This is a genomic window from Amycolatopsis sp. NPDC001319, from assembly GCF_042896185.1.
In the GTDB taxonomy this organism is placed as follows: domain Bacteria; phylum Actinomycetota; class Actinomycetes; order Mycobacteriales; family Pseudonocardiaceae; genus Amycolatopsis.
The window spans coordinates 112,442-224,124 of record NZ_JBIAWY010000009.1 but is presented as its reverse complement, the minus strand read 5'-3'; the positions used below and the strand labels follow the sequence as shown (position 1 = coordinate 224,124).

Here is a 111,683-nt window from a genome sequence, read left to right as displayed (position 1 = left end):
GGAATCGAGTACCAGCAGCGGATCGCGAAGATCGTGGCCGAAACCGGCATCCGGGTGCTGGGTCCCAACACCAGTGGTTTCCTCGCGCCGCACGCGGGCGTGACGGCGAGCTTCGTGCCGGGCGTCGCGGGCGTGCGGCCCGGCCGGGTGGCCGTGGTCGCCGCCAGCGGCGGGGTCAACCACGCCGTGTCGTTCCTGCTGACCGAAGCCGGCCACGGCGTCAGCCTCGCCGTCGGCCTCGGCAACGGCGTGGACGTGAGCGCCCCCGACGTGCTGGAGCACCTCGCCGACGACGAGCACACCGGCGCGATCGCCCTGCACGTCGAGTCGGTCGCCGACGGGCCCCGGCTGGTCGACGCCGTCCGGCGGGTGACGCCGCGGCGTCCGGTGGTGGCGCTGGTGGTGGGGCGCAACGACATCGGCGCCTTCGCCGCCTCGCACACCGGCGCGCTCGCCACGTCCTGGCGGACCACCCGCGCCGCGCTCGCGCAGGCCGGTGCCGTGCTCGTCGACGACGAACGGGAGCTCGTCGACGCCGTCGGCGCGCTGTCGGTCGTCCGGGCCCGCCCCGCCGCGGACCCCGGCGTCGGCGTGGTCACCGCCCAGGCCGGCCCGGGCCTGCTGCTGCTCGACGACCTGCGCGGACGCGGCGCCCGCATCCCCGAACTGGCGCCCGCGACCCAGCAGCGGCTGAGCGAACTGCTGCCCCCGTTGACATTCCAGCGCAATCCCGTCGACACCGGCCGCCCCGGCCCGGAGCTGGGCGACATCCTCGCGACCGTGAGCGGCGATCCCGACGTCGACGTGATCGCGGGCTACGCGCTGCACGAACCCGACGCGGTCGACCTCGTCGCCGCGGTCAAGCAGGGACGTCGTCCCGGTGTGCCGATGGTCCTCGGGGTCGGGGGCGCCGGCGACGCGGTGACCGCGGACCGGCGGGCCCTGCTGGACGGCGGGGTCGCGGTGGCGACCGACGCCCGCGGTGTCGCGGCCGCCACCAGCGCGCTGCTCGCCGACGCCCGCGCCCAGGCGCGTCCGGCCACCGGCGTCCTCGACCGCGAGGTGCCCACCGGCGTCGCCGGCGCCCACGACGAGCACCAGGCCAAGAACCTGCTCGACGCGCTGGGCATCACCACGATGCCGCGGCGCGCCTGCGCGAGCCGGGCGGAAGCGCGCGCGGCGCTCGACGAGCTCGGTGGCGCGGTCGCGGTGAAGATCCTCGACGCCGCGGTCCTGCACAAGACCGAGATCGGCGGGGTCCACCTCGGCGTGAAAACGCCCGAGGAGCTGGAGGTCGCGCTCGACGCGCTCGACGCCGCCGGCGCCCGTCGCTACCTCGTCGAAGCGATGGCACCGTCCGGGGTGGACCTCGTGCTCGGAGTGCGGCGCGACCCGGTGTTCGGCCCGGTCGCCGTGCTCGGCCTCGGCGGGACCACCGCCGAGGCGCTGGCCGACGTCGCCGTGCGGCTCGCGCCGCTGTCCCCGGACGAGGCCGCCGGCATGGCCGACGAACTGGCCGGGCGCGCTCTGCTGCACGGCTGGCGCGGCGGTCCCGCCGTCGACCCGGCCGATCTGGGACAGGTGGTCGCGGCCGTGGGCGCGGTCCTCGTCGCCAACCCCGGGATCGACGAACTCGAGATCAACCCCCTGCGGCTGACCCGCGACGGCCTCGTCGCGCTGGACGCCGTGCTCATCGGCAAGGAGGCCGGCGATGCCCAGCCCGATCAGTGACCACACCGTGCCCTGGCCCGCCGCCGACGCCGACCGGTACGTCGCGGCCGGGTACTGGGCCGGGGTCCCGCTCGGCGAGCTCCTGCGCGAGGCCGCCGGGCGAGCCCCGGACGCTCCCGCGCTGATCGACGCGGCCGACGGCACCCGCCTCACCCACGCGCAACTCGACGAGCGCGCCGCCGCGGCGGCCGTCCGGCTGCTCGACCTCGGCCTGGCGCCGGGCCACCGGATGATCGTGCAGCTGGGCAACGGCTGGGAGTTCGTGGTGCTCACGCTCGCCTGCCTGCGCGCCGGGATCGTGCCGGTGATGGCGCTGACCGCGCACCGGCGCACCGAGCTCGCCTACCTCGCCCGCCACGCCGAAGCCACCGCCATCGCCGCGCCCGACCGGCTGCGCGAGTTCGACCACCAGGCGCTCGCGCACGAACTCGCCCCGGCCGTGGAGGACGTGACCGGCGAAGCCTGGCACGTCCTGGTCGCGGGCGACGAGATCACGCCCGGCAGCGTCGACCTTCGTGCGCTTTGCGGCCCTGCCGTCGATCCCGCCGCCGACCGGGCGCGGCTCGACCCGCTGTGCCCGGACAGCCGGGACGTCGCCGTGTTCCTGCTCTCCGGCGGAACCACGGGGCTGCCGAAGCTGATCGCCCGGACGCACGACGACTACGCCTACAACGCGCGCGCCTCGGCCGAGCTCACCGGGTTCGGCCCGGACACCGGCTACCTCGTCAGCCTGCCCGCGGGGCACAACTTCCCGTTGGCCTGTCCCGGGATCCTCGGCGCGCTCCTCGCCGGCGGGCGCGTGGTCATGCTGCCCTCGCCCGAACCGGTGCGGGCCTTCGCCACCATCGCCGCCGAAGGCGTCACGCACACCGCGGTCGTGCCCGCCGTGGCCGCCCGCTGGCTCGAACACGCCACGGAGCACGGCGCCCGCGAGCTGGCGAGCCTGCGCGTGCTGCAGGTCGGCGGGGCGCGGCTGGCCGACAACCTGGCCCGCCGGATCACGCCCGCCCTCGGCGCGACCCTGCAGCAGGTGTTCGGCATGGCCGAGGGCCTGCTCAACTACACCCGCGTCGACGACAGCGCCGAGGTCATCTGCACCACCCAGGGCCGGCCCCTGTCCCCCGCCGACGAGGTCCGCCTGGTCGACGAGCTCGACGCCGACGTGGCACCCGGGGAACCCGGCTCGCTGCTCACCCGCGGCCCCTACACCCCGCGCGGCTACTACCGGGCCGCCGAGCAGAACGCCCGCGCGTTCACCGCCGACGGCTGGTACCGCTCCGGCGACATCTGCCGCATGACCGCCGACGGTTCCCTGATCGTCGAGGGCCGGGACAAGGACATGATCAACCGCGGCGGGGAGAAGATCTCCGCCGAAGAAGTCGAGAACCTCGTCTACCAGCTGCCCGCCGTGCGCCAGGTCGCCGCTGTCGCCATGCCCGACGAGGTACTCGGCGAACGCGTGTGCCTCTACGTCGTGGCCAAACCCGGCACGAGCGTGACCCTCGAGCAGATCCGCTCGGCGATGGAGGACATCGGCGTCGCCCGGTTCAAGCTGCCCGAGCACCTCGTCCTCGTCGACGAGCTCACCGCCACCAAGGTCGGCAAGATCGACAAGAAAGCGCTGCGCGCGGACATCGCCCAGCGCCTCGGCCAGGGAACCCCGGCGTGACCGGCCGGCACGACCTGGCGGCGACACTGCCCTGGCTGCACGAAGGCACCGCCCACCTGCTGCGCACCGCCGCCGGCCTCGACGACGACGCCCTCCGCGGCGCCAGCCGGCTCCCCGGCTGGACCCGCGCCCACGTCCTCGGCCACGTCGCCCGCAACGCCGAAGCCCTCACCCGCCTGGCGACCTGGGCCCGCACCGGCGTCGAAACCCCGATGTACCCCGACCCCGCCCGGCGAGCCGCCGAAATCGAGGAATCGGCTCGCCGGGCACCCGCCACCCTGCGCGCGGAGCTGGAGTCCACTTCGGACACTCTTGCTTCGGCACTCGGGGCGCTCACCCCGGAAGGGTGGCAAGCGCGGGTGCGCAGCGCCCTCGGCCGTGACATCCCTGCCGCCGAGATCCCGTGGATCCGCATCCGGGAAGTCTGGCTGCACCCCGTCGACCTCGGCACCGGCGCGGCCGTCACCGACCTGCCCGTCGGCGTCGTCGACCTCCTGCTCGACGACGTCACCGCCGCACTGTCCCGAAAGGACGGTTGCCCTTCCGTCACGCTCGCCCCCACCGATCGGCCCACGACGTGGTCCCTCGGCGCACCGCCCCGGGCGCGCCGAGTCGACGCACCGGCGGCCGACCTCGTCGGCTGGCTCAGTGGGCGCGTGCCCCATCCCGAGTGGCCCGCACTGCCCGGCTGGCTGTGAACGATGCCGGACTCAGCCGGGCTTGCGGCCGAGGTCGTAGGCGAAGCTCACGGTCTCGGTGAACACACCGCCGTCGTCGTGTGGGCTGAGGGTGGCCGCGAGGTCGGCATCGAACGCGGCGGCCCGGTCGCCGATGACCGCGGGCGGGAGGAACGAGGTGGAGCGGATGTGGCCGGAGAGTTCGGCCAGGCTCCAGTGGTGTCCGGCCGTGAATTCCGCGCGGCCGCAGACCTCGAACCCGGCTGCGGACAGCACTTCCGGATCGGGTCGGTGCGCTCGGTCCGCGCCTTCGGGAATCCTGTGCTCGGCACCGAGCTCCCGCTGCCATCGTGCCAGGGTGGCCGCGAGTGATCGCTGCCAGTCTTCCCCGCCCGCCCAGGGCGCGGAAGACCAGCACAACGCGAGGTACCCGCCGGGAACGAGCCAGTGGAGTATCCGGCGGGCGACGATTTCGCGCTCCAGCCGGCGGAAGGCGTTGCCGACGACGGCCAGCTCGAAGGAGTCCGGCTGTGCGGTGAGCGTCTCGGCGCCGGCGACGATGGGCCGAAGATCCCGCACGCCCCGGTCAGCCGCCTTGACGCGAACGATCTCGATCATGTCCCGTTCCTGGTCCACGGCCCATACTTCCGCGAAGTGCGGGCTGAGCGGGAAGGCGAGCTGGCCGGTCCCGCAGGCCAGATCCAGCAGGCGTCCGTGCCCGGAGAGATGGGTGTTGGCCACCAGATGGGCGAGCAGGGAAGCCGGATACGGCAGCCGGTAGCGGTCGTAGTACTCGGCGGTGCCGTGGTAGAGGTCTGTTGCGAAGTGCGCTTCGTTGCTCACCGAGCCTGGCCCTTTCGTCGGCTTAGGCCCAGGTTAGTGCTCGCTGCCGCGGATGCGCTCGAGTGCGCCCTCGCCCGTCGGCGGGGAGCGGGGAGCGAGGACTAGGACAGCAGCGGGTTGGCCGCGATGATCACGCCGAGCCGCTTGAAGCTGTCGAGGTGGTCGCGTCGCAACAGGCCGAAGGCGTGCTCGTAGCTCCAGCGGCGTTCGTCCAAAGGGGACGCTTCGTGGGCGGCTTCCATCGCGTGCCGCTGCGGGTCAACCCGTCCGGCCGGCGCAGTCCGATTCCAGCGCGGTTCAAGCCGCGCACCTCACGATCCGCGGAGCACCGTCGCCGTGGTGGGCGCGCTGACCATACCGTCGATTTGCGATCGTCACCGCTGCACGATCTCGGCGCGCGGCACCGTCACGGGCCGTGGATCGCGTTGTAGGTTGGCTTCGCGGCCACCCGAAGCACCGGAGCGGACAATGGATGACGGGCTCACGTTCCACCACAGCCGGATGACGGACGCCCTGAGCCGGCTCATCCGGCTCGCGCACCTGCACGGCAGCGTCGACCTCCGCTGCCTGATGGCGGGGCAGTTCATGGTGGACCACGAGGCCGCCGAGCCGGGGCAAGTGCCGTTCTACCTCGTGCTGGACGGACGCTGCGCGGTGACCACGGATTCGGCCACCGTCACCCTGTCGACCGGCGACCTGCTCCTGGTCTCGCGCGGCGAGGCCCACCAGGTCACGGCACCGTCGGGACGCAAGTTCCGGTTCAGCGACGAGTCGGGGCCGATGTTCACGACCCGGCGGACGGTCGGCGTGAAGCCGGATCTGGACCTGTTCTGCGGGCATTACCATTTCGACACCGCGGCGGGCGAGTTGCTGTTCCGTCTGCTCCCGGCGCTGGTGCACGTCACGCCGGACACCGCAGCGACGACACTTGCCGATCTTCTGCGCGACGAAGCCCGTTTCGCCGGCCCGGGGAGCGCCGCCGTGGTGTCGGCGCTGTGCGATGCGATGCTGGCCATGGGTCTGCGCAGCCGACCCGAACAGCGCCTGGACACGCCCGCGTTGTGGACCGCCCTCGGCGACGAGGCGCTGGGGAAGGTGGTCTCGGGAATCGTCGAGCGGCCCGGGGACTCCTGGACGATCGAACGGATGGCGGAGACGGCGTCCATGTCACGCTCCACTTTCCTGCGCCGGTTCACCGCTCGCACCGGTACCACCGCCGCCACCCTGCTCACCACGATCCGCATGATGGTCGCCGCCGACCTGCTGACGAACTCCGACCGCTCGATGTCCCGCATCGCCGGCGACGTCGGATACAGTTCGGAATCCGCGTTCTCGCAAGCGTTTCGCGCCACCGTGGGCCTGTCGCCCGCCCAGTACCGGAAGAACGCGGTTCACCACGAGTGACGGCCCGCACGGTCGTGAACCACTCCCGTGGCCGAGGTGGAACACCCTCACCTCGGCCACGGGAGCCGGGAAAATCACCGATGGAGCCGGAACCTCGGTCAGGCCTGGAAGAACTCCAGCAGGTCGGCGTTGATGACGTCGGCGTGGACGGTCGGCATGCCGTGCGGGTAACCCGGGTAGATCTTCAGCGTCCCGTTCTTGACCAGCTTCACCGACAGCAGGGCCGCGTCCTCGTACGGGACGACCTGGTCGTCGTCTCCGTGCCCGATGAAGATGGGCACGGTGATCTTCTTCAGGTCCTCGGTCTGGTCGGTCTGGGAGAACGCGACGATGCCGTCGTAATGGGCGTTCGCGGCACCGTTCATGCCCTGGCGCCACCAGTTCTGGATGATCGCTTCGGACGGTTCGGCACCGGGCCGGTTGTAGCCGTAGAACGGGCCCGAAGCGACCGCGCGGTAGAATTCCGAGCGATTCGCGAACAGCTGCGCCTGCAAATCGTCGAACACGCTCTTCGGCAGCCCACCCGGGTTGGCTTCCGTCTTCAGCATCAGCGGCGGAATGGCGTTGAGAATCGCGGCCTTCTCGACCCGGGACTCACCGTGCCGGCCGAGGTAGCGCACGACCTCGCCACCGCCGGTCGAGTGTCCGACGTGGATCGCGTCGCGCAGGTCGAGGTGGGCGGTCAACGCCGCCAGGTCGTCCGCGTAGTGGTCCAGGTCGTGCCCGTCGCCGACCTGCGACGAGCGGCCGTGACCGCGCCGGTCGTGGGCGATGACGCGATAGCCGTGCTGCAGGAAGAACAGCATCTGGGTGTCCCAGTCGTCCGACGACAGCGGCCAGCCGTGGCTGAACACGATGGGCTGCCCGGTCCCCCAGTCCTTGTAGAAGATCTCGACACCGTCGGCGGTGGTGATCGTCGGCATGGTGTGCTCCCTATCCTTCGACGCGAGACGGGCAGGCCCGTCGACTCTCGACAACTCTTGCGGCGCCCCGGCGGGCGAGGGACCGTCAAATGACTGGTCCGTCGACGGTCTCGAACCGCCGATATCCGGCCTTAATGGACACCGCGGCGGTCAACGGCGCCGGGACCGGCCGAGCACGGCCGGCAGTACCTTTTCGGCCTGCAGCACCCACGCCTGGTAGAAGCTCAGCCCCTCGCTCACGCCGACCCGCCTTCACCGGTGCGGCGCGATGAACTCCCCGATGAACCCGTCGACCTGCGCGCCGCCCCGACGACGACGAACCGGCCGCCGACGGCCGGCCGGCCGGATTCGCGCGACAACTGTCACAGGACTGGCTTGTCCCGCCCCTGCCGCGCATCGTATGCGGTCAGGGCGTCCCGCAACGCGGCCCGAGAATTGATGCCCAGCTTGGGGAAGATCTTGTACAGGTGATCGGCCACCGTTCGGTGCGAAATGAACAACCTCTGGCCGATCTGCCGGTTGGTCAACCCCGCACCCGCCAGCTCGGCGATCTCGCGGTCCTGCGGGGTCAGCGTCGCCGAGACGTCCGGCGAGGAATGCCGCAGCAGGTCCGTGGCCCGGAGCTCGACGTCCGCCCGCGCACGCCACGGGACCGCGCCCAGCTGGGAGAACGCGTTGCGCGCCAACGCCAGCTGCTCGCGAGCCGCGTTCGTGACGAACATCCGTCTCAGCCGTTCCCCGTAGGCGAGGCGCACGCGGGCCAGATCGAACGGCCACCGGTCGAGCTCCTCGCCGGACAACGCGGTCTCGAACCGTTGGCGCACGACGTCGTTCGCCGCGGTCATGGCCAGTACCCCGTCGGCCACCAGGCCCAGCCCGGGCGACAGCCGGTCCGGCCGGGCCCGGCGCAGCGCCTCGGCGTGCGCGCACGCCTCGGCGGTCAGCCCCAGGGCCAGGCTCGCCTCCACGAGGTCGAACGCCGACCACAAGGCGATGCCCCGATACGGCGCCAGCTCGCCCGCAGGGCTGACGCGCGCCGCGTGCCGGTAGGCGGCGTCGTGGTCGCCCGCCGCGAGGTCGGCCAAGGCCCGCGCCTGCGCCGCGAGGTGCGTGATCCCGCCGGCCTGGTGCGCCACGGCCCACCGCGACATGTCGTCGGTCAGCTGCCGGGCCGCCGCCACCTCACCCCGCCCCGCGGCCACGAGCGCGCGCACCCAGTGGAAGGTCCAGGTGTGCACCCTGAGCCCATGCCGAGCGCAGAGCGCGATGCCCTCGTCCGCCGCTGAACACGCCTCGTCCCAGCGGCCCGTGAGGTACCCGTCGACCCCCGAGAGCACGAGCTCGCTCAAGCGGCGACGGACCGGTGCGCGGCCGGTCCCGCGGGATCGCGTGGATCGTTCGGACGACGACCGCAGGTGCGACAGCCGGTCCGTGAACACCGCGGCCGTGCCGATCCGGATGAGCCGGCCCGGGTCCTGGTCGGTGTCCGGGGCGCCGAGCAGCGTGTCGAGCGCGGCGAGGTCCGCGTCCGACGCGCGGGCGGGGTCGGCGAAGACCGATGCGTTCACGCGCAGCAGCGGCGGCGGCTCGGGCTTCACCTGGCGGACGAAGGCGTGGAACGTCTGCCATGCCTCTTCCGTTCCGACGTACCAGCTGATCACCATGAGGTTCAGCAGCGCCTCGAGCAGCGCCGGGTCGTCGGCGTCGAACCCGTGGTCACCCGCCTCGATCGCCCCGGCCAGGAGCCGGTGCGCGGTCGTGAGGTCGCCTTCGGTGTTGATCAGCAGGTGCGCCGCCGCAGCCGCCCCGGTCAGGGAGCGGGTCACCGGGGAACCGTGCCGCCGGGCGTCGTCGAGCAACCGGCCGGCGGTGGTCAGTTCGCCGAGCGCGTCGGCACCGAGGTAGGCGGCTTCGGCCAGCCGGCGGCTCCGGTCCGCCGGGTCGCGGCTGAGATCCGCGGCCCGGGTGAGCGCCGCGACCGCGCTCATCGCGTCGCCTTGGCCCAGCAGCGTCTTCGCCGACTCCTCCAGGTCGCGGGCGATACCCGGGTCCGGCCCCAGAGCGGACCCGGCCAGGTGCCGCACGCGGCGTTCGGGCACGTCGACGACGCTCGCGAGCGCGCCGTGGGCCCAGCGTCGATCGCGTTCCGACGACGCTTCGACCACCGCCGCGCCGATCAGCGGGTGCCGGAACCGAAGGCCGGCCGTGCTCACCTGCATGAGCCCGGACTGTTCCGCCGGCGCGAGATCGTCGAAGTCGCAGACCGTACCGCCGGCCCGCCTCAGCCGCGCGACTTCGATCGCCCCGCCGAGCGTGAACAGCAGCATCATGAGCCGGCACCGCTGCGGCAGCTCGCGCACGCGCGACGAGAACAGTTTCCGCAGCCCGTCGGACAGCGGCAGGAACTCGGGCAGCGCGGTGAAGTCCTCACGCTGCTCCCGGTCGAGGGCCGCCGGCAGCTCCAGCAACGCCAGCGGATTTCCCGCCGCCTCGGTCAGCAACCGATGCCGGACCGCGGGAGCCAGCTCCGGGAAGTGACGGTCGAGCAGCGTGCGAGACGCCGCCGCCCGCAGCGGTGGCAACGTGAGCTCGGCGAGGCCGTTTCCCCGGAAGAACCCGCGTTCGGCCGACCGGCAGGCCGCGAGGAAGACGATCGGGCAGCCGACCAGCCGGCGGGCGACGAAGCTCAGGACCTCCGCGCTCGCGCGGTCCACCCAGTGCACGTCGTCGACGACGATCAGGAGCGTCGCCTCGGCCGCCGCGGCTCTCAGCCAGAGCAAGGCCGCGTTCGACACCACCAGCCGATCCGGTGCCGGGCCGAGCTCGAACCCCAGCGCGTACCGCAGGGCCGGGCGGTGCGCGCCGTTGAGCGCGCCCATGTCGTCGCCCAGCGGGAGCAGGAGCTGGTTGAGCGCGGAGTAGCTCACCTCCGCCTCGAACTGCACTCCGGCAGCGCGCAGGACGCGCGTGCCACGCGCCTCTTCCCTCGCCGCGAACTCGTCGATCACGGCGCTCTTGCCGACGCCGGCTTCCCCCAGCACGAGCAGGGCCGCACCAGGCACCGCCGGACCGTCGACGAACCGGCGCAGCAGATCGAGCTCACCATCGCGACCGACGAGGGTCACCGGCCAGCGGCCCGGCGCCGAGGTGGACGTTCGGGAATCGAAGTTCTCCGGACCCGCGCCCCCTGTGAGCAATCCACTCCCTTTCCCACCACACGAAGACAAGAGAGAAAATTTTCAGCGATCGGCGCGGCGGCCGTTCTCGCTGCGCGCCAGGCATCCACGCGACGCTCTGCATCCTCACGCGGGCGTCTCGCACCGCGTCATCCTCACGCCGATCAGGGTGGCCGAATACCCCGGATCGTTCCATTTTCCGTCAAAATAGTTCCACCTCCGGAGGGGTGTCCTCAGTGGCGGATCTTCGGCGGGGTGTACGGCTCGGCGGGCCGCGGCCAGCCGAGGACCGTGCGCACGGTGCGGCCGAGGACCCATTCCTTGTCCTCGCCGCCGAGGAGGTCGCTTTCGCGCAGCGAGAAGAGCTCGTCGGCCCAGCGGTGGTCGCCGGTGATCGCGGTGTAGTCGCTCGCCCACATGACCCGTTCGCGGCCGAAGGCGTTCAGGATCTGCAGCAGTTTGTCCGTCGCCGGTCCGAAGGGATATTCGCCGGCGTGGAACAGCTCCGGCCCGTGCCCCCACTTGACGGCGACGTTCGGGAGGTCGGAAAGCCGCAGCACGTCCTGGAACTCGTCCTCGTTCGCGGGCATGCCGACGTGATCGAGGATGATCGTGGTGTCCGGGTGTTCCGTGGCGTACGGGCGCAGCATCGGCGCGTTGCGCGGGGTCATGGCGAAGACCGGCAGGCCGTGGTCGGCCGCCGCGTCGAAGACCGGGCGGAACGCGCCTTGTCCCAGTTCCTTGACGTCCTCGTCGGCGCGGGCGACGATCCGCACCGCCCGCGCGTGCGGGGCGTCGGCCACGGCCTTCACGCCGGCGGCCAGGTCGGGGTCGCGGTGGTGGATGCGCAGGAGGTAGGAGAAGCGCTCCGGATGGCGAAGGGCGGCCAGCTCGGCGCCGGGAGCCGTGGCGCGGAAGGCACGTGCCTCGGGCAGGAGGATGCCCGGGTTACCGCGCCCGGTCGTTTCGTCGAAGCCCCAGAACTCGTCGATCACGGCGGCCTGGATGCCCAGGGAGTTCATGGCGGCGAGGGTCTCTTCGGCGTTCATCGTGAGGTGGAGGTGGATCTGGGAGTCCACAATGTCCATGGGGGAAAGTCCTTTCGGGATTCTTCGGCGGGTGCTGGTGATCAGCCCGCCTCGGCCGCCCACTGCCGGCGAAGGCGCTCCCGGTCGACGGGGTGTCCGGCGAAGTAGACCGCCGAGATCTTGCGGGTGGCGGCGATGTCCTCCAGCGGATTCGCGTCGAGGACGAGCAGGTCCGCGCGCTTGCCGACGTCGAGGGTGCCGCGGTCGGGCAGGCCCAAGACCTCGGCCGGCAGCTGGGTCGCCGACCGGATCGCCTGGAGGGGCGCCATCCCGGCCAGCACCATCGACTCGATCTCGCGGTGCTCGGCAATGCCGAAGAACTGGGTGCGTGCTCCCGTGTCCGCGGACAGCAGAACGCGGACGCCGCCTTCGACGTAGGCCCGCAGGCTCGCCTCGAGAATCGTGTAGGAGCGCCGGCTCGCGGCGACGGACTCGGGCGGGAGCGCGGCGATCCGCGCACGGACCTCGGCCCGCGCCCGGGCCGACACGGTCTCGGTCAGCGCCGGTTCGTCCAGCCAGGCACTGTCGTCGTACGCGGTGCGCTGGATCCCCATGGAGGTGAAGGTGAAGACAGTGTCCTTTCGCAGCAAGCGGATGAGCTCGGCGTCGGGCCCCGGGTCGCGGACCATGTGGGCGATGCCGTTCACCCCCGCTTCGAGAACCCCCTTCGCGTCCGCCAGCTCGAAGATGTGCGCGATGGCGAGAAACCCGAGGCGGTGGGCTTCGCCGATGATCGCCGAATACACCTCCGGAGCGAGCTTCTCGCGCGTCCCCCAGCGGTCGTCGACCCAGAACTTGATCGCATCCGGACGTTTGCGCGCGAGCTCCCGGACCGTCGCCCGCGCTTCGTCCACAGTGGATACCTCGTGCACCACGTCCGTGGCGAAGTAAGGGCCGCCGTTGATTTCGCCCGGGGTCGGTGCCACGAGACCGGTGCCGGCGGTGAACAGCAGGGGCAGCTCGGGGTCGTCGAGCTCTCCCGACCGCTGCTGGTCCCGGAGGGTGATCTCCACGTCATCACGGTCGGTGCCGAGCGACTGGAAGACGCTGATTCCGTAGTAGGCGAGGCGGCGCAGGTGATCCAGCACGTTCTCGCGCGAGTAGTTGTCTTTGGACACCGTGGCGTCTCGCAGGTAGCCGATGTGCCCGTGGGGGTTGACGATCGTGGGCATGACCGTTTTGCCGGCGAGGTCGACGCGGGTCACGTCGGGTGGGACGCGAAGTGACGGGCCGATCGCCGTGATCAAGCCGTCGTCGACGACGATGCCGGCGTTCTCGAGAACGGTCCGGCCGTCACCGGTGATGACGCGAGCGCCGTGAAAATGAACGGAGTCGGGCATCGCGAAGCCCCTCTGGTTGCCGAGCGGGGAAAGGACGAGGGCACGCTCAGTCGAGCAGGCCGTACGCGCGGGCGTCCTCGCGGGCCTGTTCGATGCCGAGGAACCGGTCGAACTCGGCCAGGGTGCCCAGTTCCGGTTCGATGCTCGTCGTGGAACCTTCGCGGGCCCGCGTCTCGAACGCGGTTCGCATGGCGCGGGCCGCGGCGAACGGGCCGAGTGCCCGGTACAGAACGACGTCCGCGCCCCACGCGCCCACTTCCGCGGCGCTGTGCCCGGGGAAGTCGACGGTGAACACCGGCACCTCGGCCTCGGCCTTCAGCACCGACCAGTGCTGCTCGTCCAGCCGTCCGGCGATGAACACGCCGTCCGCACCGGCCTCCTGGTAGGCCAGCATGCGCTCGACCGCCTGAGCCGGGCCGTCCGCGGACGCGGCTCCTCGCTTCGAGGCGTCGGTGCGCCCGATGACCATGAAGTCCGCATCGGACCGGGCGTCGACCGCGGCCTTGATCTTGTCGACCGTCTGCCGCACGGTCTCCAGGTCCGGGTCCGCTTTGAGGTGCTTGCCGAAAACGTGGTCCTCGATGTGGGTCGCGGCCGCGCCGTTGGTGGCTCCGGTCGCGTAGCTGCCCACGTACGCGGCTTGGAAGCCGAGTTCGCGGACGAGCAGCGCGGAAATTCCGTCGTGGACACTCGGCACCGCAAGCGGTTTCGCCGCCGCGATCGCGTGCCGGAGGGTGTTCGCCATGGTGGATCCTTCGTGAGTTCGTGCGGGCGGCAGGGGCGGGGAGCTCGCCTACCGCCAGGGGAGCACCTGGTGCTCGCGCACCAGAGCGCCGTAGTGGTCGGGATTCACCGGGCCCTGCGCCAGCTCCAGCAGAGCGACGGCCGCCTCGTCCGGGGTCGGCGCGCCGCTGACGTCCCACCACACCGACGAGATCCGGGTGTTGATCATCCCCGGGCACACGGCGCAGACGAGCACCCCGCGCGCCAGGTCGCCGTCCCGGCGCTGTGCGGCGAGGGTGCGGACCGCGGTGACCTGGCCGATCTTGGAGGGGATGTTGACGAACGCCGGCCACGCTCCCCCGAACGCGCTGCCGTCCCGCACCGCGTCACGCCACGCGGCCACCGCCGCGTCCACGTCGTCGAGCGTCGCGAGGTCGTCGAACTGCCGGTGCAGGACGGGAGCGAGGTACCGCAGGGTGCCGAGTGAGCTGGCGACGACGATCATCCGCCCGCCGTCGGGCAACAGCGGCGTGAACGCCCGCAGCACGCGCGTGGTGCCGAAGTTGTTGACCTGCGTGTAGTCGCCGACGATCGCGCGCGCGTCGTCGTCGGGCGTGACGGCCATGACCGCGTTGTTGAAGACGATGTCGACCCCGCCGTGCCGCTCGGTCAGGGCAGCCGCCAGCTCCTCGGCGCGGTGCGGGTCCGCCACGTCGAACAGTTCGGTCCTCACCTGCGCGCCGAGACCGCCGAGACCACCGAGCTCGGCGGCGACCTTGTCGAGCCGCCCGCGGTCACGTCCAGTCGCGTAGACCACGTCGTCGGGGCCGAGGCGCTGGGCAAGGCCCTTCACCAGAGCCAGGCCCAAGCCCTGGGTCGCCCCGGTGACGAGTGCAACGCGCGGTCGGTCCGTCATGTTCTTCCTCCGGTCATTTCTTGCCGTGCACACCAGAATGCCGGGGAGAAATGCGTGCCGCACCCCGTTGTTTGGGTGTCTGTTGTGCTAGTGCCGCCGCTACCTGGGTAACGCGGCCAAATGCCCTGTGGGCGCGATCTCTGCCGTTTCTTCGGCAGGCAGGAAAACGATCAGTGACTGCTGCTCGTTCTGCGCGTCCATCAGTTTGAGGCAGTCCAGGTCGACGCGGCCGTGACGCGGGTGACGCAGTTCCTTTCGGGCCGGGGAGAACCCGCTCACGCTCTGCTCGGCCCACAGCTCACGAAACATTTCGGACGCTTCTTCCAGGCCGCGGAGCAGTTCGCGGCCCCGCGGATCGTCCGGATGCCGCGCCAGCGCCACCCGCAGCCGGCCGGCCAGAGCGCGCGCCTCGGCCGCCCAGTCGACGAACAGCCCCGGCCCCCGGGCTTCGACGAAGGTCAGCCACAGGATGTTGCGTTCCCGTTCGGCCCGCTGGTCCAGCCCGCCGAGCAGCTCGGCGTACGCGTCGTTGTAGGCGAGCAAGTCCCACCAGGGGTTCACCACGTAGGCGGGCTTCGGGTGCAGCTCGCGCACCAGCCGGCTCAGGAGCGGGTCGACGCACCGCGGTTTCGGCGGAGCGGGCGGAAGGGCCAGCCCGGCCAGGGTGAACAGATGCGCCCGCTCCGACGGGGACAGCCGGAGGGCGCGGGCCAGGCTCTCGACCACCTGGTGACTGATGCTGATGTCCCGGCCCTGCTCGATCCAGGTGTACCAAGTGACGCTCAGGCTCGCCAGCTGCGCGAGTTCTTCCCGGCGCAGACCGGGTGTGCGCCGGCGCGGGCCCGGTGCGAAGCCGGCCGACGCCGGATCGGTGGCTTCGCGGCGGGCGCGCAGGAAGGCGCCGAGTTCGGTGCGCTGGACCAGTTCAGGCATGCGAAACCTCCCTTCCTGCGCTCGCGAGGACATCACCGTGTGGGTTGTGGAGGGCCCGCGGCACTCCACGGGTCGAGCGTAGGAGCCGTTGAGCCATGAGGCCAACGAGAGTTCGGCACACCCGGTATGCGGTCTTGTCATGGCTCGCGGAGGAACCGGGAACGGGCCGGCGTCAGGCGGGAAAGCCTTCGTCGATCGCGGCGGCGCGCAAGGCCGCGGCGAGCCGGGCGACGGGCTCAGGGGGACGCTGGGGCAGCCGCGCCGGCAGGATGCGCCGCTGTTCGGCCGGACCGCCCCGGACCGGAAGCACCCGCACCCCGGGCGGCGCCAGCTGCGCGAAGGTGGCGGGCATGGGTGGTGATGCCCAGGCCCGCGGCGACGAGGTGGAGCTTGGCCGGCCAGTCCCGTGCCGTGTGCGCGATCGCAGGGCGTTCGTCCAGTCCCGGCCAGACCCCGATCGCCCGCTCGTCACCCGGGTTCGCGAGCCAGCGCTGGCCGCGCAAGTCGGTCACGTCGATGAACTCGGTGCGGGCCAGGCAATGCGTGCTGGGCACGGCAACGCTCAGGCTGCGTTCGACGAGCGGCTGAAGGTCGAGGGCGGGCGTTTCGCTGTCCGGCGGGCGAAACGGCGGCACCGCGGCCGGCACGGCCAGGTCCAGCGTGCCGGCGCGCAACGCCCGCGCCAACGCCGGGGTGCCACCCTCGCGGGTGATCACCGTGATGGCGGGATCCGTCCGGCGCAGCGCGGCCAGCGCGCGCGGAACGAGCCACGCGCCGGCGCTCGCGAACCAGCCCAGCCGCACCGTGCCGTGCTCCTCGGGCAGGCCCGCCAGTTCCCGCGCGGCGGCGTCGACCTGGTCGATCGCCGCGGCCGCACGACGCACCACGAACCGGCCGGCGGGCGTGAGGCGAACCCCGTCGTGGCGTCGTTCGAGCAACGGCAGTCCCGCCGCGCGCTCCAGCGACGCGATCTGCCGGGACACCGCGGACGGGGTGTAGCCCAGCGCGTGGGCGGCAGCGGTGAACGTGCCTCGCTCGGCCACCTCCCGCAACACCCGAAGGGAGGTGAGCGACGCGTCAGTGAAGACCATCGTGGTCAGCCATACCGGCCACGCCCGCGGCCCGGGGTCACGACGGCGCGGGTGCGGCCACCCGGTGGACCTTCGGTTCCGCGGCCGCTGCGCTCATTCCGGCCGGGCACCGAGGAACTCGCGGTACTCCACGATCCGGCCGCTGCCGTCGATGCGGTGCAGGACGGTTGTCAGCACGTTCTTCCGGCGGGTCCCCGCGATCACGCTTTCGCTGTGGTTGCACACCGCGACTCACGGCCCGGCGAACATCCGCAGGTCCTCCCCCGTCGTGACCACCCGGACGTCCTTGAAGCGCTGGTGCCACCGGTCCCGGTGGGCCACCGCGTCCGCACCCGTCCACCGCCCCGCGGACGGCTCAGCCGGGTACTCGAACACGAAATCGTCCGCGTAGAGCGCGAGGTAGCCGTCCCACTCGCCGTCCGTCCAGGCGCGGGCGAACGCGTCCGCGATCGTTTCGAGTGCCTGACGATTCTCCCCACCGGCGTACTTCGTCATCTTCGCGACCTCTCTCCCCGCTTGATTCCCGACCTTAAGCAGAGCCGCGGCGATTTCGCCGGCGGTGAGGCTGGTGGTGATGAAACCACCATCGGCGCACGGATCCGCCTACGCTCGATTCCATGAGCGAGATCATCGATTCCGTGAGCACCCGGATCGAAGTGAAGAACATCGGCGACGCCCTGCCGACCTACCAGCGGCTCGCCGGTGACAGCCCCGTGCGGGAATTGTCGTTCCCCGAATTCCGGCTCGCGGTCGTCGGCCCCTTCATGCTGTTCGAAGGCGACCCGGAAGTCCTGGCGGCGCACCGTCGCAATGCGACACTCCGGGTCCACGACCTCGACGCCGCCATCGCCGCCTTCACCAGCCGTGGCGGCGAGCTGGTGTCCCCGGTCGCCCCAGCCGCCGGCGGCCGCCGCGTGCACCTGAAGGACCGCGACGGCAACCTGTTCGAGTGCTTCGAGCCGGGCGCGGCGTAGACCCTCCGGCACGTACCGGATGGGGTGGTCACTCCTCCTGGCCCTCGGCGAGCAGCCGGCGGTTCCCGCGGGCGCGAGGGGCCGGGCGGCATCGAGCGGCAACCTGATCAGCACGTCTGTCTCCTCGATCGGATCCTGGTGCGACTCGGCCTTCTCCGTGACCGTTTCCGATCGTGTCAGAACGAGCCGGAGATTCCCGCGCGCCAGAAGATCGGCTTCTGCCGAGATCGACTCAGCGGATCCGGTTGCCCGTCTCGGCGCAGGAGTAGCCGCCGAGCTCCTCGACGCGCGTGCGGAAGCCGGGGTCCGCGAGCAGTGTCCACAGTGGAGCCAGGAGCTCGTGCGACACGTCCGCGGCCCGCAGCACGAGATCGTAGGGTTCCTGCGCCACCGGCACGAAGTCGAGGCCGAAGGCGCGGGCCGCGGCGAGGATGCCCAGGCCGGTGTCGGCGCGGCCGGCGGCGACCGCGGCGGCGACGGCGAGGTGGGTGTGTTCCTCGCGGGCGTAACCGGGGATGGCGGCGGGATCGAGGCCGCGGCGGCCCAGTTCGTGGTCGAGCAGGGCGCGGGTGCCGGCGCCGCGCTGGCGGTTGACGTAGCGCACCCCCGGCCGGACGAGGTCGTCGATGTCCTTGAGGCCCAACGGGTTTCCCGGCGCGACGAGGAGCCCCTGGTCCCGGTGCACGAGCCGGATCACGGCGGCCTCGTCGCCGAGCAGGCGTTCCACGTACGGCAGGGTGTACTCGCCGGTGGCGGGGTCGAGCAGGTGCGACCCGGCGAGGTGGCACAACCCGTCGCGCAGGGCGACCAGGCCGCCGAGCGAGCCGACGTTGGAGGAGGCCAGTGTCACGAGCGGGTCGGCGGCGCGCAGGGCCGAAGCGGCGAGGTCGAGCACGAGGTCGTGCGAACCGATCGCGACGATGGTCCGGTCGATCTCGGCGAGTCCGCGCAGCAGCTCCACGCGGACCTCGGTCCCGGCGTGGTGCCCTTCGACGCCGGCCGGGACCACGAGCAGGCCGTCGGCCCGCACGAGGGAGGTGAGCACCCCGGCGCCGCGCGGGAGCGGGGTCGCGACGACGTGGTCCTGCACGCGGCCCAGCCGCACGCGCACCCAGTCGTCCATGCCGACCACCGACGGCAGTTTCCGGGCGAGGCGGGCCGTGGTCGAGGGCCGTTCGCGGGGCGCGGCGCCTTCGAGCTCGGCCAGCAGGGGCGCGGCGAAGATGTCGAACGTCAGCGCCGCCGACACGGGATAACCGGGCACCCCGAGGATCGGCGTCGCCGGATCGCCGGTGACGGTCCCGAGCACCACGGGATGCCCGGGCCGCACCGCGACCCCGTGCACGGCAACGGTTCCGGCTTCGGCGACGACGCGGGCGGTGTAGTCGTCGCGGCCCGCGCTGGACCCCGCGATGAGCATGACCAGGTCGGCTTCGCGAGCGGCCGTGCGCGCGGCGGCGGTGATGGCGGCCGGGTCGTCGGCGACGATGGCGGTGACCCGGGCGTCGCAGCCGACCTCGCGGGCCTGCGCGGCGAGCATCACCGAGTTGGTGTCGGCGATCTCGCCCGGCCGCAGCTCGGTCCCCAGCGGCCGGATCTCGTCACCGGTCGGGATGATCACCACGACCGGTGCCCGCCGCACGGCCAGCTCGGTCACGCCGGCGGCGGCACTCGCGGCGACGTCGACCGGACGCAGCCGATGGCCCTCGGGCAGCAGCAGCTCGGCCGCGCTGATGTCTTCCCCGATGGAGCGCACGTGCTGGTACGGCGGCACCGCCGTGTGCAGCTCGGCGCCGCCGGGCGTGTGGTGGACGTGTTCACGCATGACCACCGCGTCGTACCCGGGCGGCAGCGGGTCGCCGGTGTCGACGACTTCGAAATCCGTCACCACCACGGGCGCCGTCTCCGAGGCCCCCACCGTGTCGGCCGCGCGCACGGCGATGCCGTCCATTCCGGACGAGTCGAACGCCGGTGAGGACCGCAACGCCCACACCGGTTCCGCGGTGACCCGCCCCACCGCCTCGCCGACGGGGACCCGGATCGCCCCGACCCGCGCCGGGCACCCGGCGGCCGCCCGCGCTTCCCGCCAGGCGGCGTGGGCCTGGGCGGCGGGGACATCGGAGATGAACGGGCTGTTCATGCGTACAGCGTGACATCCACGTCCAGGCCGCCGTCGAGCCCGGTCGCCGGTTCCGGGACGACCACGTACCCGTCCGCGCGGGTGAGCACCGACAGCAGCGCGGACGGCCCGAACAGCGGCTCGGCGACACCGTCGCGCACGCGGACCTGGACCACGTCGAGCCGGCCGGCGGCCGAGGCCAGATCGCGCGAGAGCCGCGCGCGCGTCGAAGGCCGCGCGGGCGGGATCTCACACCCGCTGAGCCGCCACAGCACGGGAATCCCGATCTGCCCGAACACCACCAGCGCGGACAAGGGGTTGCCCGGCAGGCCGATCACCGGGATCCCGCCGCACTCGGCCAGCAGCGTCGGCTTCCCCGGTTTGATCGCCAGCCCGTGGCACCAGACCTCGCCGACCGCGGCGACGGCGCCCGCGGTCTCGTCCCGAGCGCCGACCGACGACCCGGCCGACACGACCACCAGGTCCGCCCCGGGCAGCACCGCCGTCAGCTTGTCCTTCAGCGCCCCGGGTTCGTCCGAGACGATGCCGGCGAGCACCGGGTCGCCGCCGGCTTCGAGCACCAAGCCGGCCAACGCGGACGCCGTGGCGTCGCGCACCTGGCCCGCGGCGAGCGTGGCGGTCCCGGGCGGGACGACCTCGTCGCCGGTCGAGATGATCACGACCCGCGGCCGCGCGTGCACCGGCACGGACACCACGCCCGCGGCGGCCAGCAGACCCAGCTCCGGCGCCCGCAACGGCCGTCCACCCGGGACGAGCGGCGCGCCGGCGGCCACGTCGTCGTCGGCGCGCACCAGCCCGCCGCCCGGCGCGACCGGCCGGGTGACCTCGATCGTGCCCGGCATGGTCTCGGCGGTGAACTCGACCATCACCACCGCGTCCGCCCCGTCGGGCAGCACCCCGCCGGTCGGCATCGCCACGCAGCCGCCCGGCCGCACGGACACCGTGGGCGCGGTGCCCATCCGGACCGCGCCGAGCAGGTCCAAATAGGACGGCAGGCCGTCGGAGGCGCCGTAGGTGTCCGCCGCCCGGACCGCGAACCCGTCCACTGTGGACTTGACGAAGCCCGGCAACGCGTGTGGCGACGGGATGTCGCCCGCCGGTACCCGGTGCAGGGCCGCCGGCAACGCGACGGTCTCGACGGCGGTGCGGTGCGCCGGACGGAACCCGGCGAGGGCCTCGGCGACGGTGCGGGTGGTGAAGAACTCGCGTCCGCTCACCGACCCGGCTGGTCCTTCGCTCCCTCGGGCTTCGGGTGGGGACGCGCCGCGGCGCCGCCCTTGGCCAAGCCCAGCACCGACACCACCGGCCCGAGCGCGACCTGGCCGAGCCCGCAGATCGACGTCTTGCGCATCGCCTCTTCCAGCTGCAGGATCTTCCCGCGCCCGGCGTCGTCCAATTCGGACTCCGTGTCGAGCACACCGCGCAGCAGCGTGTGCGCCTTCGTGGACCCGACCCGGCAGGGCACGCATTTGCCGCACGACTCGTTGCGGAAGAACCGCAGCACGTTCGTCGACGCGGCCAGCAGGTCGGTGCCTTCGGCCAGCACCACCAGGGCGCCGGAGCCCAGCATCGTCCCGGCCTCGGCCAGCGACGCGAAGTCCAGCCGCAGGTCGAGCTGGTCGGGTCCGATGAAATTGGACGACGCCCCGCCCGGCTGAACCGCGCCCACGGGCGCACCGTCGAGCACCCCACCGGCAGTGTCGATCAGCTCCCGCACGGTGGTACCCATCGGCACGCAGTACACGCCGGGGTCGGCCACATGCCCGGAGACGGCGAAGAACTTCCAGCCGGTCGAGTCGCCGATGCCCTGCGAATGCCACCAGTCCGCGCCGCGCTGCAGGATCACCGGCACGTCGGCGAAGGTCTCCACCGAGTTGATCAGGGTGGGCCGCCCGTGCAGGCCGTAGTTGCCCGGGAACGGCGGTTTGTTGCGGGGCTCGCCGCGGTGGCCCTCCATGCACTCGAGCAGCGCCGTCTCCTCGCCGAGGATGTAGCCGCCCGGGGAGACGAAGAGGTCCAGCTCCAGCCGCCGCCCGCTGCCGCACGCGTCCGGCCCGATCACCCCGGCCTCGCGCAACGCGGCGATCTCCTCGCTCAGCACGTGTTCCTCGGGGCCGTACTCGTGCCGGATGAACACCCAGCCCTGCTCGGCACCGACGACGGCCATGCCCAGCAGCAGCCCTTCCAGCACCAGGTGCGGCTGCTCGGCGAGGATCTGCCGGTCCTTGAACGTGCCCGGCTCGGACTCGTCGGCGTTGCAGATGGCGTACTTCACCGTGCCCGGCTGGGCGCCGGCGACCAGATTCCACTTCTGCCCGGTCGGGAACCCGGCACCGCCCATGCCGCGCAGCCCGGAGTCCTTGAGCGTCGCCACCACGGACTCGGCACTGATCTCGCCGGCCAGCAACGCGCGCAATGAGCGATAGCGCTCGCCCACCCCGGAACCGCCGGGGTACGGATCGTTCGGCCAAGGCTCCTCGCGCCGCACCGCCGACGCGGGCCCGACTCCCCCGCCGCGCGCGGCGGTGACCAACGTGTCCACTTCGGACACCGGCGCCGGGTGCTCGTTCACCGCGGCCGCGGGCGCGGCGTCGCAGCGGCCCAGGCACGAGACCTCGACCAGCTCGACGTCGGTGTCTTCGCCGTACTGCTGCTTGATCTCCGCGATGCGGTCCTCGCCCGAGCGTAGCCAGCACGACAGGTCGTGGCAGACGCTGATCTGCACCTTTTTCGGCGGGGTGGTGCGGAAGTGCGGGTAGAACGAGATCAGGCCCTCGATCTCGTACCGCGGCCGGCTCACGTCGCGCGCGAGCTCCTCCAGCTCCTCGCGCGGCAGCCAGCCGAGCCGGGCCTGGATCGCGTTCAGCGCCGGGATCAGCGACGGGCCGGGGAACTTGCCCGCCCGCGCCTCGACGCCGGGCACCCGCTCGGGACTCAAGGTCATTCCGCGACTCCTGCCGCCGTGACGGATTCCGTGTGCGCCGCGCCCAGGGCCTCGACCTGGATCGCGCAGAACTTGAACTCGGGGATCTTGCCGTACGGGTCGATCTCGTCGATGGTCAGCAGGTTCGCCGCCGCTTCCCGGAAGTGGAACGGGATGAAGCAGTTCCCGAGCTGTTCGCGGTGCGAGATCTTCACCTGCAGCTCGATCACCCCGCGCCGGGACCGCACGCGCGCCCGTTCACCGTGGGCCAGGCCGCGGTCGGCGGCGTCCTTCGGGTGCATGTACACCTCCGGGATCGGGGCGATCGAGTCCAGCGCGAACGAGCGCCGCGTCATCGACCCGGTGTGCCAGTGCTCCAGCAGCCGGCCGGTGTTGAGCACCAGCGGGTACTCCGCGTCCGGGAGTTCCTTGGCCGGCAGCCACTGCGCGGCGACGAGGTGGGCCAAGCCGTCGTCGGTGTTGAATCGCTCGTCGAACAGCACCACGGTGCCGTCGGAGTGCTCCGGGTCGGCGTTGGGGTAGAGCTTCCCGGACAGGCCGAGGTTGTCGTGGCGCAGGTTCTTGTACGAGGGCATCAGCGCGACCATCTCGTCGAAGATCTCGCTGGGGCCCGGGTAGTTCCAGTCCAGGCCGATCCGCCGGGCGATGTCCTGCACGATCTCCCAGTCGACCCGCGCCTGCCCGGGCGGGTCCATGACCTTGCGGCCCAGTTGCACCCGCCGGTCGGTGTTGGTGTAGCTGCCGTCCTTCTCCAGGTAGGACGACGCGGGCAGGATCACGTCGGCGAACTCGGCCGTCTCGGTGAGGAAGATGTCCTGCACCACGAGGAAGTCCAGCGCGCCGAGGGCCTTGCGGACCTTGTTGATGTTCGGGTCGGACAGGAACGGGTTCTCCCCGAGCATGTACATCCCGCGCACGCCACCGGGTTTGAGCACCGAGCCGATGATCTCGGTGACGGTCAGCCCGCGCTTCGGGTCCAGGGTCGTGCCCCAGGCCTGCTCGAACCGCTGCCGGGTGCGGTCGCGGTCGACGCCCTGGTAGTCCGGGTAGAACATCGGGATCAGGCCCGCGTCGGAGGCGCCCTGCACGTTGTTCTGACCGCGCAACGGGTGCAGCCCGGTACCGGGCCGGCCGACGTTGCCGGTGATCGAGCACAGCGCGATCAGGCAGCGGGCGTTGTCGGTGCCGGTGGTGTGCTGGGAAATGCCCATGCCCCAGTAGATGACGCCCGCGCCGGCCTCGCCCCACTCGCGGGCGACCTCGCGGATCAGGTCCGCGTCCACGCCGGTGATCTGCGCGGCCCGCTCCGGCGGGTACTCCGCGACCGTGCGCGCGAGCTCCTCGTAGCCCGACACGCGCTCGGCGATGAACTCGCGATCGATCATCCCGAGCCGGATCACCTCGTGCATGATCGAGTTGTAGAACGCGACATCGGTGCCGGGCTTGACCTGGCAGTAGTAGTCGGCGTGCTCGGACACCGTGCTGGCGCGCGGGTCCACGTAGACGATCTTGGTGCCGCGCCGGCGGGCCTGCTTGAAGAACGAGCTGGCGACCGGGTGGTTCGCCGTCGGGTTGGACCCGGTGATGATCACGATGTCCGCGTTGGTCACGTCGCCGTAGGTCGTGGACACCGCGCCCGAGCCGACACCCTCGAACAGCGCCGCGACCGAGGACGCGTGGCACAGCCGGGTGCAGTGGTCGACGTTGTTGGTGCCGAACCCGGCCCGGATGAGCTTCTGGAAGAGGTAGGCCTCCTCGTTGGAGCACTTCGCCGAGCCGAACCCGGCGATGGCGCCCGGCCCACCGGTCGCGTGGATCTCCTTGAGCCGCCGCGCGACGAGGTCGAGCGCCTCGTCCCAGGTCGCCTCGCGGAAGTGCGGCATGACCTCGTCGTAGTCGACGAGCCCACCCGGCTTGCGCCGGCCGTCGCGGCCGCGCTTCTGGCTCCGGCCGCCCCCGCTGCGGTTCCCGCCGCCACCGCCGCGTCCACGGTCGTTCTCGGCGTCGCCGCGGACGTCCGCGGACAGCGGGCCCTTCGGGTACGACGAGTCGATGCGGATGAGCGGCGTGGTGAGCCGTTGCGGTGAAGCGGCGTAGTCCCAGCCGTAGCGGCCCTTGACGCACAGCCGGCTCTTCGACCCGGGCTGGTCGCGGCCTTCGGCGAAGGAGATCGCGCCGCGGTCGCGGTCGACGTAGTACGTCAGCGCGCAGCCGACCCCGCAGTAGGGGCAGACGCTGTCGACGGCGTCGAGCTGCTCGCGGGGCTGGATCGGGATGAGGTTGATCGCCTTGTTGGTCAGCGCGCCCGTCGGGCAGGCCTGCACGCACTCGCCGCAGGTGACGCAGGAGCTGGAGCCCATGGGGTCGTCGAGGTCGAACGCGATCTTCGTCGAGTAGCCCTTGCCGGAGCGGCCGATCACGTCGTTGCCCTGGATGTCGTCGCAGGCCCGCACGCAGCGGTCGCAGAGGATGCAGGCGTCGTGGTTGACGGCGATGACCGGGTTGGACAGGTCCGTGCCGCGCCCGGAGCCGCAGGGCAGGTCGGTGGTCTCCTTGGCGACGTCGAAGCGGTCGGCCAGCTCCAGCAGCAGGTTGTCGCCGGTCGTGGTCTGCTTGGGGTCCTCGGCGCGGTCCGGCTGGTCCGACAGCAGCAGCTCGGTGAGCGTCGCGCGGTTGCGTTCCAGCTCGGGCGTGCTGGTCTTGACTTCCATGCCGTCCTCGCACGGGCGCACGCACGCGGCGGCGAACACGCGGCCGCCGGTGTCGACCACGCACATCCGGCAGACGCCGACGGGGTCGTAGCGCTCGTTGTGGCACAGCACGGGAATGTCGATGCCGGCCTGCTGAGCCGCGTTGTAGATGCTCGTTCCCTCGGGCACCGTCACGGAGTGGCCGTCGATCGTCGTGGTCACCGTACGCACCGCTGTGGCCGGCTCATCGACTGTCGTCATCACTGACCTCCGTCACAAGCGAGCGTATGTCGTATACAACATACCTCGTACAGTCAGGCTTCGAGGAGGAGTCCGGGAAGGTCGCTGGCGCGCACCCGTCCTTCCTCATCGAGCCCACGGGCAACGTAATAACTGTCGACCATGGCCTGCAATTGCTGCGCGGTCAACGTCGCGGCACGACCGGACGCCAGCTCCAGCGGCGTTTCCAGCATGCGGGGCGGCAGGGTGTCGTCCTTCGCGGTGGCACCTTCGCGCTGGTTGAAGGCCCGCTTGGCCCGCACGATCCGCTCGGCCGTGGCCCGCAGCTCGTCCGCGTCGACCGGCCAGCCGGTGACCAGGGACAGCAGCGTGGCCCACTCGGTGAACGGGTCCTCGAACACCCCGCGCAGGAACTTGCACAGGATCATCGAGTCCATCACCGCGGCCCGGTCCTCGGTGCCGATCGCCGCGCCGACGTGGGCCGCGCCGCCGCGGAACCGGTTCACCTCGCCCGAGAGGTCGGCTTCGTAGGCGCCGGACCGGTTGTGGTCGGCGCCGCGCGCGTTCACCGCCAGGCCCAGCGCCATCGACTGCAGGCTGCGCGGCTCGTAACCCGGCAGCTCCAGGCCCTTGACCTGCGGGGCGAAGCCGATCGAGCCGTGCCCGACGATCGCGGCCGCGCGCCGGGACCCCTGGGCCAGCAGCTCGCCCAGCCCGGCCTCGCGGGCGCCGATCGCCTCGAGCGCCCGCAGCAACGCGGCGCCGTCGCCGAACTTCAGCCACGGCTCGTCGATCAGGCCCCGCTCGACGCATTCCATGGCCCACGCGATCGTGCCGCCGGCCGAAATCGTGTCCAGACCCAGCTCGTCGCACTTCGCGCTGGCGGCGAACACGTCGTCGGGATCGGAGACCCCGCACAGCGGGCCGAGCGCGAACACGTTCTCGTACTCCATCCGCTGACTGCCGCCGCCCTTGCGGGAGTAGATGTGCTCGCAGCCGATCGAGCAGGACGCGCAGCTGTTGCGGGCCACCCCGCGCAGCTCGTGCAGCTCCTCGGCGGCGAGCTTCGGCGCGCCGTCGAAGGTGGCGGCGGTGAAGTTGCGGGTCGGCAACGTGCTGACCGCGTTGAACGCCAGCAGGTTCGCCAGCGTGCCCAGCTCCCGGTACTTCGCGGTGGCCGGGCCGAAACTGCGTCGCCGCAGGTCTTTCGCCGCGGCCAGCACCCCGGCCTGGTCCGCGACGGCCACCTTGGTCGCCGACCGCACGAGGACCGCCTTGATGTTCTTCGCGCCCAGCACCGCGCCGAGCCCGCCGCGCCCGGCGTGGCGGCCGTCGTGGCTGATCGTGGCGTAGCGGACCTGACGTTCCCCGGCCGGCCCGATCGCCGCCGTGCGCCAGCCGCGCCCGAACCGCTGCCGGGCCCGTGCTTCGGCGTCGGCCGCGGGCAACCCGGCCAGCTCCGGCGCCGGTTCGAGGCGCACTCCGTCACCGTCGACGAGCAGCACCGACAAGCGGGCGGCGCGACCGCGGATGACGAGGGCGTCGTGCCCGGTCAGCTTCCCGGCGATGGCGAACTGGCTCGACGCCAACGCGTCGGTCAGCAGGCCGGTCAACGGGGACTTGGCGACGACGGCGAACTTCGCGCTCGTGGTCAGCGGCGTGCCCACGAGCGACGAGAACACGAACGCCAACGGTGCTTCCGGCGCGAGCGGATCCACCCGCGGCGGCGCGAACCGGTGCAGCAGCCACGTGCCCAGCCCGACGCCGCCGAGGTACGCGCGCAGCACGCGCTCGTCCAGCTCGCACGTTTCACCGGTCGCCGTGTCGTCCCCGACGTCGACGACCAGTGCCCGCCCGAAAAAGCCTCCCGGCGCCATGCCTCCGACTGTAGGCCCGTTCGAGCGGTTGTGGCGCGCTCAGCCGCCGGCATCTGCCGACAGGAACGCCACCGAATCCCCCGTCACGAGCGGCAGCAACGGATCCCGCGTCACCTGCTCACCGTTCACCGCGGCGACCACGTGCCGGTCCAGCGCCAGCCCGGCCAGCTCGGCGGCCGCACCCAACGTGGCCGCACGGCCGGTCCGCGGCCGGTGCCCGTCCTTGCCCGCCAGTGCCCCGAACCGTTCGACCGTCACCTCCGGCGCCGGGCGGTGCCGCACCTCGGCGTAGTCCTCCGGCGTGTTCACGTTGATCACCGACTCCAGCTCCGGGTCGAGCTTCGCCAGCGCCCGGTCGGAGAGCAGCTGGGCGTCCTCGAGCTGGGCGACGGTGCAGTGCTTGAACAACATCCCCGGCCGCAGGTCGCCCTCCCCGATCAGCCCGGTGATCAGCCCGGCCAGCGACGTCCGGTACGCGGCCGCCAGCGGCTGCCGGAACCCCCGGGCCACCGGCATCACCATGTCCGCACCCGTCTCCGCCAGCCCGCGCAGCACTCGCCGCACCCACGCGGGATGCAGCAACGGCATGTCCGTCGAGCACACGAACGCCGCCTCGGCCCGCTCCGCCACCGCCGCCAGTCCCGCCGCGACCCCCTGCATCGGCCCGAGGCCCTCGACCGGATCCTCGACGACCTCGACGGCCGCCGGCAGCTCGGGCAGCTCCTGCCCGGCCGCCGCGACGACCACCACCGGGCCGTCGATCACCCGTCCCAGCACGGCACACGTCCGGTACAGCAGCGTCGAGCCGTGCCACTCCAAGCCCGCCTTGGGCCGGCCCATCCGCGACGATCGCCCACCGGCAAGCACCACACCCGCCTCGGTCTGCATCTGCCGGAGGATAGCCGCGAGTCACGGACGGTGGCGAGGAACAGCCACCGCGGCGTTCCCCGGCCCGGCCGCCTCGGCCGGGCCGCCGAGCGAGAAGAGCGACTGCGGCGTGCTCACAACAGCGGGCCGGGCTCGTAGGTCACGGCCGGGTCCGGGACCGGCCCCCGTTCCTCCGCCGTGCGAACCGGCACGACGACAACCGGGCAGCGGGACTCCTTGAGGCAGTGGGCGGACACGGACCCGACGAGCAGCCGCAGCAGGCGGCCGTGGCCGTGGCTCCCGACGACGAGCATCGCCGCGTTCTGCGAGACCCGCACGAGGACCGGACCGGGCGCGCCGTCGACGGGCTCCGCCCGGACCGGCACCGGGTCGGCGCCGGCGAGTGCCTCGGCGACGGACTGCGCCAGCCGCTGCCGGTAGCGGTTTTCCAGGTCCCGCGGCGACCGCGCCGCCGCCGACTCCAGATCGGCGGTGGGGTCGTAGGTCCACGCCCGGACCGCCACGACCCGCCGGCCGCTCGCCTTCGCCTCGGCCAGGGCCCAGCGCAGCGCCGCGGCGCTGCCCGCCGAACCGTCGACACCGACGACGATGTCGTTCTCGTCTGCCGTGGTCACGGCCTTCTCCTCTCCCGACGGGGACGGGGCCCGGCAGGGCGCCGCGCTCGGCCGCGGCGATCGCGTGCCGGGCGCGACCGATCACGTCGGGGTCCACCGAGATCGACGTGATATCGATCCGCACCAGTAGCTCGGTGAGACCGGGATTCGCCGAGGCTGGCACCCGATCGACGGGGCCCGTATCACCGGCGAAGGCAGCCGGGTCCCGTGCCGTCGTCCGCGCGGCGCCCCCGGCGCACGAGCCAGGACGGGCACGACCGCGGCTCTCCCGCTCATCGCCGGCCCTGCCGCTGCGCGGGCTCCGCGGCCAGCTCGCCGGCGATGGTCCGCGCCCAGGCCCGGATCATCGGCCAGTCGCGGTTGTCGCCGTCCGGTACTCGCAGCGCGGCGACCACGGCCCGTTCGGGGAAGCGCAGCTTCGCGCGCTCGATGCGGCCGCCGAAAAGCCGGTGCTCGCGGGCGCCCGAAGCGACCAGCACGTCCGAGACGTCCACCGGATCCTCCCCCGGGTGCGCCTGCTCCCCCGCCGGCCCGCTGGAGAACAGCCACACGGGGACGCGGCGCAGCTCCTCCTGGTGCTCGTGCACGACACGACGGGCGCTGTCGAGCCAATGCCCGAAGTAGACCGCGCTGCCGAGCACCGCCGCGTCGTACCCCGCGAACGACGTGACGTGCTCGGCATCGCGCACCTCGGCCTCCACCACGACACCGGTTTCCTCGAGCGAAGCCCTGGCCGTCGCGGCGATCTGCTCGGCGATTTCCCTCGTGGCGCCGTGCCTGGTCGCCACCACGACGAGAATCCTCATGGCCAGCCGCCTTCCGATCGACCCCCTCACCGTGGCGTCCCGCCGCGGCCCGCGGCAGAGCAGGAAGTCACTTCCGGCGATGACGAAATCGGCCACGCACACACCGTCCGATCCTGGCGCGCGCACGGGGGCGCGCCGAGCCTGGACACTCCACCCCCGCCCGAAGAGGAGGAACCATGACGGATTCCCACCCGCAGGCACCCGATCTGCTCGGCGACCGGTTCGTCCCGCACCCCCAGTTCTCCCTGGTGCGCCATGAGATCGTCGACGCGCCGGCCAAGGAGACGTACGCGGCGGCACGCGACCTCGACCTGACGGACGTCCACAGTGGACTGCTGACGGTCACGGAGCGGGTCCGCGAGCTGCCCGCGCGCTGGCGCGACCGGCGCCACGGGCCGCCCCGGCAGCCCACCCGCCTGACCGTCGACGACCTCGACAGCGGTTCCGACTGGGCGCTCCTCGGCGAGCACCCGGGCGCCGAGTTCGCGGTCGGCGTCGCCGGGAAGTTCTGGCGCCCGGTCGTCACCTGGCGCCGGGTCGACCCGGACGACTTCGCGGCGTTTTCCGAACCTGGATACGGGAAACTGGTGATCACGTTCGGCGTGCGGTCCTACGGAGTCCACCACAGCCTGCTGACCGTCGACAGCCGAGTGCAGATGACGGACCCGCAGAGCTGGCTCAAGTTCCGCCGGTACTGGCGAATCGCCCGGCCCTTCGCCCAGGCGGCCCACGCCACGCTGGTGCGGACGATCTCCGAGGAGGCACGGGCCCGGGCTCTCGCCGCCCCCGGCCGGCCGGATTGAACGCGCCGCTCGACCCGGCGGCCGCGGCTTCGGGAACCGGCTCGGGTTCCTCGCCGGCGTATCGGACACCACGGCTTTCCCGATTGCACGCCGCCCCCCGACCGGCGGATCACGGCATCATCCGGTGGCGCGACGGACCTTCCCGCCGAGCCGTCCCCACCGAGCCGTCACCGCCGCAGGGACCCTCAGCCGCGGCCGGACCCAGTCCGCTGGGCCCGGGCTAGGGACTCGCCCCACTCCCGGGCGCGGGCTCGTTCTCCCTCCACCAGCCGCGTTTCGCCGTCCACCACCTCGACGAAGAAGCTCGTCGCCGGGACGATCGGCGGATGACCGAGGCGGCGCAGGATCTTGTCGGCCACCCTCGCGGCGGAGCCGGTCAGCCACCGAGGTTTGCGGAGCCTGGTGTCGAACGCGGCCGTGGTCGTTCCCGGTGGCAGGACGTGAAACCCACCCAGCCACTCGCGCATCCCCGACTCGTGCGTGCGAGTCCCTTCCGGGGCCTGCTCCGCCGCCGCCTTGCGCGTCGACGGCCGGCTCATCCCGTGGACGTGCGTCGGCGCGCCCACCACGAGCAGGTCGCGCCCCATCAGATCGCGCGGCGCGAGGTCGACGGGGACGACCTCGGCGGAACCCAGCCCGTCCGCCACCGCGCGGGCCACCTCTTCGGTGTCACCGAACATGGACTCGTACACGACGATCGCGTGCATCCCGTCCACCTCCTCACCTGTCGAGCCGAGCCGGCTCGTGCGTGCTGCCTTCGATGTCCTCCGCGGCGACGTCCAGCAGCCGGTGCGCGAGCGCGCTCAGCGCCCGGGCGGCGGCGAGCTCGTCGCCGATCTCCGGGACGTCGCGGTCGACCGGGTTGAGCCGCGCGGTGCCCGCGGCGTCGAGCGGCGTACCCGACCCGGTGTGCAGCCGGGCCGTGGCGTTCGTCCGCCCTTCGTCCTCGCTGAGCAGCACTTCGACGTGCCATTGCCTGGTGTGCATGACTTCCTCCTGTTCCGCCGACGGTTCACGAGCGCGTTTTCCTGCTCGCGATGGCGAACCACTCCTGCTGCCACTTCCCCATGCGGTGGCGGTTCAGTGCGAAGACGGCGATCCCGTAGAGCAGCGCCAGCCCGAGCCACCCCGCGAACAACAGCCCGGCCGCGGCCGCGACCGCGTTCACGACGGCGGCGGCGGCGCTCAGCGGCGGGTCGACCACGACGCCGGCGCGATCCACCCAGATCGGCACGGTATCGCCGCGGTGGGAGCCTTCGATCGCATCCACCTTCCCGACGTGCCGGACGCCGTCGGCGGAGTGCCAGGTCGCGTCGGTCGGCACCGGGCTGCCGGCGGCGGCGCTGCGGCCACTCACGGAAACCGGCGGACCGTCCGCGAGCAGAGTCGCCGTCACCGGCGCGTAGTCGGCGAGTTCCCGCGCCGAGACCGCCTGCTGCGAAGCGTAGACCGACGAGCCGGCGGCGGCCGAGAACGGGACCGCGGCCAGGGCCGCGAGAAGCACCATGAGCACCAGTCCGGCCTGCAGCCGGTCCGAAGCCCGCGCGACGGAACCGCGTGCGGGAACGAGCACGTGCCACCACCGCGGCAAGCGGTTCGCCGACGGGATCATGTCTCGCGCCTTTCCGTTCGACGGGCCGGTTTCCGCTCAGCATGGGCCGCGCACCGGCCGGCCCGAAGAGGCCTTCTGCCCGCATCGCCGGGTCGCCGGTCCCCGGCGTGCACCCCTGCCGGTGTCCGGCCGGGGACCAAAGACCCTTGGCCCGTCCCGGCCGCGGGCGTCAAGGTCGGACGAGACACCCACGCGCCCGAACGGAGAACCGCGATGCGAACGCGTGACGTCATGACGACCCCGGTGATCAGCGTGACTTTCGACGCTTCGCTCTCCGAAGCCGCTCGCGTGATGACCCGGTGGGGCTTCACGACCCTGCCCGTGGTCACCCGTTCGGCCAAGCTCGTGGGCCTGATCAGCGAAACGGACCTCGTCCAGGCCGGCTTCCCCGGCGACTCGGCCACCGGGGACCCCGACACGGGCGTCCTGCTCGCCGGCCATCGCACCGTGTCCGCGGTCATGCGCCCGTGTGCCACGACCGCGACCCCCGACCTCGACGCCACCGCGCTGGCGCACCGCATGACCGAAGCCGGGGTGCGCGCGCTGCCCGTGGTCGACGACAGCGGGTTGCTGGTGGGCATGGTGACGTTCCAGGACCTGCTGCGCGTCCTGCCCGCCGGAGAACCGTCCTCATAGGACATCGCGGCAGGTGGTCAGCGAGCGGGCACGTCGGGGGCGCGCACGGTCGTCACGTCCGCCACCGGACGGCGCGCCGTCATCCGCGAGGGCAGGCCGTGGCCGAGGCGCAGCAGCGTATGCGGCCGGCCGGTGCCGCGGAACAGGTCGAGCAACGGCGCGCGGGTGCCCGGCGCCTCGAAGGGCTGCGACACGAACGACGAGGCGAGGCCTTCGGCGGTCGCGGTCAGCAGGACTCGTTGCAGCACCAGCCCGGCACGCACCTCGGCGGCCGCACCGCGGTCGCGGGTCAGCACCGCGGCCAGCACCGGATCCTGCTCGAACGATCGGGGCGCGATGGCCGGGTTCTCGTGCGACGAACGCAACGGCGACGTCCCGGGCACGTCCGGCGGCGGCCCGAAGGCGATCGTCGGCACCCCGTCCGGGCTGTCCGGCTCACGGCCCGTCCACCGGGCGGTCTCGGCGCGGAACTCGGCGTCGAGCGATTGTTCGGCCTCGGCCCGGCGGACGAGTGCGGTCACCTTCGGGTACCGGCCCGACGCGTCGAGGAACTCCAGCACCCCACCCTCACCGAGCGCAGCGGACTTCAGCCGCGCGCGGGCGACCGGCGACACCGGGTGCGCGGACATCGGGCGGCGGTTGGTGTGCCGGCGCCAGACGGCCTCGACGAGCCGCCGGTCGGGCAAGGCCGGGCACGTGCCGCCGACGACCCGCACGACGGCGAGCAGGTCCGGGCGGTCGGGTTCGGGGATGATCCGCACCGCGGCGTCGAATCCGTTGGCCCGCAACATGATCACCAGGTTGTACACCGCCGCCCCGCACGAGAGCCGGGCCTCGCGGGAATCCGGGTCGGCGACAGGCAGGACGCGGTCGTGGTCGAGCCACACTTCGATGCGGGGCCCCTCGACCACGAACCGCCACGGCTGGGTGTTGTGCGGTGACGGCGCGCGGACCGCGGCCGACAGGGCCTGTTCGACGACGGGGGAAAGCACTGTGGTCATCGTGGTCTCCTGGGCGAGCCGGCCCGGGTCAATCCGGGAGCAGGTCGGCGAGGGGGCGGCGGGGCGAAGGCGGCGCAGGGGCCAGCGGGTGCCCGTAGCGGAAGATCACCTGCGGCAGTCCCGGCAGGGCCAGCCGCTCGGCGAGCACCTCGCGGAAGCCGCACAGGTGCAGCGGCTGGGTGAGGACCGACCCGGCGAGTCCGCGCGCGGTCGCTTCCAGCCACGTCCGGGCGCACCCGGCGCCGGCGGCGAGGTGTTCGCGCCGGCTGTCCCCCTCGGTGCAGAAGACCAGGAGGTGCTCCGCTTCGAGCCGCGCGGTGAGCCGGGCGTCGTCCGGCACCGGCGTTTCGCGGCGCACCAGCCCCGCGGCGGGCAGCGACTCGGAACCGAGCGCCGCCTCGGGCACTCCGTCCTCGGCGCCCGACGCGTGGGAACCGAACGTGCTCGCGGTCCACGCGCGCAGCTCTCGCTGGTAGGCCGGGTCGGCACGGAAGGCCCGGGTGGCGAAACCCAGCATCGCCCCCAGTTCGCCGAGATGCCGGGGCACCACGGCGCACACGCACGTCTCGCCGCCCGCCGCGGACACCGCCTTCTGGTCCACTTCGGACACCGGCTCGGCCGAGAACCAGCGGCGGTGGCTGCGCCGGCGCCCGATGGCGTGGAAGCGCGCGAGCTCGGCGTGGTCGGGGCTGAAGCCCGGCTCGGCGTGGACCGTGGCCACGACCGCACCGCCGGCGGGGTAGGTCGTGGTGGTCGCCCGGCACAGCACCCGAGCCGCCGTCTGCAGGTGCGCGAGCGCCGCGCCACAGGAAACCATGCGGTCGCGGCCCTCCGGGTCGTGGCTCGGCAGCGCCACGGAAGCGCGCTCGATCAGGTCTACGTCGCTGTGCCGGACCCGCATGCGCCACGGTTGCGTGTTGTGCACGGACGGGGCCCGGCTCATCGCCCGGGCGAGCACCGCGATCTCGGAAGGAGCGAGCGCCGTCGCCTGCGCCGAGGTCCTCATGTTCCACTCCTGTACCCGGAGACGGTCACTCCGGCGAACCCCATGCTCGCCGTCCCGCGATCCCGCCGATGGGGCCCAAAGTCACCGCGCCCACGGCAGACGTCCTCGCCCGTACCGGTGACCTCGTGCCCTAGCCCCGCCCGACCCCCTAGACCACGCTCGACCGGTGACCCGAGGAAAGGCGTGTGCGATGAGTTCCGCGAACCCGGCCTCCGGCCGCCTCATCCTCGTCGGCTTCGACGGCTCTCCGCAGAGCGACGCGGCGCTGCGCTGGGTGCTCGGCGTCGCCGCCCAGCCCGGTGACTCCGTGCGGGCCGTGCTGGTGCGGCCGGCGGAAACCCTGTTGCCGGGCTCGTCTTTCGCGCCGCAGCCGCGCGGCCGCCGGGCCGCCGGTGCGTACGCCCCGCACGACGACATCGCGCGCATCCGCGCCCAGTTCCAGGGCGCCGCGGACGTCACGATCTCGACCCCGCGGGGCGATCCGGCCACGGAGCTGATCACCGCGTCCACCGAAGCCGATCTGCTCGTGGTCGGCGCACACGGCGCCGGCCGTACACGGGAACTGCTGCTCGGCAGCGTTTCGCGCGACTGCGTGCGCTATTCGCGCTGCCCGGTCGTGGTCGTCCCGCCCGGGGCCGCGCGCCGCCTGGCCGCGGCCACGTCCGCCTGACCGCCGAGACACGCCGGGATCAGCCGAGACGCGCCGGGATCACCGCAACGGCGCGGTCCACTGAAGCCGCACGCCGCCGCCGGGACGCGAGTCGAGCGTGAACGTGCCGCCGGCCGACTCCGCGCGGTCGCGCAGGTTGGCGAGCCCGCTCGCCGCGATGTCGGCCGGCAGGCCCGCTCCGTCGTCGGCCACCGAGATCTTGATCTCGCCGTCGCGCACCGACACCGACACGGTCAGCGTCGCCGCGCCGGAGTGGCGCACGGCGTTGCTCACGGCCTCGCGCACGACCGCCTCGACGTGGTCGGCCAGCAGCGGGGGAACCGTGTCCAGCGTGCCGGCCATGCTGATCGTCGGGTGCAGCGGAGCGTCGTCGGTGAGCTCGGCGATCGCGTCGTGCAACCGGTGCCGCAGCCGGGTCTCCCCGGCGCTCCCGCCGTGCAGGTCGAAGATCGCGGTCCGGATCTCGTGCACGATCTCGTGCATCTGGTCGACGCTTTCCTGCAGCCGGCGCCGCAGGTCCGGGTCCTGGGCCCGGCGCTGGGTGCCCTTCATCGCGAGACCGACCGCGAACAGCCGCTGGATGACGTGGTCGTGCAAGTCCCGGGCGATGCGGTCGCGATCGGACAGCACGTCGAGCTCGCGGGCCGCGCGCTGCTGCGCGGCCAGCTGCAGCGCCAGCGCCGCCTGGTCCGCGAACGACGCCACGACGGGCAGCTGCACCGTCCCGAACGCCGGCGCGCCCGGCTCCCGCATCGCGATCAGCACCCCGGAGGTGCGCTCACCGGCGCGCAGGGGGACCACCAGTGCGGGGCCGTACCGCCGGTGGCCGTCGAGGGCGAGCTCGGCGACGCGGCGGGGCGTGCGGTCGCGGTACACCGAGCCGGGCACGGTGCCGGCGATTTCGATGCGCTGCCCGGTGAGCTCGTCCGCGCGCACGCCCGCACACACCGTGACCGTGAGATCGTCGGGCTCGGTGTCCGGGTCCTCGTCCGAATCCAGCCGGCCGGCCCCGGGCAGCACGAGCATCGTCGCGTCCGAGCCGGTCAGCTCGAGTGCGCGCCCGGCGATGAGGTCCAGCGCGTCGACCGGGTCGGTGCCGCCGAGCAGCTCGGTGGTGATCTCCCCGGTCGCGCCCAGCCATTGCTGGCGCAGGCGCGTCTGCTCGTAGAGGTGGGCGTTCTCGATCGCGATCCCGGCCGCGGCGGCGAGTGCCTGCACGATGACCTCGTCGTCGTCGGTGAATCCGGCCGCGCCGCGTTTCTCGGTCAGGTAGAGGTTGCCGAAGACCTCGTCGCGCACGCGCACCGGAACACCGAGGAACGAGTGCATCGGCGGGTGGTTCGCCGGGAAGCCCACCGACGCCGGATGGGCCGAGATCTCGTCCAGCCGCAACGGTTTCGCGTCGTCGATGACCACGCCCAGCAGGCCGTGACCCTCCGGCAGGTCACCGATCCGCGCGTGTGTTTCCGCGTCGATCCCCCGGTACACGAACTCGGCCAGCGGACCGTCGTCTTCACCGAGCACGCCGAGCGCTCCGTACCGCGCCTCGCCCAGCTCGACCGCCGCCCGCACGATTCGCTGCAGCGTGGTGTCGAGCTCGAGGCCGGACGCGACGGACAGCACGGCGTCGAGCAGGCCGTCCATCTTGTCGCGGGTGCCGATCAGCACCTCGATGCGCTCCTGGAGGTCGCGCAAGGTCTCCCGCAGGTGCAGCTGGGACAAGGTGCCCGACAGCCGACGGCCGCCTCCTCCTTCCTCCGTGCCCGGCATCCCGTCACCCTCTTCCGCGCCGGCTCGCCACCGCGGGGCGATTGGTGACTTTGTCCCCTGTGTCCGGGAGGACGGGGCGCCCACGCTGGCCATGACGACTCTCCACCAACAGTCTGCCGCTTCGCGTGGCAAAGGGAGACCGATGACTCTCCGAGTGGAGCCGGCCGGACGGCTCGACGCCGACCAAGTGGTCTCGGCGCTGCGGGCCGCGACGCTGGCTCCGTCCACTCACAACACCCAGCCCTGGCTCTTCACGAGCGGCGCCGCGGGCATCGAGCTCTACGCGGACGCCGACCGGGTGCTGCCGGTCGCCGACGCCGACCGGCGCGAGCTCATGCTCTCCTGCGGCGCGGCGCTGTTCAACCTGCGGATCACGATCCACGCGCTCGGGGTGCACCCCGACACCGTGCTGCTCCCCCGCCGCGACGACTCCGATCTGCTCGCGGTCGTGCGGCCGCGCAACCCGGTCGCGCTCGACCACCGGCTCGTCAGGCTGGCCAAGGCCGTCCCGCGGCGGCACACGAACCGCACACCGTTCAGCGGCGGCCCCGTCCCGGCGGAGGTCGTCGGCCTGCTCCGCCGCGCCGCGGAGGCCGAGCAGGCGTGGCTGCCCCGGCTCGACGACGACCAGCTCGCCTGCCTGCGCGAACTCGTCAGCGAAAGCCACCTCGTCCAGGAGCGCGACCCGGCGTTCCGCGCCGAGTGGCGGCGCTGGACCGGACGGGCCCGGACGGCCCGGGACGGCGTGCCCTCCTCCGCCGGCGGAACCCCGGCCGCCGACGACAGCTGGGTGCTGCGCGACTTCGGCGACCCGGCCGAACGGGTTTCCGCTCCGGCGCCGCCGCTCGTCGTGGTGATCGGGTCCTTCGGCGACTCGCAGGCCGACCGGCTGCGGGCCGGGCAGGCGATGCAGCGGGTGCTGCTGACCGCGACCGCCCACGGCCTCGACGCCTCGTTCATCTCCCAGCCGGTCCAGGTCCCCGCGACGCGGATCCGGTTGCGGCAGCTGCTGGGCGACGGGCTGTGGCCGCAGATCGTGCTGCGCATCGGCTACGGCGCCCCGGTCGCGTGGACCCCGCGGCGGGCTCTCGCCGAAGTGCTCAGGGAACGCTCGTCGCTCACCGCGTGAGCGCTCAGTCGCGCCGGCCACGCAGTTCCGTCGCGAGCACCGCGGCCTGGGTGCGCCGCGCCAGGCCCAGCTTCGTCAGGAGCCGCGAAACGTAGTTTTTCACCGTCTTCTCCGCCAGGAACATGCGCTCGGCGATCTGCCGGTTCGTCAGTCCCTCGCCGATCAGCTCCAGCAACGTGCGTTCCTGTTCGGACAGCTGGGCCAGTGGCCCCTTCTTTTGCGCGGTGTCGCGGATCTTCGTCATCAGCGCCGCGGCCGCGTGCGCGTCGAGCAGCGATTTGCCGGCACCGACCTCGCGCACCGCCGACACCAGGTCGACCCCTTTGATGTCCTTGATGACGTAACCGCTCGCCCCGGCCAGCACGGCGTCGAGCATCGCCTGTTCGTCGGTGTAGGACGTGAGCATCAGGCACTTCAGCCCGGGCAGCTTCGACAGCAGCTCGCGCGCCAGCTCGACGCCGTTGCCGTCGGGAAGGCGCACGTCCAGCACCGCGACGTCCGGCCGCAGCGCCGGGATGCGGGCCAGCGCCTGCGAAACACTGCCGGCCTGACCCACGACGGTGAGCTCCTCGTCGTCCTCCAGCATCTCGGCGACGCCGCGCCGGACCACCTCGTGGTCGTCGACCAGGAAAACCCGCAGCATTCGACTGTCTCCCACTCCGGCACAGCGGTGCCCCGTGCGGCCACGAGAAGCGTACGACCGCGCGCGCCGCGGCGGCGATGACGGAAGTCCCCGGCCACCGGCAGGAAGTCCCTTTCACGCGGGCACGGACCAGGACAGCCGGGACCGCCCCCGATCGTGGTCCACGACCAGCGTGCCCCCGCGTTCGCGTGCCCGGCCGCCGAGTGCGTCCAGCTCGGGGCCGGCGGCCAGATCCAGGTCCTCGGCGCCCGCGCACCGCACGACGGCCAGCAAGCGGTCAGGCTCCGCGCTGAGCGTGACATCGGCCGACGTCGCGCCGGCCCTGGCCACCACTCGCAGCGCCTCCTTGAGGAAGGGGATCACGGCCTCGGGCGGACAGGCGTCGAACTTGCCGGAGAACTCCGTGGCCGGGGTGAAGCCGAGTGCCGGAGTCGCCTCGGCGAGAACGCGCAGCACGTGGTCACGCAACGGTTCCTCCGGGCCCGGAGCGACGTCGTCGAGCCGGAACACGGTCGCCTGCACGTAGCCGATGATGTCGTCGAGCTCGGCGATCGTGTCCCGCAGCCGCGCGGCGACGATCCTCGATTTCGCCAGGCCGACCGTGCTCTGCAAGGACAGCCCGGTCGCGTACAACCGCTGGACGAGATTGCCGTGCAGCTCGGCGGCGATCCGGTCGCGCTCGTCGTGCAGGGCGTTGCGCTGCTGCTCGACGCGGGCCCGCGCCAGCTCGATCGCCACGGCGGCCTGGTCGGCGAACGCCGCCGCCATCGCGAGGTCGTCTTCGGTGAACAGCGGCCGCCCCGCCCGCCGGGCGGCGGTCAGCACGCCGGTCACCCGGCCACCCGCGGTCAGCGGCACCACGAGCACCGCATCGAGGTCCAGCTCGACGAGCGGCCGGGCCGCCAGCCGAGCCCGCTGTTCCGGCCAGGAACCCGTCATCGGCGTCCCGCTCGCCATCACCGTTCCCGCCAGCGTCGTCTCCGCGGGTACGTGCGCTCCGACCAGGCGGTCCGCTTCGAGGCCGACCGCGCGGTCGACCCGCAGCGCACCGGTTTCCCCCGTCGGCCGGATGATCGTGACGAGATCCGCGGCGGCGAGCTCCCGGGTGTGGTTCGCGATCAGGTCCAGGGGGCTTCCCGAATCCGACGACAGGAGCTCGCGGGCGATCTCGGCGGAGGCGCGCAGCCAGGCCTGCCGGCTGCGCGCGGTCTCGTAGAGGCGGGCGTTTTCGATCGCGCTGCCCGCGGCGGCCGCGAGCGCCAGCGCGAGCTGCTCGTCTTCGGCGGTGAACCGGCCGCGTTGTCGGTCGGCGAGGTAGAGGTTGCCGAACACCGCGCCACGCACGCGGATCGGCACGCCCAGGAAGCTCTCCATCTGCGGGTGGGCCGCCGGGAACCCGATGGAGCGGGGGTCCTCCTGCAACCGGGTCAACCGGATCGGCCGCGGGTCCTCGATCAGGGCCCCGAGCAGGCCTTTGCCCTCGGGCAGGTGCCCCACCTCGGCGACGGTGCCCGCGTCCATGCCGACGTGCACGAACTCCAGCAGCCGGCCGTCGGCACCGATCACCCCGAGTGCGGCGTACCGCGCGCCGATCAGCTCGCGCGCGGCGTCGACGATCCGCCGCAGGAGCGTGGGAAGCGCGAGGTCGCTCGTGATCGTCTGGGTCGCTCGCAGCAGGCCCCGCAACCGGCCCTGGGTGCCGATCACCTCTTGGGCGCGATCCACCAGCTGGCCCAGCAGCTGGTCCAGCTCCAGCCGCGGCTGGTCGGGAAACGTCAACCGGCCAGGCTCGGCTACGTCGTCCTCGCTCACCGCAACTCCCGCACGTCGGCAGCGCGCACTTCAGACGAAACCCGCGAAGCGCCTCAGTTTCGCCGCAGCCGGGCGAACCCGTCAAGCCACCGGCGGCACGGCCGCCGGGGAGTTGACCACGGGTTTTCCGCTGACGTGCACCCGTACCGGCCCGCGGAGAGCCGTTACCGTCGCGGCTCCGGCCGGACCACGAGCACGGGGCAGGACGAGTGGTGGATCAGTGCCTGGGCGGTCGAGCCCAGCAGCATTCCCGTGAAGCCGCCGCGGCCGTGGCTGCCGACCACCACCAGCTGTGCCCGGTCGGACTCGTCGAGCAGCGCGTGCCGCGGCCGGTCCCGGACCAGCGCCCGGCGGACCTCCACGTCGGGGAACTTCTCCTGCCAGCCGGCCAGCCGCTGGGCCAGCAGCCGCTCCTCCGTCGGCTCGAGCGATTCCGGCTGGGGCATCAGGCGGGCCGTGCTGTCCGCGGAGTCGTACGTGACGTCGTTCCACGCGTGCACGGCCACGAGCGGCACACCGCGGAACGCCGCTTCCTCGAAGGCCGCCGCGACGGCGGCCTCGCTGTTCGGGGTGCAGTCGACGCCGGCCACGACCGGGCCCTCCAGCGGAACCGGGCCGTCGCCGTGCCGCCCGCGGACCACCGCGACCGGGCACTCGGCGTGCGCGGCCACCGTGGCGGCCGTGGAGCCGACGAGCATCCCGGCGAAGCCACCGGTGCCGCTGCGGCCGACCACGATCAGCCGAACCCGCCTCGACCGGTCGAGCAACGCGGGGGCGGAATCGTCGAAGAGCACGCCGGTTCGCACGGCGAGGGCCGCGTCGACGGACAGGGCCAGCTCGCGAGCCGCCGAGACCAGCCGCTCACCTTCCTGCCGGAACTGCTCGAACAGCTCGTCACTCCCGGCCAGGCCGCCACCGTAGTAGAGCGCGGCGCCCTGCAAGCAGTTCACGAGTTCCAGCGCGAGCCCCCGCCCGGACGCGAGCCGCGCGGCCCAGCGGACCGCCTCGTCCGCGCCGGCCGAACCGTCGACGCCGACCACCACGGTGGTGCTGTTGTGCGTGGTCATGACCACGGGTCCTCTCCCGACGCGACCGTCTCGGCTCCGACGACACCCGGCACGGCCAGGGCGAGCAGCGTCGCGACGTGGCGGTCGGTCCGGTCGTCGTAGCGGTCGACGATCCGCACGATTCCGTCGTGGACTTCGACCTTCCAGCGGTCGGTGCCGCCGTAGATCTCGAGCCGGTGGCGCACGTCGGCGGAAATCGCGCTGTCCGCCCGGGCGAGCACGCGGACCACGTCGCCCCGGGTGACGATCCCGACCAGGCGGCTGCCGTCGACGATCGGCATCGCACGGATCCTGGCGTCGACGAGGGCCTGGCAGAGTTCGGCGATGTCGGTCCCCGACGACATCGCGGTGACCGGCGTGGTCATCACCTGCTCGACCGAAGTCTCCGCCACCGACGGGGTTTCCGGGTGCAGATGGGCCGACCGCGCGTCGGCCGGGAGGCGCCCACGGATCAGGTCGGCTTCGGTGACGATGCCGACGAGGCGTTCGTCGTCGTCGACCACCGGCAGTGCGGTGAACCGATGTTCGGAAAGCACCTCGGCCGCTTCCTTGGCCGGCGCCGCCGGGGACACCGTCACCACCGGCGCGGACATCAGGTCTCGTGCGCGCATGGAGTTCACCTCTTCATTCGTCACACCGAAAGTAGCCACCGGGCGGGGCCGGCCACGCCGGTCCGGAGTCACCACCGCGAAGGACCAACGTCACCGGCTGCGCGCCGGCGCGGTCGCCCGGGCGCCGTGCCGGTTGCCGGCACGACTGTCCACAAGGGACGCTTCCGCCGCGCGGGTGCGCGGCTCCCGATCACCGCGAACCCAGCGGCCCGAGGACACGGCGAGTGACCCGGCCGCCGCCGGCCGCGGAGGTTCACGACGATTGGCCGCCCGGGCGGACGACCGCGACCGGGCACGCGGAGTGCACGAGCAGCGCTCGGCTGGTGGAGCCCAGCATCATCCCGGTGAACCCGCCGCGGCCCCGGCTGCCCACCACGACGAGCCGCGCGTCCGCACCGAGCTCCAGCAGGGTCCGCACCGGCCGTCCCCGGACCACCACGACGTCGATCGGGAGGTCGGGGAACTTTTCACGCCAGGGCGCGAGCTGATCGGCAACCCGCCGTCGCTCGGCCGCGGCGACGTCCTCCGGACGCGTGGCCGCCGCCCGCAACCGTCCCTCCGGCGTGATCTCGTTCCAGGTGTGCACCGCCACGAGCGTGGTGCCGCGAGCCGCCGCTTCTTCGCACGCGTAACCCAGGGCGTCGTTGCTTTCGGGAGACCCGTCGAGCCCGGCGAGCACCGGGCCGGCGCTCGGCGGCGGGTCGTCCGGCCGGCGCCCGCGCACCACGACGACCGGGCACGGTGCGTGGGCGGCGAGGGAGACCGCGGTCGAGCCGATCAGCAGCCCGGTGAACCCGCCCAGCCCGCGCGAGCCCAGCACCGCCACTTCCGCGTTCGCGCACTCTCGCAGCAGGACGCCCACCCGGCCGCCCTCCACGACCGCCCGCTCGATCCGCAGCGACGGCCACTCGGCCAGCACAGCACCCTCGGCCTCGGCCACCCCCGACTCGGCGCGCGACCGGAACCCTTCGCGGACGGCGGTCACAGCCATTCCCGAGACTCCCGGCGACGGGACCACGTACGCCTGCACGAGCCTCAGCACCGCGCCCCGCCGCGCAGCCACCTCGGCGGCCCAGACCGCGGCATGCCGGGCCGAAGCCGAACCGTCCACGCCGGCCAGCACCACCCGGTCGTCAGGCCGGGACACCGCGCGCACCTCCGTCCGGCTGCCGCGGCCGCTCGAACCGCGCAAGGTCCGTTTCGCCACGCGCGGTCGTCTCCGCTTCGACCCGGGCTCCCCTCACCACGAGCCAGTCGCCGCGTCGTGCGTGCATCGCTCCTCCTCGAGATCAGGTTCGGCGGCCCGGACCGCGGCCTCGCGAGTCAGCTCGCGCCGGCCAGTTCCACCGCCGTGACGCCCTCGACCGTTTTCGCGAGAGCGGTGACGAGCCGGCGTTCGGCCTCGTCGGCGAACGTGCCGTGGACAGTCACCAGACCTTCGGTGACGGAGACGGACCACCGGTCGCGGTGGCCCGTGTAGTCCTTGAACAAGCCGCGGACCTGCGCGGTGATGGCGTCGTCGTGCCGCACGAGCGCGCGCAGCAGATCGCACCGGCTGACCATCCCCGCCAGACCACCGTCGTCCACGACCGGGATGCTGCGCAGCCGGTCGACGAGCATGCGGGCGGCGATGTCGCTGACATCGGTGTCGAGCTCGACGACGTCGACCGCGTTGGTCATCACGGATTCCACGAGCCGGCCCGGCGCAACCGGTTCTCCGGTCAGCACCCCGCTGAGCGCGTCGGCCTCCGTGAACGAACCGACGACGCGGTTTTCTTCGTCGACCACGGGCAGCGCGGCGATGCGGTGCTCCATGAGCAGCACGATCGCCTCCCGCACCGGCGTCGCCGGCCCGACCCCGACCACCGGCCGGGTCATGATGTCCCGTGCGCGCACGGCTGTCCTCCTGATGTGTCAACGAACGACGGCGACCGGGCAGATCGCGTGGGCGAGCAACCGGTTCCCCGTCGAGCCGAACAGACCGCCGGTCACCGCGCCCCGGCCACGGCTGCCGATCACGAGCAACTGGGCGTCCTCGAAACCCAGCAACGCCCGCGCGGCCGAGCGCTCGTGGACGGCCCGGGCGAGGATCGTGCCGCCGGGGCCGGTCCGGGCGAGGTCGTCGGCCCGGCGCCGGAGCGCTCGTTCTTCACCCTCCGCGGCCGCTTCGACCAGGTCCGGATCGTCGAGCAGTCCCTCGTGCCACGCGTGCACCAGGATCAGCGGCACCTGGCGGCCGCGGGCGGCCTCGGCCGCGAACCGCAGCGTGCGATCGTCACCGTCGCCGACGACACCGGCGACCACCGGCCCGCCCGGCTTCGCCCGGCCCCGCACGATCACCGCGGGGCAGCGCGCGCTCGCGGCGACCCGCAACGCCACCGACCCGATCGCGGCACCCCGCAGCCCGCCGAGTCCGTGCGAACCCAGCACGATCAGCGCCGCCTCCTCCGACAGCCCGACGAGCAAGTCGGCGGCGGTTCCGAGCCGGACCACGTACTCGATGCGCACGCCCGGCGCGGCCTCCTGGGCGACCTGCACGGCTCGTTCGATCCAGCGGCGGGCGCGCTCCAGCGGCAACGGTTCTTCGCCCGGCCGTTCGCGGCGGGCCGGGTCGACCAGGCCGGCATGGAACAGCCGGAGCACGCACTCCCGGCGCACCGCTTCCTCCGCCGCCCACCGGGCGGCGGCCAGCGCCGCCTCGGATTCGTCGACCCCGACCACCACCGCGGCGCGGACTGTCGTTCCCCTCACGACGTGCCTCCGTTCCCGCCACCTCGGCCGATGACTCGCTCCACCGTCGCTCAGCCACGATGAGCGCGGTCAGGGGAGGAAGTCCCTTCCGGGAGGGACGAAAGCGCCGAGTGCTTCGTCAGCGTCGCCGCGTAGTCGGGGACCTCGCGCTGCAACCGCCGGTCCGTCCGCTCGTACCCGCTTTCGCGCGGCCGCGGCGGGATGGCCACGGCTTCGCGCGGGATCTCGCGGTAAGGGACGCCCGCGAGCAGGTGCGCGATCATGTTGATCCGCCCCTTGCGTTTCTGGTCGCTGTCGACCACGTTCCACGGTGCCTCGGGGATGTCGGTGTGCACGAACATGTCGTCCTTCGCCCGGGAGTAGTCCTCCCACCGCGACACCGATTCCAGGTCCGTCGTGGACAGCTTCCAGCGCCGGAGCGGGTCGTCGATCCGCGCCCGGAACCGGCGTTCCTGCTCGTCGCGGCTCACCGAGAACCAGTACTTGTGCAGCAGGATGCCGTCGCCCACGAGCAGGCGCTCGAAAATCGGGCACTGCTGCAGGAACCGGTGGTACTCGTCGGGGGTGCAGAACCCGAGGACCCGCTCCACGCCGGCGCGGTTGTACCAGCTGCGGTCGAACAGCACGATCTCACCGGCGGCGGGCAACCGTTCCACGTAGCGCTGGAAATACCACTGCGTGCGCTGCCGCTCGGTCGGCTTCGGCAACGCCTCGACCCGCACCACCCGGGGGTTGAGGTGCTCGGTCAGCCGCTTGATCGTGCTGCCCTTCCCCGCCGCGTCCCGGCCCTCGAACACCACGACCACGCGCGCCCCTTCCGCGCGCACCCATTCCTGCATCTTCACCAGCTCGATCTGCAGCCGGGCGAGCTCCTTCTCGTAAACCGCGCGCGACAGCCGCGCCGCGGGATGCTTGCCGCTCATCGGGTCACGTCGTCCCACACGAAGTCGAGGCCGTTGCACACCTCGACCACCCCGGGCACCGCTTCGACGCTACTGGTCACGGCCGCGATGTCGCTGCACCGCTCGACCCGGCCCGCCACCGTCACCACCCCGGCGTGGACCATCACCCGCGCGCGATCCGGCCCGATCTTCAGGGACTTCCTCAGCACCTCCGTCACGTCGCGGCCGATCTCGGAGTCCGGGCGCGACATCAACCCGACGAGGTCGCGCCGCGCCACGACACCCACCGGCCGCCCGGCGGCGACGACGAAAAGCCGCCGCAGCCCCGATTCGGCCAGCCGCGCGGCGACGTCGGCGATCGGTGCGCCGGCGGCCACGGTCAACGCCGGGCTCGTCATCACGTCCCGCGCCGTGCGCGGCGGCAGCACGTTGCGGCGCCACCAGCCGCGAGGGCGATCCGAGCGCAGCAGCGGCAGCAGGTCCCGTTCGGACACCACACCGGCGATCGCGCCGTAGCGGTCGACCACGGCCACCGCGCTGATCCTCCGGCGGACCAGGGTTTCCGCGATCTCCTTGACCGGCGTGTCCAGCCGCGCGCACACGGGGCTCGGTGTCATCACCGCGGCCACAGGTGTCGTGCTCGTGTTCATCGCTCCTCCAGTGTCAGGTCCGTCCGTTCCGTTCCCGGCTGACCACCAGCACGGGACAGTCGGCGTGGTGCAGCAACGCGTGGGTCGTGGAACCGAGCACCATGCCCGTGAAGCCGCCTCGCCCGCGGCTGCCCACGACCACGACGGACGCCGCCTTGCCGTGGTCGATCAGCCGGTCGCGCGGCCGGTCCCGCTCGACGACGAGCTCGACGCCGACGTCCGGGAACTGTTCGCGCCGACCGGCCAGCCGCCGGGCGAGCGCGCGCTTCTCCGCTTCTCCGACGTCGATCAACGGAGTCGCGCGGTTCTCCCCGAACGGCCGGCCGCTGTAGCTGTCCTGCCACGCGTGCAGGGCCACGAGCGGGACGCGTCGCCGCGACGCCTCCTCGAACGCCCATCCGATCGCGGCATCGCTCGTCGGGCTGCCGTCCACGCCGACGACCACCGGCCCGGTCACCCGCGTGGAGCCACTGCCGCGGACGATCGCCACCGGACAGCCGGCGCGGGCGATGAGGTCGGCGTCCGGTGAACCCGCCAGCAGACCGGACAGCGTGCCGGTGGGCGGCCCCACCACCAGCAGCAGCGCGTGCTGGGACGCCTGCCGCAGGGCGGCCTCGACGCCGGCGTCGCTCGTCTCGGTGGTGATCGGCACGCCCGGCTCGGCGGCCGCCAGCTCGTCGCGCGTCGTCCGCGCCACCTCCAGCGCGAGTGCCTCCTTGGCCGCGCGCCACTCGGGCCCGCCGACGGACGGACCCTCCACCCCGCTCACGGTCAGCACAGTCAGCGACGTCCGCCACCACGCGGCTTCGCGGGCGGCCCAGCGAGCAGCCACCGCGGCCGCCTCGCTGCCGTCGACGCCCACGACCACGTGATCGGTCACGACCCGTTCCCCCGCTGCCCGATCAGGACTTCCCCGAGGCCCCGGCGGAGGCTCCGCGGTGCGATGCGGGCCGTGCGACCCAGCCGCATCAACGCCTGGGGGAAACCGGGCAAACCGCGGTCCTCGCACAGCGCCGAGCGCACCTCCGGCACGTGCAGGGGCTGGGTCAGCACCGCCACCGACAGCCCGCGCGTGATCGCCTCGAGCCAGCACTGCTCCAGCGCGCGGCCCGCGTGGACGTGATCGGCCCGGCCGTCGTCGGTGGTCAGGAAGAGCAGGAAGGTCTCACCCGCCAGCCGGGAGCGCAAGACGGGCAGCTCCGGCACCTCGGTGGTGCGCCGGACCAGCCCCGCCCACGGGAACTCGCCCCCCGGAACCGCGGTGCGCCCCAGCCCCGCGCCGTGGCGGTGGCTCGCTTCGTCGCGAATCGTCCACAGGGCGATCTCCCGCTGGTACGCCCCGTCGTCACGGATCACGCGCGCCGCGTGGCCGAACAACGCCGCCAGCTCACCGGCATCGGGCAGCGGCACCGCCTGGGCCCCGGTCGTCACCGCGGCTCGCGCCACCTCCGCGACCAACCTCCGCGCCACGGGGATTCCCGTGAACCGCGCCCGCTGGCTGCGCCGGGTCGCGATCGCGGAGAACCGCTTCAGGTCCGTGTCCGACGGTGGCTCCGGGACCGTCGCATCGATGCGCGCCACCACTTCCGGGTGGGCCGGGTCGGGCTGGATCGTGACGTCCGCCCGCCGGCCGAGCACCCGCACCGCCAGCTCGAGGTTCGCCAGCGCCGCCCCGCACGACATCACCAGGTCGCGCCGATCGGGATCGTGCCGCGGCAACGCGACATCCGTCCGCTCGCGCAGCACGACCGCTCCCGCGATCGGCTCGACCGTCCAGGGCTGGGTGTTGTGCACTGACGGCGCCCGCAGGACCGCGCGGCCCAGCACCTCCACTTCGGCGCTCGTCCAGGCACCACCCCGCGGGCCGGGTGCCGAATCGGCTTCGCTGGTCAAGGCTTCTCCTGTGCGTGTCGACTGCCGGACCCACTCAGCCAACCGCCGGCAGCGGGCCCGGCGCGCCGGCCACAAGCCACCGCGGTGAAGGACCAACGTCACCGAAGCGGCGCCGCTTTTCGGGTGTCCACAACGGACTGGAATTTGCCGCCCGCTTGCCTTTCGCGCCCGGCATCCCGCGAAACGCCGGTGCATGATGGCGGCATGCCGCCCCGCGTCCTGCTCGCCGACGACGACCGCGCCATCCGAGAGTCGCTGCTCCGCGCGCTGGAGCTGGAGAGCTACGAGGTCACGGAGGTGACCGACGGGGTCGCCGCACTCGCCGCAGCACGGCGGGACCGCTTCGACGTGCTGATCCTCGACGTGATGATGCCCGGCGTCGACGGGCTCGGGGTGTGCCGTGTGCTGCGCGCCGACGGGGACCCGACGCCGATCCTGATGCTCACCGCGCGCGTCGAGCCGCCGGACCGCGTCGCCGGGCTCGACGCGGGTGCGGACGACTACCTGGTCAAACCGTTCGATCTCGACGAGCTGCTCGCCCGTCTGCGGGCGCTGCTGCGGCGGACCTCACCCGACGCCGCCGCTCCGCGGGTGCTGCGGCTCGGCGCGCTGACCGTGGACCCGGCCGCACGGCGGGTGCGGTGGCAGGACGTCGAGGTCGACCTGTCGAAGACCGAGTTCGACCTGCTCGAACTGCTGGTCCGCAACGCCGGCATCGTGCTCGACCGCGCCACGATCTACCAGCGCATCTGGGGCTACGAGTTCGGTTCGGACTCGAAGAACCTGGCCGTCTACATCGGATACCTGCGCCGCAAGCTCGACAAGGCGGGGGCAACCGAGCTCATCCGGACCGTGCGCGGTGTCGGCTACTCGGTGCGGGCGTCGTGAACCTGCGCAGCAAGCTGGCCATCGCGTTCGCGGGGGTCGGCGCGGCCGCGAGCGTGCTCGTCGGCGTGTTCAGCTACCAGACGGCGTCGCAGCGGATCAGTGCCGAGCTCGATCGCTCGCTGCTCACGACGTCGGCCGAGATCCAGGCCGGCGCGACGCAGGTGCTCGCGCCCAGCCCGTTCACCGCCGGCCCGCACGACAACGACCACGACGAGGCGCAGCCCATGGTCGCGCAGGCCATCGCACCGGACGGCGAAGTGCGGCGGATCGGCGGCCGCCCGGCGGTCTCCTTCCCCGTCGACGACACCGACCGGGCGCTGGCGGCGAACGGCAGGCCGGGCCAGGACTCCTATCGTGATCTGACCGTCGGCCCGGACGACTACCGCGTGATCACCCTGGCGCTCGGCCGGGACCGCGGGGCGGTCCAGCTCGGCGTCGACGTCGACGAGTCCCGGCACGTCCTGGCCGCCCTCGCCACGCGGATCACGCTGGTCAGCGCCGCCGTCCTGGTCGCCGCCGCGCTGGTCGGCTGGCTGCTGGCCCGCCAGATCACCCGCCGGCTCGTGCGGCTCACGGCCGTCACCGAGCAGGTGAGCGACGGCGGCCTCGGGCAGGCCGGAGTCCCCGCGGGCGGACGTGACGAGGTCGGCCGCCTGGCGACGTCCTTCGACCGCATGCTCGGCCGGCTCGCCGACGCCCGCGCCGACCAGGAGCGGCTCGTTCAGGACGCCGCGCACGAGCTGCGGACACCGTTGACGAGCCTGCGGACCAACGCGCAGGTGATGCGGCGCTTCGACGAGCTGTCCCCCGATTCCCGCGCCCGGCTGCTCGACGACGTCGACGGCGAAACCCGCGAGCTGACGCACCTCATCACCGAGATCGTCGACCTCGCGACCCGCCGCTACGACAGCGAAGACGCCGGACCGGTCGAGCTGGCCGGGGTCGCCGAACGCGCCGCCGAACGCGTGCGGCGCCGGTCCGGCCGGACGATCCTGGTCGACGCCGACGGCACCGTCGCGTCGGGTCAGACGCGGCGGCTGGAACGCGCGGTGACGAACCTGCTGGAGAACGCGGTCAAGTTCGACGCCGGCGGAACCCGGCCGATCGAGCTGACCGTCCGAGAAGGACGGATCGAGGTCCTCGACCGCGGCCCGGGGATCCCCGAGCGGGACCTGCCGCACGTGTTCGACCGCTTCCACCGGGCGGACGCCGCCCGGGCGTTGCCGGGTTCCGGGCTCGGCCTGGCGATCGTGCGAGAGACGGCCCTGGCCCACCAGGGCGAGGTCCTCGCCCGCCCGCGCCCCGGTGGCGGGGCCGTCGTGGGGTTCACCGTCGGCGGTGATCGACTCTTACCGTCTTCTCACCCGGATCACGCCGGGGACTAACCGGGCTCCGCAAGGGTGGTGGCACACCGCGAACACCACCAGGAGCACCCGATGTCCACCGTTCCCCTGTCGATCCGGCCCGGCGAGGCTCCCGCCCGGCGCCTCGCCCGTCCGGCACCCCGCTGGTGGCGGGACGCCGCCGGGCTGGTGGCGTGGGCGACGGTCCTGTTCGTCACGGCGCTGTGGGTTTCGGACGGTGGCGTGCAGCAGCTGGACTCGGCCGCGTCCGGGCTCACCTCCGCGGGCCGGCTGACCGGCCTGGTGTCGGCCGCGCTCCTGCTGCTGCAGGTCCTGCTCATGGCGCGGATCCCGTGGGTCGAGCGCAGCTACGGCCAGGACGCGCTCGCGCGCCGGCACCGGCTGACCGGGTTCACGTCGTTCGTGCTGCTGTGCCTGCACATCGTCCTGATCTCGCTCGGCTACGCCGCGACCGACCGCACGGGCTTGATCGCCGAAGTGTGGGACCTCGTGACGACGTATCCGGGCATGCTGCTGGCGACCGCCGGCACGGCCGCGCTCGTGCTGGTCGTCCTCACCTCGGTGCGGGCCGCACGGCGCAGGTTGCGCTACGAGTCGTGGCACCTGCTGCACCTCTACGCCTACCTCGGTGCCGGCCTCGCCCTGCCGCACCAGCTGTGGACGGGCACGGACTTCACCGGCTCGGCCGCGGCGACCGCGTTCTGGTGGACCGCGTACGCCGCGGCGGCCGCCGCGATGCTGGTGTTCCGGGTGGCGCTGCCGCTCACGCGCAGCCTGCGCCACCGGCTCGTGGTCGATCGCGTGGTGCGGGAAGGGGACGGGGTCGTCTCCGTCCACCTGCGCGGCCGCCGGCTCGAGGCGTTGCCCGTGGTGGCCGGGCAGTTCTTCGTGTGGCGGTTCCGGCACGGCACCGGCTGGACGCGCGGCAAGCCGTTCTCCCTGTCCGCCGCTCCGGACGGCCGCCGCCTCCGGATCACCGCTCGCGACCTCGGCCCCGGCAGCGCGCGGCTCGCGACCCTCCCGGCCGGGACGCCGGTGTGGTTCGAAGGCCCCTACGGCACCCTCACCGGCGCGGTCCGGACCGGCCGCAAGATCACCATGCTCGCGTCCGGGATCGGCATCACGCCGTTGCGGGCGTTGCTGGAAGAACTGCCCTACGCCCCCGGCGACGCCGTCCTGTTCTACCGGTTCGCCGCTCCCGCGCAGGCCCTGTTCCGCCACGAGCTCGAGCACCTCGCGAGAACGCGCGGCGTGCGGATCCATTACCTGCCAGGCCATCGCGCCCACGACCGCGTCTCGTGGCTGCCCGCGGGCTACGCGCCCGTGCCGGACCACACCGTGCTGCGCCACCTCGTGCCCGACATCGCCGAGCACGACGTGTACGTCTGCGGCCCCGCGGCGTGGGCCGGGGTCGCGATCGAGTGCGCCTCGCGGTGCGGGGTCCCACGGCAGCGGATCCACTTCGAACAGTTCGCCTGGTAGGAGCTCCCGACATGCGAAGAATCGCCATCGCGATCGCGGCCACCGTGTCGATCGTCGTCCTGCTGTTCAGCTACCGCACGAGCACGAACCAGACGTCGGTCACCGCGCAGGCACCCGGGGTCGTCCGGTCGCCGTCGACCTCGGCGCCGTCGGCTCCCTCCGCAACCGGCTCGGGTGCCGGCACGTTCACCGGCGAGGCCGCCGACACGCCGTACGGCCCGGTCCAGGTCGAGATCACCGTGACGGGTGGGAAGATCACGGCCGCGCGCGTGCTGCAGGTGCCCCAGGAGTCCGGCCGCGACGTGCGCATCAACTCCGCCGCGGTGCCGGTCCTGAACCAGGAGGTGCTGCAGGCGCAGAGCGCGCAGATCGACACCGTCAGCGGCGCGACCTACACCTCGCAGGGCTACGTGCAGTCCTTGCAGTCCGCGATCGACGCGGCCCACCGGTGACCGGGCCGGACCGGCGCGCGTGGACGCGCGTGATCATGGGGATGCCCATCAGCCTGCACCTGCGAGGCCCGGGTGTCCGCACCGACGCGGCGGCGGAATCCGTTGTCGCGGAGGTGTTCTCACACCTGCGCGCGATCGATCGGCTGTTCAGCCTGCACCGGCCCGGGAGCGAGGTGAACCGCGTCCGCCGCGGCGAGCTCCCGCCCGGCGGCCGGCATCCGTGGGTCCGCGAAGTCGCCCGGCTGTGCACCGAAGCCCGCGAGCGCACCGACGGCTGGTTCGACGCCGACCTCCCCGGCGGGTACGACCCGTCCGGACTCGTCAAGGGCTGGGCCGCCCAGACCGCCGCCGCCCTGCTCGACCGGCTGCCGGACCACGACTACTGCCTGAACGCGGGCGGCGACGTCGTGGTGGCCGTGCGCGGCCCGGATTCGGCGGCGTGGCGGGTCGGCGTCGAAGACCCCCGCGACCGCGGCCGCCTGCTGGCCGTGCGAACCGTGCGCGCGGGCGGCGTGGCCACGTCCGGCACGGCGGCCCGCGGACACCACATCGTCGATCCCCGCACCGGTGCCCCGGCGCGAGCCCTGATGTCCGCGACGGTCACCGGCCCGAGCCTGCTGTGGGCCGACGTGTACGCCACCGCCGCGATCGCGCGCGGCGGCAACGTCGAACGCTGGGTGCGCGCCCGAGCTCCGGACTACGAAGCCTGCTTCGTAGTCCGCTGTCCCTGAACCCGCCCGAAGGAACCGATGACCACGCTCAACGGCCTGCCCGCCCACATCCTGCTCGTGCACGCCATCGTCGTGCTGCTCCCCCTCGCCGCGCTGCTCCTCGTCCTCTGCGCGCTGTGGCCCGCCGCGCGGCGCAAGCTGGCCGGGCCCAACGCCGTGCTCGCCGTCCTCGTGCTGGTCCTCGTCCCGATCACCACCGACGCCGGCGAATGGCTCGAGCGACGGGTGGCCGCCACGCCACTCGTGCGCGCCCACACCGAACTCGGCGACACCGCCGTCTGGGCGGCCGTCGCCGTCGCCGCGCTCGCCCTCGTGATCTGGTGGCGCCACCGCGAAAGCACCTTCCCCGCCGACGGCCTTCCCCGGCGCGTGCTGCGGCTGCCGGCTCCTCGCCGGACTCTCCTCGCACCCCGCTCGACACCCGTGACCGCGGCCATCGCGGCCGCGGCGATCCTCGTCGCCGCCGGCGCCGCCTACGACATCTACCGCATCGGCGACTCCGGTGCGCAAGCCAGCTGGCAGGGCCAGTTCTCCGCCACCCCCGCACCCCGAGGCAGCCACCGCTGATCGGACGCGGTGGCTGCCGAGCGCCGATCGTCAGTCGTGGTGGGCGTCGGGGATCAATTCGGCCGGCACCGGCAGGCCGAGGTGGTCGAGGAGGTCGGCCAGCTCGGCGTCGAGCTCTCGCCCGACCTGCGCGATGCGCGGATCGTGGAAGCTGTCGAATCGGGTGCTGGGCTGGTCGATCGTGAACCAGGTGCGGTCGTCGCCGTCCACGTAGATCGCGGTGCGCAACGGCGCGTAGAGCATCACCGACGGGTCGTGCCGGAACATGCGCTGGGCGTAGACGTGATTGCCCATCAGGTATTCCGCGCACGGACGCGATTCGGCTGCCAGCTCCATGAGAGAGGCGACATCGGTGCCCCAGTACCGGATGAAGCTGTGCGGGGCGTTTTCCTCGGCAGCCTCCCGGACGACGTCCCAACTGGCCCGTTCCCTCTTGAACTGCTCGATTCGAGCAGCGTCGAGCACGGGCACCGCGCGTTCGTAGGCGTCTCGGAATTCCGAAAAGGTCGTCGGAACGGGGATGCTCAGGCGGAGCACCTCGTGCGCGAAGGTCTGGATGGAAGGGGAATCGCTGGCGGGCATGGCGTTGCCGTCCTTCGATGGTCATGGGTTTGCTTGACGGGGGCCGGGGGGACCGGTGGGACGAGCGAGGATGGCGGCCACGGTGCCGATCGCCGACGGCACCGTGGCGGCCGGTCAGTCGCCGAGGAAGTCCAGGACCTGCCGCACGAACAGCTCGTGGTACTGGAAGATCCCGCCGTGACCCGCGTCCGGGTAGATGCTCAACTTGGCGTCGGGCAGCAGCCGCGCGAGGTGGAACGAGCTGATCGTCGGCACCAGGATGTCGTTGTCGCCGTTGACGACCAGGACGGGCTTGTCCACAGTGGCCAGACCGGCCGGTGAGGTGCCCTGCTCCCATTTCGCGGCCGCGGTCAGCTGGGCGCCGATCGTCTCGTCCGTCACGGGCGTGTCGCGGTCCTCGGTACGCTCGTCCAGGCGGGCGATGAAGGCGTCCGCGGCCGCCTGGCTGCGGGCCGTCGGCGTGAAGAAGAGAAAGTGTTTGGGGTGCTTGCCTTCAGCCGCCGACCTCCCGAAAGCGCTCTGCAGCCCGGGGCCCCAGCCGGCCGGCCCTTCGTCACCGGCGGGCGAGGTGCCGGCCAGGACGATCCGCCGGACCAGATCGGGTCGCTGCTGGGCGACCGCCTGGGCCACCATGCCACCCAGGGAGAAGCCCAGCAGATCGGCCGTGTCCAGCCCGAGCGCCGCCAGGAAGGCCACCGTGTCGGCGGCCATCGCCTCGATGCTGTCGGGGGTGGTGCCACCGGAGGCGCCGACACCCCGCAGGTCCACCACGATGACGCGTCGCTCGGCCGCGAAGCCGTCGACCACGGCGGGGTCCCAGTCGTCGAGCACCGCGGTGATGTGGTTCAGCAACACCAGCGGCACGCCGGCGGCCGGGCCCAGCTCGCGGTACGCGAACGGCGTTCCGCCGACGTCCACCGTCTGGGCCGGTGCTTGCACAAAACTCGCTGCCATGTCTTACCTTTCCCGCGCGGTGGCCCCGCGCTCTTCGAGAGGAATTCGCCTCCAGGCGCTGTTCGACAGCCTCGCCGGGATCGGAAGGCAGCCGCTTCCGTCGGAAGACCACCGCCGGGCAGTGCGGCATTCCGCGCCAGGCAGTCATTCCTCCGTGCCACCGCTTTGCGCGCGGGTCGGCGCAGGCGGGACGACGGCACCGCCCGCGCATTTCACGTGCTCAGGGCCGGATCACCGAGCCGCAGTCTCGCCGGCAGTCATTCGACCTATGCGAAGGGATTCCGTCGTGCCGACACTGAGGGGACAGCCGGGTGTGGGCCGGCGAGGGTGAGCCGGCCGGTGCCGACCGTTCTCGGTCGCCGCGCCGCGTCCGTGATCTGCCGAAGGGTGACGAGGAGCAGCATGTCGAAGATCGTCCTTGTTACCGGGGCTTCCGGTGACCTCGGAGCCGCCACCGCCCGTGCGCTGGCCGGTTCAGGCCACACCGCATACGCGGGGATCGGCCCGGCCGCCCGCCTTGCCGAGCCGAGCGAGCACGGGACCGGCGTGCGCCCCATTTCGCTGGACGTGGCCGACCAGCGCTCGGTCTCGACCGCGGTCGGTGACATCCTGACCGAAGCCGGGCGGATCGACGCGGTGGTCCACGCCGTCGGCCCGGTGCCCCGGGGACCGCTCGAGTCCTTCACCCCTTACCAGCTGGCGCAGATCTACGACGCGCATGTGCTGTCCACCCAGCGCGTCAACCGTTCCGTGCTGCCGCGGATGCGGGAGCGGCAGGACGGCCTCCTGGTCTGGGTGGTGCCCGCGAACCACGACACCGAGGACGCGCCCTACCTCGCGCTGCACTCCGAAGTCGTCACGATGATCGACCATCTCGCGGGCAGTTACGCCCGGGAACTGACCGAGTTCGGGGTCGAGACCACGATCGTCGTCCCGGGTTTCCTGGTCCCCGAGAACGGCCCGCACGTGCGCACCGTCCACCCGGACGACACCGAGACCGTTCAGGCGTACGAAGGCCGATACCCCGGCCTGGTCCACCAGGTGGACTCGAAGCTGGCCGCGCGGGCGCTCACGGGCGCGGGGGTCGCCCTCGCGGCGCAGGCCATCGCGGCCGTCGTCGGCAGCCCCAAGGGCACCCGTCCACTGAGGATCGTTCCCGCTCGGCCCGACGCCGGATCCGGCGAGGGCGCCGTGTGGTAAGCCCGGTGGACGGGCGATCCGGCTACTCGGCGTTGCGCACCGTGGCGGCGTCATTCCTCCAGGGCCGCGAGGGCGTCGCGAAGTGCCGCTCGGGAAGTGATCCCGAGCTTGGGAAAGATCTGGTAGAGGTGCGCGCCGATGGTCCGGTGCGACAGGTACAGGCGCTCGGCGATCTGCTTGTTGCTCAAGCCGGACGCCGCGAGATCCGCGATTTCCCGTTCCTGGGGCGTGAGCACGTCTCCGCTCGCGGTGGTTCTCGGTGCGCCCCATCCGGTGGCCCGCAGTTCCTTCGCGGCACGATCCGCCCAGGGGCCGGCGCCGAGCAGCGTGAAGGCGTCGTGGGCCAGGCGCAGCGGCTCCCGGGAGTCGGCGTTCGCCCGCGCGCGGCGCAGTCGCTCCCCGTACGCCAGGTGGACGCGGGCCAGGTCGAAAGGCCACCGGTCGACGCCCGGGATCTCCAGCGCCTCCTCGAACAAGCGCACCGCCTCGTCGTCGTCGATGGCGCACAACGCCGCCGAACCGGCGGCGAGCAGGCTGAGCCGCGGGGACAGCGCGGCGATGCCGGCTTCCTGCATGGCGCGTACGTGAGCGGCGGCGGCGCTCGGCCGGTCGGTCCGCACCGCGGCTTCGACGACGTCCAAGGCCACCCACAACGCATGCGGCACGTGGGAGGCGAACGTGCCGGCCGGGCTGATCGCCGTCGCGTTCTGGTAAGCGTTTTCGAAGTCACCGCGGCCGGATTCGGCGACGGTGCGGACGTGCCGGGCGTAGTGCAGTGCCGCCCCCACTCCCCGGGGCGTGGCCCAGCGGATGATCTGGTCGGTCAGCCGGTCGACCGCTTCGTCGTCGCCGCGGGCCGCGGAGACGACGGCTCGGCAGTACCAGAAGTACCAGGTGAAGAAGTGGTACCCGGAGTCCTGGCACAACTGGGTTCCCTCGTCGGCCAGGTCCAGGCATTCGTCCCACCGGCCGGTGAGGTAGTCGTCCAGGCACAGGTGCATCAGCGCGCCGACGTGCCGGCGCGGCGGACCACCGTCTCGCCCTTGGAAGACGACTCGCCACGACGGCTCGCGGACATCGGCCAGGCGATCGAGGTAGAGCGAGCCGGTGCCGGCGCGGACGATCCGGCCGGGGTCGGTTTCCTTCTGCAGGTCACTGAGAACGGAGTCCAGCTGAGCCAGCGCCCCCGCACCGGAACGGACCGGGTCGGAGAAGGTCTTGGCGGCCACGGACAGCAGGGCGGGCGGCTCCGGTCGCAGGCGTCGCAGCGTCGCGTACAGAGGCACCCACAGCTCCGCGCGGCCGCTGAAGAAACAGAGGAGCACCAGCAGGTGGAGCGCCTCGATGAGGGCGCCGTCCTTGGCGTCGTAGCGGTGCACACCGGCTTCGATGGCACCGGTCAGCAGCCGGTGGGCGGTGTCGATGTCCCCGTCGCCGTTGATGATCAAGAAGACCGCGGCGGCCGCGAAGTGGAGGGAGCCGATCAGCTCCGGGTCGGCCAGGCGGGCATCTTCGAGCAGTTCCGAGGCGTTGCGGAGTTGCCCGGTCGCATCGGCGCCGATGTAGGCGGCCTCGGCGAGGCGGCGAGCGCGGTTCGAGCTGTGCGGGCTCAGATCGGCCGCCCTGACCAGCGCCGCGACCGCTCCGACGGCGTCTCCGCGGGCCGCGATGCTTCTGGCCGCCTGTTCCAGCAGGCCGGCCACCTGCTCGTCCGGCTCGACGGAAGCCTCGCCGAGGTGCCAGGCCCGCCGCTCGGGCTGGCTCACCAGCACGTGGGCCAACGCTCGATGGGCCGCCCGGCGCTCGGCGCTCGTGCAGGCATCCACCACCGCCGACCGGATCAAGGGGTGCCGGAACACGAGCCGGCGCGTGCCTTCGTCGAAAGCCACCAGCCGGTCCTGCTCGGCCGAAGCGAGGTCTTCGAGGTCGGACTCGTAGCCGGCCTGGCGTGCCGACGCCTGCAGGACCGCGAGATTGCCGGTTCCCTCCAGCGTCGCGAGCAGCAGCAGCCGCCGCGCGGCGAGGGAGAGGGCGGACACCCGGGACAGGAACAGCGCCTGGAGCCGCTGGCTGAGCGGGAGGATCGCGGGAAGGCTCTCCAGCGCCACGCGCTGCTCCCCGCTCAGCACCGTGGGCAGCTCGAGCAGAGCCAGCGGGTTCCCTTCGGCCACCGACAGCAGGCGCTGACGCACGCGAGCCGCCAGGGTCGGGAACCGGGTGTTGAGCAGGAGCTGCGAGGATTCTCCGTCCAACGGCGGCACCTCGTACTCGGGCAGGCCGCCGTGGTTGAAGAAGGTCTCGCTTCCCGAGCGCATGGCGCCGAGGAAGGTGACGCGGGTGCCGTTGAGCCGGCGGGCGACGAAGCCCAGCACGGCGGCGCTGGCCCGATCGAGCCACGGCAGGTCGTCGACGATCAGGAGCAGCGGGCCGGCTTTGGCCACGTGACGCAGGAGCATGAGACTCGCGTTCGACACGACGAGCCGTTCCGGCGGTGCTCCGCTCCCGAAGCCCAGGGCGACTTGCAGCGCATCGGCGTGCGGCGGGTCGAGCTCGCCGAACGCCTCGTAGAGGGGGAAAAGCACCTGGTTCAGCCCGGAATAGCTGACGTCGGCCTCGAACTCGACGCCGGCGGCCCGCAGGACCCGCGAGCCACTCGCGACCGCGGCTTCGGCCACGGCATCGAGCAGAACGGTCTTGCCCACCCCCGCCGCGCCCGACAACAGCAGCGCCCCACCGCGATCCGTGGCGGCGAGGAACCCGCGGATCCTCTCGAGCGCCACGCCGCGTCCCACCAGGGAATCGACACCACCGTGTTCGAAAAGTCCGTTGTCGCCCACCGGATCACGCTCCCCCGCCCACGCGGGCCGTCCGGAATTCCCGGCCTGGTGCGCGACCTCGCGGGCCGGACTGTCCACAAGCGATTCGCCGGTGCTCACTTCTGGCTGTCAACGTAGGCGATCCTTCACTCCGGCCGCGCGGAGTGCCGACGTCAGCCGTTGTGCAGACGTGGCGCTGAAGCAGTGGTTCCGCGTTCGGGTGCTCAGTAATTTTGGACGATGCTCCAGAGCATCGCGTGAAACTTGGCGTGGTCACGGGTGGGGATCGAGGACAGGCGACGCGTGATCGCCGTGTCGCGAGCGATGGCGACCTGGTCTTTCACCTCGACGCCTTTCGAGGTTGCCCTCGGAATGCGCACCCGCCGATCCCGAGCGGAGAGTTCGCGGACGACGAGCCCGTCGCGCTCCATCCGGTCGAGGATCGACACCAGCGTGGTCTTGTCGACACCGAGCTCCGTCGCGATCTCCAGCTGCGTCCGCTCCGGACCGGTGCTGATCAGTTCGAGAACGAGCCAGTCGCGCAGATCGGCCAGCCCCGCATCCCGCGAGACCTCGTTGAACGCGTCGCCGAGCGCTGCCGCCGCGCGGTGGGCCAGCCAGGTCAGGTCACCGATCGCCGAGGCGGCGTCGGGTGGCGGCAACGGGTCGCGGCGCTCGCTCTTCGGAGACACCGCGCGAACGTATCATCCGCATCCGGATCATCCAAGCGTGGATCAGATGCGATCAGATGATCCGATGTCATATGGTCCACTCGGCAGACATCATGGCGGTTGCCTCCTTGGCCGGGAGCGCCGGGATCCGGTCGTGCGGAACCACTCGCGCGTTCAGCGTCGCAGCCTAGAAGGAGGTCGAAGTAAAAACATGACTCAAGATCCGGAAGACTTTGCCGATTCTCCAGAGCCGCCGGCTTACGGCGAGCACGATGCGCTCTCGGACGTGTTGCAGGCGATTCACCTGCAGGGTGGCGATGTGCGACGCCGGTCGAGCCCGCGTGAGCGCCACCCGGCCGGGGCCAGGGTGCTGCACATCGTCGAGGAGGGCGGGATCAGCGTCGAGGTCGCGGGCGAAAACGCGGCGGAACTGGGCACCGGGGACCTGGTGCTGCTCGCGCGGGGTGACGCCCACGTCGTCCGAGCGTCGCCGGACGCGAGCTGGGTGACCGGGGAGTTCCTCGTCGAGACGGTCGTCGCCGCGCCGCTGCTCGATGTTCTGCCCGCGGCGATCGTGATCCGCGGCGACGAGCGATCGGCGGGGTGGCTGCTGCCCATCCGGGAGTTGCTCGTGTCCGAGGTGATTCGCTCGGCACCCGGCGCCCGCGTGATGGTGTCGCGAGCGCTCGATCTGCTCTTCATCTGGTCGCTGCGGACCTGGGCCGCGTCCGGCGATGTGCGCCACGCCGGCTGGCTGACGGCGGCGTTGGACCCGGTGCTCGCACCGGTCCTCACGGCAATCCACCGAAACCCCGGCCGTGACTGGCCCGTCGACGAGCTGGCGCGGCTCACGTCGCTGTCGCGTTCGGCGTTCGCGACGCGGTTCGCCGAGTCGGTCGGGGAAACGCCCGGTTCGTACGTGTTGCGGTGCCGGCTGGGCCAAGCGGCGCACCTGCTGCGCGGCACGGCCGACCCGGTCGGCCGGATCGCGGCCCGCGTGGGCTACACCTCCGAAGCCGCCTTCAGCCGCGCCTTTTCCCGTGCCTACGGCAGTTCGCCACGGGCGTGGCGCGGCGGGGCCGGTTCTGATTCCGCCGAACGAACGCCGGAATAAATCGGCCGGTACCGGACGACACCGGACGACACCGCCGAATTGGCCGGCGGTGTCGTCCGGTTCACGTCACCGGGTGCCCGCGACGGCCCGTTCGATGAGGTTGACGACGATCCCCGGGTTGGTCACTTGTGCCGCGTGGGGAGTGTTGGCCTCGACGATGTGGGAGTGGGCGCGAGTGGCCATGAAGCGCTCGGCGGCCGGGGGGATCAAGTGGTCGGCGGTGGAGACGAGGGTCCACGAGGGGATCGTCTTCCAGCCCGGCTCGCCGGCGAGGTTCTCGCCCAGGGCCGTCGAGGCGACGGGGTTCTGCGTGGCGGCGAGTTCCGCGGCGGTGGCCGCGGAGACGCGGTTGCTGAAGAACAGGTCCCGGTACTGGGCCGCCTTGGCGTACAGCTCGATCTCGGGATCGCCGGCGGGGTTGGGGTAGGGAACGGGGACGGGGCTGAGCGCGGTGGGAGGGACCGCGGTGGGATCGGTGCTGATGTGGCTGCCCGGGAATTGCCCGGTCAGGGTCGTGACGTTTTCATTCGTGTCCGGCTCGAAGGCCGAGATGTAGACCAGCGCCTTGACGTTGGGGTTGCCCGTGGCGGCACTGGTGATGACGGCTCCACCGTAGGACTGCCCGACCAGGACGACCGGGCCCTGGATGGTCTTGAGGTAGGAGGCCAGCAAGGCGGAATCGCCGGAGAGGCTGCGCAGGGCCGTCGGCGGGGCGACGACCGGGTAGCCGGCCGCCTGCAGGGACCTGGTCACATCGCCCCAGCTCTGGGAGTTCGACCAGGCTCCGTCGACGAGGACGATCGTCGGCTTCGGAGCCGCGGTCGCAGGGTGCGAAAGCGCGGCAGGCGCGGTCTGCGGGGATGGTGCGGCCGACGCCAGCGTGGTTACGCCGGCGGCGAGGGCGATCCCGGTCACGCCGAGGACGGCGGAGCGGAAAACACGACGTTTACGCACGGTTTCTCCTTGTTCGAAAAGGTTGTCACTGCGGTCCGCGGACAGGTCTGTCCGCGGGGGTTCGTGGTGGGTCACACGCGGGCGGGGGCGTGCTCCTCGGCCCAGTTCAGCGCGTAGTCGGCGACTTCCTGCCAGCCGTCCTGGCCGATGATGAAGTGCGAGCGCCCGGGGAATTCCTGGTACTCGGTGACGGCCGCGGACTTGCGCGACAGACGCCAGTTGGCCTTGTTGACCTTGGGCGGAACGAGGTGGTCGGCCTCCCCGGCGATGAACAGCAGCGGGGCCTGGCGCTTGCGGAAATCGACCCGGGTCACGGCGCGGGGGTTGAAGTTGGCGAACGCCCCCTGGAAGAGCACACGGGCCGAGCCGGGCACGGCGTACCGCTCGTAGCGGGCGGCGGACTGGCTCTCGGTGAGCGTGTTGGTGACGGCGTAGTGGAACTGCTCGGGCGTCAGCGAAACCGCTTTGTTCTTGTTGGCCGGGTTTCCCAGGACCGGCCAGGTCGACTTCAGCGTCGACAGCGGCAGCGGAAGGACGCCCTTGACGGCTGCCGAGTCGATGGCGACGCCGACGCGGCCCAGCCCGCGGTCGAGCAGCAGCTGCACGATGGTGCCGCCGAACGAGTGGCCCATGATGATCGGCGGCCGGGCCAGCGAGCGGATGACGCTCTGGTAGTGGTCGACCACCTCGCGAAGGCCGACGCCCGCGATGCCCGCGGGATCACGCCGGAGCTCCTCCACCTCGCGGTCGAGCCCCGGCCAGGCCGGGGTGAACACCCGGTATCCCCGAGCCTCGTAATGGTGTTTCCACCCCTCCCAGCTGCGCGGGTTCACCCAGAGGCCGTGAACGAGCACGATCGTGTCGGCCTCGTGGGCAGAGAAATCAGTCATGCGAATCTTTCCTTTGAGCAGGACTTGAACAGGACTTGAACCGGACACCGTCCTCACCGGAGCAGGCCCGGCCGGCGCTCCTCGAAAGCCGCCTCGATGCGGGCCCAGCACGCGCCCGCGGCGGTTCTCAGGATCCGGTGCCGCTCCGCTCGTCCGCTTCTGTCGGATGGCCACCGGGAATCGACGCCGGCACGCCGCCTCGGACAGTCGTTCAACAGCTGTCGGTGTCGCGCCGGCCGGTCGGGCTTCGAGGCGCGCGGCCGTTCCAGCTCTCCCGGGTGCCCTTCCGCATCCCCCGGCCGCGGTCAAGACGAGCCGCGGGCCTGTGCACAGTCACTTGGCTTAAACCGGGCAGGGCACCACGTCCGCCCACCGCGAAGGCGGCGACAGTCGGATGACAGTGCCCGCGACGGTCCCGAATCCGTTACCTTGCGGCGGAACACCCGCGCCCCCGCGTCGAGAGCGAGGATTCATGTCGAACGAGCCGGTCGTTCTGCTGCACGGCTTCTACCACGGAGCGTGGGCCTGGACGGACGTGATCGCCGAGCTGGCCGGGCGGGGCCGCACCGCGGTCGCCGTCGACATGGCGGCGCACGGCCTGCACGCGGCGTCTCCGGCGTCGGCCGCCCGGCGTCCGTTCGACCCCGTCGCCTACGCCACGGAGCCGTCGCCGGTCTCGGGGGTCGGGCTGGACGCCGCCGCCGACCTTCTGGTGACGCAGCTGGACAGCGTCGGCAAGGGAAAGCCGGTCTGCGTGGTCGCGCACAGCATGGGGGGTGCGGTGCTGACCCGGGCAGCCGAACGGCAGCCCGGGCTCGTCGCGCACATGGTGTACCTGGCCGCGTACATGCCGGCCTCGAACACGCCGTGCCTCGGCTACCCGGCGCTGCCCGAGGGCCGGGACAACCGGTTCATGCAGTTGCCGGTCGGCGACCCGGCGGCCATCGGCGCGCTGCGGATCGACCACCGCAGCCCGGATCCCGAGGCCCAGTCGGCCATCCGGGAAGCCTTCTACGGCGACGTCGAACCTTCACGAGCGGCGGCCGCGACCGCTCTGCTCAGCTGCGACGCGCCGCTGGCCATGGTCGCCGAGAGCACCACGTTGACCGAACAGGGCTGGGGATCGATTCCCCGCACGTACGTGGTGTGCACAAAGGACCGCACCATTCCGGCGGGGCTGCAGCGGCTCTTCATCACTCAGGCGGACACGGCGTTCCCCACGAACCCCACGACGGTCGTCGAGCTGCCCACGGCACATTCGGCGTTCCTGTCGGCACCGGCCCGCGTCGCGGACGTCATCGCGGACCGCGCACCGGCGACCTGGTGACCACGCCGACGAACGAGTCGCGCTGTTCCCGGCGGCTCCTGCGGCCGACGAGAGCGAGGAAACCGATCGTGAGGACGCCCGCTGCCGCGCAGATCGTCCAGGCGAGAACGTAGGCCCCTTCGCCGGCGATTCTCGTGCCGGGCAAGGTGATGCTGGACAGGACGAAGGTGAACACCGCCCCGCCCAGGCTGCCGCCGATGGCTCGCGTCGTGTTGTACATCCCCGTGGCCACCGCGATCTCGTCGGCGGGGCTGTGCTCGGCGATCATCGCCGGGAGCGCGGCGAACGCCAGCGACGTGCCCAGCGTCGAGAGCGGAGTCAGCACCACGAACAGCACAGTGGACTCGTGCTGCACGATGAAGACGATCTGCACGACCACGTCGACGACGATGCCCGCGACCGCGGTGCGGGTGCCCCCGATGGCGCGGCTCAACCGGGACATCAGCAACGCGCCCGCTCCCCCGGCCAAACCGGCGACCACCAGTACCTGGGCGAGGACGATGGGCGGGAGTTTCAGCCCGTATCCGACCTTCGCGGGATCCGCGGAGAGGAACGTCAAGCCGACCGTCTGCGAGCCGATCAGCGCGAGGCCGAGGGTGATCGCCGCGAGGTACCAGCGGAGAAGCTGCGGCCGCACGAGCGCGCGCACGTCGACGAGCGGATGATCGCTCCTCAGCTCGATCACCACCCACAGGGCCAGCACCGCAAGGGATCCGGCGAGCAGCCCGACGGTCATCGCGAGCGGACGGCCACTCGCTCCGCCGAGAACCCACAGCAGTGAGCCCAGTCCGACGCTGATGGCCAGCGCACCGGCCCAGTCCACGTTGCCGCGGGCCCGGACGGCGCTCTCCGGCACGAAGAAGAACACGATCACGAGGCCGAGAACGGCGAGCAGAACCGGAACGGTGAGCGTGGCGCGCACGTCGTTCGTGGTCGCCTGCACGATCCCGCCCACTTCGAACCCGGCGGTGCCGCCGATCATGGCCGCGGCGGCGAGGAAGCCGATGGCGCTGCGCGCCCTGGTGCTGTCCAACCGGCTGCGCACGATCCCGAGCTGCAGCGGCAGCAGGGCGGCGACCGGGCCGAGGAACACCTGCCCCAGCAGCATCACCGGGAACGAGGGACCGTAGGCGAACAGTGCCGCCCCGATCAGGGCCGAGGCCAAGGACAACCTCATCAGCCGGCGATGTCCGTAGAGATCACCGAGGCGGCTCACGATCGGCACCGAGATCGACGCGGCGAGCAGCTGGATCGACGCGATCCAGTTGAGGTCCGCCGCCACGATGCCGAACTGCTTGCCGATCTGCGGGATCAGTGACGGGGTCATGCCCTGGATGAGGCCGCTCACCATCTCGACGACCACCAGCATTCCCACCGCGCGCCGGACTGAGCCGCGGTGCGGGGAAGCGGTCGTCGACGGCGACGCTGCCGTCGTCATTTCGTTCACGGGAGCTCCGATCGTGGTCCGCGTGGAGGGAGAGCGCCGCGGCTGCTGCGTCGTCCTGCGAACGGGACCCACGCGTGCCGCGGCGTCCACAGAAGGTAGGTCGAGGGAGCCGGTTCGCTGATCGTTCTTCGGAAACGCTCGCCGAGGTGGCCGCCGGACCGCGTTCACGACCGCGCGGCGGCCGCTGCGAACGGCCGGTGATCGTTCGGCCCCGTTGACACCCGGCCTTGGTCGTTTGCGAAGCGAGCTCGGCCCTCGATGAGCGCTTCGGCGGAATCGGCCGATGGCCACGCACTCCGGATCTACGCTCGTCCGCACGCTCGACGACGTCGAGGAGCAGCCTCGGCCGACGCCCTCGGGCACCCGGACACCGACGTCAGACCCGAAGGAGCAGCCGGCCCATGACCGCCACCGCACCGCCGACGCCGCTGGTGATCACCGAACACGACATCCGGATACCCATGCGCGATGGCGTACTGCTCCGCGCCGACCTGTGGCGCCCGGCGGAACCCGATCGCCATCCGGTGCTGATTTCCCGGACGCCCTACAGCCCCTCGATGGTGACGGCGGCACTGAACCCGCACCGGCTGGCCGCGGCGGGTTTCGCGGTGCTCGTCCAGCATTGCCGCGGCCGCTTCGGCTCCGGTGGCACGTGGTCCTACGTCCATTCCGACGTCGAAGACGGTTACGACACCGTGGAATGGGCCGCCGGCCGCCCGTGGTCCGACGGGCGGGTCGGCATGTTCGGCCAGTCCTACGGCGGGTCGACCCAATGGCTGGCCGCCCAGACGCGCCCGCCGCACCTCGAAGTGATCGCCCCTGAAGCCTGCGCCGCGGACTACTGGGAAGGCACCTTCGACGCGGGCGGCACCTTCCGGCTCGCGTTGCGAGTCGGCTGGACGGCGCACGTCATCTCCGAAATGGCCGAGGAATGGGGAATCGACGACGCGCGGCCGGCGCATCTGCGCAGCGTCACCCTCGGCCTGCACAGTGCCGTCGCCACCGGCGATCCCGAACAGCGGCGGCAGGCCCGCGCGGCGGCCGCCACCGCGCTGGACGAGATCTTCCGCACCCGGCCGTTCCGCGACAACCCGCTGTGGCACGGCCGGGCCGGGTGGCTCGAGGAAGCGTTCGACCACGAATCCCGCGACGACTCCACGTGGCTCCGGCACAATCCCACCACGCACTACAGCGGGATCGACCTGCCCGCGCTCCACATCGGCAGCTGGTACGACATCCACCTCGGCGCGACGCTCCGCCACTACACCGGCATGCGCCGGCAGGCGCCCACCGCCGCCGCGCGTGCTGCGCAGCGGCTGATCATCGGTCCCTGGGACCACTGGCACCCGACGGTGCACCTCGTCGGTGAGGTCGATTTCGGTCCCGAAGCCGCCATCGACATCACCGCTGTCCGCGCCCGGTGGTTCCGCCGGCACTTCGACGGCGCACCCGACGACACGGCGCCGGTCCGACTGTTCGTGATGGGGCGCAACGAGTGGCGGGACGAAGCCGAATGGCCCCTGGCCCGAACCGAGTTCACCCCGTTCTACCTCCACGACGGCGCCGTGCTCGACCCGCGGCGCCCCACCGCGGACACCGGCGCGGACGCCTTCACCTACGACCCGCGCGATCCCGTCCCCACCATCGGAGGACGCCTGCTCGGCAGTGGCGGCGAAGTCGCGGGCCCGGCCGACCAACGGCCCAACCTCGCCCGCGGCGACGTGCTGACCTACCTGTCGGCCGAGCTCACGGAGGAACTCGAGCTCACCGGCCCGGTCACCATGGACCTGTGGGCCTCCACCGACGCCCCGGACACCGATTTCACCGCGGTCCTCCTCGACGTGCACCCCGACGGTCGCGCCCTCAACCTCTGCGAGGGTGCGGTCCGGGCGAGGCACCAGCTCCCGGCGACGCCGCTGGAACCCGGCGCGGTCTACCACTTCACCCTCGACCTCGCCGCGACGAGCATCGTGCTCGCGCCGGGCCACCGCGTCGGCGTCTACGTCTCTTCCAGCAGCTACCCCGAATGGGAACCCAACCCCAACACGGGAAACCCGCTCGGAACCGACACGAACGAAGACCTGCGCACGGCCCGCCAGACGGTCCACCGGACGGCGGCCTGTCCGAGCCGCGTCGTGCTGCCGATCATCCCCCGCTAGCGAACCGCACAGGAGGTGTGCAGGATGGCGTCCAGGCGAACGGTCAGGATCGGCTCGGGTGCCGGCTTCGCCGACGACCGGATCGAGCCGGCGGTCGAGCTCGCCGAGCGGGGTGAACTCGACTACCTGGTCTTCGAATGCCTCGCGGAGCGCACGATCGCCCTGGCCCAGCTGGAGCGGTCACGCGACCCGCTGGCCGGTTACCACGAATGGCCCCCCGACCGGATGCGGGCGGTGCTGGCGACCTGTGCGGCCATCGGCACCAAGATCATCACGAACATGGGTGCGGCCAATCCGCTCGAGGCCGCTCGCGTCGTGGTCGAGATCGCGCGGCACGAGGGCCTCGCGGGCCTGCGGGTCGGCGCGGTGACCGGTGACGACGTCCTTTCCCTCGTCACCGCCGAGGACCTTCCGCTGCTGGACCGGCCCGGGTCGGTCTCCTCCCTGGGAAATGTGGTCTCCGCCAACGCCTACCTGGGCTGCGAGGGCATCGTCCGCGCGCTCGCCGAAGGCGCCGACGTGGTCGTCACCGGCCGTACGGCGGATCCGTCCCTGTACCTCGCGCCGCTGGTCCACGAGTTCGGCTGGGCCCTGGACGACTGGGACCGGATCGGCAAGGGGCTCTGCCTCGGCCACCTGCTCGAGTGCGCGGCTCAGGTCACGGGCGGCTATTTCGCCGACCCCGGATTCAAGGACGTCCTGGCCCTCGCGCGGCTGGGCTTCCCCCTCGCGGTCGCCGAGGCCGACGGCACCTTCGTCGTCACCAAGGTCGCCGGCTCGGGTGGCCTCGTCGACGTGCGCACCTGCACCGAGCAGCTCCTGTACGAGGTGCACGATCCGGCCGCCTACGTCTGTCCCGACGCCGTCGCGGATTTCTCCGGTGTCCGCCTGTGTGAGCTGGGCACGGACCGGGTCCAGGTCACCGGCGCCACGGGTCGTGCGCGCCCGGACCGGTTGAAGGTCTCGGTCGGCTACTTCGACGGTTTCCTCGGTGAAGGCCAAATCTCCTACGCCGGACCGAACGCGGTCGCCCGCGGCCGGCTGGCTCTCGACATCGTCCGGGAGCGGCTCACGACCGCCGGTCTTTCCGGCGCGGACCTGCGGTACGAGTTGATCGGGGTCGACGCCGTGCTGCGCGGGCCGCGGGTGGACGTCGCCGATCCGCGCGAGGTGCGCGTTCGCGTCGCCGGCCGGACCAGCTCACTCGACGCGGCCCAGTACCTCGGCCGCGAGGTGAGCGCCTTGTGGCTCAACGGCCCGGCCGGCGGAGGCGGCGCGACCCGGCGAGCCGAACCGGTCGTGGCGATCGCGTCGGCACTCTTGCCCAGGCACGCCGTCCGTACCGAAGTGTCCATTGTGGAGGCATGAATGCTGTTGCACCTGCTGGCCCACGCTCGCGCCGGCGACAAGGGGACGACCTCGGACATCACACTCGTCGCCTACCGGCCGCACCATTACGCGCATCTGCGCCGGTACGTGACCGGTGAGCGCGTCCGCGAGCACTTCGCGGACCTCGCCCTCGGCGAGGTGGAGCGATACGAGGTGCCGCAGCTCTTCGCACTGAAGTTCGTTCTGCGCGACGCGCTGACCGGGGTCACCCGCGCACCCGATCTCGACGCGCACGGCAAGAGCCTGTCCTCGTCGTTGCTGGAGATGGTCGTCCCGGAACCGGTCACCCTCGATCCGGCCCGCTTCGCCATGAACTGGTGATTTCCTCGAAGATCCCGCGGTTGCCGACGGCGGCGCAGTTCTGCCTCGTCATGGCCCCAGGTCTCCTCGGGTTGACTGTGCTCAGAAGGGTTGTGTGCCGAACTCGCGCATGTCGGCGGCATACGGCGCGACGCTCAGGACGCCGCCGTCGACGGCGTGCACGCTGCCGCTGATGAATCCGGCGTCGTCGGAAGCGACGAAGGCGACGAACTTGGCGATGTCGTCGAAGTGCCCGAGCCGGGGGGTGGTGTGGTGGCGGGTCATCATCCTGAGCCAGTGAGTACCGCTCAGCGCTTCCAGTCCCTGCTCGCTCAACGTGATTCCCGGCATGACCGCCACGCACCGGATGTTCTGCTTGCCGTAGCGGGCGGCGACCGAGCGAGTGAGGGAGTTGAGCCCCGCTTTCGAGGCTCCGTAGGCGAATCGCGTCGGTTCACCGATCACGCCGGATCCTGAGGAGGTGTTGACGATGACCCCGCCCCCGGCCTCGATCATGACGGGGATCACGTATTTGCAGCCCAGCATGGGTCCCCGCAGGTTGACCGCCAGCGACCGGTCCCACAGGTCCGCGTCCATTGTGGTCAGATCGTCGTCCTGCTGCGACGCGAAGGTCGCCGCCGCGTTGTTGTGCAGGATGTCGAGGCGGCCGAACCGGTCGACCGCTTCGGCGATCATCGCCTGCACCGCTTTCTCGTCGGCGACGTCGGTTTCGATGCCGACCGCACGACCGCCGCCGCGGACGATTTCGGCCGCGCGGGTTTCGGCGGCCTCGCCGTTGATGTCGGCGAGCACGACGGCCGCCCCGCGCCGGGCGAACTCCGCGGCGCAGGCCGCGCCGATCCCGCCGCCGGCCCCGGTGATGAGCGCGACTTTGTCCTGCATGGAAAACCTTCCGGTTCGTAGGAGTCGGTCAGCTGAAGAAGATGCCGCAACCGCCGACCGGCCTGCTCGCTGAGCACGAAGGGGCCACGGCTTTGACAGTGATGTCGTAGCAGGCCCATTCGCAGGCGGCGACCCGGGTCAGGCCCGCGATGCCGCCCTGGCTCCGTCGACGACCACCGACACGGAAGCGCCTTCGTGGGCCAACGCCCGGGCGATTCCGGCACCGGTGCCCTGGCCCGCGCCGGTGGCGAGGGCCGTCTTGCCCGCGACGATCGACCGGGTCATCCGATCGCCTGGTAGGTGAAGGTGGACGGGCCATAGTGGACGGTCACGGTTCCGGCGGGCGAGTCCGAGTCGATCACGCCTTCGTCACGGCTGGCGACGCGGATCCGCAGCCGGTGCCCCGCCTTGAACCGGTGGTGCGTCGCCCACAGCGGCACGCGCAGGTCGTAGGGAGTTCCTGGCTCCACCGGCACCCGCACCTCGTTGCCGGCCCGGTGGCTGGCGCGCAGGAAACCGTGGGTGACCCTGGAGACCTCGTCGTCGGGGCCGAGGTCTTCCACGATCACGGCGACGTAGCCTTCGTCCGCGGTGAAGGCGACGCGCAGATCGACGAACGGCGTACCGGCCAGCACCAGATCCGCCGGAAGGGACTCCGTCTCGGCGAGCAGCGCACCGGTCTCCACGTCGAACACTTCGGTGGCCTTCTCCGCCGGACCGGCCACGAGCTTGCCGCCGGGCGCGAAAGTCAGGTGGTCTTCCCGCGCCTGGGCCGGCGGCCAGGTCGAGTACTGCTTCCACCCCGCGTCGGGCATCTCGTAGGAGGTCACCCGGGTTTCGGGCAGGAGGCCGGGGACGTCGTCGGAGAGCCAGTGGTCCCACCACGCGAGGTACGCCGCGGTCGCGATGTCCTCGAACTGGCCCGGGAGCATGCCGTGGCTCCACGGGCCCGCGACCATCCAGACGTTTTCGGGGCGGGCCTGGAAGTTCTTCACCATGGCGTTGCGGTACTGGTCCAGCCAGCCGCCGACGTCGAGCACCGGAACGTCGAGCCTGTCCCAGCGCGCCCGCACACTGCGGTCGCGCCAGTAGTCGTCGTAGAGCGGATGCCGGGGGTAGGTCTCGAGGGTCGCCGGGGCGGTGTCGGACTGCCAGCCGCGGATCCGGTTGTTGTAGATGCCGCCGCCGAGGTAGATCGTGTCCTCGTACCAGTCGCTCAGCGCCTGGGCCGCGATCACCGCGGTGAGGTGTTCCGGCTGGTGCACGGCGGCGAGGAGGGCGGTGTGCCCGCCGTAGCTCACGCCCATCTGGCCGACCTTGCCCGTCGAGAACGGCTGCGTCCCGAGCCACTCGATCAGGTCTACGTTGTCACGCTGCTCCTGCGGGCCGAACGGGTCGATCTCCCCCGGCGAGTCACCGCTGCCGCGCACGCTGCACACCAGGACCACGTACCCCCGGGTCACGAACGCGCGGGCACCGGCGGCCATGAACGACACCGCGTTGTACCCGTTGAACTCGTACACGATGCCGGGAAACCGCCCGGGCGCAGGGGAACCGTCCGGGTTCGCGGGGCGGTGGAGCTCCCCGGCCAGCAGCACCCCGTCCCGCATCTCGACCTGGACCTTGCTCACGTGAACGCCGTGCGTTTCCGGTCTCGCATACGTGAAGAACGGATCCGTCGACGAGGTCGAGCGAGCCACGGGCTTCGAGAGATCGAGTCCCGCGAAGTGCGCGGACAGATCGGCAGGTGACAACGGTTCCGGCATGTCCGGAGCGTATCCACGACAGCCTGACTGAGGGCGCCAAGTCGACAAAGTGATCATTCCTTCCGTCTTGTAGCGCAGAAACACCCATTCCAACCTCTGATCGGGCGTTCTGCGATCACTTCGACCGGCGTCCTCTCTGACTTCTGATGCGACCGAAACCCGCCCAACTGCGCAAACGCGGCGCCGGACATCTTGATTCGGTGAACGCGCGCGCCGGCCGGATTCAGGCCCTTGTGCGATCACGCGAGTGACCTTCGTACGCAGAAACAGGTAGCGTTCGGCCACCATGGGTGTTTCCCGCGCACCATGCGCTCCTGGAGCCCTGTCATGCAAGAGCAATTGTCCGAGGACGACCTCGCGCTCATCCATGCGCTGCAACTGTGGCCACGAGCCAGCTGGAGTTCCCTCGCGCCCGTGCTGGGCACGTCGGCCCCGGCGCTCGCGAGCCGGTGGATCCGGCTGCGCGAGAACGAGGTCGCGTGGGTTTACGCCTACCCGCTCGGCGGCGTGGCCGCGCGCAACCGGCAGCTGGCGATCGTCGAGTTCGACTGCGCGCCGGGCCGGCTCGACGACGTGGTCGGCACACTCGAGGGGCTGGTCCACGTCCGCGCCATCGAGTACGCGGCCCGTGGCCGCGACCTGATGACGATCGTCGCGGCACCGACTTTCGAGAAACTGTCGTCGTTGATCCTGGACGAGCTGTCCCGGATCCCGGGCGTGCAGTCGACGAGGACGCACCTCGGCACCGAGATGCACATCGAAGGCAGCCAGTGGCGGCTCGGCGCGCTCGACGCCCGTGAACAGGCCGCGATCGAGAAGGCCGCGAAGGCCGCCACCCCCAGCCCGCGTGGAGCGCCGGTCGACATCACCGCGCCCACCTACGCCCCGCTGATGTCAGCCCTGAGCAAAAACGGCAGAGCGACGGCGATCGACATCGCCGACCAGGTCGGCCGCCCGGCCTCGACCGTGCGGCGGCAGCTGGGCCGGCTGCTCAAAGCGGGTGCGCTGGCGATGCGGTGCGAACTGTCCCAGCTGCACACCCGGTGGCCGGTGAGCGTCATCTGGTGGTGCCGCGTGCCGAAACCGCTCCTGCTGTCCGTGGTCGCCAGAATGCGGGCCGAACCCCGCGTGCGGATGTGCATGTCGATGACCGGCCCCGCGAACTTCGTCGTCTTCGCCTGGACGGCGGGCCTCGCCGACCTGATGCAGCTCCAGGGCGTACTCGAGGACCTGCTACCGCCCGGCGCCCTCATCGACAGCTCCGTAACCCTGCGCACGCGCAAACGCGCCGGCTGGCTGCTACGCCCCGACGGCCGCCTCGACACGGACACACCGCAGCCCGCCCAGTAGGCAGTCGTCAACGAGCTGCGGCTCAGGCCTCGCCGGCCTTCGCACGGGCGATGGGCTCGCGCCTGGAGGCGGCGACAGCATCGCTGGCATGATCCACGCGTGAGCTACGACTTGGCGGTATGGGAGGGCGACCGTCCGTCCGGCGACCAAGCGGCCGGCGACGTGTTCCATTCGCTGTACGAGCGCCACATCGAGTCCGACAGTCAGGAACCACCCTCGGACCGCATCCGTACCTTCGCCTTGGCTCTGCTCGATCGCTACCCGGACATCAGTGAGGAAGACGGCGAAGACAGCCCTTGGTCGACCGCGCCGATGCTCAGCGAGGCGGTCGGACCGTTGATGTACTTCCCGATGGTGTGGAGCCGGTGCGAGGAGGTCTCCGCCTGGGCCGCGCAGCTCGCCGCGGAACACGGATTGGTCTGCTATGACCCTCAGCTCGAGCGGCTCCGACCGTAGCGTTGCGACGAACCGGTCGGCCTTCGTCCGCATCAGCGCGGCGAGGGCTTCGCCAAGGATCGCCCCGGGCGGTCTCTAACAAGTATCCCGGTTGTTCTTAGACTGGCCGCGTGGAGGACATCGAAGCGATCGCCCTGCTGCAGGACCCCGTCCGGCGGCGGTTGTACGACTACGTGGCAGCCCAGGACCACGAGGTGAGCCGGAACGAGGCGGCGGAGAGCGCCGGGATCCAGCGCACGCTGGCCGCGTTCCACCTGGACAAGCTCGTGGACGCGGGGCTGCTGGAGACCGACAGCAGGAGGCTGAGCGGGCGGACGGGCCCCGGCGCCGGGCGGCCGGCCAAGCTCTATCGCAGGTCCGGCGCCGAGCGCCAGTTCTCGGTTCCCCCGCGCGATTACCGCACCCCCGCCGATCTGCTGGCCGAGGTCGCCGACACCGCCCGCCTGGACACCGAACTGCAGGCCGCCGCCCGACGGGAGGGGCGGGCCGCCCGCGCCACCGCGCCCGCGCCGGTCGACGGTCTCGACGCGGCGAAGGCCCTGCTGGCCGCTCGCGGCTACGAGCCCCGCCTGGACGAAGACCGGGACGCCTTGCGCCTGGCCAACTGCCCCTTCCACGCCCTTTCCGAGCGGCATCCGGTGCTGGTGTGCGGGATGAACCTGGCGCTACTGGAAGGGCTGCTGGAGGACGCCGTCGGCCTGCAGGCCCGCATGGACCCGCGACCGGGCATGTGCTGCGTCGTCGTCGAGCTTTCTAAAAATAACGCGAGTTGACATAGAAACACCACGATGGTGAGGTGAGGGCATGACGGGACACCACCTCGCCCAGCTCAACGTGGGCACGATGAAATTCCCCCTCGCCGACAGCCGCATGGACGGCTTCACGTCCATGCTCGACACGCTGAACGAGGTCGCCGACAACGCACCCGGCTTCATCTGGCGCCTGGTCGACGACAGCGGCACCGACGCCACCGCGATCCGCACGTCCCTGGGCAATGACGTCCTGGTGAACATGTCCGTCTGGGAAAGCCGGGACGCCCTGTGGGACTACGTCTACCGCAGCGGCCACCTGGACGTGCTGCGCCGCCGGGCGGAATGGTTCGAGCCTCCGAAGGCGCCGTTCCAGGTCATGTGGTGGATCCCCGCCGGGCACACTCCCACCGTCGAGGAGGCCGTCGAGCGCCTGGAACTGTTACGCGCACAGGGCCCCACGCCCAACGCCTTCGGTTTCCGCGACACCTACCAGCCCGCGGACGCCGACTCGACACCGCGGCACCCGGCGGAGGCTCCTCGGCGCCGCCAGCTCGCGAGGTAGTGGCGGCCGCGCGATCCGCCAGGGAATCCGTGCAGCAGGATCAGTTTGGCGCAGCTCGCGGCGGAAACGTGGACCGACAGCCCCACCGGGCACCACAATCGATCCATTGTGGACACGACGTTCCTCTCGATCGGTCGTTCCGGGGAAGTACGATCTCCGGCCCCTCGCGCGCGACCCGGAACCACCTCAGCGCTTGATGAACTCCAAGACATCGGCGTTGAGTTGCTCAGCGTGGGTGACGTACAGGCCGTGCCCGGCAGTGGGATATTCCCGGTAGACGGCGTGGGGCACGAGCTTCCGGGTACGACGGCCGGTGACGTCGATGGGGGCGGACTGGTCGGCCACTCCGTGCACAACGAGCGTCGGAATGGTGATCTGACGCAGATCAGGGCGGAAATCGGTGTGGAAGTTCGAGTGGAACATCGCGGCCGTCGCGAACGGCGATGCCGACAGGCAGCGCCGGATCTCGTGCTCGATCAGTGCCGGTGAAACGTCGTTGCCCAAGTGCGTGGCGAAATAGCCCTGCGCTCGATCGGCGAACCACTTCGGCCGGTCCTTGCGCAGCTGTGCCAGCGTCGCCTCGTTGACCGCCTCGGGAATTCCCTCGGGATTGTCCTCGGTCAATTCGAGGTACGGCAACGTCGCCGCCAGGAACGCGACACGGGAGACCCGCTCCTCGCCGTGCCGGGACAGATAGCGTGCGGCCTCGCCACTGCCGGCCGAGTGGGCGACGAGCGTGATGCCGCGCAGGTCCAGATGCTCGATCAACGCGGCCAGATCGTCGGCGCCGGTGTCCGCGTCGTAGCCGGAGGAGGGGCGGTCCGAGCGGCCGTGCCCCCGCCGGTCCAGCAGGACACACCGGAATCCTCGCTCGACGAAGAACGGAACCTGATATTCCCACATTTCGGCGTTCAGCACCCAACTGGAAACGAACACCATCGGCGCGCCCGAACCGTAATCTTCGTACGACAGGCGGGTCCCGTCACCGACCTCGAAGAAAGGCATTTTCCGCTCCTCACCATTGTGTTGTGACCCAATGGTCGCCGAGGATGAGACGCTGGTCGATTACCTGGCACGTAATGAGTCCGGTGGGCGGTCGCGGGCGAGCGCGCAGGCCCGGCGGCTCCGGACGGAGCCAGCGGGACCGGTCGGACGGCGACAGCGGGCCGTGGCCGCCCAGGCCGGACTCGGTCGGGCGGTGCCCTTCTGGTCGTGTGTCGGCTGTCACGGCAGCTGCCGCCGGGCCGACGCCGGCACCACCCGAAACTTGCCGACCGAGACCACCTTCGCCACGCTCGGCGAAGCGTCACCGATCAGCTACGCGAACATCCGCCGATGGGCCACTTGGTCGACAGCGGCAGCCCCGCCGGCGGTCACGAAACTGGGCTTCTACCGCCCTCAAGTCGCCCCTACCAACGGGTAGCAAAAAAGCCCAGGCCTGTGGCCTGGGCTTTGCTCCCCCGCTTGGACTCGAACCAAGAACCCTCCGGTTAACAGCCGAATGCTCTGCCAGTTGAGCTACAGGGGATCGTATTCGGTTGTGCACCGGATCTCCGGTGCGATGGAAAGAACTTTAGCGCACCCCCCGCGCCACCCGAACAGGGGGCCCCTCTTTGCGGATCACGCCCAGGGGGCGCCGGATTGCTGGACAATGGAGAGTCGGGAGTCCGACGAACGAGAGGCGTGGCCACTGATGAAGAAGTTCCTGCTGGGCGTGGGTCTGGGATACGTGCTGGGGACCAGGGCCGGCCGGGGACGGTACGAGCAGCTCGTGCGCACCTACCGCAAGGTGATCGACCACCCGATGGTCCAGGGCGCCGCGGGAGTGGCACGGGCCAAGGTCGGGGAGAAGTTCGGCCGGGGGCGCTGAGCCTCGCGCACACTGCCGCCGAGGGGGCCTGCGAGCGCGCCCGGAAACGTCAGGGGATGCGCGCCACGAAGAAGATGCGGCGGAACTCGAACCACGTCGTGCCGTCCGCGCGGGGCGGGTAGGCCTCGTCGAGGAGCGGGGCCAGCTCCGTGCGGAAGGCGGCCCAGTCGTCGTCCGGGAGGGCGGCGCGGATGGGGCGCAGGGCGGTGCCGGTGATCCACTCCAGCACGGCGTTCTCGCCGGCCAGGCGCTGCACGTAGGTGGTCTCCCAGGCGTCGACGAGGCAGCCCGCGTCGGCCAGCAGGGAGGCGTACTCCAGAGGCGACGACACGGCCTCGTCCTCGCGCAAGACCAGGGTGGCCAGGCGCGAGGCCCACGCCGGGGACGCCGCCAGCTCGCGCGTGATGCGGTGCGACGGCGCGCCGAAGTTGCCCGGCACCTGCACGGCCAGCACGGCACCCGAAGGCAGCTGCGAGACCCAGCGGCGCAGCAGCTCGTCGTGGCCCGGCACCCACTGCAGCACCGCGTTGGAGACGACCACGTCGGTGTCCGGGTGCGGCGCCCACTCGCGGACGTCGGCGACGTGCGCGTCCACGCCGCGAGCGCGGGCGGCGTCGACCATCTCCGGCGAGCTGTCGAGCGCCTCCAGCGTGGCGCCGGGCCAGCGGCGGCCCAGGTCGAGCGTGAGGTTGCCCGGGCCGCAGCCCAGGTCGACGACGCGGCGCGGCGCGTCGGACGAGATTCGCCCGATCAGGTCGTAGAAGGGGCGGGCCCGCAGGTCCGCGTAGTCGAGGTACTTGGCCGGATCCCACATGCGAGCCTCCCGAGAGCTAAACCGTACGCCCGTACTGAGTACGAGCGTACTGCTTACTCCCCCGGGTTGGCCAGCTTCGCGGCTACTTCCCCCGCGATCGCCTCCACCAGCGCCGGATCCGTGCCCGGGTCGGGGCGCACCTGGAGCACCGTGCCGTCGCGGCCGGGGACCTTCCGCTGCACGAACCACGCGCCGCCGCCGGCCCCGAAGTCGTGGCGGTGGCGCGCGCGCACGGAGCCGTCGACGCGCAGGCGCACCTGCGGCGGCACCTTGCCCGGCGCGGGCAGCCGGAACCGCACGGGCGGGCGGTCGACGACCACCATCACGGCGCCGGCCTCCCCGGTCTCCTCGGACTCCGTGAGCTCGAAGACACCGTCGCCCCACGCGGCCTTGGCCACGAGGTGCCAGTAGACGCGCCGGGGGCCGCCCTCGGACGGCACCCACAGGCCGAGGCTGGTCACCACGAGCTCGCCACCGCCCTCGACGCCCGCGACCGCGATCACGTTCTCGCCCGGAGCGAGCTCCCCCGGGAAGTCCGCGGGGAGTCCCCCGCCCATCAGCCGGTTCAGCCAGCCCATGTCAGTCCCATCCGGACGCGGCCTGCTCGCGCAGCGACTTGCGGTACTGCTCCAGCGCCACGAGGTCGCCGAACAACGCACGGTAGTCGTCGGGCGCTTCGACCGGCGAAAGTCGTTGCAGCTTCGACTTGATCTCGCCGATCTGCCGGCCGACGAGACTTTCCTGCACCCCCGCGAGCACGCCGGAGATGTAGCGCGAGTCCACTTCTCCCAAGGCGCGCAACGGTTCCACGGCCAGCTCGCTCAGCACGCGCCGCACCGTCCCTTCCGGACAGTGCTGCCGCGCGGCGTCGAGCAGGGCCGAGCCGGTGAGCCCCGACGCGGCGCCGCCGGCCTTGAGCAACGCCAGGTGCACGGCGACGTACACGGGGTGCGTGAACGCCTCCTCCGGCAGCGAGTCGTACTCCGGCCCGGCGATCGCGGGCTGCTGCAGCGCGGCCTTGAGCGCCTCGCGCTGGCCCATGAACCGCGGGTCGCCGGGGGCGGGCCGCGGCAGGTCCTGCTTCTCCGGCTCGGGCGCGGGCGCCTGCCGGGACGCGGGCTGCCGCAGCTGCGGCTGGCCGCCGCGCTTGGCCGTGGCCCCGGCCGCGCCGCGCACGCGGTTCACGACCTGCGCCACGTCCTGCCAGCCGACCCACCACGCGAGCTTCGACGCGTACCCGTCGCGGCTCGCGCGGTCCTTGATGGCCGCGACCATCGGCACGGTCTTCTGCAGCGCCGAGACCTGGCCGTCGACCGCGTCGAGGTCGAACTGCTTGAGCGTGCTCTTGATCACGAACTCGAACAGCGGCGTCCGGCGCGCCACGAGGTCCTTCACCGCCGCGTCGCCCTTCGCGATGCGCAGCTCGCACGGGTCCATGCCGTCGGGCGCCACCGCGATGTAGGTCTGGCCGGCGAAGGTCTGGTCGCCCTCGAACGCCTTCAGCGCGGCTTTCTGGCCCGCCGCGTCGCCGTCGAAGGTGAAGATGATCTCACCGCGGAAGGCGTCGTCGTCCATCATCAGCCGGCGCAGCACCTTCATGTGGTCCTCGCCGAACGCCGTGCCCGACGACGCGACGGCCGTCGGCACGCCGGCCGCGTGCATCGCCATCACGTCCGTGTAGCCCTCGACCACCACGACCTGGTGGCGCTTCGCGATCTCGCGTTTGGCCTGGTCGAGGCCGAACATGACCTGCGACTTCTTGTAGATCTGCGTCTCGGAGGTGTTGAGGTACTTCGCCTCGATGCGGTCGTCGTCGAACAGCCGCCGCGCGCCGAAGCCCACCACGTCGTTGCCGACGTCGCGGATCGGCCACACCAGCCGCCGGTGGAAGCGGTCCATCGGGCCGCGCTGGCCCTCCTTGGACAAGCCCGCCGCGAGCAGCTCCTTGACCTCGAACCCGCGGTTGAGCAGGTGCTTCGTGAGCTTGTCCCAGCCGCCCGGTGCGAAGCCGCAGCCGAACTGCTTGGCCGCGGCCGCGTCGAACCCGCGCTCGGAGAGGAAGTCGCGCGCGGCGCGGGCCTCGTCGGTCACCAGCTGCTCGATGTAGAACTCGCTCGCCGCGCGGTGCGCCTCGATCAGCCGGGAACGCGTGCCGCGGTCGCGCTGCACGCTCCCGCCGCCGCCCTCGTAGTTCAGCCGGATGCCGACGCGGTCCGCCAGCCGCTCGACCGCCTCGACGAACGAGACGAGGTCGATCTTCTGGATGAACTTGATGACGTCGCCGCCCTCGCCACAGCCGAAGCAGTGGAACGTGCCGTGCGTGGGGCGCACGTTGAACGACGGGGTCTTCTCGTTGTGGAACGGGCACAGCCCCTTCAGGCTGCCGCCCCCGGCGCGCCGCAGCGCGACGTACTCCCCCACGACCTCGTCGATCCGGTTGCGCTCACGCACCTCCGCGATGTCGCTCTCCCGAATCCGTCCTGCCACGGTATCCACAATAGTTCTCCCTCCCCGGTGGCTTTGCGGCACACTCGGCCTCATGCCCACACCGACGGCGCTCGACGACCTCGCCCGGGAGTTCGCCACCCACCGCGGCCACCTGATCGGGGTGGCCTACCGGCTCACGAGCACCCGCTCGGACGCCGAGGACGCCGTGCAGGAAGCGTGGCTGCGCCTGGCCGCGCTCGACGACGCCGGGCGCGCCGGCATCCGCGACCTGCGGGCCTGGCTGACCACGGTCGTCGGCCGGATCTGTCTGGACCGGCTGCGGTCGGCGCCGGCGCGGCGCGAGCAGTACGTGGGCCAGTGGCTGCCCGAGCCGATCGTGACGCCGTTCGGCGCACCGGTGAGCGAGGACCCGCTCGAGGCCGCGGTGCGCGACGACGGCATCCGCATGGCCGCGCTCGTGGTGCTGGACAAGCTCACGCCCGAGCAGCGCGTGGCGTTCGTGCTGCATGACGCGTTCTCCGTGCCGTTCGGGGAGATCGCCGAGATCCTCGGCTGCTCACCCGACGCCGCCCGCCAGCACGGCTCCCGGGCGCGGCGCGCGCTCGAGAGCGCCGACCCGCCGCCGCGCGCCGAGCTCACGGAGCAGCAGCAGGTGCTGGAGCGGTTCGTGACCGCGCTGCTGGCCGGAGACATCCGGGGCATGACCGAGGTGCTGCACCCGGACGTCGTGCTCATCGGCGATTCCGACGGCAAGGGCCGCACCACGCGCCAGATCATGGTCGGCGCCGACAAGCTCATGCGCTTCTTCCTGGGCCTGATGGAGAAGTACGAGCCGGGCGTGTTCAGCCGCGGTGCCCCGATCCTGGTCAACGGCGACCTCGGCCTGTGGCTGCCGCCGATGCCCGGCCGCGACGGGTTCCTGTCCGTCGACGAGCACGTGCAGTCCATGAGCCTGCGCGACGGGCGCATCGTGGCCATCTACGACATCGTGAACCCCGACAAGCTCACGCACATCACGCGCCCCGCCTAGGTTCGGCGGGCGGGTGCGAAGAAGTCGGCGAGCAGTCGCGTGACCTGCTCGGCCTCGTCGTGGTGCACCCAGTGCGACGCGTCGGGCAGCCGTTCCACGCGGTCGAGGCCGGGGACGTCCTCGGCCTCGGGCTCGGCCAGCTCCTGGCCGAGGTAGCGGTCCTTGTCGCCCCAGATGACCAGGGTGGGCGCCTTGATCGGGCGGATCGCCGCTTCCGCCTTCTTCGGCGGGGTCCGCACCGAGGACCGGTAGTAGTTGATCATCCCGGTCGCCGCGCCCGGCTGGGACCACGCCTGCACGTACCGGTCGATCTCCTCCGCTGTGTACGCCGGGTTCGCGTCCTGCAGGAAGTGGCGGAAGAAGTGCCAGTTGTTCGCGTGCACGATCGTCTCGGGCAGGTCCGGGAGGGCGAACATGAAGAAGTACCAGGACTTCCGGAGCTGGCCGGGGTGGTGCAGTCCCTGCGACAGCTTGCGCGGGTGGGCCGCGTTGAGGACGGCCACCCGGTCCACGACCTCGGGGTGGCTCATCGCGGTCGCCCAGGCGACGGTTCCGCCCCAGTCGTGCCCGGCCAGCAGCGCCTGCTCGGCGCCGCGTTCGCGAATGAGGCCGCTGAGATCGGCGGTCAGCCGGTCGGTGTCGTAGGCGTCGACCTCCTTCGGCCGCGAGGACAGGTTGTAGCCACGCAGATCCGGCGCGACAACGCGGAACCCCGCTGCCGCCAGCGGTGCGATCTGCTTGCGCCAGCCGTACCAGAACTCGGGGAAGCCGTGCAGCAGCACGATCAGCGGGCCTTCGCCGGCTTCGACGTAGTGCAGCCGTACGTCGCCGACTTCCGCGTAGCCCTCACGGAGGTCGCCGCCCAGCCACGCCGCCTGCCGGTCGGGTTTCCCGCTCGCGCCGCCGGCGCGGCCTTCGCTCGTGTTCATCGTCGCCTCGCTGGGTTCGGCCCTGAGGCATGCATGGTTCTGGGCCCCCTCGCGGACGGCATCACCTCCGGCAGATGACCCGTGGCCCGCGAGCGCGTGCCACTGTCCGGGGTCGTCCGCCCCCAACGATCCGGAGGTCCGTCGTGGCAACGACAGGTGAGCGAACCGGTGCCGTCCGCCCGTTCTCGGTGGCCGTGCCGCCCGAGGCATTCGACGATCTCGAGCGGCGCCTCGCCGCGACCCGCTGGCCGACCGCGGAACTCGTCGACGACCGTTCGCAGGGCGTCCAGCTGGCCGTGCTGCAAGCGGTCTGCCGGTATTGGGCAAGCGGGTACGACACCGGGCGGGTCGAGGCGCGGCTGAACGCGCTCCCGCAGTTCACCACCGAGATCGACGGCGTGGAGATCCATTTCCTGCACGTGCCGTCGCGGCACGAAGACGCGCTGCCGCTGATCATGACCCACGGCTGGCCGGGCTCGGTCATGGAGCTGCTCGACTCGATCGGCCCGCTCACCGACCCGACCACGTACGGCGGGCTCGCCCAGGACGCGTTCCACGTCGTCTTGCCCTCGCTGCCCGGCTACGGCTTCTCCGCCGAGCCGGCCGAGGTCGGCTGGGACCTCGGCCGCACCGCCCACGCTTGGGCGGAGCTGATGCGCCGCCTCGGCTACTCGCGCTTCGTGGCGCAGGGCGGCGATGTCGGCGCCGGGGTCACCGACGTGATGGGCCGCCAGGCACCCGAGGGGCTGGTGGGCATCCACACCAACCTGCTCGTGCCCGCGCTGAACGACCCGGCGGCCCTGCCGTCGGGCACCGAGCAGGAACGGGCGGCGCAGGCGGCGATCAAGACGTTCCAGACCAGCGGCAACGGCTACTTCGTCGAGCAGGCCACCCGGCCGCAGACGATCGGTTACGCGCTGCTGGACTCCCCCGCGGCGCTGGCCGCCTGGATGCTCGACCACGACACCGACGCCTACGCCAAGATCGCCCGCGCCTTCCTCGACGGGCAGCCCTCCGGCAACCTGACCCCCGACCACGTCCTGGACAACATCACCGCGTACTGGCTGACCGGCACCGGCGCCTCGGCCGCCCGGTCGTACTGGGAGGCGTACGGGCCGGACGCGCCCGCCGCCCAGAACCCGCCGCCGCCCCCGGTCCGCGTCCCGGTCGGCTTCACGACGTTCCCCGGCGAGATCTGGCGGACACCGCGCACCTGGGCCGAACAGGCCTACCCCACCCTCGACTACTTCCACGAGGCGGAGCGCGGCGGTCACTTCGCCGCGTGGGAGGAACCCGACCTGTTCGCCGCCGAGCTGCGGGCCGCGTTCCAGCCGCTCATGGCAGCGGCACCCGGCACGCGTCGCCCGAGGTGAAGCCCTGGTCGACGATGCCGAGCGCGCTGTTCATGCGCGCGCGGGAGTTCTCGAGCGCGATCTGGTAGGTCAGCTCCAGCACGCCGGCGCGCCCGAACTCGGCTTCGAGCTCGGCCACCTGCTCGTCGGTCACGCTCACCTGCGCGCCCGAGATCGCGTCGGCGTAGGCCACGGCCAGCCGCTCGGCACGCGAGAACGCGGGCGAGGTCGCGTAGTCGTCGATGTGGCGCAGCCGCTCGATGTCCAGGCCGTCGTGGCGCTGCAGCATCGTGCCGAAATCCACGCACCACGAACACCCAATCCGCGTGGCGACGCGGTACACCGCCAGCTCGCGCACGTTGGCGGGCAGCCGCTTCGACGCCTTCTCGGCCATCAGCTCGTGGACCACAGTCGCGCGCAGCAGCCCGGGATGGTGCGCCACCACGGCCATCGGCTCGGGCACGGCGCCGAAGCGCTTTCCGGCGAACCGGTAGAACAGCTTCAGCAGCGGGCCGGCCTCGGTGGTGCGCTTCGCCGGAATGCGGGGCATGGTCGTCTCCTCTTCGTCGGTGCTGACGGAGGAACGAGACGGGCGCCGGAGGTGTGACAGCTACTGGCGGCGCCAGCAGGTCGGGCGCCACCACCTCGAACACCAGACGCCCGCAGCACGGACAAACGCGCCTCAGCGGCCGGCCGTGATCGCGCGCACGTCCCAGAGCCACACGCCGTCCACGAACTGCGCGGGTTTGCGCAGCAGCAGCTCGACGGTGGCGCGGTACGCGTCGGCGTGTTCGCGCGGGATGAGGACGAGCACGCTGGCGTTCCAGTAGCGCAGGTCCTTGATGGTCTGGTCGCGGTCGGCGTCGGTGACGGGCTGGGCCTCGCCCGAGTCGCGGACGCGGTCGAGCAGGGTGGACGTCGGCATCTGGTAGGAGCCGTAGCGGCCGCGTTTGTCGTCGGGCCCGCTCGGGCCCACGAAGTAGCCCTCGGGCATCGCGTAGCCCAGGCCCGCGTCCATCTGCCAGTGCAGCGGCTCGGACTCGCCCGAGCCAGGCAACGGCACGGGCACCACCGTGCCACCCGGGGCGACGTAGGTGCGCCAGGTGCCGTCGGCGAAGAACGCCGGCGTCGGCGGGCGGTCCTTGACCAGCAGCTGCGTCGGCGCGATCGGGAGGAGCACGGCGATCACCGCACCCACCCAGAGCAGGCGAAGGGGCAACCGGCGCCGGCCCTCTTCCGGGTCCGGCAGTGTCTCGGCCGTGGCGAACACGCGCTCGGTGGCGATCGCGAGCAGCGCGCCGATCGCGGGCACGCACGCCATCGCCAGGCGCGACTCCAGCAGCGACTCGAACAGCGGCAGGTCGGCCAGCAGCTTCCACGGCCCCGCCACACCGGTGTCCACGTGCACCGCCATGAGCTCGACGCCCATCGACAGCCACGCCATGAGGAACATCGAGATCGCGAGCGAGCGCGCCACGACCTCGCGCCACAGCCAGATCGTCACCACGACCATGAGCGCGATGAGCGGCCAGCCGAAGAACGCGTTCTCCTCGGTGCGGTTGATCGACACGTCGGCCGCGGCGTCGGGCTGGCCGGCGACCGACTGCGTGGCGAACCGCGTGAACGCGGCGAGGTCGTTGCCGACCGGGCCGTGCTCCAGGCCGGAGTAGCTCTGCGGGCCGAAGAACTGCCACCACAGCGGGAAAGCCACCAGCACGGCGGTGATCACCACGGCCAGCCCGCCGCCGAGCAGCAGCGGGCGCACCATCGCCTTGATCTCCCGCGGGCGCGACGCGAGGTACGCGACGGCGAAGATCACGAAGCCCAGCGCGAAGATCAGCAGCGGCTCTTCGCCGAGGAAGATCTGGTACGCCGTGAGCACGCCGAGCCAGATCCCGTTGCGCACGAGCTTGCGGCCCTGCGCCAGGTGGATCACCTTCAGCGCCAGGAACGGCAGCACGAACCACGCGACGAAGTTCGGGTGCGCGTTGCCGTGCGAGATCATCGACGGCGCGAACCCGGCCACCGCGCCGCCGATCGCCGCGGCCGCGCGGTACCGGACGAGGTGGCGCGAGAACACCCAGTACCAGGCGGCCGCGGTGCCGGCGAGGCTGCCGGTGAGCGCGATCGCCCACGTGACCGTGGGGCCGAAGGCGAGCGTGATCGGCGTGAGCGGGATGCCGACGCCGAGCATGGCCGTGTTGGCCATCATGTTCACGCCGAGCGGGTAGTCCTGCAGGTCCGAGTTGAGCGGGTTCTGCAGGTGCAGCACGGACTTCGCGGTGACGTCGAAGAACCACTCCCACAGGTTCTGGTCCGACGCGCTGTTCCACAGGTAGCCCGTGCCCAGGTCGCTCCAGAGCCCGCCGTACAGGATGAAGGCGAACGCGAGGAAGGCCGCCATGATGCCGGCGTCGGCCCACGACGGGCGCAGCTTCGGTGTGGCGGCGGGCGCGGACGGCCCGGGAACGGCGGGGATCAGCTCGGTCCTCGCTTCCGGTTGGAAAAGGCTCACTACGGGCGCACCACCCGCGCGAAGAAATACACCGCGCCGGTGCCGGCGTGCCGGACGAGCAGGAGGAACGGCCGGTCCACCACGACTTCGAGCGGCTCGGCCGTGGACAGGGACAGTGTGCGCATCTGGATCGCCGTGGCGGCCGCGCCTTCGAGACCCTGCTCGTCGAGGCGCAGCACGGCCTGGTGCACCACGCTGTCGACCCACAGCGGACGCGTGGCGGTGAGCCCGGTGAGGTCGGCGCCCTGCGTGAACACCTCGCGCACGCCCAGGGCACGCAGGGCACCGTCGAGGTCGGTGCGGACGTCGAGCTTGATCTTGGGCAGCGACAGGCGCACCTTGCGGCGCTTCGGGCTGTCGAGGAGCTGCTTGAGGTTGGCGGTGTCGAGCGTGGCCTCGGCGGGCGCGAGATCGCCGTCCGGGAGCAGGACGACGGCTTCGACGCCGCCCTGCGCGGGGAGGCTCACGACCTGCCAGCCATCGGCGTGGTGGTGGCCGACGGTCTCCTCGAGGTGCATCGTCGGCACCCGGCGGGTGGCCCCGGGACTGTGGAAGTCCGCGGGCGCGGTGGCACCGTCGGGGAACGGGTGGCGCCAGGCGGTCTTGAGGTAGAGCGCGTTGACGAGGCTGGCGCGCGTGTCGGCGCTGATCGTGCCCGAGGGCAGCAGCTCCGGGATCAGGCCGTGGGTGATCCGGTCGACGTCGGTGTTGATCAGTCCGCGCGCGGCTTCGGGGTCCGTGGTGAAGGGCGCGGTCTCGGCTTTGCCGCCGGGCCAGGTGATGAGCTCGTCGAGGAAGGCGCTCTCGACCGTGATCTGATCGGACGCCCAGAGCGTGTTGGCGACGGCCAGCCGGGCCTCATCGCCGAGCGCCGCGGCGTCGCGCAGCACTGTGGCGTGCGCGTCGAGGTCGGCTTCGCTGGTGGCCAGGAGCTCGCGCAGCTCCTCGGCGGTCCGCCCGCGCGCCGCCCGGGCCGCGAGGCCCAGCGCACTGGCCGCGGAGTACGGCGAAAAACACGCGTCACCCCCACCCGCCGCAGCGGTGCGTCCCAGGGCGAGCGTGAAGTCCAAGTGGCTGTCCACGGCCATGCGGCGACCGTACCCGACCGGGTGGTTCCGGCGGCACGGAACCGATCAGCTGAAGCCTCGCCCCGCCCCTGCCTCGTCCCGCCTGCCACTCCGGCTGGCCCTCCGCTCCGGCTCGCCCGTCCCCTCCGGCTTGCCGTCCCCTCTCGCTCACCCCTGACCCCTCCGGTCGGCTTACCCCCTCGGCTCGCCATCTCTCCGGCCGGCCCCGAGCACCCCAATGTGGCGTTGGTTGCGCCGAGCGCACCCAATGTGGCGTTCGGTGCGTTGAGCGCACCGAACGCCACATTTGGGGCGGGGTTGGCCGGCCCGCGAGGGCTGTGGGCAGGCGGAGCGGAGGGCAGCGCGGTGGTCAAGACCGCGCGGCCGAGAAGGGCGTCGTCGAGACGGGCGCGGTCGAGAAGGGCGCGGTCGAGCCGGCGACAGCTCAACCGTGCCAGCCAACGTGCCCACGGTGCCCTTGGTGAACCCGCGCGTCCGTCATCGACGCGACCCCGCCCACCGCCACCCCCAAGAGCAGCAGCACGACAACACCAGGTCAGGCGTGCCGGCCCACGTGCCAGCGGTGCCATTCGTGGGCCTGCGCGTCGGTGAGTGAGGCGACCTGGTCGACCACCACGCGCAGGCGTGCGGCGTCGTCGGTGGCGGCGTGCCACGGGGGGACGAAGAGGGGGTCCAGGGATTCCGGGGCGCGGCGCAGGAGGGCGGCGACCAGCTGCGCGATCAGCTCGCGCTGGCCGTCCTGCATGGCGAGGCGGCGCCGGTCGCTCATGACGTAGCGCAGGGCCAGGGCCTTGAGCAGCGCGACCTCCGCCGCGACCTGGTCCGGGACGGCGAGGCGGGCGCCGTAGCGCAGGAGGGGGCCCTCGCCGTAGACGCTGCGGGTACCGGTGACCGCGGCGGAGGCGAAGCGGCCCACGAGCTCGCTCGTCAGCTGCTTCAAAGCAACCTGCGCGCGCAGCGAGCCGTCCGGAGCGGTGCGGACGAGGGCGGCCACCACGGGCAGGTCGAGCAGCTCCTTGGCCGCGCCCTCCAAAGTGGACGCCGACAGCGTGGAGAAGTGCCGCGCGGCGGCCTCGGCGACGGCCGCGCGTTCGTCCGGGTCCGCCAGCACGCCGAGCGAGATGCGCCCGGCCAGCACGCCGTCCTCGACGTCGTGGACGGAGTAGGCCACGTCGTCGGACCAGTCCATGATCTGGGCCTCGAGGCACCGCCGCTCGCCCGGCGCCCGGGAGCGCACCCACTCGAACACGGGCACGTCGTCGGCATACACGCCGTACTTCTGCTGCCCCGGCCGGCGCCGCCACGGGTACTTCGTGGTCGCGTCGAGGCACGCGCGCGTGAGGTTCAAGCCGGCCGCCGCGCCGGCTTCGTCGAGGGACTTCGGTTCCAGGCGCGTGAGGATGCGCAGCGTCTGCGCGTTGCCCTCGAAGCCGCCGCACGCCTGGGCGACGTCGTCGAGCGCCTGCTCGCCGTTGTGCCCGAACGGCGGGTGCCCGATGTCGTGCGCGAGCCCGGCCGTGTCGACGAGGTCCGGGTCGGCGCCCAGCTCCTCGGCGATGCCGCGCCCGATCTGCGCGACCTCCAGCGAGTGCGTGAGCCGCGTGCGCGGCACGCCGCTGACCTCGGCCCCCTCCCCGGGGCCGACCACCTGCGTCTTGCCCGCCAGCCGGCGCAGCGCGGCCGAATGCAGCACGCGGGCGCGGTCGCGCGCGAAGTCGCTGCGCCCGTCGGGCCGCGCGCCGGCCAGCGCCGCGCCCTTGGGTGCCTCGGCCAGCACCCGGGCGCGGTCGTACTCGGAGTACCCGTCGCTCACCCGGTCAGTTTACTGATCCGGCCAAAAGTAGACCGACCCCCGAGCGACACGCAACCGTTGCTATGAAGCCATTCGGCCGTGACTGTGGTCGGATTAGTAATAATCGGCACAGTAGCGCGGCCACCGACAATTCCCCGGGGAAGTTCAGCCCATGAAGGTGTCGAACAGCTCGTCGGCCGGCGATTTCGTGAGCTCGTAGAACAGCAGCGCGCCCGTCTCGCGGAAGATGTAGCGGACCTGCGTCACGCGCTCCTGCACGATGGGGCCGCTGTGCGTCGGGGCGGTCCACGCGTCCAGACCGAGGTCCGCCGCCATCGTCCGCGCGCGGTAGGAGTGCCACGGGTCGCTCACGAGCACCGCCGTGTGCCAGCCGCGCGCCTGCACCTGGTCGGCCACGGCCCGCAGGCTCCGCAGCGTGTCGCTGCCCTCGCCGACCGCCAGCGTCGCCGACGCGGGCACGCCGTGCTGCGTCAGCCACCGCGCGCCGGCCGCGGCCTCGGTGAAGTTGTCGGCCGCCTTCTTGCCCCCGGCGGTCACCACGATCTTCGCGACGCCCGCGTCGTAGAGCTGGCGCGCCTTCTCCAGCCGCGCCGTGAAGATGTCCGACGGCTTGCCGTTGTACTGCGCTGCCCCCAGCACCACGATCACGTCGGCCGGCGTGCGGTCGTTCTCGCGCGCGACCTGCCACACGCGAAACGCCGTGCCGCCGACGACGGCGAGCACCACGAGCACCGCGCCGAACGCGACGCGGCGCAGCCAGTTCGCCCACGTGGGTGGTGTCCTCATGCCCGTCATCTTTTCAGAGCCGCGCGCGATCCGGACGGAGGCACCCCGGGCGTCAGAGCCAGCCGCGTTCCTCCGCCAGCCGCACGGCCTCGGCGCGCGTGCGGGCGCCCGTCTTGCCGATCGCGGCCGAAAGGTGGTTGCGCACAGTGCCTTCCGAGAGGAACAGCGCCTTCGCGATGTCCGCGACGGTGCTGCCGTCGCGCGCGGTCGAGAGCACGTCACGCTCGCGCCCGGTGAGCGGGCTCGCCCCGGTCGCCAGCGATTCGGCCGCCAGCGCGGGATCCACCACCCGCAGTCCACTGTGGACGCGCCGGACGGCCTCCACGAGCTGCTCCGGCGGCGCGTCCTTCACCACGAACCCCGCGGCGCCCGCGGCCATCGCGCGGGCCAGGTACCCGGGCCGGCCGAAGGTGGTGCAGATGATCACACGGCACGAGGGCAGCGCGGTGTGCAGCTCGGCGGCCGCGGCGAGGCCGTCCTTGCCGGGCATCTGGACGTCGAGCAGCGCGACGTCCGGTGCCGATTCCTTCGCCGCGGCCAGCACCTCGTCGCCCGACCCGACCTGCGCCACGACCTCGATGTCGGCCTCCAGCCCGAGCACGGTGGCCAGGGCGCCCCGCACCATCGCCTGGTCGTCGGCCAGCAGAACGCGGATCACGCCAGTCCTCCCGCGGGTTCGGCGCGCACGGCCTGCACGGCCGGCGGCTCCGGTTCCGGAACCTCCGCCCGGACCACCCATCCTCCCCCGGCCCGCGGCCCGCTGCGCAGCGTCCCCCCGACGCCGCCGACGCGCTCGGTGAGCCCACGCAGCCCGTTGCCCTGCACCGCATCGGCCCCCGCGCCGTCGTCCTCCACCTCGAGCCAGTCGCGCCCGAACCGGACGCTGACGCACTTGGCCCCGGAGTGGCGCAGCACGTTGGTGACCGCTTCGCGCAGCACGTAGCCGAAGGTGCTCTGCAGCTGCGGCAGCACGTTGTCCACGGCGTAGGGCAGGTCCGCCTCGATCTCCGCCGCCCGCAGCGCCGCCCGCGCCCCCGCGAGCTCCGCGGCCAGCGACACCTCGCGGTACTCCGACACGGTCAGCCGCACGTCCGACAGCGCGCTCCGCGTCAGGCCCTCGACCTCGCGGATCTCCTCGACCGCGCGCGGGATGTCGCCGGAGCTCTCCAGCACCCGCCGCGCCAAGCCGGCTTTCACCGTGATCGTGGTGAGGCTGTGGCCCAGCAGGTCGTGCAGGTCGCGGGCCACGCGCTGGCGCTCGTTGGCGACGGCGAGGGTGGCGATCTCCTTGTTGGCCATCTCCAGCCGGCGGATGGCGCGGATGAGGTTGGCCATGAAGAACATCGCCAGCGTGATCGCGGCGACGGAGATCAGGTCGCCGCCGTCGGCGTCCATCTTGCCGCCGGCGAGCAGCACGATCGCCACGGCACCGAACGCGAGCGTGTCGAGGATCGCCGCCCAGCCGGCCGGGAAGAGGAACGCGAGCGTGGCGGTGGCGTAGAGCAGGATGTACGGGCTGACGTCGGTGAGCAGCGCCGACAGCAGGCCCAGCGCCAGCATCGCGCAGCCGAAGACGAGCTTGACCCTGGTCGGTTTTCCGAACACCGCGGGGAAGATCGCGTAGCAGGCGCCGTAGGCGTAGAACAGCACGCCCATCAGCACCCGCGCCCACACCGGGTCGGTGCTCTCGACCAGCCCGTGTGTCGCCGGGATCAGGAACGGCAGCAGGAAGAGCACCGCGAAGATCGGCCAGCCGATCTTGTTGGGCCCGCCCCGGTGCCCGACCATCGGGTCGTCCCACCACGAGGCCCGGTCGTTCAGCGCGAACCGGAACCGGGTGACCGCGATCGACCCGGGGTCGTCCTTCGTCCGCTCCACCGTCGTTCCCTCCTGACCCGGTCAGACCCGGGCGCTGTCCTTACGGTATCGCCTGATCACGAGCGCTCCGAGGACCACGGTCCAGCCCGCCAGCACCGCGAGCGCGGCCGGGAAGCTCACGAGCAGCTCGTTGGTCACGGCCGGGCGCACCAGCCCGATCAGCCAGTAGGTGGGCAGCAGCTGCGACACGTCCTGCATCCACGCCGGCATGCCCTCCAGCGGGATCCACAGGCCGCCGAGGAAACCCATGCCGAGCATCACGATCATGGAGATCGGCTGCATCGACTCGGGCGTCGCGATCTGGCCGATCAGCAGGCCCAGCAGCACGAGCGGGATGGTGCCGAGCCACAGGCCCGCGATCACGCGCAGCCAGCCGGCCCCGTCGAGGTGCACGCCCTCGGCGAAGATCGCCACGAGCGGCACCAGCAGCAGCGCGGGCAGGCCCACGAGCATGCCCGCCACGGCCTTGCCGCCGAGGTAGGACGTACCCGACAACGGGGTCAGCCGCAGCTGCCGCTGCCAGCCGCTGGCGCGTTCGAGAGCCAGGCGCGTGCCGTTGGTGGTCGCCGCGGCGAAGAGCCCGAACGCCATCATGTTGACCATCACCACGGCCACCACGGCGGCGTGGTCCGGGGCCGACTCTTTCGTGAAGACGTTGGCCTGCAACAGGAACATCACCACGGGGAACGCAACGACGAAGATGAGGAACCGCATGGAGCGGAACAGCCGCCGGATCTCGACGGCGAGGTAGGACGGGTTCATCGGGCTGCTTCTTCCTGGTTTTCGTCGCTGGTCAGGGACAGGAACGCGCCTTCGAGGCCGACGGCGCCGATCTCGATGTCGTGCACGGCCGGCACGGCGGCCATCAGCGCGCGCAGCGTGGCGTCCGACTCGCTGCTGGAGATCGCCACGCGCTCGCCCCGCAGCTCGAAGTCGGTCACCGCGGGCAGCGTCGCCACGAGCCGTTCGGTTTGTTCGGTGGCGCCCGGCAGCACGGCCCGGATGGTGCGTCCCCCGGCCAGCGCGCGCACCTGCGCGACGGACCCGTCGGCGACCACGCGCCCGGCCCGCATGAGCACCACGCGGTCGGCGAACTCCTCGGCCTCTTCGAGGTAGTGCGTCGCGAACAGGACCGTGCGGCCGCTGTCGGTGAAGGAGTACATGGACTTCCAGAACTCGCGCCGCGTCCCCACGTCCATGGCGGCCGTCGGCTCGTCCAGCACCAGCAGGTCCGGGTCCGACACCAGCGCGACGGCGAAGCGCACGCGCTGCTTCTGCCCACCGGAGAGCTTGTTGGCCCGCCGGTCGGCGATGTCCTCGATGCCCGCCCGCTGCAGCGCTTGATCGAGCGGCATCGGCGTGCGGTGCAGCTTCGCGACCATGCGCACGGTCTCGCGCACGGTCAGGTCCTCCAGCAGCGCCCCGCCCTGCAGCATCGCCCCGATCATCCCGGCGCGCACCGCGTCACCCGGCGTCTTGCCGAACACCGTGACCTCGCCCGAGTCGGGCTTGCTGAGCCCCAGGATCATGTCGACGGTGGTCGACTTGCCCGCCCCGTTCGGCCCGAGCAACGCCACCACCTCCCCCGGCGCGATCGTCAGCTCGACCCCGTCGACGGCCCTCACGGCGCCGTAGTGCTTCCTCAACCCGCCCAACCGAACGGCGGCCCCCGCCGCGACGTCCCGCGCCCCGCGCGTGGCCTGTGTGGTTTCCATGGCTTGAAGACTGCCGGGATTTCGGCGTCGGTCCGCAGGCCGAGCGTCACGACGTGACCGTGACAGGTGTCAGGGGTCCCCGGTCGTGGCCCGGCAAAGCGCAACGGCCCTCCCCCGAAACCGGGGAAGGGCCGTTGCGCGGAAAGAAATCAGCAGCCGAGCAGCCGAGGCGCCAGGTAGTCCACGACCTTGTCGATCGCGATGCGTTCCTGGGTCATGCTGTCGCGTTCGCGGACGGTGACGGCCTGGTCTTCGAGCGAGTCGAAGTCCACGGTGACGCAGTACGGGGTGCCGATCTCGTCCTGGCGGCGGTAGCGGCGGCCGATGGCCTGGGCGTCGTCGAAGTCGACGTTCCAGTGCTTGCGCAGGGTGGCGGCCAGGTCGCGGGCCTTGGGCGAAAGGTCGGCGTTGCGCGAGAGCGGCAGCACCGCGGCCTTGAACGGCGCGAGCCGCGGGTCGAGGTGCAGCACGGTGCGCTTGTCGGTGCCGCCCTTGGCGTTCGGCACCTCTTCCTCGTCGTAGGAGTCGACGAGGAAGGCCATCATCGAGCGGCCTACACCGGCCGCCGGCTCGATGACGAACGGGCGGTAGCGCTGGCCCGAGGCCTGGTCGAAGAACGACAGGTCCACGCCCGAGTGGTTCGAGTGCGTGGTGAGGTCGAAGTCGGTGCGGTTGGCGATGCCCTCGAGCTCGCCCCACTCCTGGCCCGCGTTGAAGTCGAACCGGTACTCGATGTCCACGGTGCGCTTCGCGTAGTGCGAGAGCTTTTCCTTGGGGTGCTCGAAGTGGCGCAGGTTCTCCGGCTTGATGCCGAGGTCCGTGTACCACTTGGTGCGCTCGTCGATCCAGTACTGGTGCCAGCGCTCGTCCTCGCCCGGCTCGACGAAGAACTCCATCTCCATCTGCTCGAACTCGCGCGTGCGGAAGATGAAGTTGCCCGGCGTGATCTCGTTGCGGAACGACTTGCCGACCTGGCCGATGCCGAACGGCGGCTTCTTGCGCGAAGCCGTCTGCACGTTCAGGAAGTTCACGAAGATGCCCTGCGCGGTCTCCGGGCGGAGGTAGTGCAGGCCTTCCTCGGACTCGACCGGGCCGAGGTAGGTCTTGAGCATCATGTTGAAGTCGCGCGGCGCGGTGTACCTGCCGCGCGTGCCGCAGTTGGGGCACGGCACGTCGGACAGGTCGTCCTCCGACGTCGCCTTGCCGGTGCGGGCCTCGTAGTCCTCGGCGAGCTGGTCGGCGCGGAAGCGCTTGTGGCAGTGGAGGCACTCGATCAGCGGGTCGGTGAACACGTTCACGTGGCCCGAGGCGACCCAGACCTGGCGCGGCAGGATCACCGACGAGTCGAGACCGACCACGTCTTCGCGGCCCTGCACCATGGTCTTCCACCACTGGCGCTTGATGTTGTCCTTCAGCTCCACGCCGAGAGGCCCGTAGTCCCACGCCGACCTGGTGCCGCCGTAGATCTCTCCCGACGGGAAGACGAAGCCACGGCGCTTGCACAGACTGACGACGGTTTCGATGGTGTTGGCGGGCACTCCACGCTCCGGACGCATGCGGGGACGGTTGGACTAGGAGGTTCAGCGTATCCGGCCGCCCCCGCGGTGCTTCCGGCGAGGTGAGCAGGGCTCAGGGCCGGCCCGTCAGCGACGCCGTGACGACCCGGTTGTCGTCGTAGCCCTCGGTGCCGCCGACGTAGTCGCCGCCGCACGTCACCAGCACCAGTTTGTGGGGCCCGTCCGGGGAAAACAGCTTCGCCGACTCCGCGGCGAGCCCGGACTTGTGGATCGTGCGGACCTCGTCCACGCGGTAGCTCCACTTGCCGCCCGAGGTGTCGGTGACCGTCACGGTCTGGCCCTGCTTCACCTGCCACAGCTGGTCGAACGGACCGGTGCGGCCCTTCCAGTTCACGTGCCCGGAGAACAGCGTCACGCCCTGGTCGGCACCCAGACCCGAGCCCCACCACGCGGCTTCGGCGAGGCTTTGCGGGATCACCAGCGCGCCGTCGTCACCCACGGGTTCCTGCACGAGCTTCGCCGTGCCACCGCCGGGCAGCAGCACGGTGCCCGGCGTCCGCCCCGGGTCGGCCTGCCGCTGCGCCGCGCCCGCTCCCGCCGTCGGTACCGGCACCGAGGCCGCGGTACTGGCGAGACCGGGTTCATCGTTTCGGGTGAAAATCAGGAGGGCGGCGACGAGCGCCGCCACCACCACGGCCCCGACGGCGGCCGCTGCCCACTTGGTCCTCGCGGGCCGTTCCTGTGTCCCTTGCATCGTGCTCCCTGCTTCGGTGTGTCGTGCGCAGGAAGACATGCCGCGGGACGCGGGCGGGGTTGCACCCGATCGGGCTCAGTCCGGACGCGAGACCAGGTTCGCCGTGACGATGCGGTTCTCGTCGTAGCCCTCGGTGCCGCCGACGTAGTCGCCGCCGCAGGTCACGAGCACCAGCCGGTGCGGCCCGGTCTGCGCGAACCACTGCGGCGCCTGCTCCGGGAGCTGCTCCTTGCGCACGGTCGCCGCGCCGGTCACGCGGTAGAGCCAGCGCCCGCCCGCGGAGTCGACGATGCTCACGTTGTCGCCCGTGCGCACGCGCCACAGGTCGTCGAACGGTCCCTTCGTGCCGGCCCAGTTCACGTGCCCGGACAGCACGGCCGCGCCCTGCTTCGAGCCGAGGCGCGCGCCCCACCACGCGGCGTCGCCGAGCCCGCGCGGGATCGGCAGGATCCCGTCGAGCGTCACCTCGGTGCGCACGAGCCGGGCCTCGGACCCGTCGGGCAGGCGGACGCTGCCGGGCCGTTGCACCCCGACGGCGGCGCCGTCCGCGGGCAGCTCGGCGGGCGCGCCGTCCTCGCCCGGCAGCGAGCCGGGCGGCGGTTCGGCCGCGGCGGCGGGCACGGGCGCGGGGCCCCAGGTCAGCACGACCACGCCCGCGGCCAGCGCGAGCACGGCGACGACCGCCGACACGACGGCCAGCGCGGTGCGCAGCACGGGGACCTACTCGCCGCGCGAACGCGCCGTGCGCCGGCGGCCCAGCCCGATCGCGAGCCCGCCGAACACCAGGCCGGCGACCAGCAGGCCGAGGCCCAGCGGCAGCCGGTAGTCGCTCGCCGGAGCAGCGGCCGTCGTGCCGAGGTAACCGGCCGGGACCTCGGTCGGCACCGGCGGCTGCGTCGCGGTCGCGCCGTTGCCGTTTCCGCTGCCGCCGGACACGGCCACGAAGTTCTTCGGGATCGAGCAGCTCACGCCGCCGAGCACCAGCGTGGTGTTCACGTCCTGCAGCAACGCGTTCGACGCGTCGTGCACGTGGGTGGTCACGTCGACGCGCCAGCCGGCCTGCGCCGTGACGTCGCCGCCGCGCCAGCCGTCCTGCTTGATCAGCTGGTCGAACGCCGAGATCCGCGACACCACGACGTCCGACAGCGTCTTGCCGGCGTCGGCCTGCGGCACGGAGCCGGGCGCGCCCATGCGCAGGTTCTTCACGCTCAGCGAAGCCGAGCCCGCGGGCATCGAGACCTGCTTGAGCGTGTCGTCCTCGCCGCGCACCCAGAGCCGGGTGAGCGTGGTGGTGCCGGTGACCTTGTTCGGGGCCGAGCAGTCGGCGGCGCTGCGCGCGTTCTCCAGCACCAGCATCGTGTTGTCGACCGGGCGGGCCTTGCTGCGGGCGTTGTCACGCAGGGCGTAGTTGGTCTCGGCGACGGCCGTCGGCACGTTCGTGGCCTGCAGGGCCGCGACGACGTTGTGGTCGCGGCTCGCGATCCCGGCCGGGTACGGGCTCGTGGCCGCGTCGCCGAACTTGCCGAGGTCGATTTCCCAGTTGCCGCCGAACGTCGAGCGCTCGCCGTCGTTCTTCGGCACGGCCACGCGGTCGGCCGAGAGCTTCGACTGGCCGGGGGTGAGCGGTGAACGCTGCGTCTCGGTGATCAGCGAGCCGCCGTGCTGCGGGTCGGAGCCCAGCCGCACCGACGCCACGTTGGCGAACGACACGGGACCGGTCTTCTCGTCGACGGCCTTCACGGTCTGCGTCGTCTGCGCGGCGGCCACCGGAGCGAGTGCGGGCAACGCCGCCACCGCCAGAATTGCCGCCTTCGTCACGAAACGAGTCATTGTCTCCCCACTGCCTCCGCCTCGATCCGGGCGGATCGTCAGCGTACGAGAAGCGACGAAACGCCCCCGCGTCAACCTTGCACCGTCGGCCACCGGTTGCGAAGCTGAAGTGCCGATTCCTGACGAACTCACCCGATCGGGTGAGACTGGTGTGGGTGACCGGTGACCGACCGGGGCCACGGAGGGGAACACTACGATGGCGATGACCGTTGTCGACAATGACATCCGACTTCGGAACCCGCCGGCTCGTCCGGCGGCTTCGCGCGCAAGGGGAGGCAACGATGGCACCGGCCAGCACGGGCGCTCTTTCGGCCGGCACCGGCACGTCCGGTGACCCGGTGACGGCGCCGGCCGGCCCGCTCGAGGCTCCGGGTTCCGCCTCGGGCCCGCTGGGTCCGTCGGGCTCCGCGCTCGCCGACGCCGGCGACCTGCTGCGCGCGCTCGCCGCCCCCGTCCGGATCGCCATCGTGCTGCAGCTGCGCGAGGCCGACCGGTGCGTCCACGAGCTGGTGGACGCCCTCGACGTCGCTCAGCCGCTGATCAGCCAGCACCTGCGCGTGCTGAAGACGGCGGGCGTCGTGCAGGGCGAACGCCGGGGCCGGGAAGTCGTGTACCGCCTGGTGGACGACCACCTGGCCCACATCGTCGTCGACGCGGTCGCCCACGTGCAGGAAGGGAAGTGACCATGACCTCGACCCCCCACCCGGCGCCCCCATCGGCCCCCACCCCGAGCCCCAGTACCAACTCCGCCCCGGTGCCCGGGCGCCGCTCGACCAAGCAGCGCACGGCGGTGGTCGACCTGCTCAACACGGTCGACGACTTCCGGTCCGCGCAGGAACTGCACGACGAGCTGCGCAAGCGCGGCGACGGCATCGGCCTGACCACCGTGTACCGCACGCTGCAGTCGCTGTCGGAGGCCGGCGAGATCGACGTGCTGCGCACCGACTCCGGCGAGGCCATCTACCGCCGCTGCTCCACGCACCACCACCATCACCTGGTGTGCCGCGTGTGCGGGCGCACGGTGGAGGTCGAGGGCCCCGCCGTGGAGCGCTGGGCCGAGAAGATCGCGTCCGAGCACGGGTTCTCCGACATCAGCCACACCGTGGAGATCACGGGCACCTGCGCCGAGCACGCGAGCTGACGCGCCCTCAGTACTCGTAGGGGTCCTTCGGCGCGGCAATCCGCTCGACGGTCGCGGGCACGAAATCCGGCGTGTACGAGTTGTTCTCGTTCGCCGTGCCGGGCACGACCTGCCCGGTGACCTTCAGCCACGTGTCGCTCGGGAACCGGTCGGCGGCGCCGCCCTTCAGGTGCACGGTCACGGGTGCGGCGTCGGCGGCGCAGCAGCTGATCACCAGGCGCGCCAGCAGCGTGGTGCTGCCCTCGTGCACGACGAACCCGGACATGCCGATGGTGCGGCCGTTCATCGTCCCGTTGGAGTCCCAGCCCGCTCGGGTGACGACCTCGTTCATCGCCAGCTCCACGACCTTGCCCGCCGGCAACGGCGGGAACGCGGCCGCCGACGTGGTCGCGGCGCTCTGCGGCACGCGCGCCGTGGTGCGCGTGACCGAGTCGGCGCCGAGTGCGGGCGGCGCCACCAGGAACACCGCGAGCACGGGCACCACCAGCAGCCAGGCCGAGCGCGCCGGGTGGGCGTGGCCGTGGCCGTCGTCGACGTGCTCGTGGCCGTCGTGGCCTTCGTGACCGACCGCCGTGGACTCGAGCGCCGCCGCCTTGGCCACGGCCCGCGCCGTCACCAGGTCACGCAGGATCGCGACCGCGCCGAGCACCAGCATCACCACGCCGCCCGCGATGATCCACGGCTGCTGCGCGGGCTTGACGTAGCGCAGGTAGTCGCCGTTCACGGCGATCTTCACCAGCGCCCCGCCGAGCAGGATCAGCAGCACGTTCTGCGTCTCGCGCCTCATCGCGCACCCCCCAGCAGCAGCGCGCCCACGACCGTGCCGCACGCCAGCGCCACCACGAACGTCACCGGCGCGAACCGCACCGCGAACGACTTCCCGAACGTGCCGGCCTGCAGCGCGAACAGCTTCACGTCGATGGCCGGGCCGACCACGAGGAACACCAGCTTCGGCAGCATCGGCACCGCCGTGAGCGAAGCGGCCACGAACGCGTCGGCCTCACTGCACAGCGCGAGCACCACGGCCAGCACCGCCATCACGATCACGCCGACCACGACCTGGTCGGCCAGCACCCCGAACCACTTCGCGGGCACGAGCACGTTGAGCGTCGCCGAGATCAGCGCGCCCAGCACGAGGAACCCGCCCGCTTCGACGAGATCCGTGCGCGCGGTCTCCGCGAAGACCTTCCAGCGCTGCCCCGGCTCGACGTCGGGCAGCCGCCGCAGCGCGCGTTCGGTGATCCACGAGAGCTTGCCCCAGCGGGCCCAGATCCAGCCCATCACCATCGACGTCGCGAGCGAACCGAGAAACCGCGCCAGCACCATCTCAGGCCGGCCCGGGAACGCGACCGCCGTGGCCACCAGCACCACCGGGTTCACCGCGGGCGCCGCCAGCAGGAACGTGAGCGCCGCGGCCGGTGCGACCCCCTGGCCGATCAGCCGCCGTGCCACCGGCACGGACGCGCACTCGCACCCCGGCAGCGCGACGCCGGCGAGCCCGGCGACCCCCACCGCCGCGCCCGCGCGCTTGGGCAGCACGCGTTCCAGCACCCGCGCCGGCACGAACGCGGCGATCGCACCGCTGATCAGCACGCCGAGCACGAGGAACGGCAGCGCCTGCACGCACACGGCCACGAACACCGTGGAGCCGGTGCGCAGCGCGGGCACGTCGAACAGGTCCTGCAGCCGGCCCTGAGCGAGGATCGCGACGAGCAGCACCGCGCACAGGATCTCGATCGAGCTGACCCGGATCCGCCGCGCGCGCCGCTTCTGCTCGGGCGCGTTGTCGACAAGGGTTTTCACGAGGCCCGATGATGCCAGCCCGGACCCGCCCGACCCCAGCGGGACACAGCGCGACGGGACCGCTCGGACCGTTTTCGGCCCGAATCCGCCGTTCGCGCGCCCGCCAACCGGACAAGCCGGGCGCGAAAACGTCAGTCCTGGCCCAGCCCCGGCAGTTCCGTCCGCAGCTGCGACGCGGTGGAGACCACGAGCATCAGCAACGTGCCCAGCGCCGACGGATCCATGCCCTCGGCCGGGAACGCGTAGCGCAGGGTCACGTCGACCCCGCTGTCGGTGTGGCCCACACCGAGCGTGCCGAACAGGCCCTGCCCCGCGCGTTCGGCCACGGCGACGGCGATCGCCGGGTTGTCCGGCAGGTCCCAGGCGACCACGCAGGTCAGGCTCAGCACCGTGAGCCCGTCGGCCAGGCGCGTGGCCTGGATGACGCACGGGACCTCGGCGTGGCGGAAGGTGATCGCACCGTCGTCGTCCACGTGCACGTCGAGGTAGCGCTCCAGGGCCTCGCGCGCGAGCGCGAGCAGCGCGGCCGTGTCGGCCGCCTCGGAGGTGCTCACGACGCTTCCCCGGCCGCGCGCTCGGCTTCCGCCTGGTCGACCGCGGCACCGAACCGGCGGTCGCGCTTGGCGAACTCGAGGCAGGCGTTCCACAGGTGCGTGCGGTCGAAGTCGGGGAAGAGCGTGTCCTGGAAGACCATCTCCGCGTACGCCGACTGCCACAGCATGAAGTTCGACGTCCGCTGCTCGCCCGAGGGCCGCAGGAACAGGTCCACGTCGGGCATGTCGGGCTGGTACAGGTACTTCGCGATGGTGCGCTCGTCGATCTTGTCGGCCTTGACCTTGCCGTCCACCACGTCCTGCGCGATCCGGCGCATCGCGTCGCCCAGCTCGGCGCGGCCGCCGTAGTTGACGCACATCGTCATGTTGAGCTTGGTGTTGTTCTTGGTCTTCTCTTCCGCGACCTGCAGTTCCTTGATCACGCTGGCCCACAGCTTCGGCCGGCGCCCCGCCCAGCGGATGCGCACGCCGATCGAGCCCAGGTAGTCGACCTGGCGGCGGATGGTGTCGCGGTTGAAGCCCATGAGGAAGCGGACCTCCTCCGGGCTGCGCTTCCAGTTCTCCGTGGAGAACGCGTAGACCGAAAGCCACTTCACCCCGAGCTCGACGGCGCCGCTGGCCACGTCGATCATCACGGCCTCGCCGCGCTTGTGGCCCTCGATGCGGGGCAGGCCCCGCTGGTTGGCCCAGCGCCCGTTGCCGTCCATCACCAGCGCCACGTGCTTCGGCACGAGATCCTTCGGGATCTCCGGCGGCCTGGCTCCCGACGGGTGCGGATCCGGTGCCCGCAGCTCGTACCCCGACGCCCGGACCTCGCGTCCCCTGCGCAGCACTTCGCGCCTCCTGGAAGAGTGAAAATTTCCTACGCGCAAGACCCTACTTGGCCGGTGTCACGGTCTCCCGGGCACGCCTTTCGACCAGCGGAAGCGAACGCAGCTGGCGTTCGAGGTGCCACTGCAGGTGGGCCGCCACCAGGCCCGACGCGTCCCGCCGGGTCACGCCGTGCGAGGCCTCCGCCACCGGCCATTCGCCGTGCAGCAGGGCCTCGAGCAGGGTGAGCACCTCGGGCGCGGGGTGCACGGAACCCGCGATGCGGCAGTCCGGGCACATCGAGCCGCCGGCGGCCACGTTGAACGCGGCGTGCGGGCCGGGCAGGCCGCAGCGGGCGCACTCGGTGATGGCGGGCGCCCAGCCGGCGTAGGCCATGGCCCTCAGGAAGAACGCGTCGAGGACGAGGGAGGCGTCGCGTTCGCCGCCCGCGAGCGCACGCAACGCACCCACGACCAGCAGGTACAGCTTGAGGACCGGCTCACCCTCTTCGGCCGAGAGCCGGTCGGCCGTCTCCGCGATCGCGCTGGCCGCGGTGTAGCGCTGGTAGTCGGCGACCAGCGGCAGCGCGAACGCGTCCACGGTCTCGACCTGGGTGATCACGTCGAGGGTGCGGCCTGTGTAGAACTGCATGTCCACGTGCCCGAAGGGCTCCAGCCGGGCCCCGAACCGCGACGAGGTGCGGCGCACGCCCTTGGCCACGGCACGGACCTTCCCGTGCCGGCGGGTCAGCAGGGTGACGATCCGGTCGGCCTCACCCAGCTTGTGCGTGCGCAGCACCACTCCGGTGTCGCGGTAGAGGTTCACCACCCCGACATCGTCCCACTTCCGGGCGATGCCGGGGCGGTGACACCCTGGTTGGGCGCGTCAGCAGCCGTAGTAGCCGGTGCAGTACGTGGTGACCGTGGTCGCCGCGACGATCCCGATGATGAGGAACGTGATCGCGAGGGCGTAGCCGATGCCGCCGATGATCGTGGCGATCAGGCACAGCGTCTTCGTGGTCTGCGACGCCTGCTGGGCCATCGCGTAGTTGCCCTGCATCTTGAAGGTGCGGACCTCGTTGGACTTCATGATCGCGAAGATCGCGAGGATCCACATCAGGAAGATGCAGCCGATCGCCCAGCCCTTGTGCTCCTTGATGGCGTTGATGTCGCCACCCGGCGGCATCCCCATGCCGGGGCCGTAACCGGGCTGCCCGAACGGCGCCTGCTGCCCGAACTGACCCTGCTGGCCGTACGGGCCCTGCTGGCCATACGGGGTCGGCATCGGGCCGGACGGCGTGCCATACGGCTGCTGGCCGTAGGGCGGCTGCGGCTGACCGTACGGATTGGTCATGACTGGTTCCCCAAACTCCTCGTGCTTCCGGCGAGCTCCCCCCGCCGCGGGTCTTGGTCCGCGCCCCTGCGCGATCGAGGCCGTGGCCCGGCGCTGTCGATCGGTGCGGCAGCTTCGCGGGTCACTGCTGGGGCGGCTGGCCGAACTCGCCCGGCTGGATCTTCTGCGTCTCCGCGGGCGGCGCGGGCGCTTCCACGGCCGGCGAACCCGGCTGCAGCATCTGCGTGCGCTCGGCTCCGTCGAACGCGCCGCTCTCGGGCTGCGCGGCGCCGCCGCCCGGCTTGAGCATCTGCGTGGGCTCGGCCTGCTCGAACGCGGTCGCGCCCGGCGACTCGGCGCCCGGCTGCGCGAACCCGCCACTCGCCGGGGCACCCGGCTGGCCGAAACCGCCCGACGACGCCTGGCCCGGCTGGCCGAAACCGCCGGCGGCCGGCTGCCCGAACCCGGGCTGCGCGCCGAACCCGCTCGGCTGCTGGCCGAACCCGGCGGGCTGCTGGGCGAACCCGCCCGGCTGCTGCCCGGCGGGCGGGAACCCGCCGCCGAAGGGCTGCTGCTGGCCGAAGCCCGGCTGCCCCGCCGGGCCCGCGGGCGCGGCGTCGGCGGGCACGACGATCGTGCCGACGATCTTGTCCGAGAACGTCTGGGACTTGGCGTCCCACAGCGGCCACAGGTAACCGAGCGAGCAGAGGAAGCCGTCGAGGACGTGCGCGAGGTCGCGCAGGAAGGCCATGCCGGCGCCGATCGGCTGCCCGGTGGCCTCGCTGACGAGCTTGATGCCGACGACGCGCTTGCCGAGCGACTGCCCCGTGTTCCCGGCCGTGATCCAGCGGTTGTAGATCTGCCAGCCGATGTTCCCGAAGATCGCGAGCCCGTAGATGATCGCCCCGGCGCTCCACGACGCGATCGAGACGAGCAGGGCGATGATGATCGCGGCGAGGAACGGCCCGAAGTCGATCAGGTAGGCGCCGGCGCGCTGGCCCCAGTTCGCGTAGGCGCCGCCGGGCGGGCCGTACGGGTTCGGCTGGCCGAACCCGCCGGGCTGCCCGAACGCGGGCGGCTGGCCGAAACCACCGGCGGGCGGCTGACCGAACCCGGGCTGTCCGAAGCCCGGCTGGCCCTGCGCGTCCGGCTGGCCGAAGCCCGGCTGCGCCTGACCCGGCTGCCCGAAACCGGGCTGTTGCCCGAAACCGCCGGGCTGCTGGGGGAACCCGCCCGAAGGCGGTTGCTGGCCGAAGCCGCCGGGTGCTCCGAACGGCTGCTGCCCTTGCGGTTGTCCGAAGGGCGGCTGGCCCTGCGGCTGCCCCATGGGCCGGCCGTAGGGATCGGTCATCGTGTTCTCCCCCTCGCTCGTCCTGACCCGCGTGCGGTGGCACGCGAGAACCGGCCGAGTCCGATGAGGACGGGCCGGTGCGCGGGAGCGTACCTGGTCCGGACGAGGTCGGCCCAGGTAGGCGCCCGCACCGGGTGGCGGCCGGAAACCCGTACGACGAACGGGAAGCGAAGACGGTTCCGGCGGCAGGGAAACTCAGACCGACAAACCGGTGAACGGCGCGAACGGCAGGTTCCGCACCACGAACCAGATCGCGAACACCACCGCCACCACGAGCGGCGTGCGGCGCCAGTGCAGCCACGACCGGACCGCCCGTCCGCGCAGACGCCCGACGGTCCACGCGACACCGCTCCACGCGAACAGCGCCACGAACACGAGCGCCACCGCGTTGTAGTGCACGGCGCCGGCGAGGTCGCCGTGCATGAGGCTGTAGGCCATCCGCATGCCGCCGCAGCCCGGGCAGTCGATGCCGAAGAGGAACTTGGTGGGGCACACCGGCAACGGCCCGCCCGGCGTCGTCGGATCGCCGAACCACACCGCCGCGCAGCACACTCCGAGGCCCGCGACCACGGCCGCCGGGCCCGCCAGCGCCCGCGCCGTGGCTCGCGCGCCCCGCGCCGGGATTCCCGTGTAGACGGTGCTCACGACGACCAGAACCCGGCGGACGTCCCCGCGATCAGGAACACGAACAGCACCACCAGCAGGTACGCCACGATGCCGATCGGAATCGCCAGCGCCGACCACATGGCCCACTTCCCCGCCTGGTCCGCGGCGTGCTGCGCTTCGGCGAAGCGGCCCTGGTACCACAGGGAGTTGACCTCGTTGGCCTTCACGATGGACACGATCCCGAGCGGCAGGCAGCAGAAGATCGTGGTGAGGATGCCCCACACGAGCCGGTTGTCCGGCGGCGGCGGGAAGTTCGGCTGTGGGCCGCCGTAGTAGTACGGGCCGCCGGGAGGCGGCGGGTACGGCCCGCCGGGTGGCGGGTACGGGCCGGTCATCGCGTCCCCCTGCTGTCGGTCGTGGGCGAGGGTACTGACGCTACCGCCCGCAGCGCGGCGTCAAAAGCCGAGGCGGCGCAGCTGCTTCGGGTCGCGCTGCCAGTCCTTGGCCACCTTGATGTGCAGGTCGAGGTACACCTTCGAGCCCAGCAGGCCCTCGATCTGCTTGCGCGCCGCGGCTCCGACCTCACGCAGGCGTTCACCCTTGTGCCCGAGGATGATGCCCTTCTGGCTGGGCCGCTCCACGTACAGGAACGCGTGCACGTCCACGAGGTCGTCGCGGCCTTCGCGCGGCAGCATCTCCTCCACCGTCACGGCGATGGAGTGCGGCAGCTCGTCACGCACGCCTTCGAGTGCCGCCTCGCGGATCAGTTCGGCCACGAGCGTCATCTCGGGCTCGTCGGTGAGCTCGCCGCCCGGGTAGAGCTGCGGGCCTTCCGGCAGCCGCGCCACGAGCAGGTCGGCCACGGTCTGCACCTGGAAACCGTCCACAGCGGACACCGGCACGAGGTCGGCGAACTCCATCACGCCCTGCAGCGCCAGCAGCTGCTCGGCCACCTGCTCGGGCTTCACCAGGTCGGTCTTGGTCACCACGCCGATCACCGGCGTGCGCCGGGCGATCTTCGTCAGCTCGGCGGCGATGAACTTGTCGCCGGGGCCGATCTTTTCGTTGGCGGGCACGCAGAACCCGACGACGTCCACTTCGGACCACGTCTCGTGCACCACGTCGTTGAGCCGCTGCCCGAGCAGCGTGCGCGGGCGGTGCAGGCCGGGCGTGTCGATGATGACCAGCTGCGCGTCCTCGCGGTGCACGATGCCGCGGATCGCGTGCCGCGTCGTCTGCGGCTTGCTGGAGGTGATGGCGACCTTCGAGCCGACGAGCGCGTTCGTGAGCGTCGACTTGCCCGCGTTGGGACGGCCGACGAAGCAGGCGAAGCCGGAGCGGTGTGCGCCGGCCATCAGCGCAGCACCTCGACGACGTCGCCCGTCGGGTCGGCCAGGATGATCGGCGCGGTCTTCGCGACGTCGCGGACCGCCTGCACCGACGCCTCCTGCACCAGCGCGTCGCCCGTCACCACGGCCGCCGCCTCGAGCCCTTCGGCGCCGCTGGACAGCGCGGCCGCGACGGCAGCCTGCACGGCCGTGAGCTTGAACGACGGCTGGTCGACGGTCACCGCGGTGTACGTCCGGCCGTCGGTGTCGCGCACGGCCGCGCCCTCCTCGGCGCCGACGCGGGCGCGTGCCGACCGGGCCAGCGTGACGAGCTTCTGGTCCTCGGCGTCGAGGTCAGGCATGTTCGACTCTCCTGTCGCGTTCTTCGGGCTGGGGCACCCGGGTGCGCCGGCGCGTGCCGGACTCGGTCACGGCGTCCGCGTCGGCCGGGTGGACGACGACCGACGTGATCCGCATGCGGCCACGGCGGTCCTTGCCCCCTTCGGCGAACAGCCGAAGGCCGGCGACCTCGGCTTCGGCCCCCGGAAGAGGGACCCTACCCAGTCGCTCCGCGAGCAGCCCGCCCACGGTCTCCACGTCGTGGTCCTCGAGGTCGATGCCGAAGAGCTCACCGAGGTCGTCGACGCTCAACCGGGACGACACGCGCACCGCGCCGCCCTCGAGCTCCTCGACGTCGGGCCGCTCGTCGGTGTCGGACTCGTCGGTGATCTCGCCGACGATCTCCTCGAGGATGTCCTCGATGGTCAGCAGGCCCGCGGTGCCGCCGTACTCGTCGACCGCGATGGCCATGTGGTTGTGCGTGCGCTGCATCTCCTTGAGCAGCTCGTCGAGCCGCTTGGAGTCGGGCACGTAGCTCGCCGGGTTCATGACCTGGTCCACGACCGTGCTCGGGCCGTCCGGGTCCATGTACGCCGGCATCAGGTCCTTGATGTTCACCACGCCGACGATGTCGTCCACGGACTCGTCGATCACCGGCACGCGCGTGAAGCCGGTGCGCAGGGCGAGCGCGAGCGCCTGGCGCACGGTCTTGGTGCGCTCGATCCACACGATCTCGGTGCGCGGCACCATCACCTCGCGCGCGATCGTGTCGCCCAGCTCGAACACCGAGTGGATCATCTCGCGCTCGGAGTCCTCGACCACGCCGCGTTCCTGCGCGAGGTCGACCAGCTCGCGCAGCTCGACTTCGGAGGTGAACGGGCCTTCGCGGAAGCCCTGGCCGGGGGTGATCGCGTTACCGATCACGATCAGCAGCCGCGAGAGCGGGCCGAGGATCGAGCCGAGGACGCGTACGGGCCCGGCGACGATCGTGCCGACGCGGTAGGGGTGCTGGCGGCCGATGGTGCGCGGCCCGACGCCGATGAGCACGTAGCTCACCACCACCATCACCACGGCGGAGACGAGCACGGCGAGCCACAGCTTGCCGAACCAGGCGAGGAACGACACGGTGACCAGGACCGTGGCCGTGAGCTCGCAGCCGAGGCGCAGCAGCAGGAGCAGGTTGATGTGGCGGCGGCGTTCGGCGACGACGGCGGCGAGCTGGCGCGCACCGGCCCGGCCGATGCGCACGAGCCCTTCGGTGCGGGCCTGCGAAACGGTGCTGACGGCCGCGTCGGCGGCCGCGAACACCCCCGCCAGCAGCACGAGCGCCACCGCGACGACCAGCTGTGCCGTGGGACTGCCCATGATCGCTGCCTAGGGGGTTTCCTCGGCCGGTTTCGCCGCGGTCGGGGTCGTCGCCACGTCCGGCGTGTCCAAGCCCGCGATGCCGAGCACGCGGTCGTCGGCGTTGCGCTGCGCGTTCTTCCGGTTCAGCTCGGCCACGGCCGACTGGAACTCCGTCAGGATGCGCTTCTGCAGGCCGAACATCTCGCGTTCCTCGGCCGGCTCGGCGTGGTCGTAGCCGAGCAGGTGCAGCACGCCGTGGACGGTGAGCAGGTGCAGCTCGTCGATCAGCGCGTGGCCCGCGGTCTTCGCCTGGTCCTTCGCGAACGCCGGGCACAGCACGATGTCGCCCAGCAGCGCCGGCGACGCGTCGGGCGCGTCGGGGCGGCGCGACGAGTCGAGCTCGTCCATCGGGAAGGCCATCACGTCGGTGGGCCCGGGCAGGTCCATCCAGCGTTCGTGCAGGTCTTCCATGACTTCGAGCGTGACGAGCAGGATGGACAGCTCGGCGAGCGGGCTGACCTCCATCTTGTCGAGCGCGTAGCGCGCGGCCGAGACGATCGACGCCTCGTCGACGTCGACGCCCGACTCGTTGGCGATCTCGATGCTCATCGGCGGTTGCCCTTCCAGCCGCCCTGCTGCTGGTCCTGGGCGTCCTGCACGGCCTGCCACTTCTCGTACGCGTCGACGATGTCGCCGACGAGCCGGTGGCGCACCACGTCCTGGCTGGTCAGCTCGGCGAAGTGGAGGTCGTTGACACCGTCGAGGATGTCGCGGACCACGCGCAGGCCACTCTTCTGGCCGTTGGGCAGGTCGACCTGCGTGATGTCACCGGTGACCACGATTTTCGAGCCGAAGCCGAGGCGCGTGAGGAACATCTTCATCTGCTCGGGCGTGGTGTTCTGGGCCTCGTCGAGGATGATGAAGGCGTCGTTCAGCGTGCGGCCGCGCATGTACGCGAGCGGCGCGATCTCGATCGTGCCGGCCTGCATGAGGCGCGGGATCGACTCGGGCTCGACCATGTCGTGCAGCGCGTCGTAGAGCGGGCGCAGGTACGGGTCGATCTTCTCGTTGAGCGTGCCGGGCAGGTAGCCGAGCCGCTCGCCCGCCTCGACGGCGGGACGGGTCAGCACGATGCGCGTGACCTGCTTGGCCTGCAGCGCCTGCACGGCCTTCGCCATGGCGAGGTACGTCTTGCCGGTACCGGCGGGGCCGATGCCGAAGACGATGGTGTGCTTGTCGATGGCGTCGACGTAGCGCTTCTGGTTGAGCGTCTTGGGCCGGATCGTCTTGCCGCGGCGGGAGACGATGTTGAGGCTCAGGACCTCGGCCGGGGACGCGTCGCCGGAGGACAGCATGCCGACGGTGCGGCGCACCGTGTCGGGGCCGACCTGCTGGCCGCCGGTGGCGAGCTGCACGAGGTCGGTGAAGACGCGTTCGGCGAACGCCACGTCGGCGGGCGCGCCGGTGAGGGTCACTTCGTTGCCGCGGACGTGCACGTCGGCGGCGAGGAGCTCCTCGGCGACGCGCAGGTTCTCGTCACGCGAGCCGAGCAGGCTCAGGACGGCGGCTTCGGGGATGGGGAAGCGGGACTGGGCCACGGGGGTGGCGTCCTCGTTCTTCGACTGCGCCGCCTTGCCGGCGGTGGCGTCGGGTCGGGCGGCTCCACCCTGTGCGGTTCCGGCCACGTGGCCTCTGGCCTGCTTTCTGCTGCTTCGCCTGACGGACTTCTGACGTTGCCGATGCTACTTGCTCGCGACTGCCCACCGCAGGTCGGTTTAGGCGTGGCGCCCGAACAACCCGAGCTGCTCGCCGCCCAGCACGTGCGCGTGGACGTGGAAGACGGTCTGTCCCGCGTCGCCGTCGGTGTTGAACACCACGCGGTACCCGGACTCCACGATGCCCTCGAGCTCGGCCACCTTGCGGGCGCTCAGCACCACGGCGCTCAGCAGCTCCGGATCCGAAGCGGCCAGCTCGCCCACGTTGCGGTAGCGCTTCTTCGGCACCACCAGCACGTGCACCTTGGCCTGCGGATTGATATCGCGGAACGCGAACGTCCGGTCGTCCTCGTACACCACATCCGCCGGGATCTCCCCCGCGATGATCCGCTCGAACAACGTCTCCGCATCACTCATGCGCCCACCCTACAAACCCGCCCCGCCATGATCGGCGCCCACCGCACCGCAGGGGCTCCGGCGGCTCGACCCCCTCGGCAACCACCGCACCTCGGGGCTCCGGCGGCTCGACCCCCTTGGCAACCACCGCACCGTGGGGGTTCCGGGGGCTCGGCCCCCGGACAATACGCATCTCCTCGGACGGCGAAGCCGATCCGCAGGATCGTCGACGACAGCCGACGACGAGGAGATGCCGCGGGGGCGGTGGGCCCTGGGGGTCGGCCCACCGCGCCGCCGCGGCGCCGCCGGACCGAGGGGGGAGGTGCCCGGCGGAGCTTGTGACGTACGCGGTTTCGGGTACGCGCCACCAGGGGTTACCCACCCAGTGGCGCGCCGAAACGTCTTGCGCGTTGGTGACGAGCGTAGCTGCTCGGAGCGTGATCGCGCCATGACTCGCCGCAAAATGGGCCCGCAACGTGTCCGGTGGCGGTGTCCGTTGGTCAGGCCCAGCGGCCGGTCAGCGCGCCGAGGGCGCCGAGGGCGACGGCGGCCGCGGTGGAGGTGCGCAGCACGGTCGGGCCGAGGCGGACGGTGGTGGCGCCGGCGGCTTCGAGCGTGGCCAGCTCGTCGTCGGTGATGCCGCCTTCGGGGCCGACGACGAGCAGGATGTCGCCGGTGTCCGGGAGGCTGATTTCCGTGAGGCGGCTGGTCACGCCCGACTCCAGCACGAGCGTGCGGGACATCGTGGCGGCCAGCTGGGCGAGCTCGCGGGTGCCGACGGGCTCGATCACCTCGGGCACGTGGGCGCGACGAGCTTGTTTGGCGGCGGCGCGGGCGGTCGCGCGCCAGCGGGCCAGCGCCTTGTCGCCGCGCGTGCCGTCTTCCCACTTCGCGACGCTGCGG

General features: G+C 71.9%; 110 protein-coding genes and 1 tRNA gene (2 of these 111 running past the window's edge). 30 read left to right on the top strand and 81 right to left on the bottom strand.

Going from position 1 to position 111,683, the window contains the following annotated elements; all coding sequences use genetic code 11:
* The 3 genes in view from ACFY1H_RS32075 to ACFY1H_RS32065 are tightly spaced (each overlapping or abutting the next) and all read left to right on the top strand, a layout consistent with a single transcriptional unit that may run on beyond the window.
* A protein-coding gene (locus ACFY1H_RS32075; protein ID WP_386952622.1) for an acetate--CoA ligase family protein crosses the window boundary here: on the top strand, window positions 1-1,731 show its 3' portion. 330 nt of this gene lie to the left of the window's left edge; only the last 1,731 of its 2,061 coding nucleotides appear in the window; its start codon lies off the left edge, out of view; its stop codon occupies window positions 1,729-1,731.
* Window positions 1,712-3,400, top strand: coding sequence for a (2,3-dihydroxybenzoyl)adenylate synthase (locus tag ACFY1H_RS32070; RefSeq protein ID WP_386952620.1), 1,689 nt, complete (start codon window positions 1,712-1,714; stop codon window positions 3,398-3,400). Before ACFY1H_RS32075 ends, ACFY1H_RS32070 begins: the two co-directional genes overlap by 20 nt.
* Entirely contained in the window at window positions 3,397-4,098 is a 702-nt protein-coding gene (locus tag ACFY1H_RS32065) for a maleylpyruvate isomerase family mycothiol-dependent enzyme (protein ID WP_386952618.1), read from the top strand. The genes ACFY1H_RS32070 and ACFY1H_RS32065 overlap by 4 nt, the downstream gene beginning before the upstream one ends.
* 12 nt (window positions 4,099-4,110) lie before the next feature.
* Here ACFY1H_RS32065 and ACFY1H_RS32060 read toward each other — a convergent pair whose 3' ends face one another.
* Entirely contained in the window at window positions 4,111-4,920 is an 810-nt protein-coding gene (locus ACFY1H_RS32060) for a class I SAM-dependent methyltransferase (protein ID WP_386952615.1), read from the bottom strand.
* 101 nt (window positions 4,921-5,021) lie between these two features.
* Window positions 5,022-5,162, bottom strand: coding sequence for a hypothetical protein (locus ACFY1H_RS32055; RefSeq protein WP_386952612.1), 141 nt, complete (start codon window positions 5,160-5,162; stop codon window positions 5,022-5,024).
* Between the two features lie 97 nt (window positions 5,163-5,259).
* Between ACFY1H_RS32055 and ACFY1H_RS32050 the strand changes: the two genes are divergently transcribed.
* Window positions 5,260-6,324 (top strand): cupin domain-containing protein, encoded by a 1,065-nt coding sequence (locus tag ACFY1H_RS32050; protein WP_386952609.1) that lies wholly within the window; start codon window positions 5,260-5,262, stop codon window positions 6,322-6,324.
* A 98-nt stretch (window positions 6,325-6,422) separates the two neighbouring features.
* On the opposite strand, the gene ACFY1H_RS32045 is transcribed toward ACFY1H_RS32050, so the two are convergent.
* The 9 genes from ACFY1H_RS32045 to ACFY1H_RS32005 all read right to left on the bottom strand — a co-directional run bounded on the left by ACFY1H_RS32045 (window position 6,423) and on the right by ACFY1H_RS32005 (window position 17,009).
* Window positions 6,423-7,247, bottom strand: coding sequence for an alpha/beta fold hydrolase (locus ACFY1H_RS32045; protein WP_386952606.1), 825 nt, complete (start codon window positions 7,245-7,247; stop codon window positions 6,423-6,425).
* Window positions 7,248-7,609: 362 nt separating this feature from the next.
* Complete coding sequence (locus ACFY1H_RS32040; RefSeq protein WP_386952603.1) at window positions 7,610-10,372, bottom strand: AAA family ATPase; 2,763 nt, start codon at window positions 10,370-10,372, stop codon at window positions 7,610-7,612.
* A 284-nt stretch (window positions 10,373-10,656) separates the two neighbouring features.
* Window positions 10,657-11,511, bottom strand: coding sequence for an amidohydrolase family protein (locus ACFY1H_RS32035; RefSeq protein WP_386952600.1), 855 nt, complete (start codon window positions 11,509-11,511; stop codon window positions 10,657-10,659).
* Window positions 11,512-11,552: 41 nt separating this feature from the next.
* Complete coding sequence (locus ACFY1H_RS32030; RefSeq protein WP_386952597.1) at window positions 11,553-12,851, bottom strand: amidohydrolase family protein; 1,299 nt, start codon at window positions 12,849-12,851, stop codon at window positions 11,553-11,555.
* Between the two features lie 46 nt (window positions 12,852-12,897).
* A complete protein-coding gene (locus ACFY1H_RS32025; protein ID WP_386952594.1) occupies window positions 12,898-13,596 on the bottom strand; it encodes an isocitrate lyase/phosphoenolpyruvate mutase family protein in 699 nt (232 codons plus the stop codon).
* A gap of 48 nt (window positions 13,597-13,644) precedes the next feature.
* A complete protein-coding gene (locus ACFY1H_RS32020) occupies window positions 13,645-14,490 on the bottom strand; it encodes an SDR family NAD(P)-dependent oxidoreductase (RefSeq protein WP_386952591.1) in 846 nt (281 codons plus the stop codon).
* A 99-nt stretch (window positions 14,491-14,589) separates the two neighbouring features.
* Complete coding sequence (locus tag ACFY1H_RS32015; RefSeq protein WP_386952588.1) at window positions 14,590-15,456, bottom strand: helix-turn-helix transcriptional regulator; 867 nt, start codon at window positions 15,454-15,456, stop codon at window positions 14,590-14,592.
* Window positions 15,457-15,659: 203 nt separating this feature from the next.
* On the bottom strand, window positions 15,660-16,514 hold the full coding sequence (locus ACFY1H_RS32010; protein ID WP_386952585.1) for a LysR family transcriptional regulator: 855 nt from the start codon (window positions 16,512-16,514) through the stop codon (window positions 15,660-15,662).
* Window positions 16,515-16,745: 231 nt separating this feature from the next.
* Window positions 16,746-17,009, bottom strand: coding sequence for a nuclear transport factor 2 family protein (locus ACFY1H_RS32005; RefSeq protein WP_386952582.1), 264 nt, complete (start codon window positions 17,007-17,009; stop codon window positions 16,746-16,748).
* Between the two features lie 122 nt (window positions 17,010-17,131).
* Here ACFY1H_RS32005 and ACFY1H_RS32000 point away from each other — a divergent pair, with 122 nt between their 5' ends.
* Window positions 17,132-17,488 (top strand): VOC family protein, encoded by a 357-nt coding sequence (locus ACFY1H_RS32000; protein ID WP_386952579.1) that lies wholly within the window; start codon window positions 17,132-17,134, stop codon window positions 17,486-17,488.
* A gap of 232 nt (window positions 17,489-17,720) precedes the next feature.
* Here ACFY1H_RS32000 and ACFY1H_RS31995 read toward each other — a convergent pair whose 3' ends face one another.
* The 8 genes from ACFY1H_RS31995 to ACFY1H_RS31960 all read right to left on the bottom strand — a co-directional run bounded on the left by ACFY1H_RS31995 (window position 17,721) and on the right by ACFY1H_RS31960 (window position 29,687).
* On the bottom strand, window positions 17,721-19,628 hold the full coding sequence (locus tag ACFY1H_RS31995; RefSeq protein ID WP_386952576.1) for a molybdopterin biosynthesis protein: 1,908 nt from the start codon (window positions 19,626-19,628) through the stop codon (window positions 17,721-17,723).
* Window positions 19,625-20,845 carry a gephyrin-like molybdotransferase Glp gene (glp, locus tag ACFY1H_RS31990; protein ID WP_366582666.1) on the bottom strand — a complete coding sequence of 407 codons (1,221 nt, stop codon included), beginning with the start codon at window positions 20,843-20,845 and terminating at the stop codon, window positions 19,625-19,627. Before glp ends, ACFY1H_RS31995 begins: the two co-directional genes overlap by 4 nt.
* Entirely contained in the window at window positions 20,842-22,572 is a 1,731-nt protein-coding gene (locus tag ACFY1H_RS31985) for an NAD(P)H-dependent oxidoreductase subunit E (protein WP_386952573.1), read from the bottom strand. The genes glp and ACFY1H_RS31985 overlap by 4 nt, the downstream gene beginning before the upstream one ends.
* A complete protein-coding gene (fdhF, locus tag ACFY1H_RS31980; protein ID WP_386952570.1) occupies window positions 22,569-25,523 on the bottom strand; it encodes a formate dehydrogenase subunit alpha in 2,955 nt (984 codons plus the stop codon). Before fdhF ends, ACFY1H_RS31985 begins: the two co-directional genes overlap by 4 nt.
* A gap of 53 nt (window positions 25,524-25,576) precedes the next feature.
* A complete protein-coding gene (locus ACFY1H_RS31975) occupies window positions 25,577-27,379 on the bottom strand; it encodes an aldehyde ferredoxin oxidoreductase family protein (protein ID WP_386952567.1) in 1,803 nt (600 codons plus the stop codon).
* Window positions 27,380-27,418: 39 nt separating this feature from the next.
* On the bottom strand, window positions 27,419-28,267 hold the full coding sequence (locus ACFY1H_RS31970; RefSeq protein WP_366582662.1) for a molybdenum cofactor guanylyltransferase: 849 nt from the start codon (window positions 28,265-28,267) through the stop codon (window positions 27,419-27,421).
* A 113-nt stretch (window positions 28,268-28,380) separates the two neighbouring features.
* Complete coding sequence (locus ACFY1H_RS31965) at window positions 28,381-28,881, bottom strand: universal stress protein (RefSeq protein ID WP_366582661.1); 501 nt, start codon at window positions 28,879-28,881, stop codon at window positions 28,381-28,383.
* Window positions 28,882-29,153: 272 nt separating this feature from the next.
* On the bottom strand, window positions 29,154-29,687 hold the full coding sequence (locus ACFY1H_RS31960; RefSeq protein WP_366582660.1) for a flavodoxin domain-containing protein: 534 nt from the start codon (window positions 29,685-29,687) through the stop codon (window positions 29,154-29,156).
* Window positions 29,688-29,863: 176 nt separating this feature from the next.
* Here ACFY1H_RS31960 and ACFY1H_RS31955 point away from each other — a divergent pair, with 176 nt between their 5' ends.
* Window positions 29,864-30,490 carry a hypothetical protein gene (locus ACFY1H_RS31955; protein ID WP_386952564.1) on the top strand — a complete coding sequence of 209 codons (627 nt, stop codon included), beginning with the start codon at window positions 29,864-29,866 and terminating at the stop codon, window positions 30,488-30,490.
* Between the two features lie 185 nt (window positions 30,491-30,675).
* Here ACFY1H_RS31955 and ACFY1H_RS31950 read toward each other — a convergent pair whose 3' ends face one another.
* The 3 genes from ACFY1H_RS31950 to ACFY1H_RS31940 are packed head-to-tail and all read right to left on the bottom strand — an operon-like array spanning window position 30,676 to window position 32,102.
* Entirely contained in the window at window positions 30,676-31,197 is a 522-nt protein-coding gene (locus ACFY1H_RS31950; RefSeq protein WP_386952561.1) for a flavodoxin family protein, read from the bottom strand.
* A 13-nt stretch (window positions 31,198-31,210) separates the two neighbouring features.
* Window positions 31,211-31,477 (bottom strand): dsRBD fold-containing protein, encoded by a 267-nt coding sequence (locus tag ACFY1H_RS31945; protein ID WP_366582657.1) that lies wholly within the window; start codon window positions 31,475-31,477, stop codon window positions 31,211-31,213.
* Window positions 31,478-31,502: 25 nt separating this feature from the next.
* Window positions 31,503-32,102, bottom strand: a complete 600-nt coding sequence (locus ACFY1H_RS31940) for a hypothetical protein (protein ID WP_386952558.1) — start codon at window positions 32,100-32,102, stop codon at window positions 31,503-31,505.
* A 213-nt stretch (window positions 32,103-32,315) separates the two neighbouring features.
* Here ACFY1H_RS31940 and ACFY1H_RS31935 point away from each other — a divergent pair, with 213 nt between their 5' ends.
* Window positions 32,316-32,738 (top strand): HPP family protein, encoded by a 423-nt coding sequence (locus tag ACFY1H_RS31935; protein WP_386952556.1) that lies wholly within the window; start codon window positions 32,316-32,318, stop codon window positions 32,736-32,738.
* Window positions 32,739-32,755: 17 nt separating this feature from the next.
* Here the strand turns inward: ACFY1H_RS31935 and ACFY1H_RS31930 are convergent, their stop codons facing one another.
* A complete protein-coding gene (locus ACFY1H_RS31930) occupies window positions 32,756-33,739 on the bottom strand; it encodes an Acg family FMN-binding oxidoreductase (protein ID WP_386952553.1) in 984 nt (327 codons plus the stop codon).
* 28 nt (window positions 33,740-33,767) lie between these two features.
* A complete protein-coding gene (locus tag ACFY1H_RS31925; RefSeq protein WP_386952550.1) occupies window positions 33,768-34,745 on the bottom strand; it encodes an Acg family FMN-binding oxidoreductase in 978 nt (325 codons plus the stop codon).
* Window positions 34,746-34,935: 190 nt separating this feature from the next.
* On the opposite strand from ACFY1H_RS31925, the gene ACFY1H_RS31920 reads away from it, so the two are divergent.
* Complete coding sequence (locus ACFY1H_RS31920; RefSeq protein ID WP_386952548.1) at window positions 34,936-35,415, top strand: universal stress protein; 480 nt, start codon at window positions 34,936-34,938, stop codon at window positions 35,413-35,415.
* Between the two features lie 39 nt (window positions 35,416-35,454).
* Here the strand turns inward: ACFY1H_RS31920 and ACFY1H_RS31915 are convergent, their stop codons facing one another.
* Window positions 35,455-37,185: a GAF domain-containing sensor histidine kinase gene (locus ACFY1H_RS31915; protein WP_366582651.1), complete on the bottom strand. Its 1,731-nt coding sequence runs from the start codon at window positions 37,183-37,185 to the stop codon at window positions 35,455-35,457.
* Between the two features lie 142 nt (window positions 37,186-37,327).
* Between ACFY1H_RS31915 and ACFY1H_RS31910 the strand changes: the two genes are divergently transcribed.
* Complete coding sequence (locus tag ACFY1H_RS31910) at window positions 37,328-38,314, top strand: Acg family FMN-binding oxidoreductase (protein WP_366582650.1); 987 nt, start codon at window positions 37,328-37,330, stop codon at window positions 38,312-38,314.
* A gap of 4 nt (window positions 38,315-38,318) precedes the next feature.
* Here ACFY1H_RS31910 and ACFY1H_RS31905 read toward each other — a convergent pair whose 3' ends face one another.
* The 11 genes from ACFY1H_RS31905 to ACFY1H_RS31855 form a co-directional block, all read right to left on the bottom strand.
* Window positions 38,319-38,957, bottom strand: coding sequence for a response regulator transcription factor (locus tag ACFY1H_RS31905; RefSeq protein WP_366582649.1), 639 nt, complete (start codon window positions 38,955-38,957; stop codon window positions 38,319-38,321).
* Window positions 38,958-39,071: 114 nt separating this feature from the next.
* On the bottom strand, window positions 39,072-40,769 hold the full coding sequence (locus ACFY1H_RS31900) for a GAF domain-containing protein (RefSeq protein ID WP_386952543.1): 1,698 nt from the start codon (window positions 40,767-40,769) through the stop codon (window positions 39,072-39,074).
* Window positions 40,770-40,933: 164 nt separating this feature from the next.
* On the bottom strand, window positions 40,934-41,836 hold the full coding sequence (locus tag ACFY1H_RS31895; RefSeq protein WP_366582647.1) for a universal stress protein: 903 nt from the start codon (window positions 41,834-41,836) through the stop codon (window positions 40,934-40,936).
* The gene (locus ACFY1H_RS31890; protein ID WP_366582646.1) at window positions 41,833-42,447 is read right to left on the bottom strand and encodes a CBS domain-containing protein; all 615 of its coding nucleotides are present in this window, start codon (window positions 42,445-42,447) and stop codon (window positions 41,833-41,835) included. The genes ACFY1H_RS31895 and ACFY1H_RS31890 overlap by 4 nt, the downstream gene beginning before the upstream one ends.
* 253 nt (window positions 42,448-42,700) lie before the next feature.
* Window positions 42,701-43,594, bottom strand: a complete 894-nt coding sequence (locus ACFY1H_RS31885) for a universal stress protein (protein WP_386952540.1) — start codon at window positions 43,592-43,594, stop codon at window positions 42,701-42,703.
* A gap of 176 nt (window positions 43,595-43,770) precedes the next feature.
* Window positions 43,771-44,343, bottom strand: a complete 573-nt coding sequence (locus ACFY1H_RS31880) for a CBS domain-containing protein (protein ID WP_366582644.1) — start codon at window positions 44,341-44,343, stop codon at window positions 43,771-43,773.
* A gap of 18 nt (window positions 44,344-44,361) precedes the next feature.
* Entirely contained in the window at window positions 44,362-45,198 is an 837-nt protein-coding gene (locus tag ACFY1H_RS31875) for a universal stress protein (protein WP_386952537.1), read from the bottom strand.
* A 50-nt stretch (window positions 45,199-45,248) separates the two neighbouring features.
* Window positions 45,249-46,121 (bottom strand): polyphosphate kinase 2, encoded by an 873-nt coding sequence (ppk2, locus tag ACFY1H_RS31870; RefSeq protein WP_386952534.1) that lies wholly within the window; start codon window positions 46,119-46,121, stop codon window positions 45,249-45,251.
* Entirely contained in the window at window positions 46,118-46,750 is a 633-nt protein-coding gene (locus tag ACFY1H_RS31865; protein WP_386952531.1) for a CBS domain-containing protein, read from the bottom strand. The genes ppk2 and ACFY1H_RS31865 overlap by 4 nt, the downstream gene beginning before the upstream one ends.
* A gap of 13 nt (window positions 46,751-46,763) precedes the next feature.
* Window positions 46,764-47,630, bottom strand: coding sequence for a universal stress protein (locus tag ACFY1H_RS31860; protein WP_386952529.1), 867 nt, complete (start codon window positions 47,628-47,630; stop codon window positions 46,764-46,766).
* Window positions 47,627-48,643 carry an Acg family FMN-binding oxidoreductase gene (locus ACFY1H_RS31855; protein WP_386952526.1) on the bottom strand — a complete coding sequence of 339 codons (1,017 nt, stop codon included), beginning with the start codon at window positions 48,641-48,643 and terminating at the stop codon, window positions 47,627-47,629. Before ACFY1H_RS31855 ends, ACFY1H_RS31860 begins: the two co-directional genes overlap by 4 nt.
* Before the next feature lie 204 nt (window positions 48,644-48,847).
* Between ACFY1H_RS31855 and ACFY1H_RS31850 the strand changes: the two genes are divergently transcribed.
* The 6 genes from ACFY1H_RS31850 to ACFY1H_RS31825 are packed head-to-tail and all read left to right on the top strand — an operon-like array spanning window position 48,848 to window position 54,127.
* Window positions 48,848-49,531 (top strand): response regulator transcription factor, encoded by a 684-nt coding sequence (locus ACFY1H_RS31850; RefSeq protein ID WP_366582638.1) that lies wholly within the window; start codon window positions 48,848-48,850, stop codon window positions 49,529-49,531.
* On the top strand, window positions 49,528-50,916 hold the full coding sequence (locus tag ACFY1H_RS31845) for a HAMP domain-containing sensor histidine kinase (RefSeq protein WP_366582637.1): 1,389 nt from the start codon (window positions 49,528-49,530) through the stop codon (window positions 50,914-50,916). Before ACFY1H_RS31850 ends, ACFY1H_RS31845 begins: the two co-directional genes overlap by 4 nt.
* 51 nt (window positions 50,917-50,967) lie before the next feature.
* Window positions 50,968-52,377 (top strand): ferric reductase-like transmembrane domain-containing protein, encoded by a 1,410-nt coding sequence (locus tag ACFY1H_RS31840; protein WP_386952522.1) that lies wholly within the window; start codon window positions 50,968-50,970, stop codon window positions 52,375-52,377.
* Window positions 52,378-52,388: 11 nt separating this feature from the next.
* Complete coding sequence (locus tag ACFY1H_RS31835; protein WP_386952520.1) at window positions 52,389-52,829, top strand: FMN-binding protein; 441 nt, start codon at window positions 52,389-52,391, stop codon at window positions 52,827-52,829.
* Entirely contained in the window at window positions 52,826-53,560 is a 735-nt protein-coding gene (locus tag ACFY1H_RS31830) for an FAD:protein FMN transferase (RefSeq protein ID WP_386952517.1), read from the top strand. The genes ACFY1H_RS31835 and ACFY1H_RS31830 overlap by 4 nt, the downstream gene beginning before the upstream one ends.
* An 18-nt stretch (window positions 53,561-53,578) precedes the next feature.
* Window positions 53,579-54,127, top strand: coding sequence for a hypothetical protein (locus tag ACFY1H_RS31825; RefSeq protein WP_366582633.1), 549 nt, complete (start codon window positions 53,579-53,581; stop codon window positions 54,125-54,127).
* A gap of 30 nt (window positions 54,128-54,157) precedes the next feature.
* Here ACFY1H_RS31825 and ACFY1H_RS31820 read toward each other — a convergent pair whose 3' ends face one another.
* Both ACFY1H_RS31820 and ACFY1H_RS31815 read right to left on the bottom strand, forming a co-directional pair.
* Window positions 54,158-54,709, bottom strand: coding sequence for a DUF302 domain-containing protein (locus ACFY1H_RS31820; RefSeq protein ID WP_386952513.1), 552 nt, complete (start codon window positions 54,707-54,709; stop codon window positions 54,158-54,160).
* A gap of 114 nt (window positions 54,710-54,823) precedes the next feature.
* A complete protein-coding gene (locus tag ACFY1H_RS31815; protein WP_386952511.1) occupies window positions 54,824-55,663 on the bottom strand; it encodes an alpha/beta fold hydrolase in 840 nt (279 codons plus the stop codon).
* A gap of 402 nt (window positions 55,664-56,065) precedes the next feature.
* On the opposite strand from ACFY1H_RS31815, the gene ACFY1H_RS31810 reads away from it, so the two are divergent.
* The gene (locus ACFY1H_RS31810) at window positions 56,066-56,863 is read left to right on the top strand and encodes an SDR family NAD(P)-dependent oxidoreductase (RefSeq protein WP_386952508.1); all 798 of its coding nucleotides are present in this window, start codon (window positions 56,066-56,068) and stop codon (window positions 56,861-56,863) included.
* A gap of 50 nt (window positions 56,864-56,913) precedes the next feature.
* Here ACFY1H_RS31810 and ACFY1H_RS31805 read toward each other — a convergent pair whose 3' ends face one another.
* A complete protein-coding gene (locus ACFY1H_RS31805; RefSeq protein WP_386952505.1) occupies window positions 56,914-59,799 on the bottom strand; it encodes an AAA family ATPase in 2,886 nt (961 codons plus the stop codon).
* 104 nt (window positions 59,800-59,903) lie between these two features.
* Window positions 59,904-60,371, bottom strand: a complete 468-nt coding sequence (locus ACFY1H_RS31800) for a MarR family winged helix-turn-helix transcriptional regulator (protein WP_386952502.1) — start codon at window positions 60,369-60,371, stop codon at window positions 59,904-59,906.
* A 133-nt stretch (window positions 60,372-60,504) separates the two neighbouring features.
* Between ACFY1H_RS31800 and ACFY1H_RS31795 the strand changes: the two genes are divergently transcribed.
* A complete protein-coding gene (locus tag ACFY1H_RS31795; protein WP_386952499.1) occupies window positions 60,505-61,464 on the top strand; it encodes a cupin domain-containing protein in 960 nt (319 codons plus the stop codon).
* A 66-nt stretch (window positions 61,465-61,530) separates the two neighbouring features.
* Here ACFY1H_RS31795 and ACFY1H_RS31790 read toward each other — a convergent pair whose 3' ends face one another.
* Together ACFY1H_RS31790 and ACFY1H_RS31785 are read right to left on the bottom strand one after the other, a co-directional pair.
* A complete protein-coding gene (locus ACFY1H_RS31790) occupies window positions 61,531-62,418 on the bottom strand; it encodes an alpha/beta hydrolase (RefSeq protein ID WP_386952496.1) in 888 nt (295 codons plus the stop codon).
* Window positions 62,419-62,489: 71 nt separating this feature from the next.
* Window positions 62,490-63,308, bottom strand: a complete 819-nt coding sequence (locus ACFY1H_RS31785; protein WP_386952493.1) for an alpha/beta hydrolase — start codon at window positions 63,306-63,308, stop codon at window positions 62,490-62,492.
* Window positions 63,309-63,780: 472 nt separating this feature from the next.
* Between ACFY1H_RS31785 and ACFY1H_RS31780 the strand changes: the two genes are divergently transcribed.
* Window positions 63,781-64,635 (top strand): alpha/beta fold hydrolase, encoded by an 855-nt coding sequence (locus tag ACFY1H_RS31780; protein ID WP_386952490.1) that lies wholly within the window; start codon window positions 63,781-63,783, stop codon window positions 64,633-64,635.
* On the opposite strand, the gene ACFY1H_RS31775 is transcribed toward ACFY1H_RS31780, so the two are convergent.
* Window positions 64,604-66,073: an MFS transporter gene (locus ACFY1H_RS31775; RefSeq protein WP_386952487.1), complete on the bottom strand. Its 1,470-nt coding sequence runs from the start codon at window positions 66,071-66,073 to the stop codon at window positions 64,604-64,606. The genes ACFY1H_RS31780 and ACFY1H_RS31775 overlap by 32 nt on opposite strands.
* A gap of 410 nt (window positions 66,074-66,483) precedes the next feature.
* Here ACFY1H_RS31775 and ACFY1H_RS31770 point away from each other — a divergent pair, with 410 nt between their 5' ends.
* Genes ACFY1H_RS31770 through ACFY1H_RS31760 form a run of 3 tightly spaced genes read left to right on the top strand, consistent with a single transcriptional unit; the run spans window position 66,484 to window position 69,951 of the window.
* On the top strand, window positions 66,484-68,241 hold the full coding sequence (locus tag ACFY1H_RS31770) for a CocE/NonD family hydrolase (protein ID WP_386952484.1): 1,758 nt from the start codon (window positions 66,484-66,486) through the stop codon (window positions 68,239-68,241).
* Between the two features lie 24 nt (window positions 68,242-68,265).
* On the top strand, window positions 68,266-69,609 hold the full coding sequence (locus ACFY1H_RS31765; protein WP_386952481.1) for an acyclic terpene utilization AtuA family protein: 1,344 nt from the start codon (window positions 68,266-68,268) through the stop codon (window positions 69,607-69,609).
* Complete coding sequence (locus tag ACFY1H_RS31760) at window positions 69,610-69,951, top strand: hypothetical protein (RefSeq protein WP_386952479.1); 342 nt, start codon at window positions 69,610-69,612, stop codon at window positions 69,949-69,951. It abuts the gene before it with no gap.
* Window positions 69,952-70,032: 81 nt separating this feature from the next.
* Here ACFY1H_RS31760 and ACFY1H_RS31755 read toward each other — a convergent pair whose 3' ends face one another.
* The 3 genes from ACFY1H_RS31755 to ACFY1H_RS31745 all read right to left on the bottom strand — a co-directional run bounded on the left by ACFY1H_RS31755 (window position 70,033) and on the right by ACFY1H_RS31745 (window position 72,599).
* A complete protein-coding gene (locus ACFY1H_RS31755; RefSeq protein WP_386952476.1) occupies window positions 70,033-70,833 on the bottom strand; it encodes an SDR family NAD(P)-dependent oxidoreductase in 801 nt (266 codons plus the stop codon).
* 138 nt (window positions 70,834-70,971) lie between these two features.
* Window positions 70,972-71,118 carry a hypothetical protein gene (locus tag ACFY1H_RS31750; RefSeq protein ID WP_386952473.1) on the bottom strand — a complete coding sequence of 49 codons (147 nt, stop codon included), beginning with the start codon at window positions 71,116-71,118 and terminating at the stop codon, window positions 70,972-70,974.
* Entirely contained in the window at window positions 71,115-72,599 is a 1,485-nt protein-coding gene (locus ACFY1H_RS31745) for a CocE/NonD family hydrolase (RefSeq protein WP_386952470.1), read from the bottom strand. Before ACFY1H_RS31745 ends, ACFY1H_RS31750 begins: the two co-directional genes overlap by 4 nt.
* 327 nt (window positions 72,600-72,926) lie before the next feature.
* Here ACFY1H_RS31745 and ACFY1H_RS31740 point away from each other — a divergent pair, with 327 nt between their 5' ends.
* The 4 genes from ACFY1H_RS31740 (at window position 72,927) to ACFY1H_RS31725 (ending at window position 75,719) form a co-directional block, all read left to right on the top strand.
* Window positions 72,927-73,949, top strand: a complete 1,023-nt coding sequence (locus ACFY1H_RS31740) for an Lrp/AsnC family transcriptional regulator (protein ID WP_386952468.1) — start codon at window positions 72,927-72,929, stop codon at window positions 73,947-73,949.
* Between the two features lie 99 nt (window positions 73,950-74,048).
* Window positions 74,049-74,405: a hypothetical protein gene (locus ACFY1H_RS31735; RefSeq protein WP_366582618.1), complete on the top strand. Its 357-nt coding sequence runs from the start codon at window positions 74,049-74,051 to the stop codon at window positions 74,403-74,405.
* A gap of 110 nt (window positions 74,406-74,515) precedes the next feature.
* Entirely contained in the window at window positions 74,516-75,178 is a 663-nt protein-coding gene (locus tag ACFY1H_RS31730) for a helix-turn-helix domain-containing protein (protein WP_366582617.1), read from the top strand.
* 31 nt (window positions 75,179-75,209) lie between these two features.
* Window positions 75,210-75,719 (top strand): DUF3291 domain-containing protein, encoded by a 510-nt coding sequence (locus ACFY1H_RS31725; RefSeq protein ID WP_366582616.1) that lies wholly within the window; start codon window positions 75,210-75,212, stop codon window positions 75,717-75,719.
* Between the two features lie 186 nt (window positions 75,720-75,905).
* Here the strand turns inward: ACFY1H_RS31725 and ACFY1H_RS31720 are convergent, their stop codons facing one another.
* Together ACFY1H_RS31720 and ACFY1H_RS31715 are read right to left on the bottom strand one after the other, a co-directional pair.
* Window positions 75,906-76,724: an alpha/beta fold hydrolase gene (locus ACFY1H_RS31720; protein ID WP_386952463.1), complete on the bottom strand. Its 819-nt coding sequence runs from the start codon at window positions 76,722-76,724 to the stop codon at window positions 75,906-75,908.
* 450 nt (window positions 76,725-77,174) lie between these two features.
* Window positions 77,175-77,247, bottom strand: a tRNA-Asn gene (locus tag ACFY1H_RS31715).
* A gap of 165 nt (window positions 77,248-77,412) precedes the next feature.
* On the opposite strand from ACFY1H_RS31715, the gene ACFY1H_RS31710 reads away from it, so the two are divergent.
* Window positions 77,413-77,589 (top strand): hypothetical protein, encoded by a 177-nt coding sequence (locus ACFY1H_RS31710; RefSeq protein ID WP_366582614.1) that lies wholly within the window; start codon window positions 77,413-77,415, stop codon window positions 77,587-77,589.
* Between the two features lie 49 nt (window positions 77,590-77,638).
* Here the strand turns inward: ACFY1H_RS31710 and ACFY1H_RS31705 are convergent, their stop codons facing one another.
* The 3 genes from ACFY1H_RS31705 to dnaG are packed head-to-tail and all read right to left on the bottom strand — an operon-like array spanning window position 77,639 to window position 80,890.
* Window positions 77,639-78,403 carry a trans-aconitate 2-methyltransferase gene (locus tag ACFY1H_RS31705; protein ID WP_386952460.1) on the bottom strand — a complete coding sequence of 255 codons (765 nt, stop codon included), beginning with the start codon at window positions 78,401-78,403 and terminating at the stop codon, window positions 77,639-77,641.
* A 53-nt stretch (window positions 78,404-78,456) separates the two neighbouring features.
* The gene (locus ACFY1H_RS31700) at window positions 78,457-78,981 is read right to left on the bottom strand and encodes a hypothetical protein (RefSeq protein WP_386952458.1); all 525 of its coding nucleotides are present in this window, start codon (window positions 78,979-78,981) and stop codon (window positions 78,457-78,459) included.
* Window position 78,982: 1 nt separating this feature from the next.
* On the bottom strand, window positions 78,983-80,890 hold the full coding sequence (gene dnaG, locus ACFY1H_RS31695; protein WP_386952455.1) for a DNA primase: 1,908 nt from the start codon (window positions 80,888-80,890) through the stop codon (window positions 78,983-78,985).
* Between the two features lie 52 nt (window positions 80,891-80,942).
* Between dnaG and ACFY1H_RS31690 the strand changes: the two genes are divergently transcribed.
* Entirely contained in the window at window positions 80,943-81,881 is a 939-nt protein-coding gene (locus ACFY1H_RS31690) for a sigma-70 family RNA polymerase sigma factor (protein WP_366582610.1), read from the top strand.
* On the opposite strand, the gene ACFY1H_RS31685 is transcribed toward ACFY1H_RS31690, so the two are convergent.
* Entirely contained in the window at window positions 81,878-82,810 is a 933-nt protein-coding gene (locus ACFY1H_RS31685; RefSeq protein ID WP_386952451.1) for an alpha/beta fold hydrolase, read from the bottom strand. The genes ACFY1H_RS31690 and ACFY1H_RS31685 overlap by 4 nt on opposite strands.
* Window positions 82,811-82,953: 143 nt before the next feature.
* On the opposite strand from ACFY1H_RS31685, the gene ACFY1H_RS31680 reads away from it, so the two are divergent.
* Entirely contained in the window at window positions 82,954-84,183 is a 1,230-nt protein-coding gene (locus tag ACFY1H_RS31680; protein WP_386952448.1) for an epoxide hydrolase family protein, read from the top strand.
* Here the strand turns inward: ACFY1H_RS31680 and ACFY1H_RS31675 are convergent.
* The 13 genes from ACFY1H_RS31675 to ACFY1H_RS31615 all read right to left on the bottom strand — a co-directional run bounded on the left by ACFY1H_RS31675 (window position 84,146) and on the right by ACFY1H_RS31615 (window position 98,058).
* The gene (locus ACFY1H_RS31675; RefSeq protein WP_386952446.1) at window positions 84,146-84,712 is read right to left on the bottom strand and encodes a carboxymuconolactone decarboxylase family protein; all 567 of its coding nucleotides are present in this window, start codon (window positions 84,710-84,712) and stop codon (window positions 84,146-84,148) included. The two genes, ACFY1H_RS31680 and ACFY1H_RS31675, sit on opposite strands and share 38 nt — an antisense overlap.
* Window positions 84,713-84,844: 132 nt before the next feature.
* Complete coding sequence (locus ACFY1H_RS31670) at window positions 84,845-86,677, bottom strand: glycosyl transferase (RefSeq protein ID WP_386952443.1); 1,833 nt, start codon at window positions 86,675-86,677, stop codon at window positions 84,845-84,847.
* Window positions 86,677-87,765 carry a serpin family protein gene (locus ACFY1H_RS31665; RefSeq protein ID WP_386952440.1) on the bottom strand — a complete coding sequence of 363 codons (1,089 nt, stop codon included), beginning with the start codon at window positions 87,763-87,765 and terminating at the stop codon, window positions 86,677-86,679. The genes ACFY1H_RS31670 and ACFY1H_RS31665 overlap by 1 nt, the downstream gene beginning before the upstream one ends.
* A gap of 535 nt (window positions 87,766-88,300) precedes the next feature.
* A complete protein-coding gene (locus ACFY1H_RS31660; RefSeq protein ID WP_366582605.1) occupies window positions 88,301-89,578 on the bottom strand; it encodes a deoxyguanosinetriphosphate triphosphohydrolase in 1,278 nt (425 codons plus the stop codon).
* Between the two features lie 144 nt (window positions 89,579-89,722).
* The gene (locus ACFY1H_RS31655) at window positions 89,723-90,373 is read right to left on the bottom strand and encodes a YdcF family protein (RefSeq protein WP_386952437.1); all 651 of its coding nucleotides are present in this window, start codon (window positions 90,371-90,373) and stop codon (window positions 89,723-89,725) included.
* 43 nt (window positions 90,374-90,416) lie between these two features.
* Window positions 90,417-91,022 carry a response regulator transcription factor gene (locus tag ACFY1H_RS31650; RefSeq protein WP_360600620.1) on the bottom strand — a complete coding sequence of 202 codons (606 nt, stop codon included), beginning with the start codon at window positions 91,020-91,022 and terminating at the stop codon, window positions 90,417-90,419.
* Entirely contained in the window at window positions 91,019-92,152 is a 1,134-nt protein-coding gene (locus ACFY1H_RS31645) for a sensor histidine kinase (RefSeq protein ID WP_386953050.1), read from the bottom strand. The genes ACFY1H_RS31650 and ACFY1H_RS31645 overlap by 4 nt, the downstream gene beginning before the upstream one ends.
* A 111-nt stretch (window positions 92,153-92,263) precedes the next feature.
* Complete coding sequence (locus ACFY1H_RS31640) at window positions 92,264-93,004, bottom strand: ABC transporter permease (RefSeq protein ID WP_386952434.1); 741 nt, start codon at window positions 93,002-93,004, stop codon at window positions 92,264-92,266.
* Window positions 93,001-93,957 (bottom strand): ATP-binding cassette domain-containing protein, encoded by a 957-nt coding sequence (locus ACFY1H_RS31635; protein ID WP_386952431.1) that lies wholly within the window; start codon window positions 93,955-93,957, stop codon window positions 93,001-93,003. The genes ACFY1H_RS31640 and ACFY1H_RS31635 overlap by 4 nt, the downstream gene beginning before the upstream one ends.
* Before the next feature lie 149 nt (window positions 93,958-94,106).
* Window positions 94,107-95,495 carry a glycine--tRNA ligase gene (locus ACFY1H_RS31630; RefSeq protein ID WP_366582793.1) on the bottom strand — a complete coding sequence of 463 codons (1,389 nt, stop codon included), beginning with the start codon at window positions 95,493-95,495 and terminating at the stop codon, window positions 94,107-94,109.
* A gap of 91 nt (window positions 95,496-95,586) precedes the next feature.
* Window positions 95,587-96,228, bottom strand: coding sequence for a class F sortase (locus ACFY1H_RS31625; RefSeq protein ID WP_366582600.1), 642 nt, complete (start codon window positions 96,226-96,228; stop codon window positions 95,587-95,589).
* Window positions 96,229-96,303: 75 nt separating this feature from the next.
* Window positions 96,304-96,942, bottom strand: a complete 639-nt coding sequence (locus tag ACFY1H_RS31620; RefSeq protein ID WP_366582599.1) for a class F sortase — start codon at window positions 96,940-96,942, stop codon at window positions 96,304-96,306.
* Window positions 96,943-96,948: 6 nt separating this feature from the next.
* On the bottom strand, window positions 96,949-98,058 hold the full coding sequence (locus tag ACFY1H_RS31615; protein ID WP_366582598.1) for a hypothetical protein: 1,110 nt from the start codon (window positions 98,056-98,058) through the stop codon (window positions 96,949-96,951).
* Between the two features lie 281 nt (window positions 98,059-98,339).
* Between ACFY1H_RS31615 and ACFY1H_RS31610 the strand changes: the two genes are divergently transcribed.
* Window positions 98,340-98,741 carry a metalloregulator ArsR/SmtB family transcription factor gene (locus tag ACFY1H_RS31610; RefSeq protein ID WP_366582597.1) on the top strand — a complete coding sequence of 134 codons (402 nt, stop codon included), beginning with the start codon at window positions 98,340-98,342 and terminating at the stop codon, window positions 98,739-98,741.
* A 2-nt stretch (window positions 98,742-98,743) separates the two neighbouring features.
* On the top strand, window positions 98,744-99,199 hold the full coding sequence (locus tag ACFY1H_RS31605; protein WP_366582596.1) for a Fur family transcriptional regulator: 456 nt from the start codon (window positions 98,744-98,746) through the stop codon (window positions 99,197-99,199).
* 7 nt (window positions 99,200-99,206) lie between these two features.
* On the opposite strand, the gene ACFY1H_RS31600 is transcribed toward ACFY1H_RS31605, so the two are convergent.
* From ACFY1H_RS31600 to ACFY1H_RS31525, 16 genes are all read right to left on the bottom strand, one after another.
* On the bottom strand, window positions 99,207-99,986 hold the full coding sequence (locus ACFY1H_RS31600) for a TIGR03943 family putative permease subunit (protein ID WP_386952426.1): 780 nt from the start codon (window positions 99,984-99,986) through the stop codon (window positions 99,207-99,209).
* A complete protein-coding gene (locus tag ACFY1H_RS31595; RefSeq protein ID WP_366582594.1) occupies window positions 99,983-101,002 on the bottom strand; it encodes a permease in 1,020 nt (339 codons plus the stop codon). The genes ACFY1H_RS31600 and ACFY1H_RS31595 overlap by 4 nt, the downstream gene beginning before the upstream one ends.
* Window positions 101,003-101,133: 131 nt before the next feature.
* Window positions 101,134-101,556: a YbjN domain-containing protein gene (locus ACFY1H_RS31590; protein WP_285973986.1), complete on the bottom strand. Its 423-nt coding sequence runs from the start codon at window positions 101,554-101,556 to the stop codon at window positions 101,134-101,136.
* Window positions 101,553-102,389 (bottom strand): isoprenyl transferase, encoded by an 837-nt coding sequence (locus ACFY1H_RS31585; protein ID WP_366582593.1) that lies wholly within the window; start codon window positions 102,387-102,389, stop codon window positions 101,553-101,555. The genes ACFY1H_RS31590 and ACFY1H_RS31585 overlap by 4 nt, the downstream gene beginning before the upstream one ends.
* Before the next feature lie 43 nt (window positions 102,390-102,432).
* On the bottom strand, window positions 102,433-103,194 hold the full coding sequence (gene recO / locus ACFY1H_RS31580) for a DNA repair protein RecO (RefSeq protein ID WP_386952422.1): 762 nt from the start codon (window positions 103,192-103,194) through the stop codon (window positions 102,433-102,435).
* Window positions 103,195-103,251: 57 nt separating this feature from the next.
* On the bottom strand, window positions 103,252-103,719 hold the full coding sequence (locus ACFY1H_RS31575) for a CD225/dispanin family protein (RefSeq protein WP_386952419.1): 468 nt from the start codon (window positions 103,717-103,719) through the stop codon (window positions 103,252-103,254).
* Window positions 103,720-103,840: 121 nt separating this feature from the next.
* Window positions 103,841-105,049: an RDD family protein gene (locus ACFY1H_RS31570; RefSeq protein WP_386952416.1), complete on the bottom strand. Its 1,209-nt coding sequence runs from the start codon at window positions 105,047-105,049 to the stop codon at window positions 103,841-103,843.
* A gap of 195 nt (window positions 105,050-105,244) precedes the next feature.
* Window positions 105,245-105,694: a DUF2752 domain-containing protein gene (locus tag ACFY1H_RS31565; RefSeq protein ID WP_366582590.1), complete on the bottom strand. Its 450-nt coding sequence runs from the start codon at window positions 105,692-105,694 to the stop codon at window positions 105,245-105,247.
* On the bottom strand, window positions 105,691-106,050 hold the full coding sequence (locus ACFY1H_RS31560; protein WP_366582589.1) for a CD225/dispanin family protein: 360 nt from the start codon (window positions 106,048-106,050) through the stop codon (window positions 105,691-105,693). The genes ACFY1H_RS31565 and ACFY1H_RS31560 overlap by 4 nt, the downstream gene beginning before the upstream one ends.
* Before the next feature lie 60 nt (window positions 106,051-106,110).
* A complete protein-coding gene (gene era, locus ACFY1H_RS31555) occupies window positions 106,111-107,010 on the bottom strand; it encodes a GTPase Era (RefSeq protein ID WP_366582588.1) in 900 nt (299 codons plus the stop codon).
* Window positions 107,010-107,345, bottom strand: a complete 336-nt coding sequence (locus ACFY1H_RS31550) for a cytidine deaminase (protein WP_386952412.1) — start codon at window positions 107,343-107,345, stop codon at window positions 107,010-107,012. Before ACFY1H_RS31550 ends, era begins: the two co-directional genes overlap by 1 nt.
* Window positions 107,338-108,687 carry a CNNM domain-containing protein gene (locus tag ACFY1H_RS31545; protein WP_366582586.1) on the bottom strand — a complete coding sequence of 450 codons (1,350 nt, stop codon included), beginning with the start codon at window positions 108,685-108,687 and terminating at the stop codon, window positions 107,338-107,340. The genes ACFY1H_RS31550 and ACFY1H_RS31545 overlap by 8 nt, the downstream gene beginning before the upstream one ends.
* Before the next feature lie 9 nt (window positions 108,688-108,696).
* Entirely contained in the window at window positions 108,697-109,278 is a 582-nt protein-coding gene (gene ybeY / locus ACFY1H_RS31540) for an rRNA maturation RNase YbeY (RefSeq protein ID WP_366582585.1), read from the bottom strand.
* The gene (locus ACFY1H_RS31535; RefSeq protein WP_366582584.1) at window positions 109,275-110,354 is read right to left on the bottom strand and encodes a PhoH family protein; all 1,080 of its coding nucleotides are present in this window, start codon (window positions 110,352-110,354) and stop codon (window positions 109,275-109,277) included. Before ACFY1H_RS31535 ends, ybeY begins: the two co-directional genes overlap by 4 nt.
* Window positions 110,355-110,444: 90 nt before the next feature.
* Window positions 110,445-110,801 (bottom strand): histidine triad nucleotide-binding protein, encoded by a 357-nt coding sequence (locus ACFY1H_RS31530; RefSeq protein ID WP_366582583.1) that lies wholly within the window; start codon window positions 110,799-110,801, stop codon window positions 110,445-110,447.
* Between the two features lie 479 nt (window positions 110,802-111,280).
* Window positions 111,281-111,683 carry the 3' portion of a 16S rRNA (uracil(1498)-N(3))-methyltransferase gene (locus tag ACFY1H_RS31525; protein ID WP_386952407.1) on the bottom strand. It continues 350 nt past the right edge of the window, so the window shows 403 of its 753 coding nt (coding positions 351-753); the start codon falls outside the window, past its right edge — the gene reads right to left on this strand; it ends in the stop codon at window positions 111,281-111,283.

Excerpts from the sequence above, each read along its gene's own strand:
- ACFY1H_RS31930 (WP_386952553.1), bottom strand. The coding sequence starts at position 33,739 with ATGACCACAGTGCTTTCCCCCGTCGTCGAACAGGCCCTGTCGGCCGCG.
- ACFY1H_RS31750 (WP_386952473.1), bottom strand. The coding sequence starts at position 71,118 with ATGACCCGGTCGATCGTCGCGGGCAAGACGGCCCTCGCCACCGGCGCG.
- ACFY1H_RS31635 (WP_386952431.1), bottom strand. The coding sequence starts at position 93,957 with ATGGAAACCACACAGGCCACGCGCGGGGCGCGGGACGTCGCGGCGGGG.
- ACFY1H_RS31740 (WP_386952468.1), top strand. The coding sequence starts at position 72,927 with ATGCAAGAGCAATTGTCCGAGGACGACCTCGCGCTCATCCATGCGCTG.
- ACFY1H_RS31765 (WP_386952481.1), top strand. The coding sequence starts at position 68,266 with ATGGCGTCCAGGCGAACGGTCAGGATCGGCTCGGGTGCCGGCTTCGCC.
- ACFY1H_RS31770 (WP_386952484.1), top strand. The coding sequence starts at position 66,484 with ATGACCGCCACCGCACCGCCGACGCCGCTGGTGATCACCGAACACGAC.
- ACFY1H_RS31960 (WP_366582660.1), bottom strand. The coding sequence starts at position 29,687 with ATGAGGATTCTCGTCGTGGTGGCGACCAGGCACGGCGCCACGAGGGAA.
- ACFY1H_RS31700 (WP_386952458.1), bottom strand. The coding sequence starts at position 78,981 with ATGGGCTGGCTGAACCGGCTGATGGGCGGGGGACTCCCCGCGGACTTC.
- ACFY1H_RS31560 (WP_366582589.1), bottom strand. The coding sequence starts at position 106,050 with ATGACCGGCCCGTACCCGCCACCCGGCGGGCCGTACCCGCCGCCTCCC.
- ACFY1H_RS31760 (WP_386952479.1), top strand. The coding sequence starts at position 69,610 with ATGCTGTTGCACCTGCTGGCCCACGCTCGCGCCGGCGACAAGGGGACG.
- ACFY1H_RS31825 (WP_366582633.1), top strand. The coding sequence starts at position 53,579 with ATGACCACGCTCAACGGCCTGCCCGCCCACATCCTGCTCGTGCACGCC.
- ACFY1H_RS31810 (WP_386952508.1), top strand. The coding sequence starts at position 56,066 with ATGTCGAAGATCGTCCTTGTTACCGGGGCTTCCGGTGACCTCGGAGCC.
- ACFY1H_RS32045 (WP_386952606.1), bottom strand. The coding sequence starts at position 7,247 with ATGCCGACGATCACCACCGCCGACGGTGTCGAGATCTTCTACAAGGAC.
- ACFY1H_RS31550 (WP_386952412.1), bottom strand. The coding sequence starts at position 107,345 with ATGCCTGACCTCGACGCCGAGGACCAGAAGCTCGTCACGCTGGCCCGG.
- ACFY1H_RS31935 (WP_386952556.1), top strand. The coding sequence starts at position 32,316 with ATGCGAACGCGTGACGTCATGACGACCCCGGTGATCAGCGTGACTTTC.
- ACFY1H_RS31890 (WP_366582646.1), bottom strand. The coding sequence starts at position 42,447 with ATGCGCGCACGAGACCTGATGTCCGCGCCGGTGGTGACGGTGTCCCCG.
- ACFY1H_RS31725 (WP_366582616.1), top strand. The coding sequence starts at position 75,210 with ATGACGGGACACCACCTCGCCCAGCTCAACGTGGGCACGATGAAATTC.
- ACFY1H_RS31905 (WP_366582649.1), bottom strand. The coding sequence starts at position 38,957 with ATGCTGCGGGTTTTCCTGGTCGACGACCACGAGGTGGTCCGGCGCGGC.
- ACFY1H_RS32005 (WP_386952582.1), bottom strand. The coding sequence starts at position 17,009 with ATGACGAAGTACGCCGGTGGGGAGAATCGTCAGGCACTCGAAACGATC.
- ACFY1H_RS31975 (WP_386952567.1), bottom strand. The coding sequence starts at position 27,379 with ATGGCGCCGGGAGGCTTTTTCGGGCGGGCACTGGTCGTCGACGTCGGG.
- ACFY1H_RS31955 (WP_386952564.1), top strand. The coding sequence starts at position 29,864 with ATGACGGATTCCCACCCGCAGGCACCCGATCTGCTCGGCGACCGGTTC.
- ACFY1H_RS31645 (WP_386953050.1), bottom strand. The coding sequence starts at position 92,152 with ATGGTCGGGCACCGGGGCGGGCCCAACAAGATCGGCTGGCCGATCTTC.
- ACFY1H_RS31745 (WP_386952470.1), bottom strand. The coding sequence starts at position 72,599 with ATGCCGGAACCGTTGTCACCTGCCGATCTGTCCGCGCACTTCGCGGGA.
- ACFY1H_RS31545 (WP_366582586.1), bottom strand. The coding sequence starts at position 108,687 with ATGGGCAGTCCCACGGCACAGCTGGTCGTCGCGGTGGCGCTCGTGCTG.
- ACFY1H_RS31850 (WP_366582638.1), top strand. The coding sequence starts at position 48,848 with ATGCCGCCCCGCGTCCTGCTCGCCGACGACGACCGCGCCATCCGAGAG.
- ACFY1H_RS31925 (WP_386952550.1), bottom strand. The coding sequence starts at position 34,745 with ATGAGGACCTCGGCGCAGGCGACGGCGCTCGCTCCTTCCGAGATCGCG.
- ybeY (WP_366582585.1), bottom strand. The coding sequence starts at position 109,278 with ATGAGCATCGAGATCGCCAACGAGTCGGGCGTCGACGTCGACGAGGCG.
- ACFY1H_RS31915 (WP_366582651.1), bottom strand. The coding sequence starts at position 37,185 with ATGCCGGGCACGGAGGAAGGAGGAGGCGGCCGTCGGCTGTCGGGCACC.
- ACFY1H_RS31815 (WP_386952511.1), bottom strand. The coding sequence starts at position 55,663 with ATGGCAGCGAGTTTTGTGCAAGCACCGGCCCAGACGGTGGACGTCGGC.
- ACFY1H_RS32055 (WP_386952612.1), bottom strand. The coding sequence starts at position 5,162 with ATGGAAGCCGCCCACGAAGCGTCCCCTTTGGACGAACGCCGCTGGAGC.
- ACFY1H_RS32030 (WP_386952597.1), bottom strand. The coding sequence starts at position 12,851 with ATGCCCGACTCCGTTCATTTTCACGGCGCTCGCGTCATCACCGGTGAC.
- ACFY1H_RS31685 (WP_386952451.1), bottom strand. The coding sequence starts at position 82,810 with ATGAACACGAGCGAAGGCCGCGCCGGCGGCGCGAGCGGGAAACCCGAC.
- ACFY1H_RS31530 (WP_366582583.1), bottom strand. The coding sequence starts at position 110,801 with ATGAGTGATGCGGAGACGTTGTTCGAGCGGATCATCGCGGGGGAGATC.
- ACFY1H_RS31640 (WP_386952434.1), bottom strand. The coding sequence starts at position 93,004 with ATGAACCCGTCCTACCTCGCCGTCGAGATCCGGCGGCTGTTCCGCTCC.
- ACFY1H_RS31720 (WP_386952463.1), bottom strand. The coding sequence starts at position 76,724 with ATGCCTTTCTTCGAGGTCGGTGACGGGACCCGCCTGTCGTACGAAGAT.
- ACFY1H_RS32010 (WP_386952585.1), bottom strand. The coding sequence starts at position 16,514 with ATGGTCTTCACTGACGCGTCGCTCACCTCCCTTCGGGTGTTGCGGGAG.
- ACFY1H_RS31690 (WP_366582610.1), top strand. The coding sequence starts at position 80,943 with ATGCCCACACCGACGGCGCTCGACGACCTCGCCCGGGAGTTCGCCACC.
- ACFY1H_RS31605 (WP_366582596.1), top strand. The coding sequence starts at position 98,744 with ATGACCTCGACCCCCCACCCGGCGCCCCCATCGGCCCCCACCCCGAGC.
- ACFY1H_RS31780 (WP_386952490.1), top strand. The coding sequence starts at position 63,781 with ATGTCGAACGAGCCGGTCGTTCTGCTGCACGGCTTCTACCACGGAGCG.
- ACFY1H_RS31820 (WP_386952513.1), bottom strand. The coding sequence starts at position 54,709 with ATGCCCGCCAGCGATTCCCCTTCCATCCAGACCTTCGCGCACGAGGTG.
- ACFY1H_RS31625 (WP_366582600.1), bottom strand. The coding sequence starts at position 96,228 with ATGCAAGGGACACAGGAACGGCCCGCGAGGACCAAGTGGGCAGCGGCC.
- ACFY1H_RS31710 (WP_366582614.1), top strand. The coding sequence starts at position 77,413 with ATGAAGAAGTTCCTGCTGGGCGTGGGTCTGGGATACGTGCTGGGGACC.
- ACFY1H_RS31755 (WP_386952476.1), bottom strand. The coding sequence starts at position 70,833 with ATGCAGGACAAAGTCGCGCTCATCACCGGGGCCGGCGGCGGGATCGGC.
- ACFY1H_RS32025 (WP_386952594.1), bottom strand. The coding sequence starts at position 13,596 with ATGGCGAACACCCTCCGGCACGCGATCGCGGCGGCGAAACCGCTTGCG.
- ppk2 (WP_386952534.1), bottom strand. The coding sequence starts at position 46,121 with ATGAGCGGCAAGCATCCCGCGGCGCGGCTGTCGCGCGCGGTTTACGAG.
- ACFY1H_RS31665 (WP_386952440.1), bottom strand. The coding sequence starts at position 87,765 with ATGGCCGTGGACAGCCACTTGGACTTCACGCTCGCCCTGGGACGCACC.
- ACFY1H_RS32015 (WP_386952588.1), bottom strand. The coding sequence starts at position 15,456 with ATGTCCTCGCGAGCGCAGGAAGGGAGGTTTCGCATGCCTGAACTGGTC.
- ACFY1H_RS32000 (WP_386952579.1), top strand. The coding sequence starts at position 17,132 with ATGAGCGAGATCATCGATTCCGTGAGCACCCGGATCGAAGTGAAGAAC.
- ACFY1H_RS31835 (WP_386952520.1), top strand. The coding sequence starts at position 52,389 with ATGCGAAGAATCGCCATCGCGATCGCGGCCACCGTGTCGATCGTCGTC.
- ACFY1H_RS31970 (WP_366582662.1), bottom strand. The coding sequence starts at position 28,267 with ATGCAGACCGAGGCGGGTGTGGTGCTTGCCGGTGGGCGATCGTCGCGG.
- ACFY1H_RS31895 (WP_366582647.1), bottom strand. The coding sequence starts at position 41,836 with ATGACCACGCACAACAGCACCACCGTGGTGGTCGGCGTCGACGGTTCG.
- ACFY1H_RS31945 (WP_366582657.1), bottom strand. The coding sequence starts at position 31,477 with ATGCACACCAGGCAATGGCACGTCGAAGTGCTGCTCAGCGAGGACGAA.
- era (WP_366582588.1), bottom strand. The coding sequence starts at position 107,010 with ATGGCCGGCGCACACCGCTCCGGCTTCGCCTGCTTCGTCGGCCGTCCC.
- ACFY1H_RS31865 (WP_386952531.1), bottom strand. The coding sequence starts at position 46,750 with ATGAACACGAGCACGACACCTGTGGCCGCGGTGATGACACCGAGCCCC.
- ACFY1H_RS31675 (WP_386952446.1), bottom strand. The coding sequence starts at position 84,712 with ATGCCCCGCATTCCGGCGAAGCGCACCACCGAGGCCGGCCCGCTGCTG.
- ACFY1H_RS31615 (WP_366582598.1), bottom strand. The coding sequence starts at position 98,058 with ATGACTCGTTTCGTGACGAAGGCGGCAATTCTGGCGGTGGCGGCGTTG.
- ACFY1H_RS31785 (WP_386952493.1), bottom strand. The coding sequence starts at position 63,308 with ATGACTGATTTCTCTGCCCACGAGGCCGACACGATCGTGCTCGTTCAC.
- ACFY1H_RS31570 (WP_386952416.1), bottom strand. The coding sequence starts at position 105,049 with ATGACCGATCCCTACGGCCGGCCCATGGGGCAGCCGCAGGGCCAGCCG.
- ACFY1H_RS31705 (WP_386952460.1), bottom strand. The coding sequence starts at position 78,403 with ATGTGGGATCCGGCCAAGTACCTCGACTACGCGGACCTGCGGGCCCGC.
- ACFY1H_RS31775 (WP_386952487.1), bottom strand. The coding sequence starts at position 66,073 with ATGACGACGGCAGCGTCGCCGTCGACGACCGCTTCCCCGCACCGCGGC.
- ACFY1H_RS31600 (WP_386952426.1), bottom strand. The coding sequence starts at position 99,986 with ATGAGGCGCGAGACGCAGAACGTGCTGCTGATCCTGCTCGGCGGGGCG.
- ACFY1H_RS31655 (WP_386952437.1), bottom strand. The coding sequence starts at position 90,373 with ATGACGGGCATGAGGACACCACCCACGTGGGCGAACTGGCTGCGCCGC.
- ACFY1H_RS31940 (WP_386952558.1), bottom strand. The coding sequence starts at position 32,102 with ATGATCCCGTCGGCGAACCGCTTGCCGCGGTGGTGGCACGTGCTCGTT.
- ACFY1H_RS31985 (WP_386952573.1), bottom strand. The coding sequence starts at position 22,572 with ATGACCTTGAGTCCCGAGCGGGTGCCCGGCGTCGAGGCGCGGGCGGGC.
- ACFY1H_RS32020 (WP_386952591.1), bottom strand. The coding sequence starts at position 14,490 with ATGACGGACCGACCGCGCGTTGCACTCGTCACCGGGGCGACCCAGGGC.
- ACFY1H_RS31910 (WP_366582650.1), top strand. The coding sequence starts at position 37,328 with ATGACTCTCCGAGTGGAGCCGGCCGGACGGCTCGACGCCGACCAAGTG.
- ACFY1H_RS31995 (WP_386952576.1), bottom strand. The coding sequence starts at position 19,628 with ATGAACAGCCCGTTCATCTCCGATGTCCCCGCCGCCCAGGCCCACGCC.
- ACFY1H_RS32035 (WP_386952600.1), bottom strand. The coding sequence starts at position 11,511 with ATGGACATTGTGGACTCCCAGATCCACCTCCACCTCACGATGAACGCC.
- ACFY1H_RS31950 (WP_386952561.1), bottom strand. The coding sequence starts at position 31,197 with ATGCACGCGATCGTCGTGTACGAGTCCATGTTCGGTGACACCGAAGAG.
- ACFY1H_RS31610 (WP_366582597.1), top strand. The coding sequence starts at position 98,340 with ATGGCACCGGCCAGCACGGGCGCTCTTTCGGCCGGCACCGGCACGTCC.
- fdhF (WP_386952570.1), bottom strand. The coding sequence starts at position 25,523 with ATGACGACAGTCGATGAGCCGGCCACAGCGGTGCGTACGGTGACCACG.
- ACFY1H_RS32070 (WP_386952620.1), top strand. The coding sequence starts at position 1,712 with ATGCCCAGCCCGATCAGTGACCACACCGTGCCCTGGCCCGCCGCCGAC.
- ACFY1H_RS31575 (WP_386952419.1), bottom strand. The coding sequence starts at position 103,719 with ATGACCAATCCGTACGGTCAGCCGCAGCCGCCCTACGGCCAGCAGCCG.
- ACFY1H_RS31920 (WP_386952548.1), top strand. The coding sequence starts at position 34,936 with ATGAGTTCCGCGAACCCGGCCTCCGGCCGCCTCATCCTCGTCGGCTTC.
- ACFY1H_RS31840 (WP_386952522.1), top strand. The coding sequence starts at position 50,968 with ATGTCCACCGTTCCCCTGTCGATCCGGCCCGGCGAGGCTCCCGCCCGG.